102 protein-coding genes and 5 pseudogenes (2 of these 107 running past the window's edge) are annotated in these 115,343 nt (G+C 69.2%); 67 read left to right on the forward strand and 40 right to left on the reverse strand.

The annotated features are described in order from the left end of the window. The 3 genes from DAETH_RS18005 to DAETH_RS18015 form a co-directional block, all read left to right on the forward strand. Positions 1-681: the 3' portion of an HAD family hydrolase gene (locus DAETH_RS18005; protein ID WP_264777494.1), read on the forward strand. The gene continues 126 nt to the left of window position 1, outside the view; the window shows 681 of its 807 coding nt (coding positions 127-807); the start codon falls outside the window, past its left edge; its stop codon occupies positions 679-681. A gap of 79 nt (positions 682-760) precedes the next feature. Next, positions 761-949: a hypothetical protein gene (locus DAETH_RS18010; protein ID WP_264777495.1), complete on the forward strand. Its 189-nt coding sequence runs from the start codon at positions 761-763 to the stop codon at positions 947-949. Positions 950-973: 24 nt separating this feature from the next. Further along, entirely contained in the window at positions 974-2,545 is a 1,572-nt protein-coding gene (locus DAETH_RS18015) for a choice-of-anchor I family protein (RefSeq protein WP_264777496.1), read from the forward strand. 265 nt (positions 2,546-2,810) lie between these two features. Here the strand turns inward: DAETH_RS18015 and DAETH_RS18020 are convergent, their stop codons facing one another. Together DAETH_RS18020 and DAETH_RS18025 are read right to left on the reverse strand one after the other, a co-directional pair. Continuing rightward, entirely contained in the window at positions 2,811-3,350 is a 540-nt protein-coding gene (locus tag DAETH_RS18020) for a hypothetical protein (RefSeq protein WP_264777497.1), read from the reverse strand. A 118-nt stretch (positions 3,351-3,468) separates the two neighbouring features. Then, entirely contained in the window at positions 3,469-3,624 is a 156-nt protein-coding gene (locus DAETH_RS18025; RefSeq protein ID WP_264777498.1) for a hypothetical protein, read from the reverse strand. A gap of 49 nt (positions 3,625-3,673) precedes the next feature. Here DAETH_RS18025 and DAETH_RS18030 point away from each other — a divergent pair, with 49 nt between their 5' ends. Further along, positions 3,674-4,300, forward strand: coding sequence for a TetR/AcrR family transcriptional regulator (locus DAETH_RS18030; RefSeq protein WP_264777499.1), 627 nt, complete (start codon positions 3,674-3,676; stop codon positions 4,298-4,300). Next, positions 4,297-5,847: an FAD-dependent monooxygenase gene (locus DAETH_RS18035; protein ID WP_264777500.1), complete on the forward strand. Its 1,551-nt coding sequence runs from the start codon at positions 4,297-4,299 to the stop codon at positions 5,845-5,847. Before DAETH_RS18030 ends, DAETH_RS18035 begins: the two co-directional genes overlap by 4 nt. A gap of 1,137 nt (positions 5,848-6,984) precedes the next feature. Here DAETH_RS18035 and DAETH_RS18040 read toward each other — a convergent pair. Both DAETH_RS18040 and DAETH_RS18045 read right to left on the reverse strand, forming a co-directional pair. Further along, the gene (locus tag DAETH_RS18040) at positions 6,985-7,332 is read right to left on the reverse strand and encodes a winged helix-turn-helix domain-containing protein (protein ID WP_319993749.1); all 348 of its coding nucleotides are present in this window, start codon (positions 7,330-7,332) and stop codon (positions 6,985-6,987) included. Positions 7,333-7,582: 250 nt separating this feature from the next. After that, the gene (locus DAETH_RS18045) at positions 7,583-8,209 is read right to left on the reverse strand and encodes a TetR/AcrR family transcriptional regulator (protein WP_264777501.1); all 627 of its coding nucleotides are present in this window, start codon (positions 8,207-8,209) and stop codon (positions 7,583-7,585) included. 86 nt (positions 8,210-8,295) lie between these two features. Here DAETH_RS18045 and DAETH_RS18050 point away from each other — a divergent pair, with 86 nt between their 5' ends. From DAETH_RS18050 to DAETH_RS18060, 3 genes are all read left to right on the forward strand, one after another. Continuing rightward, positions 8,296-8,964 carry an NADPH-dependent F420 reductase gene (locus DAETH_RS18050; RefSeq protein ID WP_264777502.1) on the forward strand — a complete coding sequence of 223 codons (669 nt, stop codon included), beginning with the start codon at positions 8,296-8,298 and terminating at the stop codon, positions 8,962-8,964. 20 nt (positions 8,965-8,984) lie between these two features. After that, positions 8,985-9,479, forward strand: coding sequence for a nuclear transport factor 2 family protein (locus DAETH_RS18055; protein ID WP_264777503.1), 495 nt, complete (start codon positions 8,985-8,987; stop codon positions 9,477-9,479). Between the two features lie 210 nt (positions 9,480-9,689). Beyond that, positions 9,690-10,550, forward strand: a complete 861-nt coding sequence (locus tag DAETH_RS18060) for an SDR family oxidoreductase (protein ID WP_264777504.1) — start codon at positions 9,690-9,692, stop codon at positions 10,548-10,550. Between the two features lie 35 nt (positions 10,551-10,585). On the opposite strand, the gene DAETH_RS24775 is transcribed toward DAETH_RS18060, so the two are convergent. The 10 genes and pseudogenes from DAETH_RS24775 to DAETH_RS18110 all read right to left on the reverse strand — a co-directional run bounded on the left by DAETH_RS24775 (position 10,586) and on the right by DAETH_RS18110 (position 23,431). Next, a protein-coding gene (locus DAETH_RS24775) for an IS630 family transposase (RefSeq protein WP_264777505.1) occupies positions 10,586-11,700 on the reverse strand; the annotation gives its coding sequence in 2 pieces (ribosomal slippage) (positions 10,586-11,283 and positions 11,283-11,700; 1,116 coding nt in all). Positions 11,701-11,825: 125 nt separating this feature from the next. After that, positions 11,826-12,312, reverse strand: a pseudogene (locus DAETH_RS18070) (hypothetical protein). A gap of 85 nt (positions 12,313-12,397) precedes the next feature. After that, a complete protein-coding gene (locus DAETH_RS18075) occupies positions 12,398-14,317 on the reverse strand; it encodes a glycoside hydrolase family 127 protein (protein WP_264777506.1) in 1,920 nt (639 codons plus the stop codon). Between the two features lie 130 nt (positions 14,318-14,447). Beyond that, complete coding sequence (locus DAETH_RS18080; RefSeq protein WP_264777507.1) at positions 14,448-16,094, reverse strand: hypothetical protein; 1,647 nt, start codon at positions 16,092-16,094, stop codon at positions 14,448-14,450. A 1-nt stretch (position 16,095) separates the two neighbouring features. Continuing rightward, positions 16,096-16,980 carry a carbohydrate ABC transporter permease gene (locus DAETH_RS18085; protein WP_264777508.1) on the reverse strand — a complete coding sequence of 295 codons (885 nt, stop codon included), beginning with the start codon at positions 16,978-16,980 and terminating at the stop codon, positions 16,096-16,098. Continuing rightward, on the reverse strand, positions 16,980-17,927 hold the full coding sequence (locus DAETH_RS18090; protein WP_264777509.1) for a carbohydrate ABC transporter permease: 948 nt from the start codon (positions 17,925-17,927) through the stop codon (positions 16,980-16,982). The genes DAETH_RS18085 and DAETH_RS18090 overlap by 1 nt, the downstream gene beginning before the upstream one ends. A gap of 47 nt (positions 17,928-17,974) precedes the next feature. Further along, on the reverse strand, positions 17,975-19,303 hold the full coding sequence (locus DAETH_RS18095) for an ABC transporter substrate-binding protein (RefSeq protein ID WP_264777510.1): 1,329 nt from the start codon (positions 19,301-19,303) through the stop codon (positions 17,975-17,977). Positions 19,304-19,500: 197 nt separating this feature from the next. Next, positions 19,501-20,520: a LacI family DNA-binding transcriptional regulator gene (locus tag DAETH_RS18100; protein ID WP_264777511.1), complete on the reverse strand. Its 1,020-nt coding sequence runs from the start codon at positions 20,518-20,520 to the stop codon at positions 19,501-19,503. 387 nt (positions 20,521-20,907) lie between these two features. Further along, positions 20,908-21,057: pseudogene (locus DAETH_RS18105) on the reverse strand (IS701 family transposase); the annotation flags it as partial. A gap of 334 nt (positions 21,058-21,391) precedes the next feature. Then, the gene (locus tag DAETH_RS18110; protein WP_264777512.1) at positions 21,392-23,431 is read right to left on the reverse strand and encodes a hypothetical protein; all 2,040 of its coding nucleotides are present in this window, start codon (positions 23,429-23,431) and stop codon (positions 21,392-21,394) included. Between the two features lie 385 nt (positions 23,432-23,816). On the opposite strand from DAETH_RS18110, the gene DAETH_RS18115 reads away from it, so the two are divergent. From DAETH_RS18115 to DAETH_RS18175, 13 genes are all read left to right on the forward strand, one after another. Continuing rightward, on the forward strand, positions 23,817-24,830 hold the full coding sequence (locus tag DAETH_RS18115; RefSeq protein WP_264777513.1) for a LacI family DNA-binding transcriptional regulator: 1,014 nt from the start codon (positions 23,817-23,819) through the stop codon (positions 24,828-24,830). Beyond that, complete coding sequence (locus DAETH_RS18120) at positions 24,827-25,780, forward strand: ABC transporter permease (RefSeq protein WP_264777514.1); 954 nt, start codon at positions 24,827-24,829, stop codon at positions 25,778-25,780. Before DAETH_RS18115 ends, DAETH_RS18120 begins: the two co-directional genes overlap by 4 nt. Positions 25,781-25,791: 11 nt before the next feature. Further along, complete coding sequence (locus tag DAETH_RS18125) at positions 25,792-26,661, forward strand: carbohydrate ABC transporter permease (RefSeq protein WP_264777515.1); 870 nt, start codon at positions 25,792-25,794, stop codon at positions 26,659-26,661. A gap of 12 nt (positions 26,662-26,673) precedes the next feature. Next, positions 26,674-28,206, forward strand: coding sequence for an extracellular solute-binding protein (locus tag DAETH_RS18130; protein WP_264777516.1), 1,533 nt, complete (start codon positions 26,674-26,676; stop codon positions 28,204-28,206). A 67-nt stretch (positions 28,207-28,273) separates the two neighbouring features. Further along, on the forward strand, positions 28,274-29,386 hold the full coding sequence (locus tag DAETH_RS18135) for a hypothetical protein (protein WP_264777517.1): 1,113 nt from the start codon (positions 28,274-28,276) through the stop codon (positions 29,384-29,386). After that, positions 29,386-30,753, forward strand: a complete 1,368-nt coding sequence (locus DAETH_RS18140) for an ADP-ribosylglycohydrolase family protein (protein WP_264777518.1) — start codon at positions 29,386-29,388, stop codon at positions 30,751-30,753. The genes DAETH_RS18135 and DAETH_RS18140 overlap by 1 nt, the downstream gene beginning before the upstream one ends. Continuing rightward, a complete protein-coding gene (locus tag DAETH_RS18145; protein WP_264777519.1) occupies positions 30,750-31,652 on the forward strand; it encodes a ribokinase in 903 nt (300 codons plus the stop codon). Before DAETH_RS18140 ends, DAETH_RS18145 begins: the two co-directional genes overlap by 4 nt. After that, complete coding sequence (locus DAETH_RS18150; protein WP_264777520.1) at positions 31,653-33,755, forward strand: ADP-ribosylglycohydrolase family protein; 2,103 nt, start codon at positions 31,653-31,655, stop codon at positions 33,753-33,755. Between the two features lie 101 nt (positions 33,756-33,856). Continuing rightward, the gene (locus DAETH_RS18155; RefSeq protein ID WP_264778062.1) at positions 33,857-34,567 is read left to right on the forward strand and encodes a transposase; all 711 of its coding nucleotides are present in this window, start codon (positions 33,857-33,859) and stop codon (positions 34,565-34,567) included. A 330-nt stretch (positions 34,568-34,897) separates the two neighbouring features. Next, complete coding sequence (locus DAETH_RS18160; protein ID WP_264777521.1) at positions 34,898-35,224, forward strand: ArsR/SmtB family transcription factor; 327 nt, start codon at positions 34,898-34,900, stop codon at positions 35,222-35,224. 19 nt (positions 35,225-35,243) lie between these two features. Further along, complete coding sequence (locus DAETH_RS18165) at positions 35,244-36,098, forward strand: PhzF family phenazine biosynthesis protein (protein ID WP_264778063.1); 855 nt, start codon at positions 35,244-35,246, stop codon at positions 36,096-36,098. Continuing rightward, positions 36,095-37,078, forward strand: coding sequence for an ornithine cyclodeaminase family protein (locus DAETH_RS18170; RefSeq protein ID WP_264777522.1), 984 nt, complete (start codon positions 36,095-36,097; stop codon positions 37,076-37,078). Before DAETH_RS18165 ends, DAETH_RS18170 begins: the two co-directional genes overlap by 4 nt. 65 nt (positions 37,079-37,143) lie before the next feature. Beyond that, positions 37,144-38,547, forward strand: a complete 1,404-nt coding sequence (locus DAETH_RS18175) for a pyridoxal phosphate-dependent decarboxylase family protein (protein ID WP_264777523.1) — start codon at positions 37,144-37,146, stop codon at positions 38,545-38,547. A gap of 406 nt (positions 38,548-38,953) precedes the next feature. On the opposite strand, the gene DAETH_RS18180 is transcribed toward DAETH_RS18175, so the two are convergent. Continuing rightward, entirely contained in the window at positions 38,954-39,868 is a 915-nt protein-coding gene (locus DAETH_RS18180) for a LysR family transcriptional regulator (protein ID WP_264777524.1), read from the reverse strand. 250 nt (positions 39,869-40,118) lie between these two features. Between DAETH_RS18180 and DAETH_RS18185 the strand changes: the two genes are divergently transcribed. The 6 genes and pseudogenes from DAETH_RS18185 (at position 40,119) to DAETH_RS18210 (ending at position 43,633) form a co-directional block, all read left to right on the forward strand. After that, complete coding sequence (locus DAETH_RS18185) at positions 40,119-40,418, forward strand: transposase (protein WP_264774762.1); 300 nt, start codon at positions 40,119-40,121, stop codon at positions 40,416-40,418. Beyond that, a complete protein-coding gene (locus DAETH_RS18190; protein ID WP_264774761.1) occupies positions 40,415-41,062 on the forward strand; it encodes an IS3 family transposase in 648 nt (215 codons plus the stop codon). The genes DAETH_RS18185 and DAETH_RS18190 overlap by 4 nt, the downstream gene beginning before the upstream one ends. Then, positions 41,034-42,437, forward strand: coding sequence for an IS30 family transposase (locus tag DAETH_RS18195; RefSeq protein WP_264774760.1), 1,404 nt, complete (start codon positions 41,034-41,036; stop codon positions 42,435-42,437). The genes DAETH_RS18190 and DAETH_RS18195 overlap by 29 nt, the downstream gene beginning before the upstream one ends. A 43-nt stretch (positions 42,438-42,480) precedes the next feature. After that, positions 42,481-42,726, forward strand: a pseudogene (locus DAETH_RS18200) (transposase); the annotation flags it as partial. Beyond that, positions 42,723-43,253 carry a GNAT family N-acetyltransferase gene (locus DAETH_RS18205; protein ID WP_264777525.1) on the forward strand — a complete coding sequence of 177 codons (531 nt, stop codon included), beginning with the start codon at positions 42,723-42,725 and terminating at the stop codon, positions 43,251-43,253. The pseudogene DAETH_RS18200 and the gene DAETH_RS18205, both read left to right, overlap by 4 nt. Positions 43,254-43,291: 38 nt before the next feature. Further along, positions 43,292-43,633, forward strand: a complete 342-nt coding sequence (locus tag DAETH_RS18210; RefSeq protein WP_264777526.1) for a DMT family transporter — start codon at positions 43,292-43,294, stop codon at positions 43,631-43,633. On the opposite strand, the gene DAETH_RS18215 is transcribed toward DAETH_RS18210, so the two are convergent. Next, on the reverse strand, positions 43,549-44,250 hold the full coding sequence (locus DAETH_RS18215) for an IS6 family transposase (RefSeq protein WP_264777527.1): 702 nt from the start codon (positions 44,248-44,250) through the stop codon (positions 43,549-43,551). The two genes, DAETH_RS18210 and DAETH_RS18215, sit on opposite strands and share 85 nt — an antisense overlap. Before the next feature lie 162 nt (positions 44,251-44,412). Here DAETH_RS18215 and DAETH_RS18220 point away from each other — a divergent pair, with 162 nt between their 5' ends. The 4 genes from DAETH_RS18220 to DAETH_RS18235 all read left to right on the forward strand — a co-directional run bounded on the left by DAETH_RS18220 (position 44,413) and on the right by DAETH_RS18235 (position 47,519). Beyond that, positions 44,413-45,033 carry a TetR/AcrR family transcriptional regulator gene (locus DAETH_RS18220; protein ID WP_264777528.1) on the forward strand — a complete coding sequence of 207 codons (621 nt, stop codon included), beginning with the start codon at positions 44,413-44,415 and terminating at the stop codon, positions 45,031-45,033. A 79-nt stretch (positions 45,034-45,112) separates the two neighbouring features. Next, entirely contained in the window at positions 45,113-45,694 is a 582-nt protein-coding gene (locus tag DAETH_RS18225; protein WP_264777529.1) for a cupin domain-containing protein, read from the forward strand. 94 nt (positions 45,695-45,788) lie between these two features. Further along, a complete protein-coding gene (locus DAETH_RS18230) occupies positions 45,789-46,511 on the forward strand; it encodes a DUF4386 domain-containing protein (protein ID WP_264777530.1) in 723 nt (240 codons plus the stop codon). Positions 46,512-46,556: 45 nt separating this feature from the next. Continuing rightward, positions 46,557-47,519 carry an NAD-dependent epimerase/dehydratase family protein gene (locus DAETH_RS18235; RefSeq protein ID WP_264777531.1) on the forward strand — a complete coding sequence of 321 codons (963 nt, stop codon included), beginning with the start codon at positions 46,557-46,559 and terminating at the stop codon, positions 47,517-47,519. 348 nt (positions 47,520-47,867) lie between these two features. Here the strand turns inward: DAETH_RS18235 and DAETH_RS18240 are convergent, their stop codons facing one another. From DAETH_RS18240 to DAETH_RS18255, 4 genes are all read right to left on the reverse strand, one after another. Further along, positions 47,868-48,062 (reverse strand): integrase core domain-containing protein, encoded by a 195-nt coding sequence (locus DAETH_RS18240; RefSeq protein WP_406585113.1) that lies wholly within the window; start codon positions 48,060-48,062, stop codon positions 47,868-47,870. Positions 48,063-48,097: 35 nt separating this feature from the next. Further along, positions 48,098-49,261, reverse strand: a complete 1,164-nt coding sequence (locus DAETH_RS18245) for a Fic family protein (protein WP_264777532.1) — start codon at positions 49,259-49,261, stop codon at positions 48,098-48,100. A 296-nt stretch (positions 49,262-49,557) separates the two neighbouring features. Beyond that, complete coding sequence (locus DAETH_RS18250; RefSeq protein WP_264778065.1) at positions 49,558-50,268, reverse strand: IS6 family transposase; 711 nt, start codon at positions 50,266-50,268, stop codon at positions 49,558-49,560. A gap of 7 nt (positions 50,269-50,275) precedes the next feature. Continuing rightward, positions 50,276-50,611, reverse strand: coding sequence for a hypothetical protein (locus DAETH_RS18255; protein WP_264777533.1), 336 nt, complete (start codon positions 50,609-50,611; stop codon positions 50,276-50,278). 198 nt (positions 50,612-50,809) lie between these two features. Here DAETH_RS18255 and DAETH_RS18260 point away from each other — a divergent pair, with 198 nt between their 5' ends. Then, entirely contained in the window at positions 50,810-51,781 is a 972-nt protein-coding gene (locus DAETH_RS18260) for an aldo/keto reductase (protein WP_264777534.1), read from the forward strand. Beyond that, positions 51,778-52,671, forward strand: a complete 894-nt coding sequence (locus DAETH_RS18265) for an NAD-dependent epimerase/dehydratase family protein (protein ID WP_264777535.1) — start codon at positions 51,778-51,780, stop codon at positions 52,669-52,671. The genes DAETH_RS18260 and DAETH_RS18265 overlap by 4 nt, the downstream gene beginning before the upstream one ends. Positions 52,672-53,050: 379 nt before the next feature. Here DAETH_RS18265 and DAETH_RS18270 read toward each other — a convergent pair whose 3' ends face one another. The 4 genes and pseudogenes from DAETH_RS18270 to DAETH_RS18285 all read right to left on the reverse strand — a co-directional run bounded on the left by DAETH_RS18270 (position 53,051) and on the right by DAETH_RS18285 (position 58,290). Beyond that, positions 53,051-54,067: an alpha/beta fold hydrolase gene (locus tag DAETH_RS18270; protein WP_264777536.1), complete on the reverse strand. Its 1,017-nt coding sequence runs from the start codon at positions 54,065-54,067 to the stop codon at positions 53,051-53,053. A gap of 261 nt (positions 54,068-54,328) precedes the next feature. Continuing rightward, the gene (locus DAETH_RS18275) at positions 54,329-54,529 is read right to left on the reverse strand and encodes a hypothetical protein (RefSeq protein ID WP_264777537.1); all 201 of its coding nucleotides are present in this window, start codon (positions 54,527-54,529) and stop codon (positions 54,329-54,331) included. 28 nt (positions 54,530-54,557) lie between these two features. Then, positions 54,558-54,965: pseudogene (locus tag DAETH_RS18280) on the reverse strand (IS4 family transposase); the annotation flags it as partial. 352 nt (positions 54,966-55,317) lie between these two features. Further along, on the reverse strand, positions 55,318-58,290 hold the full coding sequence (locus DAETH_RS18285) for a LysR substrate-binding domain-containing protein (RefSeq protein ID WP_264777538.1): 2,973 nt from the start codon (positions 58,288-58,290) through the stop codon (positions 55,318-55,320). A 439-nt stretch (positions 58,291-58,729) separates the two neighbouring features. Between DAETH_RS18285 and DAETH_RS18290 the strand changes: the two genes are divergently transcribed. From DAETH_RS18290 to DAETH_RS18340, 11 genes and pseudogenes are all read left to right on the forward strand, one after another. Next, entirely contained in the window at positions 58,730-59,179 is a 450-nt protein-coding gene (locus DAETH_RS18290) for an ester cyclase (protein ID WP_264777539.1), read from the forward strand. Between the two features lie 71 nt (positions 59,180-59,250). Continuing rightward, on the forward strand, positions 59,251-60,264 hold the full coding sequence (locus DAETH_RS18295; protein ID WP_264777540.1) for an alpha/beta fold hydrolase: 1,014 nt from the start codon (positions 59,251-59,253) through the stop codon (positions 60,262-60,264). Next, complete coding sequence (locus DAETH_RS18300; RefSeq protein WP_264777541.1) at positions 60,261-61,262, forward strand: sugar phosphate isomerase/epimerase family protein; 1,002 nt, start codon at positions 60,261-60,263, stop codon at positions 61,260-61,262. The genes DAETH_RS18295 and DAETH_RS18300 overlap by 4 nt, the downstream gene beginning before the upstream one ends. Further along, the gene (locus DAETH_RS18305) at positions 61,262-61,669 is read left to right on the forward strand and encodes a RidA family protein (protein WP_264777542.1); all 408 of its coding nucleotides are present in this window, start codon (positions 61,262-61,264) and stop codon (positions 61,667-61,669) included. Before DAETH_RS18300 ends, DAETH_RS18305 begins: the two co-directional genes overlap by 1 nt. Beyond that, complete coding sequence (locus tag DAETH_RS18310; protein ID WP_264777543.1) at positions 61,666-62,100, forward strand: nuclear transport factor 2 family protein; 435 nt, start codon at positions 61,666-61,668, stop codon at positions 62,098-62,100. Before DAETH_RS18305 ends, DAETH_RS18310 begins: the two co-directional genes overlap by 4 nt. Positions 62,101-62,327: 227 nt before the next feature. After that, entirely contained in the window at positions 62,328-62,669 is a 342-nt protein-coding gene (locus DAETH_RS18315) for a nuclear transport factor 2-like protein (RefSeq protein WP_264777544.1), read from the forward strand. Positions 62,670-62,730: 61 nt separating this feature from the next. Beyond that, positions 62,731-63,603, forward strand: coding sequence for an aldo/keto reductase (locus DAETH_RS18320; protein ID WP_264777545.1), 873 nt, complete (start codon positions 62,731-62,733; stop codon positions 63,601-63,603). 75 nt (positions 63,604-63,678) lie between these two features. Further along, a pseudogene (locus DAETH_RS18325) lies at positions 63,679-64,733 on the forward strand (LLM class flavin-dependent oxidoreductase). A gap of 53 nt (positions 64,734-64,786) precedes the next feature. Next, positions 64,787-66,184, forward strand: a complete 1,398-nt coding sequence (locus tag DAETH_RS18330; RefSeq protein ID WP_264777546.1) for a sensor histidine kinase — start codon at positions 64,787-64,789, stop codon at positions 66,182-66,184. A 158-nt stretch (positions 66,185-66,342) separates the two neighbouring features. Further along, a complete protein-coding gene (locus tag DAETH_RS18335; RefSeq protein ID WP_264777547.1) occupies positions 66,343-66,666 on the forward strand; it encodes a GNAT family N-acetyltransferase in 324 nt (107 codons plus the stop codon). 70 nt (positions 66,667-66,736) lie between these two features. Continuing rightward, positions 66,737-66,907: a hypothetical protein gene (locus DAETH_RS18340; protein WP_264777548.1), complete on the forward strand. Its 171-nt coding sequence runs from the start codon at positions 66,737-66,739 to the stop codon at positions 66,905-66,907. Between the two features lie 293 nt (positions 66,908-67,200). On the opposite strand, the gene DAETH_RS18345 is transcribed toward DAETH_RS18340, so the two are convergent. Together DAETH_RS18345 and DAETH_RS18350 are read right to left on the reverse strand one after the other, a co-directional pair. Beyond that, entirely contained in the window at positions 67,201-67,788 is a 588-nt protein-coding gene (locus DAETH_RS18345; RefSeq protein ID WP_264777549.1) for a LysE family translocator, read from the reverse strand. Between the two features lie 208 nt (positions 67,789-67,996). Then, a complete protein-coding gene (locus tag DAETH_RS18350; RefSeq protein WP_264777550.1) occupies positions 67,997-68,353 on the reverse strand; it encodes a winged helix-turn-helix transcriptional regulator in 357 nt (118 codons plus the stop codon). 396 nt (positions 68,354-68,749) lie between these two features. On the opposite strand from DAETH_RS18350, the gene DAETH_RS18355 reads away from it, so the two are divergent. The 5 genes from DAETH_RS18355 (at position 68,750) to DAETH_RS18375 (ending at position 75,321) form a co-directional block, all read left to right on the forward strand. Further along, positions 68,750-70,417, forward strand: a complete 1,668-nt coding sequence (locus tag DAETH_RS18355; protein WP_264777551.1) for an FAD-dependent oxidoreductase — start codon at positions 68,750-68,752, stop codon at positions 70,415-70,417. After that, positions 70,414-71,814: a sensor histidine kinase gene (locus DAETH_RS18360; protein WP_264777552.1), complete on the forward strand. Its 1,401-nt coding sequence runs from the start codon at positions 70,414-70,416 to the stop codon at positions 71,812-71,814. The genes DAETH_RS18355 and DAETH_RS18360 overlap by 4 nt, the downstream gene beginning before the upstream one ends. 55 nt (positions 71,815-71,869) lie before the next feature. Further along, positions 71,870-73,501 carry a DHA2 family efflux MFS transporter permease subunit gene (locus DAETH_RS18365; RefSeq protein WP_264777553.1) on the forward strand — a complete coding sequence of 544 codons (1,632 nt, stop codon included), beginning with the start codon at positions 71,870-71,872 and terminating at the stop codon, positions 73,499-73,501. Between the two features lie 53 nt (positions 73,502-73,554). Continuing rightward, positions 73,555-73,812, forward strand: coding sequence for a DUF2630 family protein (locus tag DAETH_RS18370; RefSeq protein WP_264777554.1), 258 nt, complete (start codon positions 73,555-73,557; stop codon positions 73,810-73,812). A gap of 279 nt (positions 73,813-74,091) precedes the next feature. After that, positions 74,092-75,321 (forward strand): low temperature requirement protein A, encoded by a 1,230-nt coding sequence (locus DAETH_RS18375; RefSeq protein WP_264777555.1) that lies wholly within the window; start codon positions 74,092-74,094, stop codon positions 75,319-75,321. A gap of 11 nt (positions 75,322-75,332) precedes the next feature. Here DAETH_RS18375 and DAETH_RS18380 read toward each other — a convergent pair whose 3' ends face one another. The 12 genes from DAETH_RS18380 to DAETH_RS18440 all read right to left on the reverse strand — a co-directional run bounded on the left by DAETH_RS18380 (position 75,333) and on the right by DAETH_RS18440 (position 88,332). Then, on the reverse strand, positions 75,333-75,770 hold the full coding sequence (locus tag DAETH_RS18380) for a cupin domain-containing protein (RefSeq protein ID WP_264777556.1): 438 nt from the start codon (positions 75,768-75,770) through the stop codon (positions 75,333-75,335). A gap of 48 nt (positions 75,771-75,818) precedes the next feature. Beyond that, positions 75,819-75,986, reverse strand: coding sequence for a hypothetical protein (locus DAETH_RS18385; RefSeq protein ID WP_264777557.1), 168 nt, complete (start codon positions 75,984-75,986; stop codon positions 75,819-75,821). A gap of 52 nt (positions 75,987-76,038) precedes the next feature. Continuing rightward, positions 76,039-76,779, reverse strand: a complete 741-nt coding sequence (locus DAETH_RS18390) for a DMT family transporter (RefSeq protein ID WP_264777558.1) — start codon at positions 76,777-76,779, stop codon at positions 76,039-76,041. 72 nt (positions 76,780-76,851) lie between these two features. Next, positions 76,852-78,027 carry a lactonase family protein gene (locus tag DAETH_RS18395; RefSeq protein ID WP_264777559.1) on the reverse strand — a complete coding sequence of 392 codons (1,176 nt, stop codon included), beginning with the start codon at positions 78,025-78,027 and terminating at the stop codon, positions 76,852-76,854. A gap of 106 nt (positions 78,028-78,133) precedes the next feature. Beyond that, the gene (locus DAETH_RS18400; RefSeq protein ID WP_264777560.1) at positions 78,134-79,369 is read right to left on the reverse strand and encodes a lactonase family protein; all 1,236 of its coding nucleotides are present in this window, start codon (positions 79,367-79,369) and stop codon (positions 78,134-78,136) included. Positions 79,370-79,433: 64 nt separating this feature from the next. Beyond that, entirely contained in the window at positions 79,434-80,288 is an 855-nt protein-coding gene (locus DAETH_RS18405; protein WP_264777561.1) for an enoyl-CoA hydratase/isomerase family protein, read from the reverse strand. A gap of 605 nt (positions 80,289-80,893) precedes the next feature. Beyond that, a complete protein-coding gene (locus DAETH_RS18415; protein WP_264777563.1) occupies positions 80,894-81,931 on the reverse strand; it encodes an ABC transporter ATP-binding protein in 1,038 nt (345 codons plus the stop codon). Continuing rightward, positions 81,924-82,946, reverse strand: a complete 1,023-nt coding sequence (locus DAETH_RS18420) for an ABC transporter ATP-binding protein (protein WP_264777564.1) — start codon at positions 82,944-82,946, stop codon at positions 81,924-81,926. Before DAETH_RS18420 ends, DAETH_RS18415 begins: the two co-directional genes overlap by 8 nt. Position 82,947: 1 nt before the next feature. Next, complete coding sequence (locus tag DAETH_RS18425) at positions 82,948-84,072, reverse strand: ABC transporter permease (RefSeq protein WP_264777565.1); 1,125 nt, start codon at positions 84,070-84,072, stop codon at positions 82,948-82,950. A 1-nt stretch (position 84,073) separates the two neighbouring features. After that, a complete protein-coding gene (locus tag DAETH_RS18430; protein WP_264777566.1) occupies positions 84,074-85,060 on the reverse strand; it encodes an ABC transporter permease in 987 nt (328 codons plus the stop codon). Positions 85,061-85,153: 93 nt separating this feature from the next. Then, positions 85,154-87,118, reverse strand: coding sequence for an ABC transporter substrate-binding protein (locus tag DAETH_RS18435; RefSeq protein WP_264777567.1), 1,965 nt, complete (start codon positions 87,116-87,118; stop codon positions 85,154-85,156). A 314-nt stretch (positions 87,119-87,432) separates the two neighbouring features. Then, positions 87,433-88,332, reverse strand: coding sequence for a helix-turn-helix domain-containing protein (locus tag DAETH_RS18440; protein WP_264777568.1), 900 nt, complete (start codon positions 88,330-88,332; stop codon positions 87,433-87,435). Positions 88,333-88,553: 221 nt separating this feature from the next. On the opposite strand from DAETH_RS18440, the gene DAETH_RS18445 reads away from it, so the two are divergent. From DAETH_RS18445 to DAETH_RS18500, 12 genes are all read left to right on the forward strand, one after another. Beyond that, the gene (locus DAETH_RS18445; protein ID WP_264777569.1) at positions 88,554-89,666 is read left to right on the forward strand and encodes an aldose 1-epimerase family protein; all 1,113 of its coding nucleotides are present in this window, start codon (positions 88,554-88,556) and stop codon (positions 89,664-89,666) included. After that, positions 89,663-91,837 carry a glycoside hydrolase family 88 protein gene (locus DAETH_RS18450; protein WP_264777570.1) on the forward strand — a complete coding sequence of 725 codons (2,175 nt, stop codon included), beginning with the start codon at positions 89,663-89,665 and terminating at the stop codon, positions 91,835-91,837. Before DAETH_RS18445 ends, DAETH_RS18450 begins: the two co-directional genes overlap by 4 nt. Before the next feature lie 79 nt (positions 91,838-91,916). Then, positions 91,917-93,170: an ABC transporter substrate-binding protein gene (locus DAETH_RS18455; protein WP_264777571.1), complete on the forward strand. Its 1,254-nt coding sequence runs from the start codon at positions 91,917-91,919 to the stop codon at positions 93,168-93,170. Positions 93,171-93,245: 75 nt separating this feature from the next. Continuing rightward, a complete protein-coding gene (locus DAETH_RS18460) occupies positions 93,246-94,178 on the forward strand; it encodes a carbohydrate ABC transporter permease (RefSeq protein ID WP_264777572.1) in 933 nt (310 codons plus the stop codon). Then, the gene (locus DAETH_RS18465; RefSeq protein WP_264777573.1) at positions 94,178-95,053 is read left to right on the forward strand and encodes a carbohydrate ABC transporter permease; all 876 of its coding nucleotides are present in this window, start codon (positions 94,178-94,180) and stop codon (positions 95,051-95,053) included. Before DAETH_RS18460 ends, DAETH_RS18465 begins: the two co-directional genes overlap by 1 nt. Before the next feature lie 31 nt (positions 95,054-95,084). Next, the gene (locus tag DAETH_RS18470) at positions 95,085-96,731 is read left to right on the forward strand and encodes a hypothetical protein (protein ID WP_264777574.1); all 1,647 of its coding nucleotides are present in this window, start codon (positions 95,085-95,087) and stop codon (positions 96,729-96,731) included. Between the two features lie 28 nt (positions 96,732-96,759). Continuing rightward, a complete protein-coding gene (locus tag DAETH_RS18475; protein ID WP_264777575.1) occupies positions 96,760-98,259 on the forward strand; it encodes a xylulokinase in 1,500 nt (499 codons plus the stop codon). Next, positions 98,256-99,014 (forward strand): SDR family NAD(P)-dependent oxidoreductase, encoded by a 759-nt coding sequence (locus DAETH_RS18480; RefSeq protein WP_264777576.1) that lies wholly within the window; start codon positions 98,256-98,258, stop codon positions 99,012-99,014. The genes DAETH_RS18475 and DAETH_RS18480 overlap by 4 nt, the downstream gene beginning before the upstream one ends. A gap of 8 nt (positions 99,015-99,022) precedes the next feature. Continuing rightward, a complete protein-coding gene (locus DAETH_RS18485) occupies positions 99,023-100,342 on the forward strand; it encodes an FAD-dependent oxidoreductase (RefSeq protein WP_264777577.1) in 1,320 nt (439 codons plus the stop codon). Then, positions 100,339-101,337: a phosphotriesterase family protein gene (locus DAETH_RS18490; RefSeq protein ID WP_264777578.1), complete on the forward strand. Its 999-nt coding sequence runs from the start codon at positions 100,339-100,341 to the stop codon at positions 101,335-101,337. Before DAETH_RS18485 ends, DAETH_RS18490 begins: the two co-directional genes overlap by 4 nt. After that, positions 101,334-101,978, forward strand: coding sequence for a bifunctional 4-hydroxy-2-oxoglutarate aldolase/2-dehydro-3-deoxy-phosphogluconate aldolase (locus tag DAETH_RS18495; protein ID WP_264777579.1), 645 nt, complete (start codon positions 101,334-101,336; stop codon positions 101,976-101,978). Before DAETH_RS18490 ends, DAETH_RS18495 begins: the two co-directional genes overlap by 4 nt. Further along, complete coding sequence (locus tag DAETH_RS18500; protein ID WP_264777580.1) at positions 101,975-102,790, forward strand: sugar isomerase domain-containing protein; 816 nt, start codon at positions 101,975-101,977, stop codon at positions 102,788-102,790. The genes DAETH_RS18495 and DAETH_RS18500 overlap by 4 nt, the downstream gene beginning before the upstream one ends. Before the next feature lie 583 nt (positions 102,791-103,373). Here the strand turns inward: DAETH_RS18500 and DAETH_RS18505 are convergent. Beyond that, on the reverse strand, positions 103,374-104,720 hold the full coding sequence (locus DAETH_RS18505) for an aminotransferase-like domain-containing protein (RefSeq protein ID WP_264777581.1): 1,347 nt from the start codon (positions 104,718-104,720) through the stop codon (positions 103,374-103,376). A 58-nt stretch (positions 104,721-104,778) separates the two neighbouring features. Between DAETH_RS18505 and DAETH_RS18510 the strand changes: the two genes are divergently transcribed. Then, on the forward strand, positions 104,779-105,669 hold the full coding sequence (locus tag DAETH_RS18510; protein WP_344870205.1) for a DMT family transporter: 891 nt from the start codon (positions 104,779-104,781) through the stop codon (positions 105,667-105,669). A gap of 454 nt (positions 105,670-106,123) precedes the next feature. On the opposite strand, the gene DAETH_RS18515 is transcribed toward DAETH_RS18510, so the two are convergent. Continuing rightward, positions 106,124-107,062 carry an ArsR/SmtB family transcription factor gene (locus DAETH_RS18515; protein ID WP_264777583.1) on the reverse strand — a complete coding sequence of 313 codons (939 nt, stop codon included), beginning with the start codon at positions 107,060-107,062 and terminating at the stop codon, positions 106,124-106,126. 194 nt (positions 107,063-107,256) lie between these two features. Here DAETH_RS18515 and DAETH_RS18520 point away from each other — a divergent pair, with 194 nt between their 5' ends. The 5 genes from DAETH_RS18520 to DAETH_RS18545 all read left to right on the forward strand — a co-directional run. Further along, positions 107,257-109,170 carry a glycoside hydrolase family 2 protein gene (locus tag DAETH_RS18520; RefSeq protein ID WP_264777584.1) on the forward strand — a complete coding sequence of 638 codons (1,914 nt, stop codon included), beginning with the start codon at positions 107,257-107,259 and terminating at the stop codon, positions 109,168-109,170. After that, positions 109,167-110,477: an extracellular solute-binding protein gene (locus DAETH_RS18525; RefSeq protein WP_264777585.1), complete on the forward strand. Its 1,311-nt coding sequence runs from the start codon at positions 109,167-109,169 to the stop codon at positions 110,475-110,477. Before DAETH_RS18520 ends, DAETH_RS18525 begins: the two co-directional genes overlap by 4 nt. Before the next feature lie 132 nt (positions 110,478-110,609). Next, complete coding sequence (locus tag DAETH_RS24565) at positions 110,610-112,523, forward strand: ABC transporter permease (protein ID WP_319993750.1); 1,914 nt, start codon at positions 110,610-110,612, stop codon at positions 112,521-112,523. A gap of 97 nt (positions 112,524-112,620) precedes the next feature. Then, positions 112,621-114,237 (forward strand): RICIN domain-containing protein, encoded by a 1,617-nt coding sequence (locus DAETH_RS18540; RefSeq protein ID WP_264777586.1) that lies wholly within the window; start codon positions 112,621-112,623, stop codon positions 114,235-114,237. 258 nt (positions 114,238-114,495) lie between these two features. Beyond that, positions 114,496-115,343 carry the 5' portion of an ADP-ribosylglycohydrolase family protein gene (locus tag DAETH_RS18545; protein WP_264777587.1) on the forward strand. Its footprint extends 1,282 nt past the window's final position, so only the first 848 of its 2,130 coding nucleotides appear in the window; its start codon is at positions 114,496-114,498; its stop codon lies beyond the right edge, outside the window.

Consider the following 115,343-nt stretch of genomic DNA (forward strand, 5'->3'; position numbering starts at 1 on the left):
CACGAGCGGGACGCGCGGGCCGTGCTGGACGCGCTGGGCATCGACGCGCACTACGCCACCTGCCACGGGGCGCGCGTCCACGCCCGGGGAGACGAACACCACGCGGAATGCTGCCTGGAGCCGGAGGTCGTGCGCTCCCTGCTGGAGCACGCTGGGCGCTCTTCCGGGGCGCTGGCCTTCCTGTCCGCCCGGGACCGGATGTTCGTGCATGACCCGGGGGACGCCGCCTGGGACTGGGCCCGCCGGGCAGGCCACCCGCTCCACGCGCACCACACCTACGCGGACGAGCCCGTGCACCGTTTCGTGCTCGCCACCGAGGACGCCGCGCGCTGGCGCGACGAGCTGCGGGGGCGCCACCCCGACCTCACCGCCTTCGTGTGGGAGGACCGCTACGTCGAGGTCGTCGCGGCGGGAGGGCACAAGGGGGATGCCCTGGCCCGGCTGGCGGCGGTCCACGGCGTCGCGCAGGAGGACACGGTGGCCTTCGGAGACGGCGTGAACGACATCGAGATGCTGCGCTGGGCCGGGCACGCGGTCGGGGTGGGCGAGTTGCAGCCCGGCGTGGCGGCAGTGATCCACGAGCACATCCCCGGTCCCGAGGAGTTGGGCGTGGCCCAGTGGCTCCGGCGGCACGTGCTGGGGAATGTGGCCGCGCCGGGTCTGGCGTGCGTGTTGCCCTGAGGATGTCCAGGATGTGAGCTGTCCTCCTCATGGTCGTGGCCGCCCTGCTTCTCGGTGTGGTGGGTTGGGCCTTGAGTCGGTGACCAGCGCCCCGGACCCTCCCCAGGAACTCGCCCGGGGAGCGGTCGACGCCTTCGTTCTGCTGCTCATCGCCCTCGCCGCCCTGTGGTGGGCCGCCCGGCTGCGGGGGCAGGGCCGGAACGCGGAGGAAGTCGTCGCGTCACGTCCTCGCCCGAGACGTGGGAGCCCGACCCTGACCTTCCCCTGAAGGTCGGGTGGTACATCCTGCCCCATGCGCGCTCCTGCCGTGGCGGCCCTCGTCCTGAGCCTCAGCCTGAGTGCCTGCGTGCGCCAGGAGGCGCCGAACCGGCCCCTGGTCACCACCCTGGACTTCACCGCCTTCGACGCCCAGCAGGGGACACTGAAGTTGCGCGGCGGCACGCCCAGCGGCCTGCTCTCCAGGGACGCCGAGCCCGAATACATCACCGTCGCGCCGGACGGCAAGACGGCCTACGTGACGTTGCAGGAGAGCAACGCGGTGGCGACCCTGGACCTGACGCGAGGTGCGTTCACCCGCCTGTCGAACCTGGGACTCAAGGACCACTCCGCGCCCGGTGCGGGGCTCGACCCCAGCGACCGGGACGGCGCCATCCGCATTCAGAACTGGCCGGTGAAGGGGGCGTACATGCCCGACGCCATCGCCAACTTCACGGCCGGCGGGCGCACCTACCTCGTCACCGCGAACGAGGGCGACACCCGCGACTACTCCGCCTTCACCGACGAGGTGCGGGTGAGTGCCCTGCGGCTCGACCCCACCGCGTTTCCGAACGCCGCCGTGCTTCAGGCCGACACCGCCCTGGGCCGCCTCACGGTCAGCTCCGTGGACGCCGACACCGACGGGGACGGGGACGCCGATCAGCTCGTGGCCTTCGGGGCCCGCAGCCTGAGCGTGTGGACAGCCGACCTGACCCGTGTGTCGGACACCGGCGACCTCTTCGAGCGCAAGACGGCCGAGCTGGTTCCTGCCGCGTTCAACTCGAACGGCACGGCGAGCACCTTCGACACCCGCAGCGACAACAAGGGCCCCGAGCCCGAGGGCGTCGTCGTCGCCACCGTGGGCGGACGGCCCCTCGCCTTCGTGGGCCTGGAGCGCACGGGCGGGGTGATGGTCCTCGACCTCAGCGACCCGGCTCGGCCCGGCTTCTTGTCCTACACGAACACCGTGGACGTGACGGCCAGTCCCCAGAGCGGGACGGCCGGAGACCTCGGGCCCGAGGGGCTGCTGTTCATTTCTGCCCCGGACAGTCCCAACGGACAACCCCTGCTCGTCGTGGCGAACGAGGTGAGCGGCAGCACGACGCTCTACCGGGTGGCGGACACGGGGGCCCTGACCCGGGTGGGGCGGTATCAGGTGACCCCCTACGCCTATGACCAGGGCGCGGCCGAGATTCCCGCCTACGATCCCGGCAGCAAGCGGCTGTTCGTGGTGAACGGGGCGATCAAGGGCCTCGATAGCCTGAACATCGCCGACCCGGCAGCCCCCACGCTGGCCGGGCAGATCGACCTGAGCCGCTACGGAGCGGGGGCCTCGGCCAACAGTGTCGCGGTGAAGAACGGGGTGGTCGCGGTCGCCGTGCAGGCGCCGGTCAAGACCGATCCCGGCAAGGTCGCCCTCCTCAACCCTGACGGCAGCGAGCGGGCGCCCGCCGTCATGGTGGGGTCGCAGCCCGATATGGTGACCTTCACGCCGGACGGCACCCTGATCCTCACCGCCAACGAGGGCGAGCCGCAGGGCGACTACACCGTGGACCCGCTCGGCAGCGTCAGCATCATCGACGTGGCAAAGGCGCTGGCGGCGAAGTAGGGCGGTCTGTCCGCTGTGGGCGTGGGAGCGGGCACCTCTGGACGGCCAGCTCCGCAGGAGGCACCTATACCGCGACAGGCGAGCGGGTGGAAGAAGTCAGTCCCTTCCGCCCGCTCGCCTGTCACTTCCCGGGAGCTCACCTCGGGCAGACGTTCAGAGCTGTCGCTGAGTTGCGCAACCCCTGCATGGGTTCCCACGCCCACTGCCGCGTTCACCCCGCCCACAAGGTCTTGCCGGGCGATATCACTGTTGTCTTGCACCTCCATCAGGCGCACGACGTCGGCGTCCAGACCCCGCAGGGCCGCGACCACCCTGGCCTTCTGGCGCCCGAACTCGTAGGGACTGTTCTCCCCGCCGTCCCACCCAGCCTGGCCGTCAGGGTCGTGCTCTGCGGCAGCAGGGGAGACGCGGTGACGGTGGCGGTCACACGGGTCAGGGCTGGGGCCGTGAGCGGTCTGTTACCGGAGGTCGTGCCCTCGGTGCTTGCCCGGTACAGCACGACGGCCCTGTCTGCGTTGTCGTAGGCGCGGAGCACGGCCGCGCACTTGCCGTGGGGCAGGTCGCTCAGGTCGAGGAGGGCGGCACCATCCCTGGGAACCGCCGTGAAGGTGTGGGGCGACACCAGCGTGCCGCCAGTGAGCGCGGCGGTCACGAACCGGAGGGCGCGAGGCACCTTCACGCTCAGAACATCGCTCTTCCCGGCAACGGCGGGGACTGGTCCTGCGGGCGGAGCGGTGAGGGTGGGCGGCTGCCCGCAGGCGGCGAGCGGCAGGGAGCAGGACAGGGCTAGGACGGGAAGACGCACGGTCCTCCTCGCCGCAGTTGGGAAGGGAATTGGGAGGGCGTGCAACGGGGCAAAAAGAGACCACACCTTCGTCATGAACTGACCAGAAGCCGGAGGGCCACCCAGGTCTGGGATTCCACTACGTGGGCACGGCGACGTGCAGGGGCGCCCCGGCCCCCGGTACGAAGCGCAGCAGGCGGCCCACCCGGCCGCACCATCCAGTCCCGAGCAGTGTAAGGCGGGGTCGGACGACCTGTCCTTCGTCGCTGCCCTCGCCCTTGACACGCCCGCCCACACCGTGCATCCTAAATCAAACCGTACGGTTCGGTTTGAAAGGAGGTGCTTTGCCCGCCGAGACACCCCGTTCCCTGGCCAAACGCCAGCAGATCCTCACCGCCGCCCGGACCCTGTTCCTCACCCAGGGCTATGCCCGCACGAGCACGGACGCCATCACCGAGGCGGCCAGCGTCAGCAAGCAAACCCTCTACGCCTACTACCGGGGCAAATCCGAACTCCTCGCCGCCACCATCGCGCAGGAACTCGGCGTCCTCGACCTCGACGGCCGCTTCGGCCAGACTCCCGCCACCCTGACCGAACTGCGGTCCTGCCTGCTCGACTTCTCCGGGGCCGTGACCGGGCACCTCCTGAAGCCCGACGCGCTGGCCCTGCTGCGACTCCTGATCGGCGAGGCCATTCATCTGCCCGACCTGCGCGCCAGCCTGCGCCAGGCCTTCCCCGCCCGCCTGATCGGCGCCACCGAACACCTCTTGGCGGGCGCGCACACGCGCGGGCTCATTCACACGCCCGACCCGCACCTCAGCGCCCGCATGTTCGTCGGGCCAGTGATGAGCTACGTCGCCCTCGATGGCCTGTTCAGCGACACCCTGCCCCAGCCCCCGCCCCAGGCCACGCTCGCCACCCTCGTCGACCTGTTCCTGCGCACCGTCGCGGCGAAAGGAGAAGAGACATGACCACAGGCACCACGGACGTCCTCATCGCCGGGGCCGGACCGACCGGGCTCTTTCTCGCCCTGTGGCTCACCCGCCTGGGCGTGCGGGTCCTCATCGCCGACCCCAGGCGCGGCCCGGTACGGGAGACCCGGGCCATCGCCGTGCAGGCGCGCACCCTGGAGTTCTACGACCAGCTCGGCCTGGGTGAGCAGGCCCTCGCGCGGGGCAGGCATTTCGACCGCCTCAACCTGTTCGTGGGCGGCGACCTGCGGGGCTCGGTGCGCCTGCGCGGGGTCGGGGACGGCCTCACGCCGCACCCGTACCTGTACATCCTGACCCAGGACGAGAACGAGGCCATGCTCGCCTCGCACCTGGGCGCGCTCGGCGTCCAGGTCGATTGGGAGACGGAGGTGACGGGCTTCACCCAGGACGGGGACGGCGTGACCGCGACCCTGGAACGGGATGGACGGGAGCGGACGGTGCGCGCCTCCTTCGTCGCGGGATGCGACGGCGCCCGCAGCACGGTCCGGCACGCCATGAACGTCCCCCTGTCGGGCGGGACGTATGAGCAGCGGTTTTATGTCGCGGACATCACCCTGAGCGGGAGGATTCGTGAGGGCGACGTCAACCTGGTCCTTGCCGACGACGATTTCCTCGCCTTTTTCCCCATGCCCGGGTCGGACCGGCACCGGGTCGTCGGCCAGCTTCCCCCCGGCGCGCCCGAGGACGCGACCTTTGACCTCGTGCGTTCCCGGATCGAGGCGAACGGGCTCGCCCGGGTGAGCCAGCTCCACTGGTTCAGCACCTACCGGGTGCATCACCGGGTCGCCGACCAGTTCCGTGCCGGGCGCGCCTTCCTGCTGGGTGACGCGGCGCATGTCCACACCCCCGTGGGCGGACAGGGCATGAACACCGGCCTCGGGGACGCGGCCAACCTGGCGTGGAAACTTGCCCAGGTTCTGCGCGGCGGGAGTACCGAACTTCTGGACACGTACGAACCCGAACGCCGACCCTTCGCGGTCTCCCTGGTGGGCACCACCGACCGGGTGTTCACCGGCATCGTGGGACGCGGCCGGGCCGCCCGTCTGTTCCGGCTGGGCGTCGTGCCAACGCTGGTGCCGCTCCTCACCCGCTTCCGGGCGGTGCGCCGCCTGCTCTTCCTCACCGTCTCTCAGACGCGCCTGCGCTACCCCCGCAGTCCCCTCAGTCAGGGCCGGGCGGGCCGTGTACGCGGCGGGGACCGCCTGCCCTGGGTGCCGCACCCGGGCGGCAGCAACTTCGACCCGCTGAGGACCCTGACCTGGCAGGTTCACGTGTACGGAGGCGCGGACCCGGAACTCCTGGCGTGGTGTGCCCGGCGAGACCTTCCCCTGCACGTCTTTCCCTACGACGCGGCGGCGCGGCGGGCGGGACTGGAGGCCGGCGCGGCGTACCTCGTGCGGCCGGACGGGTACGTGGGGCTGGTCGCACCGCGCCTGGACTTCAGCTTGTTCGACGCCTACGCCGCCCGCTGGCTGCCTGGAAGGGTCCAGCCCTCGCCGGTGCCCCGCCCGGTCCTCACGTCCTGACCCGCTGAGGTGACCCGCGTGAGACACGCTTTCCGCGTCACTTCCCCGGCTGCTCGGCCTGGACCACCGGACGTGACCGGTTCAAGTCTCCTCCGAGCGATGAGGAACTCCATGCTGGAGACAACCGAACCTGGCAGACGACCACCTGACGAACCTGCGACACCCTTCCGGTGGGCCACGCAGCCAAGGTGACCCGCCAGCGAGGAGGCGCCCCACCTCGGCAAGTTTGGGGCGCGCGAGCGGGAACCAGCAGAAGTTCGGTGCAACTCCGGACGCCCGCACCAGCCGGGGAGCCAGAAGGCTCCTCTTCTCTCGACGTGAACCACCCAGCGAGGTCGCATCACCGGGCCCCGCCGGACACGGCCAAAACAGCTTCCGCCCGTGCAGGGCCAGGAGCCCGTTTGTCCCACACGGTTGAGCGCACGGGACCGTCCCCCCGTCTTCCTGCTTCTCCCCGCCCGACCACCCGGGAACGTCTCAAGGGGGAGGGTCCTGCCCGTTGAGCCAGTCGACGATCTGCTGCTCAAGGTGATCACGAACCCGGCGGAATACCTGAGGTGAGCCCACGTCCAGTGAGTTACAGGGCGCAGGTGTGGGCCAGCGCAGCAGGAGCCGGGACAGAAACGGGTGTGGCGCAGACGGTTCACGGCCTCCCCGCAGGTCGACGATGACGTCGAACGTCTCGTGGGCGCGGCTGTAGGGACAGCCGGGAACGGCTTCCGACCGGGCGCCGCGTTCCTGGAGGACCACGAGTGTGAACGGATGCACCCGTGGCGGGTCGCCGTGGGCCCAGATCGCCGTCACGCGGGAGGCCGTATGGTGAGCCAGCAATGTCGCGGCCATCAGCGCCCTGTTGCCGTCGGCAGCGCAGACGAACAAGACCCGCTGAACACACGGGGACGGGTGGGAAGACGAGATCAAGACGGACTCCTCGTGTGGGGTGGCGTTGTGCCCAACGTAGATTCACGGTGTCAGGACATGATGAGGTCGACGACACCACAGGGCCAGGACGCGGCAGGGGAAAGACGGGCCCAGCGTCCACCCCCGGGCGGTGTGCCCGTTGGGCGGGGTATTTGCTGGCGGTGGGTGGCCCGTCGTCCGGCCTCCGGTGGCCGTGAGATTGCGCCGCCCCCTCCCTTACCCTCCCCAGCGCCGCATGCGGTAGCCCTGGCCGCGAACGGTTTCCAGCAGGGTGGGGTGGGCGGGAGTGTCCTCCAGCAGGGCGCGCAGTTGGGCGACATGCTGGTCCACGGTCCGTCCCGTGTGCACGACCGCCGGGCCCCACACCCGTTCGAGCAGCTCTGTCCGCCCGCAGACGACCCCCACGTGCCGCGTCAGGAAGGCCAGCAGGTCGAACTCCCGCCGCGTCAGGGTGAGCCGCCGACCGGCGAGGTGGACCTCGGCGGCGCTGAGGTTCACGCTCAGCGGACCGTTCGTGAGGACCTCGGGCCCGTCGAGGCTGGCCCGGCGCAGGAGGGCCCTCACGCGGGCCACCATGCCGGCTGGCCGGACAGGTCACGGCGCTGATGGACGCGTACGGTTTCGACGGTGTCTACCTCGACATCACCGCCGCCTTTTTCAACGGCCCGCGTCCCGGATGCACCGCCGCCGTTTCCTCCCGGTCCCCACCACCGCCGGGGACGACGCTACAAGAAGGTGGGAGGAACGGTTCGAGGGAAGCTTTCCCGAGCGGGGGGACCCGCGCCGCTGTAGTGGTGCCTGCCCCTCGGCAGGGTCACGGGGCGCGGTCCGCCTCAAGCAGGGCGCGGACGGTCGCCTGTGCACGGTCGGCGGCCTCCGGGTCCCGCTGGGCGCGGGCGACGGCGGTCGCGCCCTCCAGCAGCATCAGGACCTGCTCGGCGAGTGCGTCCGGGTGCTCGGCCCCCGCCTCACGTGCCCACCTGCGCAACAGCCCCAGCACCCGCTCCTTGTGCCCCGCGAGGATATCTCCGGCGGCATGCCCCGGGTCGGGCAGGGCGGTCACCACATTCGTGAGCAGGCAGCCGCGAAAGTGCGGCAGCGAAAACCACTCCCGCAGGGCGTCGAACACCGCCAGAAGGCGGGCTTCAGGGTCAGGGGCAAGGCGCTCGACGGTCTCTTGCAGCCAGGCCACCCAGCGCGCGTCACCCTGACGCATGTACTCCAAGATCAGCTCGTCCTTGCTTCCGAAGTGTTTGTACAGCGTGGCCTTGGCGACACCGCTCTCGGCGATGATCTCGTCCACGCCCACGTTCGCCACGCCCCTGCGGTAGAACAGCACACGGGCCGTTTCCAGAATGCGGTCACGGGCGCTGAGCCTGACCCCACCCGGGGCGAAGGTGGGGCCACGCGGCGTTCGGTCGGCTCCTCCAGCCTGAGTCATGTGAGCCAGTCTACATATAGACCGTTCTGTCTAGTGTTACCGTGCCCACCAAAGGGTAGACGGACCTGTCTACCTGGAGGAGGAAGATGAACATTGCGATGTTGGGCAGCGGCGGTGTGGGGCAGACGGTGGGGAAGAAGCTCGCGGAACTCGGGCACGAAGTTGTGATCGGCACCCGTCACCCCGAGCGGCTCGACGAGAAGAAGGGCTACGCGGGCAGTCTGCGCGAGTGGCGGGAGAGCACCGGCGGGCGGGGACGGGTGGCGACCTTTGCGGACGCGGCGGCCCACGGGGAGATCGTCGTGAATGCCGTGAGCGGCCTCGCCACCCTGGACGCCCTGCACGCGGCGGGCGAGGCGAATCTGCGCGGCAAGGTGCTGCTCGACCTTGCCAACGAACTCGACATGAGCGGCGGCGCGCCGAGGTCCCTCGCCACCGACACGCGCTCGCTCGCCGAGGACATTCAACACGCCTTTCCGGAGGCCAGGGTCGTCAAGAGCCTCAACACCATGAGCGCCCTCGTGATGGTGGACCCCGGCCTCGTTCCCGGCGGGGACAGCACCGTGTTCCTCAGCGGCGACGACGCGGGGGCCAAGGCGCAGGTGGCGGACTTGCTGCGCGACCTGGGCTGGCGGGACATCCTCGACCTGGGAGACCTCACGAGTGCTCGCGGCGCCGAGATGCTGCTGCCGATCTGGCTGCGGCTGTGGCAGCAACTCGGCACGGCGACCTTCAACTTCAAGATCGCGCGCTGACCCTGGTCTGGAGGACGCTCATGAGGACCGCACCCCTTGGCACCCTGACGTTCGCGCTGATCACCGTCGCCACCGCCCAGACGCCGACCCTCAGCGAGGCCCAGGCCCGGCAGGTTCTCGACCAGCTCTACAAGGGGGATTACCGCGACGCTTTCGTGCAGAAAAGGCCCGAGCTGTTCCTGCGTCACATCCCCGACGACTTCCAGTCGGTGCAGGTGGACGGGCAGACCTTTGACGCGGCGGCGCTCCGCCAGTTTTTCCCAACTCAGTTCCCGAATATGGTGCGGACCATCGAGCACAACGTGACCATCGAGGACGTGGACGTGCTGCCGGGCGGCACGGTCTCGGCCATCGTCACGCTGCACACGTTGATCGAGTTCCGGGGCCGAGGTGGCAACTACCTCGTGAACACGGTCGGCACGTACCGCGACGACTGGCAAAACCGGGGTGGAAGATGGGTCGAGGTGCGGGGCCATCAACTGCGCAACCAGACCACCACCGCCCCTCGCCCCTGACAGACGTGCCGATCAAGGAGCCCCTGTGCCCCTCCGCGTCGCCCTCGTGGTCGGCCCCGACCTCGACCTGCTCACCGCGCGGTCCGGGGCACGACGAGCGCGGGCGCGTCCTGAAGCTGGACGTCTCGAACGAGGCCGAAGGGCGCCGCGCCGCAGGGCAAGGAGCGCGGGTGGCCAGCGCCCCTCGCGTCCGAACAAAAGGAAGTCCGGATGAATGAGAGAACAATCCTGGTGACCGGCGCCACCGCCGGACTGGGCCGGGCCGTCGCCCTGCAACTCCTGGCAGCCGGACACCGCTTGATCGGCACCGGGCGCAACGAGGCCGCGCTCGAACGTCTGCGGGTCGAGGTCGCCACCGACCGCTTTCTGGGACTGCGCATGGACGTCACCCAGCCCCAGGAGATCGGGCGGGCGCACGCCGAAACCCTGAACTGGACGGCGGGACGCGGCGTTGACGTGCTGATCAACAACGCCGGGTACGCGGCGATGGGCCCCGCGACCGACCTCTCGGACGCGGACCTGCGGGCGCAGTTCGACACCAACGTGTTCGGCGTCATGAATGTGATTCGCACCTTCGTGCCCGAGATGCGGACGCGCCGATCCGGGCGGATCGTGAACGTCAGCAGCCTCGCCGGGCGCATGACCTTTCCCCTGGGCGGCGCGTACCACGCGAGCAAGTACGCGCTCGAAGCCCTGTCCGACGCCCTGCGCATGGAACTCGCACCCTTCGGGGTGGAGGTGGTGGTCGTCGAGCCGGGCGCCATTCGCACTGAGTTTGCGGGACGCAGCCTGGAACGGATCAACGAGGCCAAGCGGACCGACTCGCCCTACGCCCCGATCCTGCGCGACACGGCGTGGCTGGAACGGGCGGCGACGGCGGGCGCCCAGAGTGCCGAGACCGTGGCACGGGGTGTGGTTCGCGCTGCCCTCGCCCCGCGACCGCGCGCCCGGTCCGTGCTCGCCCCGAACGGCAGGCTGCTGCTGGGGTTGTTCCGCGTGCTGCCCACAAGCGTCACGGACGCCACGCTGCGCCGGGCGACCCGGCTGACCCCCGGGCAACTGGAGCTGTGAGCTGGACTAGTGGATAACCACAGACATAGCTAGGCCTAATTTTGGGACGGATATTGGCGGCTTAATTTCACTCGTGCCTTGTCTGTATTGAATTGCCAGCTCACCTTAACTGACCGAGCATTTCGATCCGCTTCCCAGGCTTTAACTACATTGTTGAGTTCCTCAGAGGTTGCCAACCGTCGTCTCAAGCACTGTCGCTCCAAAACTGACCATTCCATTTCCGCCATGTTCAACCAGGAAGCGTGCTTCGGCGTGTAGACCCATTCAAACCGCCTCTTCAAGGCGTTTGCTTCGTCGGGCGGGAGGTGCTGGTACAACGAGGACGGCGTGTGCGTGGACAGTTGGTCCAGCACCAGGCGAATTGTCTTCGCCTCGGGGTAGCGCAAGTGGAGAGCCTGCATTTGTGCCACGAACTCCTCGCTGCTGCGACGTTCGGTCACGGTGACTGTCCGCTGCCCGGTCAAGGGTTCAAAAGCAATGAAGAGATTGGCTGTTCCACAACGCCTGTACTCGTAGTCCACCCGTGCCGGGACACCCGGCACGGGTGGAAGCGGTTCAGTGATGTGCGCCAACAATTGATAGGACTTCTCGTCGAAGCAGACCACGGGGTACAGTGGATCATACGGCTCAGCGTACGTGTCCAGCACCTCTTCCATGCGCCAGACGAAGTCAGCGCCGACCTTGGCGATGCACCAACTCTGGACTTGCCAGGGCTTCAAGTCGTTTTTTTCAGTGTTCGCCGTATCGTCTCATCACTGATGCTTTCCACTACGCCCAGCGTCACCAAACGATCTGCAAGGAGTTGCATAGTCCACTTGGCTTGCCCATCTGGACCTCCTGAACAGGCTTCTGCAATCAGGATTGCTGTCTCCTTAGGGCCCAGTTTTGACGGCGGTTTCGGACGAGCCTTCTCGTACAAGGCGGCTTGCAGCCCACCTTGAGCGTATTTCTTCCGGATGCTGGCGACCGTCAAATGACTGATGTCCAGCCGCTCGGCCACGTCGTCATCCTTCAACTGTTGGTCAGTCAGAAGCAAGAGACGTGCGCGGGTCATGACCCGCGCACTGATCACGCCCTTTCGCGTCATGTCGGTAAGTTGACGACGCTCCTCATCGCTGAGCGTCACGACAAACTGCTTCCGCCGTCCCATACCCTCATCTTAGACCTTCTCTTGTCTGTGGTCGACCACTAGTGGGTCGGTTGGCACACTTGAGTGGTTCCTGAGACGGGCGATGTCGAGGGCGAGCATGAACACAACAGACTTTTTCGCCCTCATCATTCACCGCGAATAGGGGTTGATCGGGAGGCGGTTCTAGGGTAGGGGGGCAGGTCGCGCAACTTGAGATTGTAGGCTAAGACGATCAAGGCGACTTTGAGCCGTAAGCCTGACAGCGTTTTAACCTGCCCCCAGTGCAGCCCGGCAACGACCAGGGCCGAGAACACCGACTCGATGATCTTGCGTGCCGCTGCGTATTCCTCTTTCCAGCGAGGGTCAGGGCGCTTGGCGTTCGTCTTGGGTGGGGTGAGATACGTCCCGGACTGCTCTTGAGCCGAACTCGCGCCTGGACCTCGGATGGAAACTGGGGAAGTGGTTGAGCTTGAGAAACCGCCACCACCGGCTGAAGTACGGCACCTTGTGAAGCCGCTGGAGCACCGCCACCGCGATCAATTCAGCGTCGCTGATCTTCTCGTGCCGGTGGATCAGCTTGGGGGGCATTTGAGGGACCAGCCGCTGGGTCAGGAGTCGGAAAGCGTCGCACAGGCTTCGCGGTCACTCAGTGTCACCACGAACTGCTTTCGACGTCCCATGCACCCACCTTAAGCCTGCTCTTGCCTGTGGTCGTCCCCTAAGGACCCTGCACCCGGCCGGTGGGCACGAGGCGCGGAAACTCGGCCACCCGCAGCCGCGCACTCCCGAAGGGTACGAGGCACACGGGATCCATCGGCAGGCTCGAGGTGAAGGGGCTCTCGGGAGGTGGGGCCGCCGAGTTCAGGGCCAGCCCCCACGACTTGATCCGCGCGCCCCGAGCCCACACCCGCAGCGGGGCTGCGTCGAGCGCGAAGGGCACGGGGCTGGGCGGGCGGCGCTCCACTCGCCACTCTGCGCCCGGGTCCAGAAAGAGGCCGAGGTTCCACGACCTGCGCGGCCGCACCTCCCAGTCCCCGAAGCGCGAGTCCGGGCGGGGAGGGTCGTCCGACACCCGGGTCCACGTCTCGCCAGGCGAGTGCGCCAGGACGAGGGGCCCGACCATCAGGCCGCACGCGCCGCGCTCCCGCTCGACCACCCGCACCGGCATGGGGAAGGTCAGTTCGGCCGTATCTCCGTCCCGCCACTCGCGCTCCAGACGAACGAAGCCGCGCCCGTCGGGCGTGAGGGTGGTGGCTTCACCGTTCAGCCGTACCCGCGCCCCCTCACACCAGCCGGGCACACGCAACTCCAGCGGAAAGCGGGCGGGCGCCGCCGCCTCCACGGTCAGCCGCACGGTCTCCCCGAACGGGTAGGTGGTCTCGCTCGTCACGCGCACCCGCTGGCCTCCCAGCTCGGCCGTCACCTCGTTCGGCCCGTAGGCCACCGCCGCGAGCCCGCCGCCCGGCGTCCCCATCCACAGGCTCCGCACGAACTTGGGCCAGCCCTGATGCAGGTTGGCGGTGCAGCACCCGAAGTGCGGCTCCAGCGCGAAGAGGTTGGCGTCGTCGCCGCTGAAGGACCAGTCGCGCGTATCCACCGAGACGAGCACCTGATTGGCCTGCTGGTGGTACTGGTGGGCCGTCATGTCGGCGGTGCAGCTCGCGGGCAGGGCGCTGTATGCGACCGTCTCCAGGCGGTCGGCGTACTTCCCGGCCCCAAACACGCGGGCCAGGTGTTCGAGGGTGAACATGTACTCCACCACCTCGCACGTCTCGGCCCCGTGGTGCGGCTCGGTGCCGCCCAGCCACTCGTCCCCGCTGAAGACGCCGTGCACGAGTCCGTGTTTCTCGTCGAGGTTGGCGAGGGCCGCGTCGGTGATTTCACGCTGCCGCTCGTCGCCGTCCAACAGAAAACGCAGGGCGGGCGTCTTGAGCCCCATCGCCACGTTGACGCTGTGCGTGAGGTGGCTGAACTCCCGGGCGGGGCCGTCGATCAGGTGTTCGGTGAGGTACTCGCCCCAGTCGGCCGTCTGTTCAAACAGGAGACGGGCAAGGTCGAGCAGCCACGCTTCCCCCGTCCGCTCGAACAGCCAGTAGACGCTCAGCACGTTGTCCGCACCGCGCATCTGGCCCCAACCGAACAGGGGCCTGTGCGGCAGGTGGGCGAGTTGATACCGAAAATAGCGGGTCATGAACGGCACCACCCGCCTGTCCCCAGTCGCGTCCGCATGCTGGGCGAGCACTTTGAGGGCCACCATGCGCGGCCACCAGTCCTCGTTGCTCGGGGGGCCGAAGAAGCCGTCCTCGCGTTGGGAGGCGAGCATGGCTTCGACCCAGACCTTCGCCTTAGCGAGCAGCCGCGCGTCGCCGAGCAGGTGGGCGAGCGGGAGCAGCCCGTCGAGATAGTACGGGCCGCGCTCCCAGTCCTCGCCGCCGCCGCCCAGCCAGGCGGAGTTCGGGCCCACGTCCGCCCACAGGTCGTCGAGGTGCCCGGTCAGGCCGTCCGCCTGCAAGCGGAGCTGGTCGAGCAGCCAGCCGCGCGGCCGCACGGCACCGAGGGGCAACTCGCGCAGGGCGGCGGGCGCCAGGGTCGGGGGAGGCGCGGCGGGGGAGAGCGGTTGGGCCTGGGCATCGAGCATGGGTTCTCCGGGGTGGACCGCTGTGGTGGAATGGGGGGATGGTTTTTCCTCCTCCCCCTTGCCGGGGAAGGCCGGGTGGGTGAGCGAGAGAGGACCCGTCCTGGAACGCCCAGCTTGCTCCCGAGAGGTCTTAAGGCGTCAGCACGGGTGCCCTCAGAAACCGCCGGGCATACTCGCGCGCGTCGCCCAGGATGGCCTTGACCTCGCCGGGCGCTGCGGCCAGCGTGTCCTCCACGATGGTCACGGTGGGGATGACCCCGCGCCGCACGGGCGTGCGCCGGATGGGGTTGAGCCCCAGTTCGTGGACCCCCGAACTGCCCCGCCCCGGGTCGCCGAGGCACAGGTGGCCGAACGAACGGGCGTAGGGGTCGAACAGCCCGCCATACGGTTCGTCGTGGTGGTGCAGCAGGCCGTCGGTGTGCCCGGACTGGGTGAGCGGCACGGCGAGCGAGTGGGCGTCGTACCAGCCCTCGCCCGCCACGAGCAGGTCGGGGCGCCCCTCGCGCAGCCGCTCCACCAGGCGCCGCAGGCCCGGCAGGGTGTCCCAGCGCGGGTCGTTCACCCACGCCGCCGAGATGTCGAGGAACGCGCCGTCGAAGCCGTAGCGGTCGGCGAGCCCGGTGACCTGCTCCACGAGGCGGCCCTGCCAGCGGGGGGCCCCGGGATTCAGGAGGGCGCCCCAACCGTGGTCATAGTGCCGGGTGCCGTCCCAGTCCACCGAGCCGCCGTTCATGTTGCCGCCCGCCGTGGTGTGCCGGGAGGTCTCGCCCCACGCCTCGAAGTTCGGCAGCCCGCAGTTGACCACGTTCAGGCCGAACATGGGCATCAGGTGCACGCCCAGGGCCCGCGCGCCGTCGCACAGCCGGGCAAAGCCCTCTGCGCCGCCCATGCGCTCGTCGGGGCGGTAGTCGCCGTACTGCCAGTAGTAGCGGCCCTCCCACCCCGGCAGGTAGGCCAGGATGCGCCGCCCCTCCAGCCGCTCGGCGAGCCAGCGCAGGGTGTCCAGCATCCGCGCGTAGTCGTTGAAGACATAGCCCGAGTAGTGCTGTCCGTGGATCGCGGCGACGAGCGAGATGTCGCGCGCCCAGGCGGGAACGTCCGGGCGGGTTTCCCACCGCTGAAGCTCATGCGCCGTCTCCAGAAAGCGGGCGTGCTCGGTGAGACTGGCCTCCACACTGGAGGTCGGGCCGACCTCCCAAGTGGGGACGCGGAGCGTGCGGCTGGACCGGGTGGCGAGTTCGTCGAAGATGAGTTCGAGGTCGAACAGGCCCTCTCCCTCCAGCGGGCGCGGGACGAGGGCAAAGCGCTTCTCGCGCACCTCGGGGTCGAGGGAGCGGGCGCACAGCAGGGCTCCCGAGCTGTCCTCGACCACCACGAGCGGCGTGTACAGGCCGCGCCAGCCGTCGGGGTAGCGCAGGACGAGGCCCGTGGGAGGAATGCTCCTCGGCCCCTCGCGGAGGTGAACGAGGCGGCGGGGCCGTTGCCCCTTCACCACGAGCTTGATGCCGCGGATGGCGTGGGGCGCCGTGGCCTCCAGGTCGAAGCGCACCCGGTCGCCGTGGCGCCCCGCCCGCAGACGCACGCTGCCGGGAGCGCGCTCCTGCCCGCCCGCCCAGGTCAGGCCGTCACAGTGAAGCTCGAAGGTCTCCCCGCCCCGCGTCTCGCACCGCTGGGGATCGAGGCCGTACAGGTGCTCGGGGGTGAAGACCTGCACGGCGAAGGTCAGGCCGCCGTAGGTGAAGGTGGGGTCCCTGGGGTCGTAGCTGAGGTCCTGCACGTTACTCCTTGAGCCCGGTGAGCGTCAGGCCCTCTTCGAGGTAGCGCTGGGCGAACAGGTAGGCGACGAGCGCGGGCAGCGCGGTGAGGGTCGTTCCGGCCATCAGGGTGCCGTAGGTCGTGGCGTAGATGCCCTGGAAGGAGGCCAGCCCGGCGGGCAGGGTCGCCATGTCCCCGTGCACGACGTACAGCGGCCAGATCACCGAGTTCCACGCGCCCAGGAAGGTGAACACGGTCAGGGTGGCGAGGGCGGGCTTGCTGAGGGGCACGATGACGTGCCTAAAGACTTGTAACGAGTTCGCCCCGTCCAGCCGCGCGGCCTCCTCCAGCTCGAAGGGGATGCCGGTGAAGAACTGCCGCAGCATGAACACCCCGAACGCTCCGCCCATCGAGGGCCAGATCAGGGCGTGATACGTGTCGATCCACCCGAGCTTGAGCATCATGATGAAGCTGGGAATCAGGGTGGTCAGGCCCGGCACCATCATGCTGGAGAGGATGAACCAGAACCACGCCTCGCGCCCCCGGAACTTGAGCCGCGCGATGGCGTAGGCCGCCAGCGAACAGGTCAGCACCGTGCCGAAGGTGAACGCGAGGCTGGTAAAGGCCGAGTTCAGCGTCCAGCGCACGACCGGGCTGTCGGGCGAGGTCAGCACCCGCGCGTAGTTCTCCAGGGTGGGGCTGTGCGGATACCACTGGATCGGCTGGGCCACCGTGTCGCCCTCGGGCTTCAGGGACGTGGCGATCATCCAGTACACGGGCGCGAGGAAGATGATCGCCTGGAGGAGCAGCAGGACAAAACGCAGGGTGGAGGAGGTGAGGTGCGCCCGGCGCCTCGTCCGCGTGGCGGCCCGGGTCCTGGGCGCGGCGGATACCCACGGCGCGGCCACTAGCGCCGTCCCCCGATGTCGCGGATCATCAGGCGGAACTGCACGGCCGTGAACACGAGGAGCACCCCCGCGAACACGAAGCTCATCGCCGCCGCGCTGGAATACTGCACGTTGGTAAAGGCCTCGCTCACGAGGTACTGGATGACGCTCAGGGTCGAGCGGTTGGGCCCCGCGTTCGTGATGAACACGCTCTGGAAGAAGAGGCCGAAGGCGGCCAGCACCGTCGTGACCGTCACGAACAGCGTCGTGGGCGAGAGCAGCGGCCAGGTGATGTAGCGGAACTTCGCCCACGAGGTCGCGCCGTCGAGGTCGGCCGCCTCGTACAGGCTCTGGGAGATGCCCGAGAGCGCCGCGAGGTACACCGTCATATTGAAGCCCACCGACGCCCACACCGTCGCGGCGAGGATGGGCACCCAGGCCAGGCCCTCGGTCGTGAGGAAGGGAATGGTGTCTTGCCCCAGGCCTGTAAGCACCGCGTTCACGAGGCCGCTCTGGTTGTCGAACAGCCAGCGCCACAGCACGCCCACGACGGTCCACGACAGCACGCCCGGCAGGAAGAACACGGCCCGGAAAAAGGCCCGCCCGCGCACGGGCCGGTACAGTTGCAGGGCGAGCGCGAGCGAGTACGCCACCAGCAGGGGCACGCTCAGGACCACGAAGAGGGCGGTGTTGCGCATCGCCAGCCAGAACAGGTCGAACTGCGGGCTCTGGCGGTCGAACAGTTGGCGGTAGTACTCCAGCCCGACGAAGGGCTGGGTGGTTGCCACCGGGTCGTAGTGGTGGGTGCTCACGTACACGCCGAACAGGATCGGAAACACGATGAAGGCGAGAAACAGCGCGCCGTGCGGCAGCAGGTACAGGTACGGGACGAGCGGGTTGGCGTCGTTCAGGGCGAGGAGGCCCCCCCGGCGGGGGCGCTCACGGGGCCGGTTCAGGCTCAGGCTCATGGGGACCTCGTGGGAGGAGCGGGGGGAAACGGCCCCGCCCCCGGTCTTCAACGGAAGTTCTTCCTCGCCTGGTTCACCAGCTTGCCCGCCTCGGTCTCGCCGTCGCGCAGGGCGGTCCTGATGTCCTTTTTGCCGCTCAGGGCGTTGTCCCAGGCGCCTATCCACGCCCCGCGCACCTGATCGACCCAGGGAAAGCCTGCCTCGATCTGCACGTCGTTCAGGCCCCCGAACAGCTCGGCAAGCGGCGTATTGTCGTAGCTCTTGTCCTTTGCCACGACGGGCATGGTGGGCATCGTGCCGCCCTGGTTGAAGTACAGGTTGTTCTCGGGCAGGGTGAACCAGTTGATGAAGTCCAGCGCCGCCGCGCGCTTGTTGGGATCGTACCCGGGCCGCTGCTTCGGCAGCACGAGGTACCCGCTGCCGCCCCACGCGGTCTTGCTCTTCCCGCCGAGCTGCGGCAGCGGCGCCACGCCGAAATTCAGCCCCTTCTGCCCCTGGTAGTTCACCATCACCCAGGTGCCCGTGATGGAAAAGCACTGCTTGCCCGAGCGGAAGGCCGCCTGCTGGCTGTCCTCGGTCATGTTGGTAGGCGAGACGTTGTACCGCTTCACGAGATCGCCCACGAAGCCGAACGCTTGGGCGGCCTCAGGCGTGTCGAAGCGGGCGTCGTAGGTCTTTTCGGTCACGCTGTTGCCGCCGTTTTGCAGCAGCACGGAGTACGCCAGGGTCGCTCCGAAAAAGCCGTTGGGCACACCGACGCCCCAGGTCTGGAGGTTCCTGGAGTCGAAGCCCGCCTGGCCCGGCTTGCGGCCCGCCTTGTCGGTGGTGCACGCCTGCGCCGCCCTCAGGAACTCGTCGCGGGTGCGGGGAGCCCGGCTGACCCCCGCCTTCTTCAGCAGGTCCTTGTTGTAGAACATCGCGAAGGCGACGTTGTACACCGGCACGCCGTACGATTTACCGCCATACGTCGCGCCGTTCCACAGCGCCGGGTAGAAGCGGGCTCGGTCGATGTTGCCCTGCTTCAGGAGGGGAGGCGTGAACTCCTCGATGACGCCCCGCAGGCCGTTGGGAATCGTCATCGTCTCGATGAGCGAGGTCACGTCGGGCGCGCGGCCCCCCGCCACCAGGGCGGGCAACTGCTGGGCGATGGTGTCGCCGGGTGGGGTGGTGACCCGCACGGAGACGTTGGGGTGCGAGGCGTTGTAGCGCTTCACGAGTTCGTCGATGTACTTGCGGTTGTCGCCGCTCTGGCCGTTCCAGAAGGTGATCTCGACTCGCGGGCCGGTGTAGCTGCTGCGGTACCCCGTCTGCGCGAGGGCGAACAGGCCGAACGAGGCCCCGAGGGCGAGGGCGAACGTGAGCGGTGCTTTTTTCATGGGCTTCCTCCGGTCCGGGCTCGACAGGCCCGGTGTGGTGGACTGGTTCCGGTGCCCTTGAGGAGACACCTGAAGAAAAAGGCAGCGCAACCGACGCGGGCGCGGGCGCCGGCGGCAGGAAGGGATGGGGCGGTGGGCCCTCTACGTTCCGGGGGTCCGGTCGGGCGGACCGCGCCCCAAGTTCCGCTCCAGCCGGTTCACGACGCCCCCCCGGCCGCACCGCTCGACGCGCGCACGACAAGGTCGCACGGCAACCGGTGCACGCCCTGCCGCCGCTCGCCGTCGATGAGACCCAGCAGCGCCGTCGCCGCCTCGTGCCCGAGGTCGCGCAACCTCATGTCCACACTCGTCAGGGGCGGCACGGTGGCCTCCGCGATGATCTCCCAGTTATCGAAACCCACCACGGCGATGTCGTCGGGAACGCGAACGCCGCGCTCACGCAGGGCCCCGGTCAGGCCCAGCGCGATCTCGTCGCTGCCGCAGAACACGGCGTCGATGTCCGGATCGGTGCTCAGGAGCCGTTCTGCAGCGGCGCGGCCCCAGGTGGCACGCCACGGCCCGGACAGGACGCGCCGCTCTGGAAACGCCAGCCCCGCCGCCACCAGCACCTCCCGCACGGCCTCCTGGCGCAGGCCCACGACCTCGTAGTCCCGGGGCCCGGTGACGTGGGCGATGCGGCGCCGTCCCAGGCCCACCAGATGCTCGGCGGCGAGGCGTGCGCCCTGCGCGTCGTCGGGCACCAGGCACAGGGCGGAGTCGTCGGGCACGCGGGCCAGGGCGTACAGCACAGGCACGCGCGAGCCCAGCAGGTCGAGCGGGGGCCGGGGGTCGGTCCGGTTGGCGGTGACGATGATGCCGTCCACCCGCTTGGAGAGCAGCGAGGCGACGTGCCGCCGCTCCCGCTCCGAATCGTCGGCGGCGTTGCACAGGAACACCGAGAGTTCGGCCGTGCCCAGGGCATGTTCGATGCCCTCCAGCAGCGGCATGGAGAAACGTCCGTAATTGTCGGTGGAGATCAGCCCCACCATGAAGGTGCGCTTGCGGTGCAGGCTCTGCGCGAGATCGTTGGGCTGGTAGCCCAGTTCCTCGGCCACGGCGCGCACCCGGCGCCGGGTCTCGTCGCGGAGCTGGCCCTGGCCGTTGAGCGCCTTCGATGCAGTGCCGATGCTGACGCCCGCCGCGAGCGCGACGTCCTTGATGGTCGGGATAGGATGCACCCCTCCAGTTGACCTCAGTTGCCTCACGCTTGTGTGCGTCACCCACCCTCCCTCCAAGGAAAAGCTTTTCTTCGAGTGGCCGACCATGGGGCATGTAAGGAAAACCTTTTCTTCGACGGTGCGGCGATTGTAACCTCATGCGGGCGAGAAGGCAAGGGGGATGAGGTGGAAAGACCATGGCGAGGGGAGAAAAGCTCGTCCGGCAGGGGACGCTGAGGGCGCCGACCGCCGCGATGTGGACCACCCAGCGTTCGGGCAGGCCTCCGTTGGGACGGCGGTGTGGGTGCGATGAGTGGGACTGATGTAGGCTCACACTCCTAGGCCAGGGTGAGGAGCAGCGGGGTGCTGGCAGGCCTGACCGGCAGACGGATGGACCAGGAGGAGCGCGGCCCGGCGCAGCGCTTTTTTCGTCTTTAGGGTCAGAAAGAACCCCGGCGCAGCCTCCAGGCTGCGCTGCTGAGAGGGGCTGCTGGGGACAGCGAGGAGCGCGTCTGCCAGAATGGATGCGCGCTCCCCGCGAAGCTTGAGGTTCCACACCCCCTCTTTCTCGCGTCTGGGAGCGCTCTTTCGCTAACGATTCAGGTGCAAGTTCTGAGTTCAGGTCACGACCACGGGCACAAGGTTTCCCTCTACCTACACGCTCGGATCACCAACCTCCACCGTCCTGCCCGTCGCCGTCGTCCCCAGCAGTAAAGAAGCTTTCAACATCTGGCGTGAAGTGGTGCACCGGGTGGGCTGAACTTCAGCCCACTCGTGTCCCTGCTTCTCCTCAACTTCAACTTGTCACAACCCACGCCCGGCTTCGGCCTTGAATTTGGGCTGGGGCCGGGCGCAGGGAAGCGCCGGTACAGGGGACGGTTAGGAACGGGCGCTAGGGCAGGATCACAGCCCGGTCAAGGTCGCTGTAGGTGCCGAGACTGTTGTCGGGCTTGGTGCCAGTGACCCGCACCCGCAGGGTGTGTCCGCCGGGGGAGAGGGGGCCACTGCGGTACGCCTCGACGTCGCCGACGTGGGCGCCGCAGTAGTTGCTCACAGTTGTCTCGGGCCCGAAGTTTGCGGCGTTCGCGTCGCCCACCGACACGGCGAGGTTGCCGCCGCCGCCGCAATTCAGGCGCAGCTTGACCTGAGTCCCCGTGAAACGCAGCAGGGCCGCCGCGTTCGCCACGTTACTGTAGTGGCTGGTCCCGGCGTAACGCCCGTCGCTGTTCCCCCCTGACAGGCTCCAGCCGCCCTGGTACTCCCACTGGTTCTGCCCGGTGCCGACGGTGTTGTCGTCCACCGTCGTCGAGGCGGTGGTGGACACGACGGCCCGGTCGAGGTCGGCGTAGGTCCCCACGCTCGCGGTCGGCTTGGTGCCGGTCACCCGCACCCGCAGGGTGTGCCCGCCCGCAGGGAGCGCGCCGCTGTCGTACACGAACTCGTCGCCCTGGTGGGAGGCGCAGTAATTGCTCGCGGACGTCTCGGCCCCGAAGTTCGCTGCGTTCGCGTCCCCAATGGACAGGGCCAGGTTGCCCCCGCCCGTGCCGCAGTTCACGCTGAGCCGCACCTGAGTCCCCGTGAAGCGCAGCAGGGCCGCGGCGTTCGCCGTGTTGCTGTAGTGGCTCGTGCCCGCGTAGCGCCCATCCTGGTTCCCTGTGGACGTCCCCCAGGTCCCCTGATACTGCCACTGGTTTTGCCCGGTGCCTGTCAGCCCGTCGTCCACCACGGTGTCCCCGCTCGTGTCGCAGGTCACGGTGCGGCGGGCGATGTTCGTCGGGTTGCCGTTCACGAACTGGACGTAGTAGATGAAAAAGGTGCTTCCGGCGCGCGCGTCGTCCCCGTCGAGCCCCACCGTCCGGAAGTAACCGACATTGTTCTCGGTAAAGAGGCCCTGCGTGCCGCCCCAGTTCACCCCGTCGGTGGACTCGATCAGGTACGCGCCGCCCCCGGCGGGGTCGCTGTTGCGCGAGCCCACCGCGATGTATCTTCCCAGGGCCGTGTTGTACACGGAGGCGAGCGTGCCGATATGGGCGTTGCCGTTCAGGACCAAGCTGGCGTCGCCGCCGAGGCCGGGCTGCGACCAACTGCCGTTGTAGTACTTGGAAAACGCGGGCACGTTGCCGCCCGCCGCCGCCGCGAGCACGTCACTCAGTTTCGCCCGCGCCGCCGTCATCCAGTACGACGTCGACCAGTTGGGGTCGTACTCGGTGCCCTGCTGCTCGGAGAAGTACACCACCATGTAGTCGGTGCCGCCGTCGTTGACGATCTGGAAGATCGTGTTGGCGATCAGGGGCCAGGCAGTCGAGGTGGGGCTGTACGGCACGTGCGGTGAGACGATCTCGCCGAGGTCATACCAGGTGTTCCCGCCGTCGGTGGACCGCGCGAGGCCGAGGCGGTTGTAGAAGTTGTTGCCGCCCGCCTGGTCCTGCTCGCTGTGGTAGAGACCGATCCAGTTGTTGCTCGCCGCCCGGTAGACCTGCACCACGCCGACGTAGCGGCGGTTGTTCGCGCGGTTGTCGTATCCGCCGCCGCTGCCCGCCTTGACGTTCTGCGTCACGCTGCCCATGGTCGCGCCGTTCGCGTCGGGGTCGTCGAGCGTGCCGGTGAGGTACGAGTTGTACGCCCCGCCGTAGAAGCTCTGAAAGCCCGTGCCGAGGAACTTGAAGGTGTTGTTGCCGTTCGGAATGATGTCGAAATTGTTGTCGGGAAAGGTGCCCAGGCCTGCCCCGCCGTATTGGACGACGGTGGCGCCGCTCACCTGGGGGCGGCAGATGGCCGTCATGGTCTGGGCCTGAATGGGGGCGTTCGGTCCCCTCGCGGCAACGTCCGCCTGGGGCGTGCCCGGTCGGCTGCAGGCCGCAAGATTGAGGGCGAGCAGGCCGGTCAGGAGGCTGGACCGGAGGCGGGGAACGCGGGTGCGTGGCTGAGTCATGCTGTGTCTCCTGAGGGGGCCGCCGGGCGGCCCAACGGGGCGAACGAAGGAACGCCGGGGGGCGCAGAACCTCCTTCACAGCAGGAACAGGAGTGAACTGACCGTCCGTACCGGAGGGCAGGACGTGAGCGTGGGCAGCAGGGCCGACGTTCAATGGCCTTGAACGTTCAAGACCGTAAGCCAGGATTGTGCGCGGTGTCAAGCCCCCCCGGGCATGGATCACCCGCCGTGGGGCAAGCGCAACCGTTGGCTTTGCCACAGGCATGGGGTGTAATCCCGGTTCCCACCCCCGTCCCGCGCAGGATGATCCCAACCTTCTTGACAGTTCGGTGGCACGGGCGTACGGTGGCCTTGATCGTTCAAGTTCTTCACCCTGGAGGTGTGTGTGGCCCGAGCCACTCTCAAGGACGTCGCCGCCCGCGCCGGCGTCTCTTACCAGACCGTGTCCAACGTCGTCAACGGCCAGAACGGCATGAGTTCCGCCACCCGCGAGGTGGTGCTCCAGGCGATGGCGGCCCTCGACTACCAGCCCAACCACGCCGCGCGGGCCATGCGGATGGCCCGCGCGAACACCATCGCCTACGTCGTGTACGCACCCACCGCCGCCTCGTTCGCCGACCCCTACGTTGGGCGCATCCTCGACGGCCTGCACCGCACCCTGCGGGGAGAGCGTTACGACCTGATGACGCACGTCCTGGCGAGCACGGACCCGGAGGAACTTGACGCGCTGCGCGCCCTGTTCCGCGGCGGCCGGGTGGACGGCGCGGTGCTCGTCGCGGGCCAGGTCCCCGACGACCTCGTGACGGCCCTCGCCGCCTGGCCGCACCCGCTCGTGACCTTCGACCTGGTGCGGGAGGGCGGCGCCCCGGGGGTGACGGCGGCCCACCGCGACGGGGTGATGGGGGCGGTCGCGCACCTCGCCGCGCGGGGCCGCCGCCGCATCGCCTTTGTCGCGGGCCCCTCGCCCTCGCCGCACTCGGTCGCGGCGCGGCGCGAACAGGGCTACCGAGACGGGCTCGCCGCCGTCGGTCTCCAGTACGACCCCACCCTCGTCGTGGAGGGCGACTGGAGCCACGCGAGCGGGCGCGCGGCCCTGGGGACGCTGCTCACGCGCGGCGAGCGGCCCGACGCGGTGATCGCCGCGAGCGACGCGATGGCGGTCGGGGTGATCGGCGAGGCCCGATCCCGCTTCATGCGAGTGCCCGAAGACCTCGCGGTCGTGGGCTTCGACGACTTCGACTTCGCCACCTGGGTGGATCCGGCGCTGACCACCGTGCGCCTGCCCGTGCAGGCGATGGCCGAGCACGCGGCGCAGGCCCTGCTCGCGCGGATCGCGGGCGAGCCCACGCCTGCTGGAGACGTCCTGCCCGTGTCGCTCGTCGTGAGGGGGTCGGCGTGAGGAGGCCGCTCGTGAACGGGAAGCTCACCCTGCCGCGCGCCGAGGCCCGCCCCCGCCGCGTCCGGCACCTGCGCGCCCACCTGCCCCTCTACCTGATGGTCCTGCCCGCGCTCGCGTCGGTACTCGTGTTCAACTACGCGCCGCTGTTCGGCCTCGTCATCGCCTTTCAGGACTTCTCCCCCTTCCGGGGCGTCCTGGGCAGCGACTTCGTGGGCTGGCAGAACTTCCAGGACGCCTTTCGCAATCCCTTTTTCGTGAACGCGCTGAAAAATTCCCTGATCATCTCCGGCCTCAAGCTCGCCGTGGGCTTTCCCGCCGCCATCGTGCTCGCCCTGCTCCTGAACGAGGTGCGCGCCCGCTGGATCAAGGTCACCGTGCAGACCGCCACGATCCTGCCGTTCTTCATCTCCTGGGTGGTGGCGGGGGCGATGTTTCGCAGCCTGCTCGCCCCGGACGGCGCGGTGAATGAACTGCGCGCCGGGCTGGGCCTGACCCCGCACGCCTTCCTGTCCGACCCCTCGGCTTTCCGCCTCGTGCTCGTCTTGCAGGACACCTGGAAGTACGCGGGGTACTTCGCGGTGCTGTACCTGGCCGCGATGGCGGCCATCGACCGAGCGACGTACGAGGCCGCCGAGATCGACGGTGCCTCGCGCTGGCAGCAGATGCGCTACGTCACCCTGCCGGGAATCAGCAACACTATGGTCACGCTGCTCGTGATCCTGATCGGCTACCTCGTCTCGGCGGGCTTCGAGCAGGTCTACGTCATGTACAACGTCTCGGTCTACTCGACGGCCGACATCCTGGAGACCTTCACCCTGCGCCTGGGCCTGCAGCAGAGCAACTACGGCCTGGCGACCGCTGTCGGCCTCTTCCAGGGCGCGATCAGCCTGCTGCTCGTGGGCGCGGCCAACCTCATCGCCCGGCGCGTGCGCGGCCAGGGCCTCTTCTAAGGAGGGATGCGATGACCCTGCGTGCCTGGGAACGCCGCCTCACGCCCGGACAGGTGCTCGTGCGGGTGGGGCTGGGGCTGATCTTTCTGGTCACCGCCTACCCCTTCGTGTACGTGTTCTCGCTCGCCGTGATGCCTTACGAGAACTTCGTGCGCCAGAGCGCGCACTTCCTGCCCAGCGGCTTCACCCTCACCTACTTCGGGCAGGTGCTCTCCGACCCCCGCCTCGCGCACGCCTTCGGAATTTCCGCGCTCAAGACGGTAGTGGGCACGGTCCTGAGCGTCGTCGCCACCGTCGCGGCGGGCTGGGCCCTGTCCCGTCCCGAGCTGCGCTACGGCCGCCTTCTTACGGCCCTTTTCATCGTGCCGCTGTTTGTCGGTGGCGGCCTGATCCCCTACTTCCTCGTCATCCGCGCCACGGGCCTGCTGAACACCTTCGGCGCCCTCGTGGTGCCGGGACTCGTCGCCTCGTTCAACCTGCTGGTGGTCCGGTCCTATTTCCAGTCGTATCCCCAGGCGGTGCTTGACGCCGCCACCGTGGACGGGGCCTCGGCGTGGACGACCTTCTGGCGGGTGGTGTGGCCGACCTCCACGCCCATCATCGCCACGGTGGCCCTGCTCTCCGGGGTCGGGCACTGGAACGAGTACTTCTGGCCCAGCCTGCTCGTGCAGTCTGACCTCTCCCCGGCGCAGGTGGTGCTGCAAAACCTCGCGGTCGGGCGGTCGTTCCTGTCGCAGATCAACGCGACCGGAGCGCAGGCCGCCCCCGAGTCCCTGATCGCGGCGGTCGCGGCGATCATGGTCATCCCCGTCCTGATCGTCTACCCCTTCCTGCAACGCTTCGTCGTCAGCGGCATTCTCATCGGCTCCGTCAAGGAGTAGTGGAGGTTCTTTATGCAGCAAGCTCCCCGTTCGCGCCCCGCCCGTCCCCTCCTCGCCCTCACGGCCCTGCTCGCCCTGACTCCTGCCCTCGCCCAGGGCGCCCCCGAACGGGTCGTGATCTGGTCGCCGGGCGACAACGGCAGCGTGAAGGACTGGAACAAGGACCCCATCCTGCAGGCGGTCGAAAAGGCCACGAACACCGACATCGAGATGGTCAAGATCGGCTGGGACGTGTACACCGACCGCATCAACGCCGCCCTGGCGAGCGGCGAGGTGCCCGACGTCATCGGCACTCTCACGCCCGACAACTACCCGCTGATCGCGCGCATGGCCCGCGACGGGGTGCTTGCGCCCCTGGAGGGCGACGTGGGCAAGGCGGCGCCGAACGTGCTCGCGCTCTACAAGACGATGCCGGGCCTGAACGACATCAAGGTGGGCGGCAAGATCTACGGCCAGCCGGTGTACTGGGACAAGGGGCAGGGCCTGGGCGGCACCTTCATCTACGTGCGCGAGGACCTGCTCAGGGGGCTCGGCATGAAGGCGCCGACCACCTTCGACGAGTACTTCCGCTTCCTCTCCGCGTGCAGCAAGGCCAACAAGATCAGCGGCGTCACCTTCAACGGCGGTCCCGATTTCCTGGGCACCCTCACCGCCTTCGCGGGGTCGCAGGGCCTGAACATCTACGGCTGGGCGAAGACGGGCGCGGGCTACGAGTCGCCCTACGTGCAGCCCGGGATGAAGAGCGCGCTGCTGCTCTTCCGCCGGATGGTCGCCACCGGCACGGTCGATCCCGGCGTGTGGGAGGCCAACCAGGACACGACCCGCGCGAAGTTCGTCTCGGGCGGCGCGTGCTCCCTGATCTTCAACGGCGGCGGGCACGTCGGGCGCATCCAGAACGACCTCGACCTGGCGAAGAAGGGCTACCGCGCCCTGGTGCTGCCCGCCCTGAGCGCCCCGGGCGGGAGGCGGGGCTACAACGCCGCGCCCGCCTTCTGGGGCCAGACGGTGATCACGAACCTGCGTGGCAACCACCCGGTCGCGGCCGCGCGGGTGCTGAACTACCTCGCCAGCCCGGGGGGCATCCGGCTCACCGCCCTGGGCATCAAGGGGCGGGACTACACCGAGTCGGGAGGCCAGATCCGGCTCAACGCCGCCCAGCGCGCAAGGGACGGCTTTCCCGCGGCGGCGGGCGACACCGGCGCCCACCCGCTCGCCACCACCATCGTGAGCTGGGTGCCGCAGGAGTGGCAGGACTTCCAACTGCTGTACGGCAAGCCCGCGAGCTTCAAAAAGTGGTACGACGCAATGTGGGCCAACCAGCGCCGCTACGTCGTGCCCGCCGTCGCACCCCTGGCGACCACCGACGCGTGGAACAAGTTCAAGCCGACCGGCGACGAACTCACCAAGCAGGCCTTCGTGCAGATCGCGCGCGCACCCTCGGACGCGCAGGCCACGGCCCTCTTCGATCAATTTGTGACGAACTGGAGGAACGCGGGCGGCGCCGCCGCTCAGGCCGACGTCAGCCGCCAGATCACCGGGAAGTAATCCCGCCCCCACCCTGCCCCGGACGCGTGGAGGAGTTTTCCACGCGTCCACCCAGAAAGGACCTGCCTTGACGCATCCTGACCCCACCCTCAGCCCCGGCGTCACCTTCGCGCTCCCCCCTAATCCTGCGGGCACCGCCCTGCCGGGCCCGGCGTTCTTCCTGTTCGGCGCCGGGGCGCGCCGCAAGCTCGTGTACCGGGACGGAGTCCTGGAAGACGCCCTGACCGGCGAGACGCTGCGCCGCTGGGACGTGTGGCGGGCCGAGATTGACGCGGCGGGGGGCGCCGTGCGGCTGGAGACCCCGCGCGGCCCCGTTCACCTCGTCGAGGACGAGGAGGGCGTGTGGCTGGACGGGGCGGGCGGGCGCGAGGCCCTCACGCTCGGCCCCGTGCGTCTGCCGCGTTTTGACGGCCACCCCTTCGCCCCGCTGCTGCGTGCCCTGCACCGGGAACTCCTCGTGAACGTCGTGGGCGGCGCCCCGCTCCCCAACCTGTTCGTGTACAGGAGGCCCTGGTACCGCGACGCCGCGATGGTCGCGATGGCGCTGGATCGCACCGGCAACCTCGGCCTCCTCGAGGGCTGGATTCAGTCCCTGCGCGAGGTGTACGACCGCAACAACGCGGGCCACGAGGAGAGTGACAACCTCGGGCAGGTGCTCTACCTCGTCTCCCTGGTGGGGGACGCGCGCCACCCGGTGGTCGAGTCCGTGCTGCGGGAGGCGAGCACCCGGCGGGAGGGCCGCGCGCTCACTGGCCTGTCCGACTTCGCGCCCCACCCGGTGTACCAGACGAAGTGGCTCAAGTTCGGCCTCGCCCGCCTGGGGCTGGACGACGACTTCGTGATCCCGGGCGTGCCCGATGCCTACTCCAGCCTGTTCTGGATGGCGTACCGGGACGAGCACGTGCCGCACGGCCGCTTCGGTCCCGCCTTCGCCGAACTCTACCCCTACCTGTCCTGGGCCGAGGCCCACTTTCTGGGGGAAGCGCCCCCGCTGCACCTTGCGGGCCGCGCGTTCCCGCTCACCTGGGAGGCGCGGGCGAGCGAGGCGGACTACGGGGCGCTCACCCGGCTCGACCCGGGCCTCGCCGCCCGCCGCCTCTCGCCGACCCACACCTGGCACGCGGCGGAGATGCTGCTGTACCTGCTCGACCTGCCCGTCCCCCCCGGGGAGGCGCGCTGATGTTCCTGCCGCACGCCGCCGTGCGGGGGCACCTGCGCACCGTCCTCGCCGACAAGGCCCGCCAGGGACACGCGGTGGACGGCCTGGAGGAGGAACTGCGCGCCCTGCCCGACAGCTACGACGCCCTGCACGCCTTTGCCGGGCGGCTCGCGGAGTTGCCCCTGCGGGAGGACTGGCCGTACCGGGAGCCCAGCGACCTCCCCGGCATCCTGGCCGAGTGTGACCCGGGCCGGCCACGCGGTCCCTGGCGCCCCCTCGATTCCCGGGACGTCGCCCGGCGGGTGGAGGCCGCCTTTCTCGCCTCGGCATGCGGGTGCATCCTGGGCAAACCCATCGAGTCGGTCACGCCGACCCTGACCCTGCACGAGATCCGGGAGGCCCTGGGCCCGGTGGGGGAGTGGCCCCTGCGGGACTACCTCACGTCGCGGGCGGCCCACGCCTTCGGCCGCCCGCCCCACCCCGACTGGGAGGGCACCGTCCGCGAGAACATCCGCTTCGTCGCGCCGGACGACGACCTGAACTACACCATCCTTGGCATGCTGGTTCTGGAGCGGCACGGGCTGGACTTCACCCGCCGGGACCTGCTGCGCCTCTGGATGACCCACCTGCCGCCCGGCTTCACCTGGGGTCCCGAGCGCGCCACCCTCGCCAAGGCCGCCCTGGCGTCCCTGCCCTTCGGGGAGCGCGAGCCAGGGGAGGACGCGCTGGAGGGGTGGGTCAGCGTGCTCAACCCCCACGACGAGCTGTGCGGGGCGATGATCCGCGCGGACGCCTACGGGTACGCTGCCGCGGGGAACCCGGCGCTCGCGGCCGAACTCGCGTGGCGCGACGCCTCGCTCACCCACCGCCGCACCGGCCTCTACGGGGCAATGTTCGCGGCGGCGGCCATCGCAGCGGCCCCCGTGGCGCGCGACTGGCAGGAGACCTTCTCGACCGCCCTGATGTTCGTGCCGCGCGGGAGCCGGTTTCACCGCATCGTCTCGGACGCCCTGGAGGAGGTCGCGTGCGCCTCGGGCTGGGAGGACGGGTACGGCCGCATCCACGGCAAGTATGCCGAGTACACCCACTGCCGGGTGTACCAGGAGGCCGGGACCCTGATCAACACCCTGCGCTTTGCCGAGGACGTGGGGCACGGGATTTGCCTGCAGGTCATGCAGGGCGGCGACACCGACAGTTACGGCGCGACGGCGGGATCGATCCTCGGGGCCTACTTCGGCCCCGGTCACCTGGAGGAGCGCTGGCTCGCTCCCTTCCACGACGAGATCCGCACGCGGCTCGCGGGCTTTGAGGAGCGCTCGCTCTCCGGCCTCGCGGCGCGGCTCGCCCGGCTGCCGGACCTCACGCTCGCCCCGGAGGCCACCCCATGATCCTCGTTGCCGGCAGCCTCAACCTCGACCTGGTGGTGCGCGCGCCCATTCCGCGTCCCGGCGAGACGGTGCTCGGGGGCGAGTTGGCGCGCCACCCCGGCGGCAAGGGGGCCAACCAGGCCGTGGCGGCGGCGCGGGCGGGAGGCCAGGTGCGCCTGATCGGCCGGGTCGGGCACGACGACGCGGGGAGCGAATTCCGGGCGGCGCTGGCAGGGGAGGGCATCGACGTGGCGCCCGTCACGGCGACGAATGCGCCGACCGGCACCGCCCTCGTCGTGGTGAACCCGGCGGGTGAGAACACCATCGTCGTGTCGCCCGGTGCGAACCTGCACCTGCGGCCCGGCGACCTCGCTCCCGGGTGGTTTGAGGACGCCCGGGTCGTCGTCTTGCAACTCGAATTGCCCCTGGAGACCGTCCGCCGCGCCGCCGAACTCGGCCACGCGGCAGGGGCGACCGTGCTGCTCAACGCCGCGCCCGCCTGGCCCCTGGCAGACGAACTCCTGCGCGATGTGGACGTCCTCGTCGTGAACGAGCACGAGGCGGCGGCCCTACTGCACGACGTCGCGGACGGCGCGGAGATGGCGGACGCGCTCGCGCGGCGCGTGCCCCTCGCCGTCGTCACCCTGGGGGCGCGGGGGGTGGCCTGGGCTGCCCGGGGGGGAGGAGGCAGGCTGCCCGCGCTTCCCGTGACGGCGGTGGACACCACGGCCGCCGGGGACGCCTTCGTCGGCGCGCTCGCGGTCGCGCTGGGGGAGGATCAGGCCCTGGAAGGCGCCCTGCGCTTCGCCTCGGCGGCGGGGGCGCTGGCCGTGACCCGGCGCGGCGCGGGGCCGTCCCTGCCCCGGCGGGCGGAGATCGACGCGCTGGCCGGGGGCGTCCTGACTCCTGGAGGGCTCTGAATGCCCCTGCCCCCCGACTACGACGCCCGGGTGTACGCGGGCGTGCTCGGCAAGATCATCGGCGTGTACGCGGGACGTCCGGTCGAGAACTGGACGCACGCGCGCATCGCCGCCGAGCTCGGCGAGGTGCGCGGCTACGTGAACGACCGGCTGGGCCTGCCCCTGATCGTGCCCGACGACGACATCACCGGGACCTTCACCTTCCTGCGCGCCCTGGAGGACGCCTCCTGGGGCGCCGACCTCACGCCGCAGGACGTCGCCGAGGCCTGGCTCAACTATATCGTCGAGGAGCGCACCATCCTGTGGTGGGGCGGCCTGGGCAACTCCACCGAGCACACCGCCTACCTGCGGCTCAGGGGCGGTGTCCCGGCCCCCCGGAGCGGTTCCGCCGTGCTCAACGGCCGGGTCGTCGCCGAGCAGATCGGCGCCCAGATCTTCATCGACGGCTGGGGGATGGTCGCCCCCGGCGATCCTGCCCTCGCCGCCCGACTCGCCCGCGCGGCGGCCAGCGTCAGCCACGACGGCGAGGCGGTGCATGCGGCCGTCCTCCTCGCGGCGATGGAGGCCCTCGCCTTCGTAGAGGACGACCTGAACCGGATCTACGACGCGGCCCTCGCCTTCATTCCGGGGGACTCGGTGATCGCCCGCCTCGTCGGGGACCTGCGCGCGTGGCGCGGGGCGGAGCCGGACTGGCGGGTCACGCGGGAGCGCATCGAGGCGGAGTACGGCTACGACCGCTACGGCGGCCTGGTCCACGTCGTGCCCAACCACGCCCTGGTGCAGCTCGCACTGCTCTACGCGGACGGCGACTTCACCCGGGCCATGCTCATCGCCAACACGAGCGGCTGGGACACCGACTGCAACGCGGGCAACGTGGGCTGCTTCCTGGGAATTCAGCAGGGACTGGCGGCCTTCGAGGGGCAGGCGTTCGACTGGCGCTCCCCGGTGGCCGACCGGCTGTATCTGCCCTCGGCGGAGGGCGGGCGGGCCGTGTCGGACGCGCTGACGGTCGCGGGCCGGGTGGCGGCGCTCGGCCAGCGCCTGGCGGGGGAGACCCCGGTGCCCCCGGGGGGCGGGGCGCGCTTCCACTTCTCCCAGCCCGGCAGCGTGCAGGGCTTCCGGGCCGGGGGTGACGGGGCACGCGTCGAGAACGTCGGGGGACGGGCGCTGCGCCTGACCCCCGGTGGGGGAGAGGCCGTGTTCCTCACGCCGACCTTCGTGCCGCCGGACATGCTGCGGCACGAGGGGTACGGCCTGGTGGCCTCCCCGGCCCTGCACCCCGGCCAGACGGTACGGGCCACCCTCCTGCCCGGAGACGTGGCGGGGGTCGAGGCACGCCTCGTCGTGCGGGCGTACGGGCCGGGCGACACGCTGCGCCCCGTGTTCGGCCCGCCCACCCGGCTCACGCCCGGGGAGCATCACCTCGCCTGGCAGGTCCCCGACACCGGAGGCTGGCCGGTCGCGGAGGTCGGCGTCGCCCTGAGGGGTGCGGGGGACGGCGCTCTGCTCGGCCGGCTGTCGTGGGACGGCGCGCCGGACGTGACCCTCGCGCGGCCCCCCGGGGAGGGCGAGTCGTGGCGCCGGGCCTGGGTGAATGCCGTGGACGTGTGGGAGGCGCGTTTTCCCGAGGCCTACCGGATGTCGCACAACCGTGGCCGGGGACTGCTGCTCCAGGGCGCGGAGGCGTGGCGCGACTACCGCGCCGAGGCGACGCTGACGCCGGTGCTGGCCGAAGCGTTTGGGCTCGTGGTGCGGGCGGGGGGCTTGCGGCGGTACTACGCCCTGCTCTTGCGGCGGGGAGGGGCGTTGCAGCTCGTGAAGGTGCTGGGGGAGGAGACGGTGCTGGCCGAGACTTCCTGCCCGTGGTCCTTTGGGGAGGCGCGGGGCTTCGCGCTGGAGGTGCGGGGCGCGGCGGTGTGGGCCTGGCTGGACGGGGAGCTCCTGCTGGAGGCCCGGGACGGGGAGGAGCCGCTGCCGGGGGGCGCGGTGGGCCTGGTGTGCGAGGAGGGGACGGTGACGTGTGAGGCCGTGCGCGTGACCCCACTGCGGGGTGACGTGTCCAGGCCGCGGGGCGACCCGATCTCGCGGCCTCCGTCCCCCTGAGGTTCCCCACCGAAGCGGCTTACTCCACCCGTCGTGAACACGAGTGGATTGGAGACAAGGTCCATGTCAGCGAGACCTGTGATGCTGACCTGCCGCACCTGATCACCCACGTCCACACCACGAATTCCACCGTTCAGGATGTCACCAGTACGGCCCCGATCCAGGCGGCGTTGGCTCAGCGGAACCTCCTTCCCGAGAAACACATCGTGGATGCCGGGTATATCGACGCGGAACTGCTGGCTTCCAGTGTCACGGAACATGGGGTGAACCTGATCGGACCGACCCGCGAGAACCGGAGTTGGCAAGCCCGTGCGAGCACGGGCTACGCCGCCAGCCACTTCCAAATTGACTGGGACCACTGCCAGGTCACCTGTCCGCAGGGTGCAACCACGCGAGGCTGGTATCCGACGGTGAACCGCTTTGGCACGCTGGAGATCATCATTCAGTTTGATCGAGAGGTCTGTGCCATGTGTGCCGTTCGGTCCCTGTGCACCAAGGCCAAAGGTGGACGCCGCGTGGTGATTCAACCCCTTGAGAAACACGAAGCGCTGCGGCTGGCGCGTGAATACGCCACTTCACAGGAGTGGCAAGCCCTGTACCATCAGCGTGCCGGTATCGAGGGCACCTTGTCCCAGGGCACCCGTGCCCTGGGTCTTCGTCGTACACGTTACCGAGGACTGAGGAAAACGGCCTTGCAGCATGCCGCCACTGGCGCTGCCATCAATGTTCTTCGCGCAGTGCGTTGGTTGGACGGGGATAAGCCAGGGCGAACCCGCGTCTCCCGCTTCAGTCAACTTGCTCTTCCGGCTTGATCCCCTGACTTCGCCACCAGAGTCAGGAGAATTCCAGCAGGATTGTCTGGTCGTCTTGCCCTTAGCGGGGCTGAGACAAGATGCAGAAATTTTAGTACGCTAACGAAAAAGTGCGTCTAACAGGCCCTTTATAGGAGACAAGTGCTCAGAATCTGGGTAACACCCAGGCCCACGTTTCACGTCCTGGTCGCCGCGTGAGTCCAGATGGTCTGACCGCCGTACGACCAGGGGTAAAGTGTCTTTTTGCAGAGAGCAGGAGCTGAAACCCCGGCCACGGGAAGCACTCAGACCTTGACGGCAGCGGTCCACCCATGTCACTGTTTTGTAGTTATGCGAAATAGCGAAGGAGGTGGGGAGGCGACCCTACAGGTGATCAAGGCTCTTGCGAATGGGACGCGGTTGACTGTTCTCGACTGGCTCAAGGACCCGGTGGCGAATTTTCCGCCTCAGGTAGACGGCGATCTGGTCGAGGACGGCGTATGCGCCGACCATATCCGCGACAAGCTCGGCATCGCCGCGGCCACCGCCTCCCGCCACCTGACGCTGCTCACCGAAGCCGGGCTGCTGGTATGCACGCGCAAAAGGGGCTGGGCCTTCTACCGCCGTGACGAAATAGCCATCCGGGCATTTACCCACGCCCTCGACACCGGGCTTTAAGGGAGGCCGCGTGTCCCACCTGGACTACACCCACGTCAACGTCTTCAGCCCAGCGCCCTACACGGGGAACAGCCTGCCCGTGTTTCCTGACAGCCGTGGGCTCAGCGACGGGCAGATGCTGCGCATCACCCAGGAGTTGCGGCACTTCGAGGCAATCTTCCTGGAACCGGTGGCGGCGACCATGGTTCGCGCCCGGGTCTTCGACCTGTTTGGGGAACTGCCCTTCGCGGGGCATCCGATCATCGGGGCCGCGGCCACCCTGCACCGGGCGGCGGGTGACGCCGGGGCGCAGACTTGGCACTTTGAATTGACCCACAGGACCGTCAGCGTCACCACCGAGGCCACCGAACACGGGTATTTCGGCCTGCTCGACCAGGGCAGGCCCGAGTTCCGCGGGAAGGTCCAGGAGCCCGGACCCTTCCTGCGTGCCTTTGGCCTGGAGGCGGGCGACCTGCATCCCGACCTGCCGCTGGAGGTCGTCAGCACGGGGCTGCCCTACCTCATCGTGCCCGTGAGGCCGGGCGCCCTCGAACGCGCACGCATTCAGACCGACCTCACCCCACTGCTGCACCGGGTGGGCGCACAGTTCGCCGTGCTGTTGGACGAGGCGGCGCTGGAGGTGCGGCACTGGAACAACGACGGTCTCCTGGAGGACGTGGCGACCGGCAGCGCGGCGGGAGTGGTGGGGGCATATCGTCTAAGGCATGGCCTCGCACAGGGCGGCGAGGCCTTCGTGCTGCACCAGGGCCGCTTCACCGGGCGCCCGAGCACGCTGCGCACCCAGCCCGAGGGCACGCCCGACCACGTGCTGACCGTGAAGGTCGGCGGGGACGTCACGGTGGTCGGTCGGGGCGTGCTGGAGGTGTTGCCGTGAGCGCCGTGCGCATCATCGGCGCGGACGAGCTGCGCGCCGCCGTGCGCTTCGAGGACCTGATCGAGCCGGTCTCGCGGGCCTTTCGGGAGGCGAGCGCCGGGCTGGCCGAGAACGGCCTGATCGTCACTTTCCCCGGCGAGCGCCCTGACCTCGGGGACGTGTATGTGAAGACCGGCGTGCTGCGCGGGCACCGCGTGTACATTGTGAAGGTCTCGCCGTGGTTCGCGCTCAACGTGGAGCGGGGCCAGCCCCAGGGCGGATTCATCGGGGTGTTCGACAGCGGGACAGGGCACACCCTTGCCATTCTGAACGAGGAGCATTACCTGTCGGACATCCGCACGGCGGCGGCGGGCAGCCTCGCCGCCCGGGTGCTGGCCCCTGCCCACGTGGGAACGGCGGCGGTGCTCGGCGCAGGCGTGCAGGCCTACTGGCAACCGCAGGCGCTGTACCGGGAACGTCCCTTCGAGACGCTCCTCATCTGGGCCAGAACGCCCGAGAAAGCATCTGCCCTCGCCGCGCGCCTCGCCCCCGTGCTGCCGGGGGTAGACATCCTCGTCTCGGACAACCTCGAACGAACCGTTCGTGAGGCCGACGTGCTCATCACGGCCACGCAGGCACGTGAACCCTTGGTGCGCGGGGAATGGCTCCGCGAGGGACAGCACATCACCGCTGTGGGTGCGGATGACGCGACGAAATGCGAACTCGACGCTGCCACCCTGAAGCGGGCGCGGGTGTTTGTGGACGACCGCCAAACAGCTGCGGCCAACGGGGACGTTTACCACGCCGTGCAAGCAGGCGGGTATACCCCCGGGGACGTGGCCGGGGAGATCGGCGAGGTGCTGGCGGGCAGGAAGGCCGGGCGCATCTCGGCGGGCGACATCACGGTGGCGAAGTTCGTGGGAATTGGGGTGCAGGACCTCGCCGCCGCGGAGGTGGCGCTCGAAAAACTTGGTGTCCTCCAGGCTCCCGCCCTGCCGTGACCCCTCCCACATCTTGAGCACACCGCGCCGAGCCTCCACCTCTGTCCTCAAAGGAGGGAACACCCATGGACCCCACCCTGCAACACGACGCCGAACACATTGAACACATTCTGCACGAGGTCGCGCGGGAGGCCTCCCGCGTACTCACCGCGTTGCCCGGGCGGCCCGTCGCTCAGAGACCCGGCACGGCCAAGCCCCTCGCGTTGCCGGACCAGGGACTTGGTTTTCAAGCCACCCTCGACCACTTCCGGACGCGGTACGCGGACGCGCTGAGCGGCAGCGCCGGGCCGCGCTACCTGGGCTTCGTCACGGGTGGGGCCACGCCGGCGGCCCTCGCGGGCGACTGGCTGGTGAGCACCTTCGACCAGAACGTCGCACCCTCTGGAGAATCCGCCGCGCCCCTGCTCGAACGCGAGACGCTGGCGCTGCTGCGAACGCTGTTCGGGCTGTCAGAGGCCCATTCCGGCAGCTTCGTCACGGGGGCCACGATGTCGAACTTCGTGGGCCTCGCCCTCGCCCGGCAGTGGTGGGCCCACCAGCACGGCCGAGACGCCGCGCAGGAGGGCCTCTCGGGACTCCCGCCCCTGCGCGTCCTGAGCGGGGCGCCGCACTCCAGCGTGTATAAGGCCCTGTCCATGCTTGGCATAGGTCGGAGTAGCGTCGAGGTGGTGCCCGTGCTGCCGGGGCGAGAAGCCGTGGACCTCGCGGCGCTGGAGGAACGCCTGATGGCCCAGGGCGGCGAGCTCTGCGTGGTGGTGGCGAATGCCGGAACAGTGAACACTGTGGACTTCGACGACCTAAGCGCTATCGCGGCGCTGCGGGAGCGGTACGGATTCTGGCTGCACGTGGACGCGGCTTTTGGCGCCTTCGCCGCCTGCTCCCCGGAGTTCCGCCACCTCACCGCCGGCCTCGACCTCGCTGACTCGGTGACGGTAGACGCGCACAAGTGGCTCAACGTTCCCTACGACGCGGCCATGCAATTTACCCGGCACCCCGAGCTTCAGGTGCAGGTGTTCCAGAACAGCGCGGCCTACCTGGGCCTGCCCACGGCGGAGCCCGACTTCGTGCACCTCACGCCAGAGAACTCGCGGCGGCTGCGGGCCCTGCCCGCCTGGTTCAGCCTCCTGGCGTATGGGGCCGCCGGCTACCGCGAGATTGTCGAGCGCAACGTGGCATGTGCGCGTGACCTCGGCGGGCGTGTGGCGACCTCGCCGCAGTTCCGGCTGCTGGCGCCCGTCCGCCTGAACGTCGCGTGTTTCGCCTTGCAGGGGGAGGAGGGGAACCTTGCGGAAGTCACGGCGGCGTTCCTGGCCCGGCTGCGGGACGATGGCCGGGCGTTCCTGACGCCGACGGTGTATGAGGGCACCCCGGGTGTGCGGGCGGCGTTCAGCAACTGGCGCACCACGCCTGCCGATGTGGAAGTGGTGTGGAGGGCGATGGGGGACGCGCTGGCGCCGCAGAGCACGTAGGTTCACAAACTCGGAGACTCGCACTCCGGTGTAGAACAACGTCTGGACCATCGCCCGTACCCGCTGGCCCGGCAGTAGGCCACCTCGATCAGTCGCTCGATGCTCCTTATGGTCGAGCCGATCCACCGTCCGCCGCCGTTCCTCGGGAACGGCGAGCCCTTCAGCTCGCCGCTTATCCTCGACCACATGTCTGGTCTGGTCATACGTCGGGTGATGCTTGCACTACAGCTTGACGGCCCTCCCGCACCACCTCGCGCCGGAAGTTCGCCTCTCCTGTTTGACCCCGAAGTTCAGCCCCTTCTCCTGGCCGTTCTGCCCGTGGCATTCCCCAGCGTATGACCAACTTGTTCGGGGTGTCGTCCTTCCGCGAGGTCTCGACCATTTGGGTTTCAACGGCTGTTCCAACTCACCCGGCCTCCGACAGCAGGCCTACGCCCCGGGCCTCCTCCCGCACCACCTCCGCAAAGTTCAGCGCCGCACTCGACAAACCCGGTTGCCGCGACAGATGAACCAGCGCGCTGTCCCGGTGCAGCGGCGGCAGGTCCACCACCCGAAGCTCGGCGACCCGCCCCTCCGCAAGGTCCGCCGCGATCACCATGCGCGGGAAGAACCCCGTCCCCACCCCACGGGCCAGCAGGAACCGCCCCGTATCCATCGGGACATCGGCCACGGAGGGGGCGCGGGTCACCAGCGCCGCCAGTTCCGGTGGTGTCGCCGGCCACCAGCGGAGCAGCAGCAGGGGACGGCTCTGCGCAAGCAGCTCGGCCTGCGTCACCTCGCCTTGCCCGGCCAGCGGATGGTCACGGGGCACGACCAACACCACCTCCTCCCGCAGATGCAGCAGGGGTGTCATGTCCGCCAGCAGGGGATCGAGCGGCGGCCAGCACATCAACCCCAGCTCGACCACGCCGTCGCACAACTGCTCCACGACCTCCGCCTGACGACCCTCGCGCACCAAGCACTCCACGTCGGGGGAGCGGGCGTAATACCGCACCAGCGCCGGAGCCAGAAAGTAGCCGCTGAGCGAGCGTAGGGCGCCTACCGCGAGGCGTCCCCGTTCCCCGGCGGAGGCCAGGCGGGCGGCCTCCACCCCGTCTTGCAACGTACTCAGCGCGCGGCGGGCGTACGGCAGAAAGCTCACGCCCCGCTCGGTCAGCGTGACCTTGCGCCCGCGCACGAACAGGCGACCACCCACCTCCCGCTCCAGTGCCTGAATGCGCGCACTCACTGTCGGCTGCACGACGCCCAGAGACCAAGCTGCCCGGACGAAACTGCCCTCCCGCACGATCCGGTCGAACGCCAGGAGCTGATCCAAGTCCATGCCTGAACGTATCAAAAAAATTGATCGCTAAGATTGCCGGTCGTGGCTTGAACCGTCGTGAAAGCTTTTTTAGCCTGGGATATATCAGGCTCTATCACTCAGAGCTATCAGGAGGCCTTCAGTGTCCACCCCAACCCTCACGGTTCGTCCCGCCGTTCGTGACGATTGGAATGACCCCCCAGGAGCGGACCAGGAGGCAAGGCACTTCGCCCCCGTCAGCCCGTAGGCTGACGGCACCGAAGGAGCCCCTATGCCCGGACGCACCCACAGCCGTGAGTTCAAGCTCGACATTGTGAACCAGGTCAACGGGGGTCAAAAGACGACTGCCCAGCTCTGCCGGGAGCATGCCCTCTCACCCAGCCTCATTCACCGGTGGCGGAAGGAGGTCGAGGCCCGAGGGGAAGCGGCCTTCACCGACCAGGCCAAACCCGACCAGTCGTTGGAACAACGTATTGCCGAGCTGGAGCGGTTCTGCGGGCAGTTGTCGCTGGAGAACACGATCCTGAAAAAGTCGTTGGCGACGTACCGCTCGAAAGGAGGCACCAAATGATTCAGGATGCGCGGAGCGCGCATCCTGAGGTGTCGGTACGTCGCCTGTGTGAGCTGCATGGGGTCAGCCGCTCGTGGTTCTACAAACAGGAGGGCCGGGAGGAGGTAGACGTCGACCAGGCGCTGGTGAGCGACATCGAGGCGGTTGTGGAGGAGTTCGTCGGCTACGGGTATCGGCGCGTGACCCGCGAGTTGGCTCGACGAGGCCGCCCGGTGAATCACAAACGGGTGCTGCGGGTCATGCGGGAACGCCGCTTGTTGTGCCGCCCTAAACGTCGCTACCGAGCGACGACCCACTCGAACCACAGCGAGGCGCGCTTCCCCAACCTGCTGCCCGAGGTCATCCCGGTACGACCGGATCAGGTGTGGCAGGCCGACCTGACCTACGTGCGGGTCCAGCAAGGCTTTGTCTACCTGGCCTGCGTTCTGGACGGCTTCACCCGTGAAGTTGTCGGCTGGTCCATGTCCAGGTTCCTCGACGCGGACTTGCCGCTGACGGCCTTGAACAACGCGCTGGCCGCGCGTTGTCCGGCCCCAGGGCTCCTGCATCATTCGGACCAGGGCGTGCAGGGTGGATTCAAGTGGTCGTCGCAACACCCTGACCAAGGAGGGTGGGATGAGCACTGGGAAGCGAAAATCAGATAGTGCGGGGCGCTGTAAGCTGCATTCGCCAGGACGGCCAAGCGTCGCCCGACGGGAGCACCAGCGGCAGTTCTGGGTGTTGATTGCGGCGGGTCAAGGGAGTGAAGATGCAGCCACAGCCGTCGGTGTCTCGCCTGCGGTGGGCACGCGATGGTTTCGAGAGGCAGGTGGTATGCCCCCCACAACATTGGCTCCCTGGAACGCCACGCCGTCAGGGCGGTATCTGTCCTTCGCCCAGCGGGAAGAGATCGCGCTCCGTCGAGCACAAGGTCATGGCGTGCGGGAGATTGCGAGGCACTTGGCAAGGTCCCCGTCGACCATCTCGCGTGAACTGCGGCGTAACGCCGCCACGCGTGGCGGCGGCCTGGAGTACCGGGCGACGACTGCCCAGTGGCACGCCGAACGGTCCGCCCGCCGACCAAAACCAGCCAAACTCGCGGTGAACGTGGCGCTGCGGGCGTACGTGCAAGACCGCCTGGCCGGGCAGGTCACCTCGCCCTGCGGGGCAACTATTCCTGGGCCGACTGTGGCGTTCAAGGGCCGTCGGCACGGGCGGCGACAGAGTCGCCGCTGGGCCAGTGCGTGGAGTCCACAGCAGATCGCCCGCCGACTGCAACTCGACTTTCCGAATGACCGCACCATGCGCATCAGCCACGAGGCCATTTACCAGGCGCTGTACATCGAAGGGCGGGGTGGGCTGCGCCGTGAGCTGGTCACCTGTCTGCGAACCGGTCGAACGTTGCGTGTTCCTCGAGCGCGTCGCGCCCGAATGAGCAAGCCGTTCGTCGCCCCCGAAGTCATGCTCAAAGAGCGTCCAGGAGAAGCGGCGGATCGGACGGTGGCGGGCCACTGGGAAGGCGACCTCATCCTCGGCCTGGGGAGCTCGGCCATCGGGACCTTGGTGGAGCGCTCGACGCGGTTCACGTTGTTGCTTCATCTCCCTCGTCTGCCCAGCCACGGTGTGGAAGCTCGCGTCAAGAATGGCCCGGCGCTGGCTGGACACGGTGCTGAAGCGGTGCGTGACGCTGTGACGAGCGCACTCACCCTCCTGCCGGAGCAGCTCCGACGGTCACTGACGTGGGATCAGGGTGCTGAGATGAGCCAGCACGCTAAACTGCGCGGTGAAACCGGGGTCGCCGTCTATTTCTGCGAGCCGCAGAGCCCGTGGCAGCGAGGCACGAACGAGAACACGAACGGTCTGTTGCGCCAATATTTTCCAAAGGGCACGGACCTGAGCGTGCACAGCGCGGACGACCTTGCCGCCGTGGCCGCTACCTTGAACGCCCGACCTCGCAAGGTGCTCGACTGGCGAACACCCAAGGAGGCCTTCGAACACGCGCTGCACGCCATTCATACTGCTGTTGCAACGACCGCTTGAATCCGCCCAGTACGCCAGCCGGGTCTACGTCAACCGACTCCGCGAAGTGGGCATCACGCCCAGCATGTCCAGAACGGGGAATCCGTACGACAACGCCAAGATGGAGAGCTTTTACAAGACCCTGAAGACCGAGGAGGTTGATCTGCAAGAGTACGTTGATCTGGAAGACGCATGGCGGCACATTGATGCCTTTATTGCGAACCTGTACAACCGCCGCCGACTGCACTCCAGCCTGGGGTACGTCCCGCCTGCCGAATTCGCCGCTCGGTACACTGCCCCCCAGATGTGACTTGCCCTGCGGTCCGCTCGATTGGGGTCACTCCAGATCTCCCCACCATCCTCGACATCTACAACGAAGCAGTGCTGAACACCACTGCCTCATACGACTACGAGCCCACCAACCTGGAGGCGCGATTGGGATGGTTCGACGCCAAGATGGAGCAGGGCCTGCCCGTGTTCGTGGCCCAGGACCAAGGCACGGTGGTGGGGTGGGGTTCCTACGGGCCCTTTCGCGCCTGGCCCGGTTACCTGTACACCGTCGAGCACAGCGTCTACGTGGCGGCTGACCAGCGGGGTAAAGGCATCGGCAGGCGGCTGCTGCCCCCGCTGATCGAACACGCGCGGGCCAAGGGCCTGCACGCCATGATCGCGGGCATCGACGCCGACAATGCCGCAAGCCTACGACTCCACGAGGGCCTGGGCTTTGTCAAGGTGGCGCACTTCAGGCAGGTCGGCTGGAAGTTCGACCGCTGGCTCGATCTGGTGTTCCTGGAACTGTTGCTCGACGACGGCGACCGGACACCAGCCCGCCCTTGAACGCCCGGACGGCGCCATGGGCCTTCGCCGTGATGTGTTTGAGTTGGGGTTCGACCTTCCTCGCGCTCAAGGTCGGCGTAGCCCACCTGCCCCCATTCCTACTGGCCGGGGTGCGGTTCGTGGTGGCCGGTGGGCTGTTGCTCGGCGGGCTACTCCTCCGCGGGGGCGGGCTGAGATTATCCCAACGAGACATTGGGCGCCTCCTGCCCCTGGCGATGCTGATGATCGCGCTGAACTCCGGGCTGATGGCCTGGGGAACAAAGCTCGTGCCCACGGGAGTGGCGGCGGTGGTGAACTACGTGCCGGTGTCCCTGGGGGCGCTGACCCTGGGCGTGTTGTACGGCCAGGAACGCCTCACGACGGTGGAGCGGGCAGGGTAGTGGAGATTCGTCATACGGGCGTGTAAGTCGAGAAAGCCCTGTGCTCGCTTTCGTGACCTGAACCCCCGCTGTTGCCGTTCCTGCTGCCGTGTCGGTCGGTAGGACTGCTCGATCAGGTTGTTGCAACGGGCAGTCGAGACTACCTGGACGTGCTCCACCTCGTGGAGCACGGGGAGTTTCCGGAGCGCTGCACCGTAGCTCCAAAGTTTGTCCGTGTGGATGACCTCCGGCACGGCGTGTTCCCCCAAGAGGCGGACGAAGAACGTTCTGGCCGCCTCGGTATCTCGGTGTTCCTGCAAGAAGACGTCCAGCACGGTTCCGCGTTCATCCACGGCTCGCCACAGCCAGTGTGTGACCCCACCGACATCCACGTGCATCTCATCGAGGTGCCACCGGGAACCCCGCCGGGGTTCCCGGTGGCGTAAGCCCTGAGCGAAGAGGTCACTGAACTTGATACACCAGTTCCGGATAGATTCGCGCGTGACGATGATTCCCCGTTCCAGCAGCAGTTCCTCGACATCCCGGTAACTCAGGGTGAAGCGATGGTACAGCCAGACGGCAGAGCCGATCACGACGAGGGGGAACCGATCCCCGGGAGGCTTTTTACCGCTGGGCACTGCGTCACCCTACCCCAACAACTTGCCACAACCTGTAGTACTAAGGAGGAACCTCTAACTGCACACGTTGTCATCCCGACGCATCAACCAGCTCTCCATACACACCTGTATTTGAGTTCTACAACATATTAGAATTCAAATACGAACATGTATTCTTCTCGCATGACCGTTGCCCCCGTCCGGAAACGCTTGAGCAGGGAAGAGGCCCGCGCCCAGACCCGCGCCGCGCTGCTCGACGCGGCCAAGACCCTCTTCGCCCGGCAAGGCTTCGAAGGAACGTCGGTGGAGCAGATCGCAGAGGCCGCCGGCTACACGCGCGGCGCCTTCTATTCCAACTTCGAGGACAAGGAGACGTTGTTGATCGCCCTGATCGGGCGCTGCTTTGACGACGACCTGGCACAGATCCAGCGGTTGGGCGGCAACCTGGCCGATGTGAGCGCCGGGTTTCAGCAGGCCGCGAACATCGAGCAGGAGCTCCACCGCGAGGCCCACCTGCTCAAGATGGAGTTCTGGATGTGTGCCCTGCGCTTCCCGGCAGTGCGGGAGGCCTACGAGGGCCACCAGGCCCGGCTGCGCGAGGGCATCGGAACGCTGATCGAGGGACAGTTCGCTGCCCTGCACCGTCCGTTGCCTGCTCCCGCCGAGCAGCTTGCCGCCGTCACCGTGGCGCTCCGCAACGGGCTGGATACCCAAAAGCTGATCAACCCGCAGGCCGTCCCGAGCGACCTGTATGCCCTCACGCTCCACCTCCTGATGACCGGTTCTCCACCCGCGACCGATTAGCTTCGTCCGTTCACCACCATTGCGAGGGCGCCCACACGCCGCTCGGCGGGCACCTGTGGCCCGAGCAAGGAGAAACAGCATGGCCAGACCCGGAGACGTTCTGCGAGGCGGCGGCAAGCGGCTCGTGTTCCTCGAGACCAAAGCGGACACGAACGGCGCCCGTCTCTCGTTCGACGAGTTCGTGGAGGCGGGGGAGGACGCGGTGCCCGCTCATGTTCATCCCCGCCAGCGGGAACTCTTCACGGTCGTCTCCGGCACCCTGGGGGTGCGGGTCGGCGGGAAGGAGCGTCTGGTTGCCGCCGGGGAAGCTGTCGAGGTCCCGCCCGGCGCGCCGCACACCTACTGGAACGCCGGGGGCAGCGAACTCCACCACGTCGTGACTCTCGAGCCCGCCCTCGACCACGAGACCTTTTTTGAGAGCGTGTACGGTCTCGCCCGGGAGGGCTTCTCGCCACAGCGCAAGACGCTGCGCAACCTGATGTTGCTGGCCCAACTGTTCGCGGGGCACGACAACTGGCTGGCCGGAGTTCCCGTACCGCTTCAACGCGTCCTCTTTCCGCTCCTCGCGGCCCTCGGCCGCGCACTCGGTCTGAAGGTCTGGAAACCCACATACGCCGCAGTGGGCGGGGAGGTGAGCCTGAACCCACCGACTCTGGTCTGACCCATGTCCGTCTTCACCGCCCAGGACGCGCCTTCGGCCGCGTTGATGGGATCGCCGTGGCCCGAAACCGCCCCCTTCCTCCAGGAGAACCGCCATGACCAGCCTGACGTCTGCCCGCCCCGAAGTGCCCACCGTTCGCCCCGCCCCCCGCGCCGCGCTGTTCGCCGTGGCCGCCACCCAGTTCGTCCTGATGTTCGGGGCAGCCGGGGTGCTCTCAAGCGGCCTGGGCTGGCCCCAGAGCCTCGACTTGCCCGCCGCCCAGGCCCTGCCCCTGATCCATGAGCAGGCCAGCACGGTCGCCCTCGGCTACAGCCTGTATTTCCTCTCGGCCTTCTTGCTCATCCCACTCGCCGTCATGGTGGGGGGGGCCTTGAAAGAACGCGACGGCAGCAGTGCCTTTCTCAGCGTCACGGTCACGCTGGGCGCGCTCGCAGGCGTCCTCAAGCTCCTGGGGATTGTCCGCTGGCTGGTGGCGATGCCCGCGCTGGCCGCCAGTTACGTGAGCGGCGGCGAGGCCTCCCAGGCGACCGTGGCCGTGATGTACGACATCCTCAACAACTACGCTGGCGGGGTCGGCGAAGCGCTGGGTGTGCAACTGTTCGCCGGACTGTGGACGCTGCTGGTGAGCGTGGTGCTGTTCCGGCTGCCGCGCGGCCGGGTCCTGGGCACCGCCGGTCTGGTGGCCAGCGCCCTCCTGCTCGCCGGGCTCACCGAGCTGTTCGGCACCGACCTTGGCCCCGTGCTGACCGTCTCGGGGGTCTTCTGGCAGGTCTGGCTGCTGGCCCTGGGCCTGACCTTCCTGCGTGCCCGCCGCTGAACCTCGTCTCCATTCCCGTGCCCGCGCCCTTCCGAGGAGAACAACATGAACACAGCCGAACTGCACGTCGTCCTGGGCGGCACCGGAGCCGCCGGAAGCGCCCTCGTCCGTGAACTTGCCCGGCAAGGGAAGCTGGTGCGGGCCGTGTCGCGGTCCCAGAAGGGCGATCTGCCCACCGGCGCCGAGTGGAAGCGGGCGGACGTGATGAATGCCGAAGCGCTGCGGGAAGCGGTGCGCGGGGCGTCGGTGGTCTACCTCGCCGCTCAGCCCGCCTACCACCGCTGGCCCCAGGAATTCCCGGCCCTGATCGAGAACGTGCTCACCGCGCTGCCCTCACCCGAGACGAAGCTCGTGATGGTGGACAACCTGTACATGTACGGACCGGTCACCGGCTCCATCCACGAGGGCTTGCCACACGCGGCGACCGACCGCAAGGGCCGGGTACGGGCCGAGATGACCGAGCGCCTGCTGAGCGCTCACCGATCCGGTCTCGCCCGGGTGGCCATAGGCCGGGCCTCGGACTTCTACGGCCCCGGGGTGGAGGCGAGTGTTGCGGACCTGAACTTCTTTCGCAAGATCGCCTCCGGCAGGACCGTGCAGTGGCCGGCGCGGCTCAATCAACCTCACAGCCTGTCCTTTGTCGAGGACTACGCGCGCGGCCTGGCGATCCTGGGCGAGCGTGACGAAGCCCTCGGGCGGGCCTGGCACGTTCCAGCAGCCGAGCCCCTCACAGGACGGCAGTTTATAGAACTTGTCGCGGGCGAGGCGGGCGTGACCGCCAGGCCTGGCATGGTCCCCAAAGCCCTGATTCGGATGGTGGGCTTCTTTAATCCCTCGGCGCGAGAGTTCGGTGAAATGTTCTACCAATTCGAGAACGCTCATGTCCTCGACGGCTCGAACTTCACGCGCACCTTCAATTTCGCCCCCAGCGCTCACCGCGAGGCCGTGCGCGTGACCCTTGCCTGGCTACGGAACCACGATGCGAGGACCGCGGTTCTGACAGGTTGACGCGAGTAGGGTTTACGCTCCTGCGCTCCCCCGACTTCGTCCCGGGGGCGCTAGCTCAGGCGCTCGGCGTGCAGCCCCGGGGACCGCACGATGCAAGACCACCTGGAAGCCGAGTTGGCGGAGCGTGAGATGCTGCTCGTGCTGGACAACTCCGAGCACGTCGTCGCCGCAGCCCCCTCGTCGCACGGTTTTTGAAGGTGGCGTCTGAAGTCCGCGTGCTGGTCACCAATCGGAAACCGTTGCAACTGCGTTGGGAGCAACGATTTTCCGTGGGGCCCCTTGGACTGGCCCAGTTTTGTGGAACCCGGTATATCGGCGTCAAGCGGCAAAGCTGACTGGAGACTCGACTCAGGGGGAGTGTACGACGGCGGGCAGGGCGGTGGGCCCAGCCCACCGCTGGGCGAACTCGTCCGGGGTAAGGTAGGCCAGGGAAGAATGCGGCCTGGCGCTGTTGTAGAAGTTGCGCCAGCCATCCAGCAGCACCTGGGCGTGTCGGGCGGAGTGAAAGGTGCAGGGCGAAGCCGCCAAGCAACTGCTTGTCATCGCTCGAGTCAGCTGAGCTCGTCAACTCCTCAGCATCACCCGTCACAACCATGGGGCGTTCTCGTCTCCTGCGGCCCGACGGCCAGCCAGGTCAGGAGGTAGCTGGTGCTGCGTCCACCCGCCCCCGGGTCCACCCGGAGGATGCCTTTGTCCACCAGATCATTCAGATCGCGGACCGCCGTGGGTTTCGAGCATCCAGCCAGCGCCGCGTACTTGCTCGACCGCAGCTTGCTGTTCAGGCCGTCCAGCACCTTGTTCAGAACCTTGATCTGACGCCCGTTCAGCTGGATGTCCCGGTGCGCGTCCCAGAAGCCCTGCTTGTGGTGAACCATCTCCAGAACACCCTCGGCCGAGGTGAGCGCCGCTTGCAGTTGATTGAGGAACCAGACGATCCAAGCGGTGATGTCCACCCCACCCCGCTGCGTGGCCTCCAGCACCTCGTAATACGCCTTCCTCTCCCGTTCGATCTGGGCCGACATGGAGTAGAACCGCTGATCGGTGCCGTCCGCCCGCGCCAGCGCGAGATCGGTGATAGCCCTGGCGATGCGGCCATTGCCGTCATCGAAGGGGTGAATCGTCACGAACCACAGGTGCGCCACGGCGGCCTTGACCACCGGGTCGAGCCGGGCCGTGCCGAACCAGGTCAGGAAACGCTCCATCTCGCGGGGAAGGCGCTCCGCCGCTGGGGCCTCGAAATGCACGCGCTGCCGGTGAAGGGGGCCGCTCAGGACCATCATCGGTCCCTCGTGGTCGTCGCGCCATGCCCCCACGATGATTCGCCTCAGGTTGCTGCGGCCTCCAGGAAACAGGGCAGTGTGCCAGCCATACAGACGTTCAGCGTCGAGCGGCGCATCGAAGTGCCCTGTGGCGTCCAGCAGCATCTCGACGACCCCCTCGACACGACGTGCGGCGGGCGGCAGGCCAGCCACGTCCATCCCGAGCCGCCGGGCGATGGAAGAGCGCACCTGCGCGACGTCCAAGTGTTCGCCCTCGATCTCGCTGGACTTGGTGACGTCCTGCACGAGGACGGAGAGCACGGTCTCCTGCCGGATGTCGAACCCGAGGCTGGCCATGGCCGTGATGAGTGCCCCGCGCCGGAAGTGAATGTCCGCCAGCTCGGTCGCGAAAGTGGAGGTGTCCCAGTGGAAGTTCGGCCACTCTGGGGTCTCGTGCGCGTACACGGATGGCTTGCCACTCATGATTCGATTGTAGCCCTTAATCAAATCAAATTTGAGACGATTACCCGAAAATCTTCAGTAAGGTAGGCCCTCTCGCTTGAGCAGTCCTCTGGCAACGCTCGTCTGACGGACCCTGTCGGGTGGAACTGGCCAGCAGGTTGTGGCAAGTTGTTGGGGTAGGGTGACGCGGTGTCCAGCGGTAAAAAGCCTCCCGGGGACCGGTTCCCCCTCGTCTTGATCGGCTCTGCCGTCTGGGTTGTGGCAAGTTGTTGGCATCCAGGAAGCGGGAGGCCTTTGAAAGGCAGGTGGCCTGAACTTCAGGCCACCCGCTGTACTGTTCCCCACCACGTTTTGAAAGCAGCCTGTTGATGAGAACGACGGTGAGGAGCGGGGACAGTCGAGCGAGCGGCATGGTGAAGGTTGGCGATCCGGACGTGCAGGTCGAGAAAGCTCTGCGTCCGTCTTCGTGATCGGAACCCTCGCTGCTGACGTTCCTGCCGCCGTGTTGGACGGTGGGACTGCTCGACCAAATTATTGCAGCGGGCCGGAGAGACCACTTGGACGTGCTCCACGGCGTGGAGCACGGGAAGCTCGCGCAGGGACGCACCATAACTCCAGAGCTTGTCGGTGTGGATCACCTCTGGCGTATCGTATTCCCCCAGCAGGCGCTCAGAAAACGACTTGGCAGCCTCGGTGTCCCGGTGTTGCTGAAGGAAGACGTCCAGCACGACGCCGTGTTCCAGGGCGGCCCGCCACAACCAGTGGGTGACGCCCCCGACATCCACATGCATTTCGTCCAAATGCCACCGGGAACCCCGTGGAAGTTCCCGGTGGCGGAGACCCTGGGCCAAGAGGTCACTGAAGTTGATGCACCAGGTCCGAATGGACTCGCGCGAAACGACGATGCCCCGCTCCAGCAGGAGTTCCTCAACATCGCGGTGGCTGAGGGTAAAGCGGTGGTACATCCAAACCGCGTAGCTGATCACAGCGAGAGGAAATCGGTAGCCAGGGAGCTTCTTGCCGCTCAGCACTGCCTCACCCTACCCCAACAACTTGCCACAACCGGTCCGGGGAGATGACGACCTGAACGCGGGCAAGGCGGTCCTCCAGGACGAAGAACGCGAACCCGCCTGCCGACGGCGGCTTTTGCCGGGCGATCACCGAGCCCGCCGTCCAGACGAGCTGCCCGTGCCGCACCGCCGCGAGGGGTACACACCCCAGGTTCCTCAGCCGCGTGCGGTGCGCGTCAAGGAGGTGGCACCCCGACTCGCTCAGCCCCTTGGTCGCCAGGTCCGCGCGTAGCAGCTCGTCCGGGGCCAGGTCGGGCAGCTCCGGCACCGGGGCGTGGAGGTGCAGCAGGGCCCGGGGCAAAGGGTGAGCCTGCGCCGCGAACCCGGGTTTCCACAGGGGCGGACATGCTCCCTCACGCATCCGGCCAACCGCACGTGCCGGAAGCGGGCCGCAGCCCGGTCCGGGCCAGCACATGCGGTCATGCCTTGAGAAAGTGACCCATGCCCAGCCTCATGCGGGAAGCGGGACGTAGGGTCAGCCACACTAAAGGAGGTTCACATGGACTACCGTCACCTCGGACGCACCGGCCTCAAGGTCAGCCCCCTCTGCCTCGGCACCATGAACTTCGGCCCCGAGACGAGCGAACCGGACAGCTTCCGCATCATGGACCGGGCCCTGGACCTCGGCCTGAACTTCTTCGACACCGCCAACGTCTACGGCTGGAAGCAGGGCGAGGGCGTGACAGAGCAGATCGTCGGCCGCTGGCTGGAACAGAATTCCGGGGCGCGCGACCGGATCGTTCTCGCCACCAAGGTCTACGGCAAGATGGGCGAGGGCCCCAACGACCAGAAGCTCTCGGCCTACCACATCCGCCGCGCGTGTGAGGACAGCCTGCGGCGGCTGAAGACCGACCGCATCGACCTCTACCAGATGCACCACATCGACCGCGCCACGCCCTGGGAGGAGGTGTGGCAGGCGATGGAGTGGCTGGTGGGGCAGGGCATGGTGCTGTACGTGGGCTCGAGCAACTTCGCGGGCTGGAACATCGCGCAGGCCAACTCCATCGCCGCGCAGCGCAACTTCATGGGGCTGGTGTCCGAGCAGAGCCTGTACAACCTCCAGGCCCGCATGGTCGAGCTGGAGGTCATCCCGGCGTGCCGCGCCTTCGGGCTGGGGCTGATTCCGTGGAGTCCGCTGGGAGGCGGGCTGCTGGGCGGTGCGCTGCAAAAGGCGGAGGGGGGCCGCCGGGCGAGCGAGCGGATGCAGGGGCAAATCGAGAAGTACCGGCCGCAACTGGAGCGGTACGAGGCGCTGTGCCGGGACTTGGGGGAGCAACCGGCGGACGTGGCGCTGGCGTGGCTGCTCAGCAACCCGGTGGTGACAGCGCCGATCATCGGGCCGCGAACGCTGGAGCAACTGGAGGGGAACCTGCGGGCACTGGACGTGCGGCTCTCAGAAGAGACCCTGAAGGAACTGGACGCGATCTGGCCGGGACCCGGGGGGCAGGCCCCGGAGGCCTACGCGTGGTGAACGCGCGCCGCGTGGTCGTTACCGGATCGAGCGGCAAGGCGGGCCGCGCGGTCGTCCGCGAGCTGCTGAAACACGGTTACGACGTGACCGCGGTAGACCTCGTGCCCTTCGACGCCGTGGGCTTGCCTCGCCCACTCGCGGGGAACCTGCGCGCCGACCTCACCGACTTCGGGCAGACGCTGGAGGTGTTGCGCGGGATGGACGGGGTCGTTCACCTCGCCAACATCCCCGCGCCCGGGTTAACCACGCCGGGGCGAACCTTTCTGGAGAACACGGCCATGAACTTCGCGGTGTTCTCGGCAGCGGTGCAGGGCGGCCTGAAGCGGGTGGTGTGGGCGTCGAGCGAGACGACGCTCGGTCTGCCCTTCGACACCCCGCCGCGCTACGCCCCGGTGGACGAGGAGCACTTCCCGCTGCCGGAGAGCACCTACGCCCTGTCCAAGGTGGTCGGCGAGACGCTGGCCGAGCAGTTCGCGCGCTGGTCGAAGATTGGGTTCGTGGGCCTGAGAATCTCGAACATCATGGAGCCCCACGACTACGCGGCCTTTCCGGGTTTCTGGGCCGACGCGCACCTGCGCAAGTGGAACCTGTGGGGCTATGTGGACGCGCGGGATGTGGCGCAGGCATGCCGCCTGGGGCTGGAGGCGGACGTGAGCGGGGCCCGAAGCGTCATCGTCGCGGCTGCGGATACGGTGATGAACCGGCCCTCGCGCGAACTGATGGCCGAGGTGTTTCCCGGCGTGCCGGTCGCGCCGGACCTCGGGGACTTCGGGACGTTGCTCTCGGTCCGGGAGGCCGGGCGGGTGCTGGGGTACGTGCCCGGGTACTCCTGGCGAAGCATGGTGACAGCGGGGAGGCTGAGGCAGGACCGGTCTGCCCCGGAGGGGTAGACCAGGCGGACTGGAAACCGCCCACCCTCCCCGTGGTCGGAAAGCGAGGCTGACCTGTGGGCCGGAAGCGGCTGCGTGAGGAACAGCTCGTCCTTAAGGCGTGAGATGGTGGGAGAGCATGCTCAGGACTTCAGCCACGTCGTCGCTACAGCTTCGACATGCAGCGCAACGCCTGAGGGGTCACTTCCACGACTGGGGCAGGGGAGGTGACCCAGGCTGGCCGCGCGGCGCATGGCTGGGCTTTCGAAGGGTGGCCTGCCCTGTCGGAGCCTCCACTTACCCTGTCCTCCTGGAGGCGGTAACGAGGTTCGGAGGAGGCTCCCCATGCCTAGGTACGGAAGAGACCCCTCCTTGCCTGAGAGGACGGGGCCGTCCCCCTTCAGCCCGCGAGCCAGCGCCGGACCTCGCCCTTCAGGAAGTCCAGTTCCTCGGGTAAACCCGCCGGGCTGCCCGCCCGGTGCCCCCAGATGCTTGGGATGGGCCGCAGTTCCCCGAAGCGCAGGTGGGGGAGTTCGGCCGCGTTGTCCGCCACTCGGAAGTACAGATCGGTCTCACCAGGCAGCAGCAACACCCGTGCCTGAATGGCAGAGAGTGCCCGGCTCAGGTCCCCGCCGTACAGGTCGCCCGCGCTGATGTCGCCGTGCAGCCAGCTCACCGCCTGGGCGTAGAGATTCGCGGCCCGGCACCCGGCGAAGCCCTCCTCCCAGTCCGCGCGCAGGTACGTCTCCAGGTCGGGGAAGCCCAGGGCCGTGCGAAACAGTTCCGCACGGTAGAAGTCCTGGCTCAGGCCCCAGCCCGCGTAGATGTGCGCAAAGGCCCGCAGCGCCGCCCGGGGCTCGGCCGAGAACCGGCCCTGCCCCAGGTGCTCGGGGGCCGCCTCCAGGGTCCTGAGCAGCCCGGAGAGAAAGACGCGGTTGTGCAGGGCCGTGCGCGCGCTGCCGCACACCACGATGACCCGCTCGACCCGTTCTGGAAACAGGGCCGCCCAGTGGTAGGCCTGCATCGCGCCCATCGAGAAGCCGTAGACGGCGGATACCCGCTCCACGCCGAACACCTCCCCGAGCAGCCGGGACTGGGCCAGCACATTGTCCCGCAACGTGACGACCTCGGGGTAGTCGGGCGTGTCGGCGGCGCCAGACGAGAGCCCATTGGAGAACATGTCTGGGATGACGATGAAGTACCGCTCGGGGTCCAACACACCATCCGGGCCGATGGGCCAGCTCTGGGTGGCGTGGGTGGCGGTGTAGCTGGTCGGGTAGACGATGACGTTGTCCCGGGCGGCGTTGAGGGTGCCGTGGGTCTGCCAGGCCAGCCGGGCGCCCTGGATCACGCCGCCGCGCTCGACGGTGAGGTCGCCCAGCTCGAAGATGCCGTCCTGGACCGGCCAGGAGGTCACACGGCCCCCGTGGGCGAGGAGGAAGGGGGAAGCCGGTCATACTGGACTGGGCACATGGGCTTACCTTACGCCTCGCCTGGGGCTCGGATCAGCGGCGGGAACAATACACTGGTGCGCGCTGGTAGCTCAGGCCCAGGGCGTGACTCGTTGCCTGTTGCTCGGGACGCTGCCCGTCCACCTCGGCCGCCACGCGGCACTCTGGAGAGTGAGAAGCACTGGAGGGTGGGAGGACTGAAGCAGGCAGTCGAACTCCTGGCCCCTTCAATGCGTGAGGGTGCCCTCCCGCTCGGCGAGGACTCGCAGCGCGTGCCCGACGGCAGCGAGCAAGGTGCCGGTGGTGGCACCGCCGTCCAGGCCCAGGTAGGCGGCGGAGTGCAAGGCGTGGTAGGCGGCTTGCAGGGGCTCATCGCGGGTGGTGGTGAGGTTGGCATACCACCTTGCTCCAGCCTCACCGACGTCCATAGCTGAGCATCCGGCCAGGAGGGCGAGGTCCCGGGCGCGGCAGGATCGACCAGACGAGCGGGACCACCGCGCCGCCGAGGATGGCGCCCAGGACCAGGATGTTCAGCGGCGTATGGCCGTCATGCCAGGTCGTGCGGTCCATGATCAGGGTGAGCTTGCTTTCGGGAAGGAGGGGAAGCAGGACGTCCGTGACGTCCTGCGGGGTCAGTTGGGCGTCGTGGAAGACCCGGGCCACGGTGCGGGTTTTGGATTCGAGACTGGCGTCCCGAGGGAGCTGGAGGGCGATCTTCCGGTGGAGGGTGGATTCAGCCTGGAGCAGTGCCAGGAGCACTTCAGCCAGACGCCGCAGGGCGTCCAGGCGGCGATGGGGCAGGTGGGCTTTCAGGTGGGCGGCCAGCGTGTCAGCATGCAGTCGGGCATTATCAGGGATCGTCACAGACCCAGATACCGCCCTTTGTCATGCCGCGCTGCGTCCAGGACGCTCTTCTCCGCAAAGTGTCAGGTGCTGAGATTTTGTAGATATTGTCTCCGCACCAGTGGAAGGAAAGTTACTGTCAGGCGCAACCGATCGTTCGACCTCCTTCCCACTCTCCAATTGGTGCCTCTGAAAACCTGTTGCGCGGTAGCGGGCCAGGTTCAAGGAAACGCCGTTTTCAGCGCCTAAAACCGACTCAAATCAGCTCTGATTCAAAAGGGGTTGTTTTCGCCGCACACAGACGACCTCTCTTGGGTCCCACCTCTTTACCGCGCAACAGGTTTTGAATACGAGGAGCTTGCTCCTCGGGCACTTATCCCGGCGCCTGAGGTGCCGAAACCACCTCCTCACCTCGCCGATACCCCTCCGTCCACCGTTCGCGGTAGCGGTCCTCTCCCAACACCTCGCGCGCCTGCATGAGCGCCAGGGTCAACCCCTCCTGATCATGCGCCGGAAGCGCCATCCCCGCGCGCTCCCACAGGGCCGCGCCTGCCCCGAAGAACTCGGCGGCACGCTCCGCTTCCCCCCGCCGGGCCAGCACCTGGCCCAGACCCTCCAGGGCCCGGCCCATCCGCCCCTCGTCCCTCAGGGCGACCGCCTGCGTCAAGCTCTCGCGGAACGCCACCTCGGCCCCAGCGACGTCGGTCAACCCCAGGCGGGTCTGCCCGATATTGAAGAGCGTCAGCACGCTGCTGCGCAGGTGCCCGTGCTCCCGCTGCCAGGCCAGCGCCTCCTGGTAGTACTCGGCGGCCCGCGCCAGGTCACCCTGGTGCCGCGCCACCTCCCCCAGATTGTTGAGCACCGCCGAGGCGAAGCGCTCCTCCCCGAGTGGGCGAAACAGGGTCAGCGCCTCCTCGAAGAACGAGGCCGCCCGGGTCAGGTCGCCGCGCATCTGCGCCACCACCCCCAGGTTGTTCAGCGAGACGCCCACCTCGCGCGGCTCGCCCAGGGCACGGCGCAACGTCAGGGCCTCCTGGTGCCAGACCTCGGCCTGGTCGTACGCACCCTGCAACCGCGCGAGATTCCCGGCGGCGTTGAGCGCCCGCGCCCGCGGCCCGGCCGAACCCCCACGCGCCAGCAGGCCGGAGAGGAGTGCCCTGGCCTCCGTGGTGTGCCCGCGGGTGTGCCAAAACGCGTACAGCCTCCCCGCCATCGTCAGAGCACGGTCCACGTCGCCCAGCCACGAGAACGCCTGCCGGAGATTGCCCATCTCCAGGTCCAGCCGCTCCAGCCACACGTGCTGCTGTTCGCCGACGAGTTCATGCTCGGCGTCGCGCACCAGTTCCTCGAAGTGCGCCACGAAGCGCTCCCGGGTGAGGTCCCACTCGCCGCGTTCCTCCAGGCGCTCCAGCGCGTGCTCGCGCAGGGTCTCCAGCATCGTGAAGCGCGGCTCGTCTCCCGGGCCCTCCACCACGCCCACGAGGTTGCGCTCGATCAGGGCGGCCAGACCGTCCATCACGTCCGCGTCCTGCGCCGCCACGGCCTGCGCCGACTGGGCCGTGAAGCCTCCGGAGAAGACCCCGAGCCGACGGAAGAGGACGCGCCGGTCGTGCTCGAGCAGCTCGTAACTCCAGCTCACCGCCGCGTGCAGGGTGCGGTGGCGTTCGTTCAGTCCTGCGGGACCACGACCCGGCAGCGGCTGATGTCGGTCCAGCCGCCCGAGCATTGCCGCAGGCGAGAGCAAGGCGGCCCGCGCCGCCGTGAGTTCCAGCGCCAGGGGCAGACCGTCCAGCCGGCGACACAACCGGGTCACGGCGGCCACGTTGTCCTCTGTCAGCGCGAAGCCGGGCTTCACCCGCCGGGCCTGCCGCACGAAGAGCTGGGTCGCCGGGGCCTCCAAGGCGCTGCCCACGCTCAGCGTGCCGCCGAGGGCCGGGAGGACCAGCGGCTCGATGGGGAAGGGCCGCTCGGCCTCCACCCCGAGCGCCTCACGGCTCGTCACCAGCAGCCTGAGGTCAGGGCTGGCGTCCAGCAAGGCCACCAGGTCGGCGGCGGCGGGCAGGACCTGTTCGAAGTTGTCCAGCACGAGCAGCGTGGCGTGCGGGTGCAACGTCTGCCCTACGCCGTCCAGCAGCGTCCGGTCGGGCAGGTCCCTGACGCCCAGCGCACTGGCAACCTGCGGCAACACCAGCGCCGGGTCGCGCAGCGAACTGAGATCCACGAAGACCACACGGTGTCCACCCTGACGTTGAAGTCGGTCGGCAGCGGCGCGGGCCACGCTGGTCTTGCCCACCCCAGCGGGGCCCGTCAGGGTCAGCAGTCGCACCTCCGGCCGGTTGAGCAGCCCTTCCAGGGTGAGCAACGTCTCGCCCCGTCCGATCAGGTCCTCCCCGGGCGCCGCCTCCCGCTGGGAAGGTGTGGAACTGGGCGACTCGGGCGGGGGGACCCTCCAGGCGCCGTCGGCCATGACCTCTCGCAAGACACCCAGGAACGCGGCGAGGTGTGCAGAGTCGTCGTCCCGGCGCCACATGGCGTGGACGGTGAAGTCGAGCGCGTCCCCGAAGACTTCCCGGAACACCACGCCGTCCGGCGGCGCCTCCCCGTACGACATCACGGGCATCACCCCCAGGCCTGCCGCGACCATCCTCAGCCCCAACTGCTGCTGAGTGGTCTCCTCTGCCACCCTCGGCGTGAAGCCGGCGTCGCGGCACACCTGCACGATCAGGTCGTAGGCGGGCGCGCTGACGTGGCGCGAGAACATGATGAACGCCTCGCCCGCCACCTCGGCCAGCGAGACGTCTGTGCGGCGCGACAGGGGGTGCTCGCTGGGAATGGCCAGCAACCACCGCATCGCCAGCAGCGGCTCGTAGGCGAACCCAGGCAGGGGCGGTGTTCCTGGCCGCAGCCCACACAGGCCCAGGTCGATGGCGCGCTCCTGCAACGCCCGACGTTGCTGGGCGGTGGGCATCTCCGTGCGCTCCAGCGCGAGGTCCGGATACCGGGTCTGCGCGCGGCGCAGCACCAGGGGAACAAACGGCAGGTTGGCGTAGTCGACCATGCCGATGACGAGGCGGCCGCGCCGCGCCTGCTCCTCACGGCGCACGTTGGTCACCGCCCACTCGACCTGGCTCAGCACCCGGCGGGCGTCCCGTAAGAAGACGTGGCCGGCCGGGGTGAGTTCCACGCCCCGACGATCCCGGAGCAGCAGGGTGACCCCGAGCCGCTCCTCCAGCAGTTGAATCTGCTTGCTGAGCGACGGCTGCGCGACGTGGCAGCGCTCGGCGGCCCGGGTGAAGTTCAACTCCTCCGCGACCGCCACGAAGTACTGCCACTGCCGCAACTCCATACCGGAAGTATATGGATAGGAAAAAGCTATCAGCCGGTACCGGAAAGTATTGGACGGTCTCTGGCCGGACCGTTCAACATGACCGGAGCGCTGACGTGCGCCTCGCTCCACCACCCGGCCGCCCCATTCCCCACCCGCACCGTTCCCGTCACAGCCTGCGACTGCGGTATGAACCGCGGCGTGTGAGTCCGCTGTCCGAAGCTGGGTCGAACTCGGGGGCCGGCACCCGGCCCACGGATTGGACGCCTCACATGGGGCGGGCGCCGTCGGAGGTGACCCCGCTTCTCCTGCGCCGCACGGCGTGACGTGGGTGGATGCCCGGTTCAGTGGAGGTCTCAACGCCTGAGCCGTCCAGCGCTTCGCCCACGAAGGCCGTGCTCCTTCCCCGCCGGGTGTGGTCACACCACGCCACCTTTCTCGTTCCCTGCCCGGAGGACCCATGATGCAGACCACCTCAGACGCCAACGCTCAACTCGTCTCCACCTTTCGGTCCCTGGCTGGAAACGGTCAGTTTCTGCCAGTGGATCAGCTCTTTCCGGCCGACCTGAGCGCCCTGTTTCCGGACGACTACGCGCAGCGCGAGGAGGGGATGGAGGCGGGGGTGCCCGGCATCCGTTCCTTCCTCGACACCCTCAAGGCGGGGTTCCCGGACATCCAGGGCCGGGTGGACGACGTCGTGGCGCAGGGGGACCGGCTCGTCGTGCGCATGACCTGGCAGGGCACGCACACCGGCCCGTTCATGGGCGTGGCACCGACCGGCCAGCAGGTTCACTACGGCCGCATCGAGATCTGGCGGATGCGGGAGGGCAAGCTCGCCGAGCACTGGGGCGAGTACGACCTGTACGGCCTGCTGCGCCAGCTCGGCGCCGTGCCCGCCCTGCCGAGCTGAGGAGCGCGGTTCCCACGTGCCGCTCCTCGCCGCAGCCGCACGTTCTTCTCCTGGCACCGGAGGTGTCGCAGATGTTGTCCACCCTCTCCCGGCAGGCCCTGACCCTCGGCCTGCTGCTCGGCCTGTCCAGCACCGGCGCGCAGCAGGCGGCGCCAACGCCCGCAGAACTCCTCGCCGCACGAGGCCGCACCTGCACCGGCACGTTCGACGCCGCGACCCGGACCGACGCCGCCTTCAACGCCACCTTCCGCCACGAGTGTGCCGTAGTGCGCGACGTCCGCATGCACTACGTCGTCGGCGGACGTGGACCCGCCCTGGTGCTGCTGCACGGCTGGCCGCAGACCTGGTACGAGTGGAAGGCCATCATGCCCGCCCTGGCCCAGAACCACACCGTCATCGCGGTGGACCTGCCGGGCCTCGGCGACTCGGTCGGCAGTCCCCCGAGCTACGAGAAACGCGTGCTGGCGCAGTACGTGCGCGACCTGATCTCGGGCGTGCTGGGGCAGCGACAGATCGATCTCGTCGGGCATGACCTGGGGGCGGGCGTGGCCTACCAGTACGCCGCGCAGTTCCCGGGGGAAGTGCGGCGCCTCGCGTACCTCGATTACTACCTTCCCGGGCGCGGCACCGAAGTGGCCCAGCTCAACTTCCCGCACTTCATCTTCCACCGCCAGGAGGTCGTGCCGGAGATGCTCACGCGCGGCCGTGAGCGCGAGTACCTGGGACACTTCTACCCGGAGGTGGCGGGTCGCCCGGACGCCATCTCGGAGGAGGAGGTCGACGAGTTCGCCCGCACGTACTCGCAACCGGACAAGATGAAGGGCGGCTTCGAGTTGTACCGCACGCTCGACGAGGACGAGCGTGACAATCTCGCGGTGGCCGGCACGCCGCTCCCCATGCCGGTGCTGGTGTCGAGTGCCTCCATCTGGCCGGAAGGCTCGGTCGCAGCGACGATGCGGCCCGTGACGCGCGACCTGCGGGCGGTCACGGTGCCCAACTCGGGGCACTGGCTGGCGGAGGAAAACCCGGAGTTCGTCACCCGGGCGCTGCTGGATTTCTTCAGCGAAGTCGGGGGACGACGGTGAGCCCGGGAGAGCCGCCGGGGGGACCCTCACGCCGTGAGGTGCTGCGCTGGGGCGCGCTGGGCGTGGCCGCCGCCGCGCTTGGCCTGCCGGTTCAGGCGGGCGCGACACCGGGCCGCGCGGGAGGGCGTATGGACGGAGAGAACCTGTTTTTGTGGGCGGGCACGATGCGCACGGCCAGCATCGACGAGCGGATTCGCGGCATGCGCGCGGCGGGCATGCGGGAGATGTCGATCTTCCCGCTGGACTTTCGGCGTGCCCGGGAGGCGGGGCTCAAGGACGCCGACCTGCGCGCGAAGCTCAGCGGGAACGGGGTGCGCATCAGCACCCTCGACCCCTTCTCGCAGTGGCTGCCCGGTTGGGAGCGGCCCGCCACGCTCTCCGACGAGGACTTCGCGTTCTACAACTTCGGCGAGGACGAGTTCTTCCGCATGGCCGAGGCACTCGGGGCGACCTCCATGACCGTGATCGAGCCCTACGGGCGCGACGTGCCCGCCGAACTGGGAGCGGAAGCCTTCGCCCGGGTGTGTGACCGCGCCGCCACCCTCGGCATGCGCGTGCACCTCGAGTTCATCCCCTTCACCGGCATTCCCGACCTCGCGCGCGGCTGGGACATCGTTCGCCTGGCCGACCGGCCGAACGGGGGCCTGGTGATGGACGTGTGGCACTACTTCCTGGGGCGGCCCGACGAGGCGCTCCTGCGCACGGTGCCCGGCGAGAAGATCTTCGTGGTGCAGCTCAGCGACGCGGCGCGCGGCGCACGCGGCACCATCGAGGACCTGTACAAGCGTCTCTCGCCCGGTGAGGGCGTGTTCGACCTCGTGGGCGTGCTGCGCACCTTGAATGCTATCGGCGGGCTCACCTCTGTGGGTCCGGAGATTTTCTCCGAGCAGTACAACCGGTTGGCTCCAGAAGAAGCCGGGCGGCGGGCGGCCGCAACGACTCTTGCGGTGCTCGACCGCGCCCTGGGGCCGAGAGGCTCCGCGGCGGGGGGAGTCTGATGCAAAAAACCTTTGACAACCCCACCAGCGTGGCGCCGCCGGTCAGCAACTCTTCGCACGCCGTGCGCGTGAATGTCGGCGACGGAGCATTGATCTTCGTCTCCGGGCAAGGACCGCAAGATGCGCGGAGGCAGGTGGTGGGTGGGGCCGACCTCGCCGCGCAGACCCGGCAGACCTTCGGGAACGTCCGCGCCATCCTCGAAGCGCAGAGGGCGACGCTCGGCGACGTGGTGAAGATGACGGTGGATCTCACCGACATGACCAGGCGCGCCGAGATGGCCCGGGTGCGCGGCGAGTTCTTTCCGCACGACCCACCCGCCGCCACCGCCGTGCGGGTGGCCGCGCTCGCCTTACCGGAACTGCTCATTCAGGTGGACGTGATCGCCGCGGCAGGGAGGCGAGCATGAGCAACCGAGACGTTGAGGAGGGCGGCACACGCGCCACCCTCCAGGCCTGGGCGGACGCCTACAGCACGCGCAGTGCCAAGGCCCTCGCTGCCCTGTACACGGTGAACGGCGTGTACGAGGACGTCCCGTCGGGCTTCAGCGCGACTGGGCCCGACGTCGAGGGTTTCGCGCAGGGCTTCCTCGGAATGGTGGAGAGCTTCGAGTTCATCCTGGAGGGCCTGTTCGCGGACGGCACGCGCGGCGCCCTGGCCTGGACCTTCCGCGGGCGCAACAACAGCTTCGTCGGCGACGAGGGCGCGAAGGGCAAGGCCATCGCGGCGCGGGTCTTCACCGCCTTCTCCTTCGAGGGCGGCCGGATCGCGCGCAGCTCGGACTACTACGACACGGCCTCCCTGATGCGTCAGGTGGGCGCGTTGCCACAGGACGGCTGAGTGCAGGCGAGTCGGCGTGGCTGGTGCCGTCCTGGCGAGGGAGCAGCCGGTGGCACCCCCGCGGCCTGCGGGAGGGGCCTGCCGGGTGGACGGCAGGTCCACCCTGAGCGGCTGGCGGCGGCAGAACAGTCCCTCCTGAACTGGCCTCGCCGCCTCTCGCCCAGCAGCGCGGCCGCGGCGAACTCCTCCCACGCCGCCCCCACACGGGGCGTCACGAAAGGCCACCCATGACCCAGGACGAGCAGGCACGGCAATACACCCATGACCTCCTTCAGGCGATCAACGACAAGGACACGCCGCGCTTTCTGAACTTCTTCACCGAGACTGGCGCGGTCGAGGACGACGGGCGCACCTTTCGCGGGCGGGACGACATCCGGCGCTGGAGCGACGACGAACTGATCGGCGCGGGAGGTCAGGTGACCGTGACGGCCGAGCGCGTCACTTCGCGCGGCGTGGAGGTGGATCTCGACTACACCTCGAGCGACTACAGCGGCCCCACCCGCTTCGTCCTGACCTGGAAGGGCACGGAGCTGACCTCCCTGAAGGTCGAGGACGTGGGTCAGGGGTAGCCCACAGCGGGCAGACCGCTGCACACAGCTCCACCCCACCCGGTTCTTGAAAGGCACGACCATGACGAACACTTCCCACACCGCTCCCCCCGCGGCCGCCGCCGGCACCCTCACCCTGGGCGGCGATCTGACGGTCAGGCGCCTCGGGTACGGCACGATGCAGCTCACCGGCCCGGCCTCGTACGGCCCGCCCCGCGACCACGCGCAGGCCCTGAGGGTGCTGCGCCGCGCGCCCGAACTCGGGATCGACTTCATCGACACCGCCGACGCCTACGGTCCCGGAATCGCCGAGGACCTCGTGGCCGAGGCGCTCTTTCCCTACCCGCCGGGGCTGGTGATCGCCACCAAGGGCGGCATCACCCGGCCGTCGCAGGGTCAGTTCGTGCCCGACGGGCGCCCCGCGTACCTCCGGAGCGCGCTGGAGGCGAGCCTGCGCCGGTTGCGTCTCGAACGCGTCGACCTCTACCAGCTTCACCGGGTGGACCCGCGTGTTCCGCTCGCCGAGAGTGTGGGCGCCCTCGCCGAGTTGCGTGCCGAGGGCCTAATCCGGCACATCGGGCTGTCGCAGGTGGGCGTGCGACAACTCGAGGAGGCCCGGCGCGCCGCGCCCATCGTGTCGGTCCAGAACCGCTACAACCTGATCGACCGTGACGGTGAGGACGTGCTGGCGTACTGCGGGCGCGAGGGAATCGCCTTTATCCCCTGGTTTCCACTGGCGACCGGCGAGCTGGCCCGGCCCGGCGGCCTGCTGGGCACCGTGGCCGCTCGCCACCACGCCTCGCCTCCCCAGGTCGCGCTCGCGTGGCTGCTGGCCCGCTCCCCGGTGATGCTGCCGATTCCGGGCACGTCGAGCGCCGAGCACCTCGAACAGAACGTGGCGGGCGCCGCGCTCACCCTGAAGGACGACGAGTTGCGGGCGCTGACGGGAGCCTGAGACCGACCCGGGACCGGGACCGCCGCTTGCCGCACACCGTGATCTTCACCCCGCCGCCCGACTTCAGGAGGAGCCATGCAGATCGGCATCGACAGTTTCGTCGCCGTGGTCACCGACCCGGACACCGGGGAGACGGGCAGTCCCCGGGAGCGGCTGCGTCAGCTCCTGGGGGAGATCGGGCGGGCCGACGAGGTCGGGCTCGACAGCTTTGGGATCGGTGAGCACCACCGGCCCGGCAATCTCGACTCCGCGCCTGCGGTGCTCCTGGGCGCCGCTGCCGCCCGCACCTCGCGCATCCGGCTGACGAGCGCGGTCACGGTGCTCAGCGTGGACGATCCTGTGCGCGTGTTCCAGAACTTCGCCACCATCGACCTGCTCTCCGGGGGCCGGGCCGAGCTGGTGGTCGGCCGCGGGTCGTCCGTCGAGGCCTTTCCGCTCTTCGGGTACGACCTGGACGACTACGACACCCTCTTCAGCGAGAAGGTCGACCTTCTCCTGAAGCTCCGCGAGCACACCCACGTCCACTGGTCAGGCCGGTTTCGCGCTCCCCTGACCGGGCAGGCGGTCTACCCGCGTCCCCTGCAAGACCCCCTGCCGGTCTGGATCGGGGTGGGGGGCACCCCCACGTCCTTCGTCCGAGCGGGCACCCTGGGCCTGCCCCTGATGGTCGCCGTCATCGGGGGTGACTTCCGCCGCTTCCGGCCGCTTGTCGACCTGTACCGCGAGGCGGGAAGGCGGGCGGGGCATTCGCCGGAGGCGCTCACCGTCGGCGTCCACGCTCTGGGCTTGGTGGGGGACACCGCCCGGGGAGCGGCCGATGACTTCTACCCGGGCTACGCGCACCTCGTCGCCACCCTCGGCCGGGAACGGGGCTGGCCGCCCGTGACCCGGGCGCAGTTCGACGCCTCCTGGGCCCCGGGCGGCCCTTTCTGATCGGCGATCCGGCGTCGGTCACGGACAAGGTGCTGGACGTGAACGAGGTGCTCGGCGGCGTCTCCCGCCTGTCGTTCCAGATGACGAACGGGATGCTGCCCCACGAGAAGATGCTGCGCGCCATCGAACTGCTCGGCACCGAGGTCGCGCCCCGGGTGCGTGAGGCGCTGCCGGCCCGGGAACCGACATTTGGGTAAGCGGGCGCGCTCCCGCCACCGATCATCGACCCACCTCGCTCCGCAGGAGAGCCATGTTGCACGACGCGCAGGACTCCACCCTCTTTCCACGCCTCGCCGAGGAGGACGTCCTCGCCCTGGCCGCCGTCGGCGCAGAGGTCATTCTGGCGGCGGGAGAGACCCTGTTTACCGAGGACGCCCTGCCCGAGGACTTCTTCGTGGTCCTGGCCGGGCGGCTCACGGTCAGTAAACGGGTCGACGGGCAGGACACCGTGCTGGCCGAGCACCGTCGGGGCGAGTTCACCGGGGACGTCTCGCTCGTCACGGGACAGCGTGTCACGGCGACAGCGACGGCGGCCCAGGACAGCCGGGTGTGCCGCATCGCCGGAGAGGACTTCAGCGCGACGATGGCCCGCTTCCCCCGGGTGGCGGAGGCGGTGTTCCGCGCGGTGGCGTCACGCGCCCAGGATCTCGGGGCGCAGGTGCAGCAGAGTGCCCGCCTCGCTGCCCTGAACACCCTCGCGGCCGGTCTGGCCCACGAACTCGACAACCCGGCCTCGGCCGCGCGCAGGGGCACGGTGCAGTTGCAGGTGGCCGTGCCTCAGCTCGCCCACCTGGGCCTGGAACTGGGCACGCTGGACCTGGGGGACGAGGCGCGCAGACGGGTCATCGAGACGCTGGCCCAGGAACGGGCCGCCCCCGTCCTGTCCCCGCTGGACCGCGCGGACCGGGAGGACGCGCTCACCACCTGGCTGGAGGGCCGCGGGGTGCCGGACGCCCTGGACCTCGCCCCCACGCTGCTCGAGCTGAACTTCAGTGAGGACGCGCTGGCCGCCTGGAGTGAGGGCATGAACGCGGGGCAGCTTGGGGTCGCCCTGCGCCTGCTGGGGGCCACCCACGAGGCCCGGACCCTGGCAGACGAGGCGCAACAGGCGCTCACGCGCATCTCGGCCGTGGTGGACGCGATGAAGGCCTACACCTTCATGGACCGCGCTCCCCAGCAGGACCTGGACGTGCGGGCGAGCCTGGACAGCACGCTGGCGGTCCTGGGTTCGCGTCTGCCCCCGGGCATCACGGTGGTGCGTGAGTACGGCGCGGGCGTGCCCCCCGTCCCCGCGCGCGGCGCCGAGCTGACCCAGGTGTGGACGAACCTGATCGACAACGCCCTCGACGCCCTGGGGGAACGCGGCACCCTGCGTCTCCAGGTGGTGCGGGAGGGGGACGCCGTGCTCGTCGAGGTCGGGGACGACGGCCCGGGCATCCCGGAGGCCCTCCAGGAGCGGGTGTTCGACGCCTTTTTCACCACCAAGGACGTGGGCGGCGGCGCGGGTCTGGGCCTCGACGTGGCCCGGCGGGTGGTGCGGGCGCACGGCGGTGAATTGCGCGTGACCTCACGGCCGGGCGACACGCGCTTTACGGTCCGGCTGCCTCTCGGCGCGGACGGACGCACGGAAGGAGCGCGATGGACGTGAATCCTCAGCGTTCCCAGCGGAAAGGGGTGGAGAGCCCCGGGGTGAGGCGGGCGTGGCTCCTGGACTCCGGGCCAGAGGCCCACCGCGGGGGACGACGGAAACCGCTTCGGCTCACCACCCCCACTGGGCGGCTCCAGGCCGCCGAAAGAGAGACTTTCATGACCATGGACGTGAGTGCCGCGCAGGTTCACGACAACCCGGGCAAGTTCCGCTTCGAACTTCGGGTCGGGGGTGAGACCGGCGTCGCCATGTACCAGCGGCGCGGGAACGTCGTCGTCTTTACCCACACCCTCGTGCCCGAAACCCTTGAGGGGCAGGGCGTGGCGAGCAAGCTGATCGGCACGGCCCTCGACACGGTCCGCGCCGCGTCACAGCAGGTGGTGCCGCTGTGCCCGTTCGTCGCGGCCTACATCCGGCGCCACCCGGAGTACCGCGCGCTGGTGGTTCCGGATTATCTATATCTGGTGGACGGGGAGAACTGAGGGGCAGGCGGCCAGGCGGCGGCGTAGGGGTGACAACGAGATGACGGAAAATCGCAGCACGGGAGAATGCATGACGGGAATGAAGGAGGTGGTCCGCTTCGCGCAGACGCTGGCGGGCCGGGGCCGCGAGGAGCAGGCGCGGCAGGTCACAGCGCGGTTCGGCATGAGCGGGGCGGACGCGAGGATAGCCCTGATGGACGTGGATTTCCTGGAAGCCCGCCCGGTGGGCGACGAGGGATGAACGGGCAGCTTGGAACGTCGGTGAGGTGGGGCACCGGGCCCGGAGAACATCAGGGGCTGCTGCCGATCCAGGCGCACCCCACGGGCACGCAGAGGTCCAGCAGGGCGCCTACCCCGGCGGGGGGCTGGTCCTCCAGGTATGAGCTGCAAGGTTGGCGACGGACACGAGGTCAAACAACAGTTCCAGCCCAGTGGCGTGGCGTCCGGCCGTCTCCGGGGCGAGCTCAGGCTTGCTCGTGCCGAAAGCGGCCGGACGTTCGCCGTCGCCCGTTCAGGCCAGGTGCCGCCTGGGCGCTACACGGCGTCTCTGCGGGACAGGGCGAGGCGTATCCCGAGGGCGAGCATCACCACGCCGCTGACCCTGTTCTGGACCACCACCAACCAGGGGTGCCGCGCTGCCCACACCCCGACCCTTCCCGCAAGGACCGCCAGGAAAGCGTCCCACACCAGCCCGACGAGCAGGAACAGCACGCCAAGCACGAGGAACTGCGCGACAACGGGTCCGCGCTCGGGGTGGATGAACTGCGGCAGGAACGCCAGGAAGAACAGCGCGACCTTCGGGTTCAGCAGGTCCGTGAGGGCGGCTTGCCAGAAGGCGCTGCGCTGTGTGACGTTGGACGCCGCCGAGCCGGGCAGGGTGACGTGCGGTGTCCGTTCGAGCAGCGCCTTGACCCCCAGGAAGATCAGGTACGCGGCCCCGACCCACTTGACGATGTCGAAGGCGAGGGCCGAAGTGAGCAGCAGCGCGTTGAGGCCGAAGGCGGCGAAGAGGGTATGGGCGAACACACCGGCGCTGAAGCCGAAGGTGGTGGCGAGGCCGACCCGCCACCCGCCGGTGACCGAGCGGGCGACGACCATCGCGAAGTCAGGGCCGGGGGCCATGATGATCACCAGTGACGCGACGAGGAAGGTGCCGAGCGCCGCGGGATCGAACAGGGCCGTGCGGCAGTGTACGTGGACCGTGGACGTGGCGCGAGCACGCGCGCCCGCAGCGTTTGACCCGGCCAACAGCATCACCGAAGGGGCGCAGAGCCGCGGACCTCGGGCGTTCAGGGGACCGATCAGGTGGGTTGTTCGCCCCGACGTGCGTTCAGGAGACCGTAGAACGAGGGGGAGGGGAGTCGTCGTGCAACCAGGTGAGGGCCCAGGCATCGAGGGCCACAAAGACCTCCCTGAGCGCCTCACCCCTGGGCGTGAGGTGGTACGAGATGGACACCGGAGTGCCGGGCATGACGACGCGCCGAAGAACGCCTGCCGCTTCGAGTTCCTTCAGGCGGACACTGAGCAGGCGGGGGCTCAACCCGGGAACGGCGGCGTGCAGTTCACTGAAGCGGTTCAGACCGTGGCACAGAGCCCAGAGGATGGCGCAATTCCAGCGCCGACCGATCAGCTCGGCGGCGGCATGGAACCCGGGGTTGAAGGGGCTGAGGTCGAAACGCTCGCTCACGCGGGCAGTGTACTGTTCATCACTCAGTTATCAAAAGTAAGTTGCAAGGTGTACACTCCACCATGAAAGGTCAGCCCAGGCCACTGGCGCCCGCAGAAGGTCTCCCGCCCGCACCGGGTCAGCCCAGCCCCGGGCCAGGCTTCCAGGAGGTGGGCACCCCCATCGTGATGCCCGGGTGCGCCGCCCGCCCGGGTGACCTTCTCGCCGCTCTCCTCCTGGGCCCCAGGCCGAGATCACCGGGCCCAGGTGGGCTCGCCGCACACGAAGGAGCCCCATGCTGATGGTCGAACTCTTCCCGGCGCAGCAACACCGCCCGAACGGCGCTCACCCTGGGCAGGACCACCACGTCACCCTAGGACCGGGCGACCCCTGCTCTTCCGCGGACAGGACCCGCTGATGGCGACCAAGCCCGTGATTCTGACGGCCGACGACGATCCCCAGGTGTTGCGGGCGGTGGAGCGGGACCTGCGCGCACACTACGGCCGGGAGTACCGCATCCTGCGGGCCGCCTCCGGGCCCGAGGCGATGGGCGCCCTGCGCGAACTCGCGGAGCGCGGCACCCCGGTCGCCCTGATCGTGTCCGACCACCGCATGCCCGAGATGGACGGGGTGGAGTTCCTGGGCCAGACGGTGACCCTCTTTCCCGATACCAAGCGGGTGCTGCTCACCGCCTACGCCGATACCGACGCGGCGATCCGGGCGATCAACGTGGCGGGCGTGGACCGCTACCTGCTCAAGCCCTGGGACCCGCCCGAAGAGCGGCTCTACCCGGTTCTCGACGACCTGCTCGCCGAGTGGCAGGCCTCTTACCGCCCGGCCTTCGAGGGCGTGCGCGTGCTGGGGAGCCGCTGGTCGCCGCGCGCCTACGAGTTGCGCGAGTTCCTGGCGCGCAACCATGTCCCGTACCTGTGGCTGGACATCGAGGCCCGGGAACGCGACGCCGAGGTGAGTCGGCTGGCGTCCACGCTGGGTGACCCGCCCCACCTGCCGCTCGTCGTGCTGCCCGACGGCACCCGGCTGGACTCGCCGACCCCCGCCGAGCTGAGTGGGCACGTGGGCCTCCAGACCCGGGCCGACCGGGACTTCTACGACCTCGTGATCGTCGGCGGCGGTCCGGCGGGCCTGGCGTCGGCGGTGTACGGGGCCTCGGAGGGCCTGCGGACATTGATCGTCGAGCGCGAGGCGCCGGGCGGGCAGGCGGGGCTGAGTTCGCGGATCGAGAACTACCTCGGCTTCTCGTCGGGCATCTCGGGCAGCCGCCTGGCCCAGGAGGCGGTCACGCAGGCCAAGCGCTTCGGGGTGGAGATCGTGACCGGGGCGGCGACCGCCCTGCGGGTGGAGGGGCCCTACCGGGTGCTGGAGCTCGCGGACGGCTCCTCGGTGAGCAGCCACGCCGTGATCATCGCCACCGGGGTGCAGTGGCGGCAACTCGACGTGCCGGGCCTGGAGCGCCTCCAGGGAGCGGGCGTCTACTACGGGGCGGGCACGACTGAGGCGCTGGCCGTGAAGGACGAGACCGTGTACATCGTCGGCGGGGCCAACTCGGCGGGGCAGGCAGCGATGAACTTCGCGCGCTTCGCCCGGGAAGTCGTCATGCTGGTGCGGGGGCCGAGTCTCACCGCCTCCATGTCGCAGTACCTGATCGAACAGATCGAGCAGACGCCGGGCATCCGGGTCGAGCTTAACTCTGGCGTCGTGGGCGTGCATGGCGAGGAGCGACTGGAGGCCATCGACGTGTTCTGCTCCTCGAGCGGTGAGACCCAGACCCTCCCCGCCACCTCGCTGTTCATCTTCATCGGGGCCCAGCCGGGCACCGAATGGCTCTCGGGCGTTCTGGAGCGCGACGGGCGGGGCTTCATCCTCTCGGGACCGGAGCTGATGAAGGGAGGCAAACGGCCACCGGGCTGGCCCCTGGACCGCGACCCGGGGCTGCTGGAGACCAGCGTGCCCGGCGTCTTCGTGGTGGGCGACGTGCGGCTGGGCTCGGTGAAGCGGGTGGCCTCCGGGGTGGGCGAGGGCTCGGTGGCGATCTCCTTCGTCCACCAGTACCTCGCCAACGTGTGAGCGCCGCCGGGCTCGTCGCCGCCCTGCGGCGGGTGAGCGTCCTCGCCGACCTGCCGGAAGAGGACCTCGCCTGGCTCGCCACCCAGGGTCAGGAGGCGCGGTACACCCAGGGCGAGGTGGTCAACCGGCAGGGCGAGCCCGCCGACATGATGCTGATCTTCCTGGAGGGCGCGGCCGAGGCCCGGCGCGAGGAGGACGGGCTGCTGGGCACCCGGTACGTCGCCCGCGCGGGGGAGCCGAGCGAGGTCAGCGGCAAGCTGCCGTACTCGCGCCTGACCAGCTTTCCCTCCACCTCGCGCGCGGTGGAGCCGACGTGGCTCCTGCGCGTGCCGGAACGGGTCTTCCCCGAACTGCTCTCCCGCCTCCCGGTGCTGGGCCAGCGGCTGGTCGCCGTGATGTCCGACCGCATCCGTGACGCTTCCCAGGGGGACTCGGTGCGTGAACGGCTGCTCGCGCTGGGCCGCCTCTCCGCCGGGCTGGCCCACGAACTCAACAACCCCGCCGCAGCGGGAAGGCGGGCCGCCGCGGGCCTGCGCTCGGCGCTGCACGACCTGCGAAGCGCCGGGGAGGAACTGCACGCCCTGTGTCTGGACCCGGCGGCGCGGGGGGTCCTCACGGCTCTGGAGCGCAGGGTCGCGGGCGATCCCCGGCCGCACCCCACGCTCTCCTCCCTGGAACGGGGGGACCGCGAGGACGAATTGGCCGGGTGGCTGGACGGGCGCAGCGTGCCGGGCGCCTGGGACCTCGCTCCCGTGCTGGTCGAGGCCGGGGTGGAGCCCGGGGACCTGGACGCGCTGGCCGGCCGGGTGCCAGAGATTGCTCTGACGGCCTCGGTGCGGCACCTGGGCGCCACCCTGGCCGTGGACGCCCTGACGCGCGAGGTGGAGGACAGCGCCGGGCGCATCTCCGACCTCGTGGGGGCGATCAAGGAACACACCCACCAGGACCGGGCTCCCCGCGCGCCCACCGACGTGCGCCGGGGCCTGGACAGTACCCTCACCCTGCTCGGGCACAAGTTGCGCCGGGGCGTGCGGGTCGAGCGCGAGGACGACCCGGACCTGCCCCTGATCGAGGCGAACGCGGGCGAACTCAACCAGGTGTGGACCAACCTGATCGACAACGCGGTCGACGCCATGAACGGGCGGGGCCGCCTGCTCGTGCGGGCCGTGCGTTCGGGGGGGAGCCTCCTCGTCGAGATCGTGGACGACGGTCCCGGCATTCCCGAGGGCGTCCGCGCCCACATCTTCGAGCCCTTCTTCACCACCAAACCCGTCGGGGTCGGCAGTGGTCTGGGCCTCGACATCTCCCGCCGGATCGTGCGGGGACACGGCGGCGACCTGAACGTGACCTCCCGGCCCGGCGAGACCCGCTTTCAAGTCCGCCTGCCCCTGGGTTGAGCGGCGGGCCCGGACAGAGCAGGTCAAGACACCAGCCACAGGGGAGGCAGCGGACATGACGAAGCAGGGGGCAGGACAGGCCGGGGTGGGGCAACGCTGGACGGCCCCTCAGCGCTGGACGCTCGCGGCGGCGGTGCTGGGCTCGGGCATGGCGTTTATCGACGGCACGGTGGTGAACGTGGCCCTCAGCGCCCTGCAACGCGACTTCGGGGCCGACGTGGGCTCGGCCCAGTGGGTGATCAACGGCTACACCCTGATGCTGGCGGCCCTGATCCTGACGGGCGGGGCGCTGGGCGACCTGTACGGGCGGCGCCGAGTCTTCGGGCTGGGCGTACTCATCTTCGCCGCGGCCTCGGGTCTGTGCGGGCTGGCGCCCACGCTGGGGACCCTGATCGCCGCCCGGGTGCTTCAGGGGATCGGGGGCGCGCTCCTGATCCCCGGCAGCCTCGCCATGATCGACGCCGTGTTCGGCGACGCATTGCGGGGCCGGGCCGTCGGGCTGTGGTCGGCGGCGACGAGCGTGGTCACCGTGCTCGGGCCGGTGCTGGGCGGCGTGCTGATCGACCTGGGCTCGTGGCGGTGGGTGTTCCTGATCAACCTACCGCTCGCGCTGCTGGTGCTGTGGTGCCTGCGCGGCGTGCCCGAAACCCGCGCGGCCGGGGAGGGTGCGCGGCGCCCGGACCTCCCCGGCGCGGTGCTGGCGACCGCCGGGCTGGGGGCCCTGACCTATGGACTGATTCAGGCGGGTGAGCGTGGGCTGGGTGGGTCTTCCCTGCTCATCGCCGGGCTGGGCGTGGCCGGGCTCGCCGCCTTCGTGCTGTGGGAGGCGCGCGCCCCCCACCCGATGTTGCCGCTGGGCCTCTTCCGCTCGGCGGGTTTTGCGGGCACGAACGCGCTGACCTTCCTGCTGTACGGGGCGCTGGGGGCGGCGCTGTTCTTCCTGCCCCTGAACCTGATCGGAGTTCAGGGGTACTCGGGCACCGCCGCTGGAACCGCGCTGCTGCCGATGTCGCTGCTGCTGGCGGGGCTGTCCGGGGTGTTCGGCTCGCTCGCCGACCGCACCGGGCCGCGCCCCCTCCTGACCGTGGGGCCCATTCTGGCGGGGGTGGGGCTGGCCTGGCTGGGGTTCCTGGGCGTGGGCCGCCCCTACCTCACCGGCGTGCTGCCCGGCGTGCTCGTGCTGGGGCTGGGCATGGCGATCACGGTGGCGCCCCTCACGAGCGCGGTGCTGGGGTCGGTGAGTGCGGACTACGCGGGCACGGCCTCGGGGGTCAACAACGCCGTGTCGCGGGCGGCGGGGCTGCTCGCCGTGGCGCTGTTCACCCTGCTGATGCTGGGGAGCTTCAGAGGCTCGCTCTCGGCGCAGCTCGCGGGGACCTCGCTGCCGCTCACCGCCCGGGCACAGATGCTGGGCCAGAGCGGGCGGCTCGCGCAGGTGCCCGTCCCGGACGGCCTGAGTGATGCTCAGGCCGCCGAGGGCCGTCAGGCGGTGCGCCTCGCCTTCGCGGACGGCTTTCGGCAGGTCTGCCTGTGGTGCGGGATGCTGGCGGCACTGGGCGGGCTGGTCGGGTTCCTCAGCCTGCGGGGAGCCGGGCGGGGTCGGCAGGGAGGTGGAGCAGGAGAGAACCTCCACGAACCCCGGGGGGAGGAGATCAGGGCAGGACAGGCCGCACCTGGCCGCCGGTGAATCCCGCTGTGGTCCCACAGGACGAGACCGTCCCTGGGGAAGGAGAGATCCAGATGACAGACCAAGAGGTTCTCGGGCAGATCGGCGGGCTGGTCGATGAGGAGCATCGGCTCTGGACGGCAGGGAGCGGACGACCACTGGGTCCCGGGGAGCAAACCCGGCTGGAGGCCATCCATACCGAACTGGACGTTCTGTGGGACCTGCTACGTCAACGCCGGGCGCGGAGACGGGCGGGCCAGGACCCGGACGATGCCGAGGAGCGTTCAGCGAACATGGTCGAACAGTACACGGCGACCCCAGAGCGGGAATAAGTTCCCCACAGGCCAGGATGGACACCCTGCCCGGGGTGCCGCGTGGGCCCGGTCCTGAAGATGCTCCCCGTCCCCCAACGAGCTTTTCCCCGAGGAAGCGGAGCGTGACCTCTCCGTGGTAGCAGGGCCTTCGGGTCAGCCCCTCCTGCTCGTCCCCGGGATCTGGGTCCTGGTGGGCCCTGGGACAGGGGAGCCTTCCCCCCGACCCTCCCGCCGGAGACGGTGCGGAGCCCAAGTCCTGCCTGGCACCAGGCCACAGTGACGGAGGATGAATTGAGCATGCGTCGACCGCGCACCTTTCTGGGAGCCGTTCCCGAACGACCCGTCCCCGTCCGCGTCGCCGAGCGGGTGCCCAATCCGGCCCGCCACGCCACCTGGCTCGAACTGTTTTTCGATCTGGTGTTCGTCGTCGCCGTCTCCAGCCTGGGCCGCCTGCTGCTCTCCGACCACAGCCCGGGCGGGGTGCTGGTCTTCCTGGGGCTGTTCGTGCCGGTGTGGTGGGCCTGGATCGGCATCTCCTACTTCGTGGACCAGTTCGAGCTCCCCGAACTCTGGCTGCGCGGGCTGATGCTCTCGCAACTCGCCCTCGCCCTCGGGCTGGCCCTGGGTCTGGAGCCCCTGGTCGAGGGCCGGGGAGCCCTGTTCGTGGCCTCCTACCTCGCCATGCGCCTGACCCTCACCGGGCTGTATGTCTGGGCCTGGCGCCGCGTCCCCGGGGCGGAGACCCTGAACGCCAAGTACGCGCTCGCCTTCACCCTGGGCACCGGTCTATGGCTCGTCTCGCTGCTCCTCGACCCACCTGCCCGGTACGTGCTGTGGGGTGCGGCGCTCGCCCTGGAGATCGCGGGCACCGTCTGGGCGTATGTCAGCACCCGGGACTTGCCCCGGCAGGTCTCCCACATGCCCGAGCGCTTCGGTCTGTTCACCATCATCGTCCTGGGCGAGTCGGTGCTGGCGGTCGCCACCGGGGGCAGCCACATCGAGGGAACCGGCGGCTGGGTCGTGGCCCTGTGTGGCGTGCTGCTGGCCTTTTTCGTGTGGTGGCTGTACTTCGACTACGCCGACGAGGAGGTGATCGACCGGGCGATCCGGGGCGGGCGCCGGGCGCTGTCTTTGAGCTTCGTGTACGGCTACACCCACCTGCCGGTGTTCGCGGGCATCGTGGCAGCGAGCATCGGACTGGAACTCTTCTTCGAGGAGGTCACGCACGACGGGGTGGGTGCCGGGGCCCGGCTGCTGCTGTGCGGTGGATTGGCGCTGTTCCTGTGCGCCCTGAGCGTCGTGCAGGCGGCTGCGCCGCGAGGGCTGCCCGGGCCGGTATGGCTCGCGCGGGGGGCGACGGCGGGCCTGATCGCGCTGCTCGGGGTGCTGGGCGGCGGGTGGAGTGCCGCAGGGCTCCTGGTCGGGGTAACGCTGGCCCTGGGGCTCCTGCTCGTCTTCGAGGCCCGGTTCCGGCCCGCCGGGGTGCAGGAACCGCCGCTGGAGGGGGACGGGACCGGCGGGCCGTGACTTCGCGGGGCTTAAAGCCGCTCACCGTCGAGGGACCGCTCGAACTCGGCGAACTCGCTGGCGAGCGCGGGGAAGTCCGCGTGCTCCTCGCTCCACACCAAGTCGCTCCCCCCGCCCTGCACGGCGAGGTGGCAAAACGGGCGCCGGGACAGGGCACCGTGCCAGTGCCACATCCCGGGCCGGACACGGACGATGTCGCCGGGCGTGACGATCCGGCGCTCCCCGGACGTCACGATGACGCCCAGGCCCGACAGGACGTGCAGCACCTGACCGCTGCGGTGCACATGCGGCCAGGTCCGAGCCCCCGGCTCGCAGTACACCACCAGCCACGTCCGGCCGGGATCGGCGGGGTCGTCGAACAGCCGTTGCACCCGGATCTCCCCGACCGTGTTGCCCATGAGGTCGGCGCGTGGCCCGGCGTATTCGTGGGTGGGGTGCTCGATCAACATGGATGCTCCTCCGGGTGAAGGGGAAACGCGGCGCTGAGCTGCCACACTTCACGCGCCCCGCTTCCCTGCGTGGGACGCCACGTCGAGAACGCCCAACCCGTCCGCGACGAGGGTCGGTCCGGTCGGGGGCAGGCAGGTGAGGGCCAGCACGCGCACCGTCGGGGGGCGGGCGACCAAAGTGTCCGGGGCGAGGCGCGTCACCACCGCGACGGTCACCCTGCGCTCACGGCGGTGATCACGCCGCCGCACGTCCCCGGAAGGGCGCCCGTCACGGCGTTCCCTCCGGGGGGCCCCGGAGCCGGGTGATGCTCAGCGCCGCCCCGAGGATGAGCGCGGCCCCCAGCGCCCGGGCGGGGGACAGGCCCTCGCCGAGAAAGAGCACCCCGCCCGCCACGCCGAACACGGGGCCGAGGGTCAGGAAAAAGGACGCCACGCTCGCGCTCACGCCGCGCAGCGCGATGAGAAACAGCCACAACGTCACGCCGTACTGGGTCACGCCCGACAGGGCGGCCAGGAGCCACACGCCCGCGCCGACCCTCGGCACCGTCTCGCCTCCCGCCAGGACCAGCCACAGGGCCACGCCCGCGACCAGCCCGGCCGACTGCTGCCACGCGGTGAGCAGCAGGGGCGGGCAGCGGATGGCGGCGCGGCGCCCCAGCACGTCGTACAGGGCGTAGATCAGGGTGGACACGAGGACGAGCCCGACCCCGAGGACGCTCGCGTCCCCCCGCCCACCCCGCCCCTCGGCGAGCGCGACGAACACCACGCCTGCAAAGGCGACGCCAGCCAGCCCCAGCAGCCGCGCGCCGGGTCGCTCGCGCAGTTGCAGCGGCCCCACGAGCTCTTTCTGAACCTGGGAGGGGCTGGGGCCGAAGTACGTGACGGGCACATCCGCGCCGATGGAGGCCGGCGCGGGCCGCACGTCGTCGCCCCCTCCGCTTTCCTGAGCCGAGGCGAGGCTGAGGGCGGTGCAACCGAGCAGGGCGGACAGCAGGGCTCGTGAGTTCATGGTGACTCCTGGGGTGGGGCGCCGGGCGCCGGGAGGGGAAACGGACGAACGCCGGGCGAAACGAAGGGGTGTTCAGAAGCCGGCGAGGCCCTGCGCCCCGGGCGCGGGCAGGCCAGCGCCGTCCCCACCCGTCACCGGGGTGAGCGAGCCGCCCTCCCCGATGCGGTACGCGGCGGTCACCCCGAGGCCGCCGAACTGCTGGTACAGGAACCGGCCGTCCTCGCTGACGGCCATGTCGATGGGGCCGCTGGTGGGCAGGCCGCCCTGGGGATCACGCCGGGCGGCCACGGACGCGAGCAGCGTGAGTTCGCCGTTCTCCCCCACCCGGTAGGCCGAGACGCTGCCGCTGGTGGTGTTGGACGTGTACGCGTAGCGGTGATCGGGCGTGAGCACCACCCAGCACGACGCAGCCTGAGCGTCACTCACGGCGCCGCTGATGGGGGTCAGGGCGCCGCCCGCCTCCACCCGGTACGACGACAGGCCGCTGATGTCCCGCGTGCCGCCGTTCGCCTCACTCACGATGACGGTGTCGGGGTCGAGAAACTGCGCCTGAAAGGGATTCGGCGCGGCGGACGGGGAATGGGTGGGCGCGCCGAGGGTGCCGTCCGCCCCCACCGGGAACAGCGACACCACGCTGGTGGTGAAGTCCGACGCCAGGAGCCGGGCCCCGTCCGGGGAGAACAGGAGCTCGGTGGGGAGGGAGGTCCCCGGGTGAGCGAGCGTCCGCCTGGAATTCACGAGGGGTGCGAGCCCACCCGCCGTGTCCACGCGAAAGCCGGTCAGGGTGGCGGGGGTGCCCGCCGCCGCGTTCCCGGCGTTCGCCACATACAGCAGGTCTCCGTGGACGGCGATGGCGTTCGGCGCGAGCCCGCCGCTAGGCTCCACGTCCACCCGGGTGAGGCTGAAGTCCGCATTCACCCGGAAGGACGTCACCGTGTTGCTGCCCGCGTTCACCGCGAAGACAAAGCGCTTGTCGGGGCTGAGCTTGAGGGCGTTGCTGGAATTCAGCGGGTTGACGCTGTCTTGCGTGCGGCCCGGCAGCATCTTCGCGCCGACGCCGTCGCCGCCGGTAGCAACGCTTGCCAGCCGCGTGAGTGCCCCGTCCGCCCCGCGCCCGTAGTGCACGACGGCGTTGCCGTTCTCGGCGTTGGTCATGGCGTACAGGGCGCCCACGTACGGGGTCCCCGGGTCCTGGGAGACCCCACATCCGGTGAGCAGCAGGCTGGAGAGGAGCGGAAGGTGTCTCATGGTCTTCTCCTGGGCAGCGTTGAGGCGCGGTGAGGCGGCACGGCCGGGCCCGGAGGCTCTCCGCCGGTTCACCGGGTCCGGGCGTGAGGGCTGGTGGGCCGGGCGGTCAAAAGCCCGCCAGGCCCTGCGCGCCCAGGGCGGGCAGCCCCTCCCCGTCGCCGCCAGGAATGGGCGTCAGGTGCCCGCCCGGGCCGACCCGGTACGCCCCGACGACGCCGAGGCCGCCGTACTGCTGGTAGAAGAACTGCCCGTCCGCGCTGATGGCCGTGTCGGTGGGGCCGCTGGTGGGCAGGCCCTCGCGCGCCGGGCGGCTCACCTCGGCCCCCTCCAGCAGGGTCAGTGCGCCGTTCTCCCCGACCGCGTACAGCGACACGGTGCCGTCCCCGGTGTTCGAGGCGTAGGCGTACCGCCCGTCCGGGGTGAGCGTGAGCCAGCACGCCGCCGTCCGGCCGTTGGGCACAGCGGCGCTGATGGTCCGCAGCCCGCCGTCTTCCGTCAGGCGGTAGGACGACACGCTGCTCGCCCCCCGCGCCCCGCCCGCCGCTTCGGTCACGATCAGGCGGTCACGGCCCAGGAACTTCGCGCCGAAGGGGTTGGCGCCCGCGCTGGGGGTGTGGGGAACCCGGCCCAGCCGCCCACGCCGGTCCACCTCGAACACGCTCAGGACGCTCGCGCTGAAGTCCGACACGACCAGCCGCGCGCCGTCCGGGCTCAGCAGCACCTCGGTGGGTGTCGAGCGGGCGGGTTCGGAAAGGGTGAAGCGGGCGCCAGGGATGGGGTCGAGCCCGGCGCGGCCGCGCACCCGTAGGCCGTTCAGGGTGGCCGGGACGCCCCCGGCGGGATAGCCCACGTGCCCCACGTACACCACGCGGTCGTGCGCAGCGACGCTGGTGGGAAAGCGGCCCCCCGAGGGTGTCGTGTCCACCTGGGTGAGGGTGAAGTCGGAGTTGACCCGGAACTCGGTGACCGTGTCGCTTCCCGCGTTCGCCGCAAAGAGCAGGCGCTTGTCCGGGCTGAGTTTGAGCGAGTCGCTGGAATTCAGCGGATTGACGCTGTCCTGGGTGAGGGCGGGAACCGCCCTGCTGCCCACGCCGTTTCCCCCGGTGGGGTAGGTGTTCAGGCGCACCAGGGTGCCGTCCGCGCGGCGGCCGTAGTGCACCACCGCGTTGCCGTCCGGCGCGTTCGTCATCGCGTACACGGCGCCCGCGAAGCGCTGGGAGGCTGGGCCGTGGTTGGTGCCCAGCCGGTCAGATGCGGCGGTGCCCTCCTGCTGCGCGCAGGCGCTGAGGGCCAGGGTGAGGGCAAGCAGGGCGGCGGGCCGGGCAGAGCGGGGAAGAGGCATAGGGGTCTCCTGGGAAGGGGGGGCGGCGGGATGTGGGCGCGGCGCGGCGGCCGCGTTCACCCCATCACTTCTTCTGGTTTTGCATCTGGCGAAACAGGTCGGCGGCGCTGGTGCCCTCCAACGAGAGCCCCGGCCCCACCGCCTCGGCGAGTTCGCGGCGCAGCTTGAGGGTGAGGACCGCCCGGGTGTAGCGCCGGGTGAGTTCCGGCACCCGCAGGAGTTGCGCCGCCATCTCGCGGGCGCGCGGCATGACCTGGCTCCTTGGCACGACCTCGCTCACCACGCCGAGGTTCAGGGCCTGCCGGGCGCTGAGCTTTTGCCCGGTCCACAGAAAGTAGTTGCCGCGCACCGGGCCGAGCACGGCCGGCCACAGCACGTTGACCCCGTCGCCCGGCACGATGCCGCCGAGGATGTGCGGCGCGTCCTGGAACTCGGCGGTGTTGGACGCCACGATGAGGTCGCTGGCGAGCATCCACTCGGTGTGCACGGTGGCCGGCCCGTTGATGGCCGCGATGACCGGCACCTCGATCTCCAGGAAGTTCTCCAAGAGCCGCTTGCCCTCCCAGTACACCGTGTCCCAGTTCTGGGGGTTGGAGAGGTCCCCGAAGGAGGCGAAGTCGATCCGGTTGAGCCAGGCGTCCCCGCTGCCGGTGAGGATCACGACCTTGTTCGCGCGGTCCGAGGCGATGTCGTGAAAGGCCTGCACGAACTCGCGGTGGGCGTTGGCGTCGAAGACGAAGGGCCCCCCCCGCGTATGCATGGTGACGGTGAGGACGCCGTCGGGGGTGCGCTCGAGGCGGAGGTTGGCATACTTGTTCCCGTACTTGTCCAGGCTGGGAATGGCGGCCGAGTCCGGCACCTGTGCGCCCGCGAGGCTGAGGGTGAGGGCGGCCGTGAGGGTGAGCACGAGGGGTCGCATGGGCGGGTCCTCCTGGCGTGAGCTGCCGTCCGGGGCGCGGCAGAACGTCGCGCGGCCGGGGAAGTGCCGGTCGTCGGGTCGCGGAGCGGGCGGAACGAACTTCGGGTGACGCGTCCGCCCGTGGTGCGGACCCGCCGAACGTGCCGAACGCGTGGGAGCACGCGCAAAGGACGTGCCCGCATCGTGGCACTGCCGCGCACTGAGCGTCCAATAGAATCCGGCGGCTCAGTGATGCGCGTTTTCGATGTGAGAGTCAGGAGTGCAGGCTGATGGTCTGACGAATGATGTGAGTGGGTAATGCTCCAAGAAATCCTTACACCCGTCCACTTGCGAGGGTGAGGCACGCTGGAGGGGCTGGCTTGGGGAAGCAACGGAAAAACTGGCCGACGGATACCAAGGAGCAGAGCGTCCTGGCGGTCCTGGGTGGGCAGCTCAACGTGGCGGAAGTGGCTCGGCAGCACGGCGTCAACGAGGGCACGAGTGAAATTAAGCCGCCGATATCTGCCACAGAATTAGGCCTAGTTATGTCTGTGGCCATCCACTAAAACAGTTGCTTCTGAACGTGCCTGAACTGCATAGAGCCGCCTCGCGGCGCCATTCTCGCTTCAGTTCGAAAGCGGCAGCTCGCCCGCGAAGTGGCAGGCGGCGAAGTGGTCGGGATGCACCTCCCGCAGTGGGGGCTTCTCAATCCGGCAACGGTCCTGCGCAAATGGGCAGCGTGGGTGAAACGGACAGCCGCTCGGCAGCGCCGCAAGATCCGGAATCTCTCCGCTCAGGGGTATCCCCGTGTTGCGCTGGCGCGGGTCTGGATGGGGTTTGGACGCAAGCAGCGCCGCCGTGTACGGGTGAAGCGGTTGGGAGAAGAGGGCCGCGTTCCCCGCCCGCTCCACGATCTGGCCGACGTACATCACGGCTACCCGGTCCGAGAGGTGCTCAATCACGCTCAGGTCGTGCGAGATAAACAGGTATGCGAGACCGAACTCCCGCTGGAGGTCCTGCATCAGGTTGAGGATCTGGGCCTGGATGGACACGTCGAGCGCGGAGACCGCCTCGTCTGCAACGATCAGAGAAGGATTGGTGGCGAGCGCGCGGGCAATCCCGATGCGCTGTCGCTGCCCGCCCGAAAAGGCGTGCGGGTAGCGGTTGAGGTGCCGCACCTCCAGGCCCACCACATGCAGCAGGTCCTTGACGCGCGAGACGAGGGCCGGACCCTGGGCCATCCCGCTCAGCCGCAGCGGTTCTGAGACGGTGTCGAGCACCGTCATGCGCGGGTTGAGGGAGGAGTAGGGGTCCTGGAAGACCATCTGCGCGTGCCGCCGCACCGCGCGCAACTCACGCGGGCCCAACCGAGCGAGGTCCACCGTCTCGCCGCCGGGCAGGCGGAGGCCCACGTACCCGGCGGTGGGGTCGAGCGCGCGCAGGATGGTGCGGCCCAGCGTCGTCTTGCCGCACCCCGACTCGCCCACCAGCCCCAGCGTCTCCCCGCGCTGCACCGTGAAGCTCACGTCGTCCACGGCCTTGACGTAGCCGACCGTCTTTCGCAGAAAGCCCGCCTGGACCGGGTAGTACTTCTTCAGGTGGGCGACGGTCAGAAGGGCGCTCTCGGTCGTGTCCGGCGCCTGCCCGGGCGAGGGGCTAAGCATGCTCGACCTCCCGGTGATGCAGGAAGCATCGGGTGGCGTGACCCTGCTCTACCTCAAGCAGCGCGGGCAACTCACCGCAGGGTTCGAAGGCGAAGTCGCAGCGCGACCGGAAGGGGCACTCGCGTGGCAGGTTGATCGGAACGGGCACGTTGCCGCGGATCGCCTCCAGGTGCTCGCCCCGGTGACCGAGGGCGGGCATGGACTTCATCAGCCCCCGGGTGTACGGATGGAGCGGATTCTCGAACACGTCGTAGACGCTGCCGTACTCCACCACGCGGCCCAGGTACATCACCGCCACGGCGTCCGCGATCTGGGCGACCACCCCGAGGTCGTGGGTGATGTAGAGCATCGCCATGCCGAGTTCGGCTTGCAGCCCTTGCAGCAGGCGCAGAATCTGCCACTGCACCGTCACGTCGAGGGCGGTGGTAGGTTCGTCCGCGATCAGGAGGGCGGGCCGGGCCGCGAGTGCCATAGCGATCATCGCGCGCTGGCGCAGGCCCCCCGAGAGTTCGTGGGGGTACGCCCGCAGGGCCCGCGCCGGGTCCGGCATCCCCACCTTGGCGAGGGTGTCGCGGGCAACCTCCAGCGCGGCGCGGCGGTCTCTCGTGCGGTGGACGCGCACCACCTCGGCGATCTGGTCCCCCACCGTGTGGACGGGGGAGAGGCTGGTCATGGGCTCCTGAAAGACCATCGAGACGTGCTGTCCGCGCACGTCCCGCAGCCCCACGCTGTTTGGTCTGAGCTGGGCCACGTCCACCGTGCTGTCCCCGAGATGCAGCAGAATCTCGCCGCCCGCGATGAAGCCGGGCTTCTTGACGAGCCGCAGGATCGAGCGGGCCATCACACTCTTGCCGCAGCCGCTCTCGCCGATCACCGCCAGGGTCTGTCCCCGCGCCACGCTGAAGGTCACGCCGTCCACGGCCCTGAGCAGCCCGTCGTCGAGCTTGAAGTGCGTCTTCAGGCCCCGCACCTCCAGCACCGGCCCGGGCTGGTGTGGCTGGGCTTGGGGTGCCACGTTACTGCTTGTACGGATCGGCTGCGTCACGAAGTCCATCTCCCACGAAGTTGAAGGCGAGCACCACCGCCACCACGAACAGGGCGGGCAGCAGCAGCCAGGGGTACAGCGATACGGCGCGGATGTTCTGCGCGTCTTGCAGCAGCGTGCCCAGACTCACGGCGGGCGGCTGGATGCCCAGCCCGAGAAAGGACAGAGCCGTCTCGCCCAGGATGAAACTGGGGATGAGCAGCGTCACCTGCACGATCAGGTATGACGAGAAGGCCGGGATGAGGTGCCGGGTGATGACCCACCACGGGGTCGCGCCCGCCAGCAGCGCGGCGGTCACGTAGTTCTCCTCGCGCAGTTCCAGAAACTTGCCGCGCACGACCCGCGCGATGCCGCTCCAGCCGATCAAGGACAGGATGATCGTGATGCCGAAGAACACCGCCACCGAAGACCACCCCGGCGGCAGCGCGGCGCTGAGGGCCAGCCACAGCGGGATGGTGGGGATGGAGAGCAGGAACTCGATCAGGCGCTGCACGATCAGGTCGGTGAGCCCGCCGAAGTACCCGGAGACCCCGCCCAGCACCACGCCGAGGATGAATGAGAGCGCCACCCCGACCAGCCCCACGAACAGGGAGATCTTGAGGGCGCTCACCGTGCGAGAGAACACGTCACGCCCCAGCGAGTCCGTCCCGAAGAGGAACACCTGCTCCTCCCCGGCTCCGAAGAGGTGGATGGTGGTGGGGAAGAGGCCCAGCAACTTGTACGGCTCGCCACGCACGAAGAAGCGCAGGGGCACCCTCTTCTGCGGATCGGGCTTGAACACGAAGGCGAGCGTGACGGGATCGCTCGTGCGGGTGTAGCCCTGCACGTAGGGCCGGAAGCCCCCGTCCCCGAACAGGCGCACGACCTGCGGCGGGGTGTTGAGGAAGCCGGTGAACTTGGTGTTCACGTTGTACGGGGTCACAAAATCCGACACGAGGGCCAGGACGTACAGGAAGGCGAGCACGGCGAGGCTGACCATCGCCAGCCGGTGCCGCCGGAACTTGCGCCAGATCAGCTCGCGCTGCGAGGCGACGTAGTAGCGCTCGCTCGGCGCGGCGGGAGCGTCCGTGAGTGGGGGCGTCACCGGGATCGTCACGTCACTTCTCCAGTCGGATGCGCGGGTCGAGCAGCGCGAGCGCCACGTCCGACAGCAGCGTGCCCAGAATCGTGAGGGCCGAGAGGATCAGCACCACGCTCCCCGCGAGGTACGTGTCCTGCCGCAAGAGCGCCTGGTAGAGCAGCGGCCCCATGTCGGGGATGTTCATCACGATGGACACGATGACCTGCCCGGAGAACACGGCGGGGATCAGCCAGCCCGCCGTGCTGATGATGGGGTTGAGGGCGACGCGAACGGGGTACTTGAGCAGCACCGCCCGCTCACGCAGCCCCTTGGCGCGGGCCGTGTCTACGTAGGGCCGCTCCAGCTCGTCGAGCAGCGAGCCGCGCAGGATGCGGATCAGGGGCGCCATCCCTGAGAACGCAATGATGAAGATAGGCAGCGGCAGGTGGGCGAGAAAATCCCAGAACTTGCCCCAGGACAGGGGCTCGCCGATGTACTGCGGGGCATTGAGCCCCCCGACGCTGAGCCCGAAGTAACGGTACGCCAGGAACATCAGGATCAGGGCGATCAGGAAGCTGGGCACGGACAGGCCGATGAAGCCGATGAACGTGGCGAGGTAGTCGAAAAACGAGTACTGCCGGGTCGCGGAGAGCACGCCGATGGGGATGGCGAGCGCGTAGGTCAGGAAGATCGCCGAACCCGAGATCAGCAGGGTGATTGGCAGCCTCTCCAGCACGAGGTCGGTGACCGGGCGGTTGTATGAGAACGAGAAACCGAAGTTGCCCGACGCGATGCCCGCCATCCATTTGAGGTACTGCACGATCAGGGACTCACCCAGGCCGTACTGCTGCCGCAGGCCTGCAATCACGGCGTCGTCGATCTGCGCGCCCTGCGCCCGCAGTTGCGCCACGTAACTCGTCAGCCAGTCGCCGGGGGGAATCTGAATCAGGACGAACGCGACGACGGAGATGAAGAGCAGCAGCAGCAGACCGTAGCCCAGCCGCCGGGCGAGGTAGGGAATCATGCAGCTCTCCGTCTGGGGACCTCGGCGTGCGTCGCGTTCACCTTCACCTCCAGGGGGCGCCGGGCAGGGGAACTGCGCCCGGCGCCCGGTGCGTCATTTCCGGTAGAACTGGTACATCCGGTTGTAGAAGCCGATGCCCACGTCCGCGTTGTCGGTGTACGTATTGGTGTCGACGTTGCCCAGGTTCGTGCGGCTGATCCCCGGCTTGGGCACCAGGCCGATGGTGCCGATGCGCCACAGGCCCTTTTCCCAGATGTCGAACGCCTGCGCGAGCGTCTCGCGCTGCTGCTCGGGGGCCTGGCTGGGCGCGGCGGCGTACAGGGTGAACATGCGCTGCACATCGGCGGGCGGCTTCTGCCCCTGCTTCCCCTTCGTGTTGAACCACAGCGTCCACTGCGGCGCCCACTGCCAGCCCGAGATGTAGCGGTTGGCGCCGGTTCGCAGCGAGTCCTCCGAGGCCCCGTCCATCGCCCAGCCCGACACCATGAACTCGCCCGAGTCGAACTGCTGCTCCATCAGGGTGCGCTCGGTGTCCTTGATGGTCGTCCGCAGGCCCACCTTCTGCCAGTCGCCGCGCACGAGTTCGGCCATCTTGGCGGGCACGGCGTCGGGCACGTTGGAGATGATCAGCGTGAAGGGCTTGCCGTCGGGTCGCAGGCGGTAGCCGTCCGCGTCGCGCTTCTGCATCCCCACCGCGTCCAGCAACTTGTTCGCCTGGGCCGGGTCGTACTGCGTCATGTACGACCCCCACGCCTTGTTGTAGAAGGACGCGCTGGGGTGCGCCGTGGCCTGCATCGGCGTGCCCCGCCCGAAGGCGATGATGTCGTTGATTTCCTTGCGGTTCATGGCGAGCGAGAGGGCCTGCCGGAAGCGCACGTCGCGCAGAATGTCCCCGACCGCCTTGTCGCCCTTGTAGTTCTGGTTGACCGAGTACGCCGCGACCGAGGTCCACAGGCTCGGCGCGAGCCACGTCTTGTAGTTGCCCTTTTGCGCACCGCCCGTGAAGGCCGGGTAGTCCGCGATGCTGGTCCCCCAGTCCTGATAGTCGTACTGTCCGGAAGCCATCTTCACCGCGAGGCTGGCCGTGTCGCCGAAATTGGTGGCGACCACCCGGTCGAGGTAGGGGAGCTGCTGCCCCGCCGTGTCCACCTTGAAGTAGTAGGGATTGCGCTCGTACACCGTGCCCTGCTGGTTTTGCTGTGCGACCCGCCACGCCCCCACCGTGGGCACGCCGGGCGTGGTGCGGTACCACTGGTAGCGCCGCGCGCCGAAGAGTTGGGCCCAAGTCTGAAAGCCCGCCTTTTTAGCATTGGCCGTGACGTCCTTGTTGTATTTGGGCAGGAACTGCTTGAGGTAGTGCGACGCCTCGAAGATGTTGCCTTGTGACCCGTTGAACACCACCCCGGCGAGGTTGGGGAGCAGGGAGTAGTACGGCACCGTGAAGTCGAGCTTCACAGCGTAGTCGTTCAACTTCGTGACTTTCATAGGAGTGCCGCCCGGCGCGAACATGGCGGGTACTGTGGGTGTGATTTCCTTGTTGAGGAGTACATCGTTCCACATGAACGTGATGTCGTCGGCGGTGAAGTCGTTGCCGTCCGACCACTTCATGCCCCGCCGCAGGTTGATGGTCAGCGTCTTGCCACCGTTAGTGTAGGCGTAGCTCTTGGCGACATTGGGCACGACCGTCTTGCCGTCGCGCGCGAGGCTGAACAGCGGTTCGAAGGTGGTGAAATTCGACGCGGGGTAGGCGACCGTGTCCGACACCTGGGCGAGGGTCATGCTGCCGCCGTACTTCCCGACCGCCTCGAAGGGGTTGTCCACCAGGGGCTCGGCGGGCAGCCGCTGCGCGACCGGAGGGAGCTTTCCTGCCTTGACGAGCGCGGCGAGAGTGGGAGCTTCTTTGAAGGCCGGTAGCTTTTTGCCCGTCGCCGCCTGGTACTGCGAGACCGTGCCCCAGCCCCAGAGGGGCTTTTTGGCCTGCTGCGCGGCGGCGGGGATCAGGAGGAGCGCCGCGGACAGGGCGAACAGGGCTGGAAACTTGCGTCCTGAGGTGTTCATCTGGGCGTCCTCCTGGGGCATCTGTGCCCTGAGCTGGGTGAACGGAATGGGGGGGTGGCCGGGTGGCCGGGGGCGAGTGGACCGCTTCCTCTTCCTCCTTTGCTGCCGTGGTGTTGCGCATGGACCTACGGGAGGGGATCTGACCCGAGGCAAGGGGCAGGGCAGCTCGGCAGGGTGACGAGGGCGGTGAGATCGGCGGCGAGGCGGCACCCTGGAGGGCGGAGACTCGGGCAGCTTCTTAAATGTGTGCCGACACGCTAACACGCCCCAAAGCGCGAATCTTCCGGCAGGGGAGGGCCTTTTTTCCGGGATGCTCAGGTACTGGCGACGTTGCCCGGGCGCGCGACCCGCATGCTCAGGCGGTAGGCGCGCGGGGACAGGCCGCACGACGCGCCGAACGCCTCGTAGAAGCGGCTGACCGATCCGAAGCCGCACTCGGAAGCCACGTCGAGGATGGGTTGATCGGTCGTGGCGAGCAGGCGCTGGGCGTGCGCGACCCGGTACTGGGTTAGGTAACTCAGGATGGTTCGCCCAAAGGCCGCACGGAAGAGCCCCATCGCGTAGGTCGGGTTGAGCCCCATCGCCCCGGCGATGTCGGCGGCCGAGATCGGCTCGGCGTAGTGCTGGGCGATGTAAGCGCACATGCGCTCGGCGTGTCCGAGTCCTGCCTGATCCACGGCAGTGACCGCCCGCGCACCGGCCGGGGTGCGGGCCAGTCTCCGCAGGTGCGCCTCGACCTCCAGCAGCACCACGCGCGACCCCTCGCCGCTCTCCGAGAGGTCGCGTGTCCAGCGCCGAAACCGCGTGGCGTCGGCGCCCAGGGCGCGGCCTGAGCCCCGGACGAAGTGGCCGTGCAGCACCAGGGCGCGCAGGTTGGCGGGCAGGTCCCACCCCAGAAAGGACGTCAGGGGGAGTGTCAGCCAGGCAAGGCGCGTCTCCGTCTCCGCCTCGACGACCCGGTGCGGCATGGCGCCCCAGAACACGGCGAGTTGCCCACGGGTGAGGGTCGTGACGGTGCCGCCCGCGAGGTACGTGATCGCCCCACGCTCCACGAGGTTGAGTTCGATCTCGTCGTGCCAGTGGGCCGCCGCCATCAGGTACGGCTCGCCGCACCAGCAGTCCAGCCCGAAGCGCTCCTCGCCCTCGTGCGGTGGGTGCGTGTTTTGTGGCGGCGTAGGTCCTGGGCGCGTGACTCGGTCCGGGTGGCGCTGCATGGGGGTGCCCTCCTCACGGGCAGGAGTCATCGGGGGTGGTGGACCTGAGCATACCGGAACAAAGAGGACCCTGACCCGGAAGATTGCGGCTTCCGCATGGTGTTACGGTGAGCGCCACACGGCACAGCACGGGGAGAGACGCCCCAGGGGAGGGTTCTTGCACAGCCATGACGGGATCAGGGCGGCCTCGGACGTATGGCCCGCCGGGAAGGTGAGATGACGTGCCGAGGCTGTTCGGGCAGGACTGGAGCCGCATGGACCTCGCGCGCCGGGTGGGCCGCCTTTCCCAGATTGCGGGCGTGCGTCTCGTCACGCTGGCTGACGGCGCCGAGCGCGGCGTGCGCGTGCTGGAATTCCGAACGGGGACGGGCCTCGCCTTCGACGTGCTCTTGGACCGTGCCTTCGACCTCGGGCGCTGCGACTGGCGCGGCACGCCCCTCGCCTGGGAGGGACCCGTGGGCGTGCGCGGGCCGTGGTACGCCGAGCCCCAGGGCCTGGGCTTCCTGCGCACCTTCGGCGGCGGTCTCCTGACCACGGGCGGCCTGGACCATACGCTCTTCCCCACCGAGGACAGCGCCCAGGGCTACGCCTACCCGCCCAAGGCCACCGAGCACTACCCCCTGCACGGGCGCGTGTCGAGTCTCCCCGCGCGCCTGCTGGGGTACGGCGAACGTTGGGAGGGCGACGTCTGCGTGCTGTACGCCGAGGGGGAGGTCACGCAGGCCACAGCCCTCGGAGAGCATCTGGTGCTGCGCCGCCGCATTGAGGCGCGGGTGGGCGAATCGCGCCTCTTCATCCACGACGAGGTGCACAACGCCGGGTTCCACCCCACCCCCCACATGTTCCTGTACCACGTGAACGTCGGTTTCCCGGTGGTGGACGAGGGTGCCGAGATCGTCCTTCCCGCGGCAGAGGTGCAGCCGGTGGGAGACGTGCCGCGTCAGGGCTGGACGCACCTGGAGGCGCCGCAGTCGGGGATGCAAGAGCGGGTGTACGAGTACGTGCCGCTGGCGGAGGAAGGCGGCCTCGTCCCCGTCGGCATCGTGAACCGGGTGCGGGGCGTGGGCTTCTACCAGGTCTACTCCCGCGCGCAACTGCCGTTCCCCTTCGTGTGGCGGATGCTGGGCGAGGGGGACTACGTGGTGGCGCTCGAACCCAGCACCAACCGGGTGGCGGGGCGGCACGACGCCCGTGAGCGCGGCGAACTCATCCACCTCGCTCCCGGCGAGAGACGCACGTACGACCTCGAACTCGGCGCCCTGGGCGGCGCGGTGGAACTCGACGCTTTTCGGGCGCGCGTGGAGGCGCTGCGCCCCACCCTGGAGGAGGCATGACACGACTGGAGTTGACGGTGGGCGCGGTCAGGGTGGAAGCCCGGCCCGCCCCGGGGGGCTGGGGCCTGACGGCGCGCTGGGCGGGGCACTCCGCCTCCCAACCCCTGCCTGTTCGCGCGGAAGTGTGGAGTGAGGGCGAGGTGGAAGGGTACAGTTGCGGCTACGCGACCCTCGAAGCCTCGGGGGGCGGCTGGGTCGCTCACGCCCGCCTCGACCTCGGCGAGGACTCGGCGCTGAGCGTGGAGGACCGCTGGTCGGTGCGGGGGGAGGCGTTGCACCTCGCCCGCCGGGTGCGGGTGGAGGGGGACGCGCCGGGCGGCTTTCTGACCGCGTTCACCTGGACGCTGGACGGTCCTCTCGGGTGGCCGGACGTGGACGCCTTCGCGCCGGGGATGCTGTACGGCTGGACCGAACATGTGGCGCCCCAGGCCATCGGGAGCCAGCGGCATTACCTCGCCGGGGCGCGCGCCCTGCGCATCCGTGAGGACCGCTTGCCTGCCCCACTCTTCGGCGTCGCACTGCGGGACGGCTGCTCGGTCGCGGCCCTGAACCCGGCCCCACGTGGCGACACCACCCGCGCCGACGCCCTGGATCTCGAAGGCAGCCCGCTGGTCGACGAGCGCTTCACCTTCGCGGCCGTCGGCGGCGAGGAGGCGGACGGGCACCTCTCCCTCGGGCTGTGGTTTCCCGGCACCGAGGGGGAGGTCACGTACCTCGCCGACACGCCTTTCGCGGGCGGGCAGTTCGGCAACAACGCACGGCGGCGCTGGCGGGGCCGTTTCCACCCCCTGCGGGACGGCTTCGAGCAACGTTACGAGGTCGCGTTTCGTTTCGCAGAGGGGGAGCGCGACCAGGACGTCCGCCGGGCGGCGTGGCGCTGGGCCTGGGAAACGCTCGCCCCGCAGGTCGAGGCGCAGGACGTGACCGGCGCGCGTGAGGTGCTCGCGGACGCGCTGGAGGCGTCCGTCGTGTATGTCGAGGACCGCGCCGCGCCCCTGCACGTCATGGACATCCTGGTGGGCGAGGCGCACGGCCCCTACAGTCACCTGGCGATGATGGGCTTCACCGGGCGCGCGGTCGAGACGGGAGAACTGCTGCTGCGTGAGAGCGTCCACCTGCGCGGTGAGGCGGCGGAGAGACGCCGCCGGGCGGGCCTCGCCGTCCTCGAAACCTTCGCGCGCCTGCCCGTGTCCCCGCCGCTGGGCGAGGGCCTGGACCTGCGCGACGGCCGACCAGCAAGCGGGGTGCGCCCCGATTTCTACCTGCGCGCGCTGGGTGAGGGCGGCAAGTCCATGCTGCGCGCCCACGAGCTGGAGCGGGAACGGGGGACCGACCACCCGCACTGGCTGGCGTGGTGCGTGGACCTCGCCGACTGGCTGCTGACCCAGGAATTCCCGACCGGCGGCTTCCCCCGCTCCTGGCGGGACGGCACGGCGCAGGTCGTGAACGCCGACCCACGCTCCAGCTACTCGGTCGTGCCCTTCCTCGTCGCCCTGAGCCAGACCACTGGGGAGGAGAAGTACCTCGCCTCGGCCCTGCGCGCCGCCGAGCTGTGCTGGGCGCTGGACGGCAGCCGGGGCTACTTCATCGGGGGCACCCTCGACAACGCGAACGTGGTGGACAAGGAGGCGGGCACGCTCACCCTGGAGGCGCACCTCGCCCTGTTCGAGGCGACGGGGGACCGGCGCTGGCTCACCCGGGCCCGCGACGCGGCCGATTTTTCCGAGACGTGGATTTACCTCTGGAACGTGCCGATGCCGCAAGACGAGGAGGACGGCGACCTGCACTGGAAGCGGGGGGTGAGCACGGTGGGCGCGCAACTGATCGCCACCGGCCACTCCCTCACCGACGCCTACATGGCCTGGGACGTGGCGAACTATGCCCGGCTCGCGCGGCTGACCGGGGACGCGCACTACCTCGACGTGGCCCGGCTCCTGCTGCACAACACCAAGACGATGCTCGCCGTGCCGGGGCGCACCTTCGACCTCGTGGGTCCCGGCTGGCAGCAGGAACACTGGAGTTTCGCCCCGCCACGCGGGCGCGGGCAGCACCGCCACTGGCTGCCGTGGGTGGCGACGAGCCACCTGGAGGGCATCCTCGCCCTGGAAGCCTACGACCCCGACCTCTTCCGCGAACTGTCGCTCGTTCCGCACAACGCACCCGCCGACTGAACCCCGCTGGAGGAGGACGGGGAAACCTTAAACGGCAGCTCTGAACCCCACCTTTCTCGCCCGATCAGGAGGAACCGTCATGCTGGGACGCAGGAGTGTCACGACCGCGCTGGCCGCTGGAATGCTCGTTTCAGGGGCGGCGGGGGCCAAGACCATCGACTTCTGGATTCGCGCCTACAACGCGGGGCTGGCCGAGCCGCTCGTGAAGGCCTACAACGCCTCGCACACCGATCAGGTCAAGCTCAATCTCGTGCCCAATGACCAGTTCGTGACCAAGCTCGGCACGGCCATCGCGGGAGGGAATCCCCCGGACGTGATCGCCATCGACCTGATTTACGTGCCCTCGTTCGCGGCGGCGGGGCAAATGGAGAACCTGACGGCGCAGGCGAAGAAACTGCCCTTCTTCAACCAGCTCAGCCCGTCGCACGTGCGCCTCGCCACCTACCAGAATCAGGTCTACGCGGTGCCCTTCAGCGCGGAAGGCTCGGTGCTGTACTACAACAAGGGCCTCTTCCGGCAGGCAGGCCTCGACCCCAACAAGCCGCCGAGGACGTGGACCGAGGTGTACAACGCGGCCAAGAAGATCACCGCCCTCGGGAACGGGGTCAAGGGCTTCTACTTCTCGGGCGCCTGCGCGGGCTGCAACGCCTTTACCTTCATGCCGCTGATCTGGGCCTCGGGCGGCGACGTGCTCAGCAGGGACGGGCAGAGCGCCACGCTGAACACCAAGGCGGTGAAGGACGCCCTGGGCTTCTACCGCCGGATGTGGACCGAGGGGCTCGTGCCCTCGGGCGCGCAGACCGACAACGGGGCGAACTTCATCAACGCCTTTACCAGTGGCAAGATCGGCATGACGGGGAGCGGCGCCTTCGCCATCAGCCTGCTCAAGAGCAAGTTCAAGAACATCGACTTCGGCATCGCGTACCTGCCCGGCCAGACGAGCGGCTGGTCCTCCTTCGCGGGCGGCGACAGCATCGGCATTCCCAAGGGGAGCAAGAACGTCAAGGAGGCGTGGGACTTCATCCAGTGGACGCTCTCGCCGCAGGTGCAGACCGAGATCCTGGCGAAGAACGACACCATCCCGGTGCGCGCGGACCTGGCGCAGAACAAGTATTCCAAGACCGAGCCACGCTTCGTGACCACCTCCACCGCAATGGCGAAGGGCCGCACCCCGTACAGCGTCCACTACAACGAGCTGTTCAACGACGCGAATGGGCCGTGGCTCTCGATGTTCCAGCGCGCCGTGTTCAAGGGGGAGATTGACCAGGCCGTCACGGAGGCGCAGAGCCGCTTCACGCAGATTCTCTCGACGCCCGCCCCGGGAGCGCGATAGGCGGAGTAAGGATCGGGGAGGTCAGGGGTCCGCGCGCCGGCTCTGACCTTCCCGGGCCCCTGACCTCCCGGAAGGATGCCGCCAGTGAGAGCGAACACCCTTAACCCTCCCGCCGCCCGTTCCCGGCCACGCTCCCGTTCGTGGTGGCGCAAACAGGTCGGGCTGCTGTTCGTGCTGCCGAGCGTGGCGTTCACCGCCGTCTTCTTCCTCGCGCCACTCGTCATGACGGCGTGGATGTCGCTGCACGATTGGCCGCTGCTGGGAGCCAGGCACTTCACGGGACTGCAAAATTATGCGGCGCTGCTGTCCGACGGCAACTTCTGGAGCAGCCTGGGCTTCACGGCGAAGTACACGCTGGTCGTCACCCCGGTGCTGTTCGTGCTGGCCTTCGGGCTGGCGCTGCTCGTCAAGCGGTCGGTGCGCTGGGTCGGGCTCTTCCGCACCGCGTACTTCCTGCCGGTCGTGATCGGCCTCGCCACGTCGAGCCTGCTGTGGGTGTGGCTGCTCAACGATCAGGTGGGCGTGTTCAACGCAGGGCTCGCCGCCATCGGGGTCATCAGGGAGCCCTTCCAGTGGCTCGCGACGACGGGGAGTGCCCTGACGGCCATCGTCGTGATGGTGACGTGGAAGATGGTGGGCCTCACCATGCTGCTGCTCCTGATCGGGATGCAGGCTATTCCGGAGGAGTTCTACGAGGCGGCCCGGGTGGACGGCGCGAGTCCGTGGGAGCAACTGCGCTTCATCACGCTGCCGCTGATGCGTCGGACCTTTGCGCTCGCGCTCGTGCTGTCGGTGATCGGCTCGTTTCTGGCCTTCGACCCCATGTACATCATGGCGGGCGGCGGGCCGCAGAACTCGACCATCACGACGGTGTACTGGATTTTCAAGGCAGCCTTCGTGCAGTTTCGGCTGGGCTATGCAGCCTCGCTCTCGGTGGTGCTGCTGGTCATCCTCATCGCAGTCAGCGTCGTGCAGCTCTACCTCCTGCGCGACGACACGAGGTACTGATGCGCGCCCACCCCCTGCCCGCCCACCCTCTGCCACGCCGCCGCCGCGCCGCCACGGTGAACACCCTGTACTACGCGCTGTGCGTGCTGCTGGTCGCCGTCTTCCTCTTTCCGATCCTGTGGTCGGCCCTCACGTCACTCAAGCCGCCCTCCGAGGCCGCCGCGACGCCGCCGACCCTCTGGCCCTCGCACCTCGTGCTCGACAATTACGCCACCCTGGCCGGGTACGGCGCGGGGCTGGTGCGGTATGTCGGCAACAGCCTGCTTGTGGCGGTCATCACCATCGTGCTCACGAGCATCCTGAGCCTGCTTGGTGGGTACGGCTTCTCGCGCTTCCAGTTCGTGGGCCGGAACGTGCTGTTCGTCGTGATGCTCGCCACGCTGATGATTCCCTTTCAGTCGATCCTCACACCGCTGTACCTGATCCTGCGGGCGATTCACCTGCAAGATACGCTGCTGGGGCTCGCGCTCGTGTACACGACTTTCCAGCTCCCCTTCGCCATTTTCGTGATGCGTAACTCGTTCGACTCGGTGCCGCGCGAGATCGAGGAGGCGGCCCTGATCGACGGCTGCTCCTCGGTGACGCTGCTCACCCGCGTGATGTTCCCGGTCGTACTGCCCGGCGTCGTTACGGTCGCCCTCTTCGCGTTCTTCGGGTCGTGGAACGAGTTTCTCGCCGCACTGATCTTCCTGAACGACAGCGACAAGTACACCCTGCCCGTGATGCTCCTCAACGTGCAAAGCGGCCTCTACGGCAGCGTGGACTGGGGCGCGGTGCAGGCGGGAATGATGCTCTCGATGCTGCCGTGCATCGCGCTGTTCCTGTTCCTCCAGCGCTACTACCTCAGCGGCCTCACCCAGGGAGCGGTGAAGTGATCCCCGCCCCCGCCCCTCAAGGAGTCCCCCTGTGAACGCGTTTGATTTCAGTTTCGACCCCCGGGACCCCTTCTTCGACGTGCCCGGGCTGGGCGGCGTGCGCTGGGGGGTGCAGGTCTTCACCACGAACAACGTGTACGTCCTCGATCCCGACCGGGTGGAACTGCGGGAGGACGCGGGCGGGTTGAGCCTGACCTGCGACGGCCTCGCGTGGGCGGGGCTCCAAAGGCGCGTGCCGGGTCGCGTGGAGGTGCGGGTGGCGCGGGATGAGGCGGCCTTCACCTGGCACGTCGTGGCCGAACACGCCGAGCCCATCAAGTCGGTGAAACTGCTGTGGCGCGGTCTGCCGGAAGACCTCTTGGCTCAGGGCTGGTGGCACGCCTCGATGCCCGAGGACGCCGTGGCGCAGCCCGCCCATATAGCCCCTCTCCTGTGGACTTACCCCAGCGGCGGCGGCTGGACGACCCCCTGGGCGTGTGCGGGCAAGGGGCCGGGCGTGACGATCAGCGTCCGTGACCCCCAGGTCCGTGCCAAGCGGCTGTACGTCCACACGCCGCCCTACGGCGGGGGCGGGACGCTCGCCGAACTCGTGCTGGAGGAGGACGCGCGGCACTTCGGCGGACGCTTCGAGGCGCCCGAGGTGCGGCTGCGGCCCTGCGCGGGCCGGGACGAGGTGGACGCGGATTTCGAGGAGCACCTGGCCTTTTTAGAGAGGACTTACGACCTGCACCCCTGGGAGACTCGACCGGACCTCCCCGGGTGGGCGCGTGACGCGCGGCTGGTGCTCAACCTGCATGGGCAGCACTGGACCGGGTACGTGTTCAACACCTTTGACGACATGGCCGAAGTGCTGCGCTTCGCGGCGCGGCAGGTAGACGGGGGGCTCCTGATCGCCTACGTCCTGGGCTGGGAGGGGCGGTACTACCACTCCTACCCCAACTTCACGCCGGGAGAGGACCTGGGCGGCCCGGAAGGATTTGCCCGCCTACGTCAGGCGGCGCGCGAGACGAAAATCCACCTCATGCCGATGTTCGGGGCCCATGGGGCGAACGTCACCCAGTACCCGGACTGGGAGCGTGCGGTATGGCGCAACCGCACCGACCGTTACGTGGAACTGTTCAACCGCCCCGACTGGGACGCGGACCGCTCGGGCGAGGACGATCAGGTGTTCCTGAGTCCCGGCGAGCCGCGCTACCGCGCCCACCTCGTGCGCGAGATCGGCAAGACGATCCGGGCCTTCGACCTGGACGCCGTGTACCTCGACACGACGGCGGGCTGGGTGAACGATCCCCGCTGGGACATGCTGGGTGGCTACCGGGCGCTGCTCTCGGAACTGCACGCGACCTTCCCCGACCTGTTCGTGGCGGGGGAGGCGTGGTGGGACGCGCTGCTGGGCGTCTTTCCCATCAACCTCTCCTGGCTGGGGGCGACGCGGCGCTACCGGATGCCGCAGCTTCTCACCCGCTACGCGCGGGCCATCCGGCACATCGACGAGGGCAGCTTCGGCCCCGGCAGCACGGGGGTCCACGAGCGCGGCTTCTCCCCCTCACCGCTGACGGGCTTCACGCCGGGGCACCTGCCCTCGGTCAACATCGTGGACGGCACCCTGCGCGACCACGCCGCAGACCTCGCCCATGTCTGCCGTACCCTCGTGGAAGGGAAGGTGGGCGTGTCGTGATCGCCCGGGTCCGGCGTGGAGGGCGAGCATGAGGGAAGTGCTGCTCGGCATCGACGTGGGTACGACGAGCGCCAAGGCGGTGCTCGTCACGCCCACCGGGCAGGTCGTGGCGCACGCTGAATCCTCCTACCCGACCGCGCACCTGCGCCCCGGCTGGGTCGAGCAGAACCCGCACGACTGGTGGGCGGCGACCGTGAGGGCGGTGCAGGGCGTGCTGGCGGGTGCAGATTCGCTGCACGTCACGGGCATCGGCGTCTCCGGGCAGGGCTGCGCCGCCACCCTGCTCGACGGGCGCGGCGAGGTCGTGCGTCCCGCGATCATCTGGATGGACGGCCGCAGCGAGGCCCAGAGCGCGTTCCTGCGCGCCCACGTCGGCTCCGACATCCTGCGGCTCAACGGCAAGACGCCCGCCCCCTACAACGCGGACCCTGTGCTGATGTGGCTGCGGGACAACGAGCGCGAGTCCCTGACGCGCGCGGCAGTCAGCCTGACGACCACGGGCTATATCAACTACCGTCTGACCGGGAGCGCCGCGCTCAGCGTGGCTGACGCCAGCATTCTCTTCGCCTTCGACCTGAAGCGCGGCACATGGTCGCGCGACCTGATCGAAGCCTTCGGCCTGCCCGAACGGCTGTACCCCGGCGTGAACGCGAGCTGCGACGTGCTGGGCACGTTGACATCCACTGCCGCCGCAGAGCTGGGCCTGAGAGCCGGCATTCCAGTCGTCGCGGGTGGGGAGGACACCCCCTCGGCCGCGCTCGCTGCCGGCGTCACCGAGGCGGGCGAGGCGTTCATGTCCCTGGGGACGGCGGGCACCGTCTACGTCGTCGATGAGCAGGTGCGGGTGCAGCCCCGGCTGCTGGCCTGCGCCCACGTGTTGCCGGGGCGCTGGATGCTCGGGGGCTCGACGGTGGCGTTCGGCGCGGCGCTGGCGTGGTGCCGCGACCTGCTGGGCCCTGGCCTGACCCTGGAGGGGCTCACGGCCCTCGCGGCGTCAAGCCCGCCTGGCGCCCACGGGCTGGTGTTCCTGCCGTACCTCAGCGGTGAACTCCAGCCCATCAACGACGGCCACGCCCGCGGGGCCCTCGTCGGCCTGAACTTCAACCACGGCGCGGCCCACCTCGTCCGGGCCGTGATGGAGGGCGCGGCCTTTGCGCTCGCCCACAACCTGCTGCTGTGCCGCGAGGTGGGGGTGGCCCCGCGGGAGGTGCGCGTGCTGGGGGGGCCCACCCGCAGCGCGCTGTGGTGCCAGATCCTCGCGGACGTGACGGGCTGCGTGGTGCGGGCGGTTCCCCCGGAGGTGGGCGCTCCCCTGGGAAACGCGCTGCTCGCGGGGCAGGGCGTGGGCCTGCTCGCCGACGCGGGCCGCACGGCGCGGGCGAACCTCTACTTCGAGACCAGCTTCACTCCCCGTCCCGAGGACAGCGCGCGGTACGCGGAGCTGTTCGAGGTGTACCGCGCGCTCTACCCGCAGCTTCGCACGTCGTTCGCTCAACTGTCCGCCGAGCGTCTGGAGGTGCGGGCGTGAGGCTGGCGGGCAAGGTCGCGCTCGTGACCGGGGCGGGCCGGGGCCTCGGCCTGGGCATCGCGCGGGCCTTCGCAGGGCAGGGCGCCCACGTCGTGCTGGCCGATCTGGACGCGGAGGCGGGCGAGGGGGCGGCGCAGGCGCTCGGGGAGGCGGCGACCTTCGTACGGGCCGACGTGGGCGACGCGGGGCAGGTGGAGGAGATGGTGCGTCACGCCGTCCGCACATTCGGGCGGCTCGACGTTCTCGTGGCGAATGCGGGCATCGGGGCGCGGCGGCTCGGGGACGGCCCGGCACACGCCTGCACGCCCGAGGCCTGGGACCACGTGATGCACGTCAACCTGCGCGGCACCTTCCTGAGCTGCAAGTTCGCGCTGCCACACCTCGTCGAGTCGCGCGGCGCGGTCGTCACGTTGAGCAGCGTCCTCGGGGTGGTCGGCACCCAGGGCCTCTTCGACACGCACGCCTACGCGACGAGCAAGGCGGGGATCATCGGCCTGACACGCGCCATCGCGGCCCACTACGCACGGGACGGGGTGCGGGCCAATTCGGTGGCACCGGGATTGATTGACACGCGGATGGCGGCGCGCAGCAAAGCAGACCCGGAGTTGCTCGCGGAACTCACGCGCTGGCAGCCCCTCGGGGCCCTCGGCGAGGTGCGCGACGTGGCGGACGCCTGCGTCTTCCTGGCCTCCGACGAGTCGAAGTTCATCACCGGCGCGGTGCTGCCCGTCGACGGCGGCTGGACCGTGCAGTAGGAGCGACCATGATCACGTACACCAAAACTGTCCCCACCCTGCTCGACACCGACGTGATCGTCGTCGGCAGCGGTTCGGCGGGGGCGAGCGCCGCGATTGCGAGTGCGCGGGCGGGGGCCAGGACAGTCCTCGTCGAGAGACTGAGCTTCCTGGGCGGCACGAGCACGGCGGTCCTCGATACCTTCTACGGCTACTACACGCCCGGCAAGGAAAGCAAAAAGGTCGTGGGCGGCATTCCCGACGACGTGGTGCGCGAGCTGGGGGCGTTCGGCGCGGCCTTCGAGCGGCCCAACACCTTTGGCGCGGGCACGGGCGTGACCTACGACCCCGAGCTCCTCAAGGTCGTGTGGGAGCGCCTGGCCCTCGCGGCGGGGGTGAGACTGCTGCTGAACAGCTTCTGCACCGACGTGGTGATGGAGGAGGGCCGCGTCGCGGGCATCATCGTGGACGGCAAGCGCGGGCTGATGCACCTCTCGGCACGGGTAGTGGTGGACTGCACCGGGGACGCGGACGTATGTGCCCGGGCCGGGGCGCCCTACGAGCGTGCGGGCGACATAGATCCGGCGCAGACCCTCTCCACCACCTTCCGCATGGTGAACGTGGACGTGGAGCGCGCCCAGGGCTTCGGCAAGAAGGAGATGTGGGCCAAGATGACCGAGGCCGCCGACTCGGGCCTCTACCGCCTGCCCCGCCGCGAGGGAAGCTGGCACGTCACCACTCAGGCGGGCGTGATCCACACCATCATGACCCGGGTGGCCGACGTGGACGGCACCGACCCCGAGGCCCTGACGGAGGCCGAGGTGGAGGGCCGCGCGCAGGCCCTGGAGTACGCCCGCTTCCTGCGCGACCACGTGCCGGGTTTCGAGCGGGCGCAGCTCTCGTGGCTCTCCTCGCCCATCGGGGTGCGCGAGACGCGCCGGGTGTACGGCGAGTACCGCCTCACCCGCGAGGATTGCCTCTCGGCCCGCAAGTTCTCGGACGCCATCGGCGCGTGCGGGGCGCCCATCGAGGACCACCACGCGGGCACCGACACGAAATGGCTGTATGTGCCGGAAGGGGAGACGTACGACATCCCCTACCGCACCCTCGTGCCCCGGCAGGTGCGCGGTCTCCTGGTGGCCGGGCGCTGCTTTAGCGCCACCCACGACGCGCACGCCTCGTGCCGCTCGATGGCGCAGACGATGACGATGGGCCAGGCGGCAGGTTCGGCGGCGGCCCTGAGCGTGAAGGGCGACACCTTGCCTCACGAACTGTTCGTGCCGACGTTGCAAGATCACCTGCTCGGTCTGGGGGCGAAGTTCGGCGACCTGTCGGCGGTGACGGCATGAACACGGTCGAGACGACCCTGGGCCCTCTCGGTGCCGACCGTCTCGGTCGGGTGAACGCCCACGAACACCTGATCATCGACGGCGGGTACACGGTCGTCAAGGAGCCTGATTTCAAGCTCGATTCAGTCGAAAAGGCAGTCGAGGAAGTCGGGTATTGGAAGGCAGCGGGCGGCGGCCTGATCGTGGACACCATGCCCTTCGGCTGTGGCCGGAACGTGGACAAGCTGGTGGCGATCAGCGAGGCGACGGGCGTGCCCATCCTTGTGCCGAGCGGCTTTCAGAAGTCGAGTTACTACCTGCCCGACCACTGGCAGCACCGCTTCGACGAGGAGACGATTGCCGGCCTGCTGATCGCGGAGTTGACCGAAGGAGCCGACCGAAACAACTACGACACGCCTGTCGTGGACCGCAGTGCGGTGAGGGCTGGGTTCGTCAAGGTCGCGGGCGACTATCAGGTCGTGAAGCCCACCACGCTCAAGCTGATCCGGGCGGCGGGGCGGGCGCACCGCGCAACGGGTTGCCCCATTCTTGTCCATACCGAGATGGGCACCGCCGGGGACGAATTGCTCGACCTGCTGGAGGAAGCGGGCGTACCCCCCTCGCGCGTGATGCTGAGCCACCTCGACCGCAACCCCGACGTGTTCGTCCACGCCCGCCTGGCGGCCCGGGGCGCCCTCCTCCAGTACGACACTCCGGGCCGCATCAAGTACCAGCCGGAAAGCGTCCTGGTGAGGCTGATGCGGGACGTGATCGACGCAGGCTTTGGCGCGAACCTGCTGCTGGGCGGCGACACCGCGCGGCGCTCGTACTGGAAGGCGTACGGCGGCGGGCCGGGACTCGCGTACATCCTCGACACCTTTGACGGTCGCCTGCGCGAGGAGGGCTTCACCCAGGACGAGTTGAACGCTATCTGGACGGAGAACCCCGCACGCTGGCTGGGCTTGACGGCCTCCACTGAAACCGCCCCGAGTGAAGAGCGGGCGGCGAGCGCGTGAGCGGCCTCGACTTCTCACGGGACAAAGTCATCGCCATCGTGCGCGGGGTGCCGCCCCAGCACGCCGACGACGTGGCCTCCGCATTGCTCGCGGGGGGTGTGCGCCTGATCGAGGTGACGCTCGACACCCCGGGCGCGCTGCACACCATCGAACGCTGGCGCCGGACCTCCTTGCCGCTGCGGGTTGGGGCGGGCACCGTCCTGGGCGTCAGGGAGGCCCGGGACGCCCTGCTCGCGGGCGCCGAGTACCTGATCTCCCCGCACACCGACGAGGCGATCATCGCGTGTGGGCGGGAAGCAGGCGTCCCCGTCTTTCCGGGCGCCCTGACACCCACGGAAATCGTGCGCGCCCATCACGCGGGCGCAAGTGCCGTCAAGGTCTTCCCGGTCGGCAGCGTCGGCGGCCCGGGGTATCTGAAAGACGTGCTCGCCCCGCTCGGCCACGTGCCCCTCGTGGCGGTGGGCGGCGTGAACGCCGGGAACGCCCGCGCCTACCTGGACGCCGGGGCAGTGGCGCTCGGGGTGGGCGGCAGTCTGGTGGACCCGGGCCTCGTGCGCGGCGGACGTTGGGACGACCTTACCGGGCGGGCGCGGGCCCTCGTCGCCGCCTGCGCCCTCACGCCCCTGGAGGAGAACGCGTGACCCTCACCTTCCCGGACCAGCTCGACCGCGTCCGCGACGCCGTGCTGGCGCAAGAAGACAAGCTGCGTCGCGTCGCGTCGCTGTACGCCGACGCCATTCAGGCGGGCGGCCTGATCCACGTGTACGCCAACGGCCACTCGCGCATCGCGGTCGAGGAGATGATCGTTCGCATGGGCGCCCTGACGGGCTTTCACCCCCTGCTGACGCCGGGCCTCGCCACCTTCGACGGCGTGGTGGGCACGCGCGGCATCCGCGTGAACCAGCGCATGGAGAAGGTGGAGGGCGTGGGCGAGGCCATCCTCGACGAGTACGACATCGGCCCGCGCGACGTGTTCCTGGTGCTGTCGGCCACCGGCACGACGCCCGCCGCCGTGGACACGGCCCTCGAAATCCAGCGGCGCTACCCTGATCACCCGCTCGTGGTGATCGCCTGCGAGGCGCAGGCCCGCACGGCGCCCGCCAAGCACAGCAGCGGTCAGAACCTCTCACACGTCGTGGATGGCGCCAGGAACGGCGTCTTCCTCGACAACGGCATGCCGGTGGGCGACCTCAGCGTCACGGTCGAGGGGCAGACCGGCGTGTACGGGGTCTGCCCGCTGTCCTCCATCGGTGCCCTCACGCTCGTTCAGTCCCTCAACGAACTCACCGTGCGCGAACTCGACCGGCGCGGCCAGGCCCACCACGTCCTGCGAAATATGCATCTGAGCGACACCGTGGACACCTACGAGGCGTGGGTGCGCGACCAGCGCGAACGCTACGCCCGCGCGCTCAACCATCCCCAGCGTGTTGCGCCGAGCGCCGCCGACCGGTGACCCCGGTTCGTTCGCCCGTGTGCCAGGCTGGAGAGCGCCGCTCGGTGAGGCGAGGCCCGGATGCACGGGCCGGCCCGTGGCCGCTCGCCTCCGCCTCGTTAGTTCGAAGACGGCCTCGCTCCAGCTCAGCGCGAGGCGGGGGTCCACCGCCAGCACCTCCCGGGTGGCTTGCGTGCCAGGTCACCGCCCACCCCTGCTGTATCCCGCAGATGAGCTGAATAGTCTGTGGTGTGTACCCAGGAGAGGGCGGGCAGGACCGGTACGTACCCGTCGCTTCCTCCCTTCGCGTGCGCGAGGCCCAATGGGTGAGGTCGGTTCCCTCGCCCGGCCTCACCTGGGCCGGGTGCTTCGTCCCCGGTGTGCCCTCGTCAGTTTGTGGGGACGGTCGCCTGGCCGCTCTTCCGGGCGACCCGGACGTGGGGGCCGAAGTGCGCCCAGAGGTCCTGGGGATGCCGTCCCCACGCCGTGGCGCAGGTACAGGAAGCCGGCCCCGGTCTCGGCCAGGCTCTCATTCCCCTCGGCCCAAGTCAGGTGGAGGGAGTCAAGGGCGATGGAGTGCGGGTCTCGCCTGAGGCTTTTACAGTCAAGCCAGGCGGCTCACGCCCTCCTCGATGACGGCGGGACCTGCGCCGGCGTAACTCAGGCGCACGAACGCCCCACTCGGCTCCGACGGAAAGAACCCGCTGCCCGCGCTCACCTGCACCCCGGCCCGCGCCGCGCGCTCCACGAAGTCGAGGTCGGACTCCCCCTCGGGCAATTGCACCCAGACGTTGTACCCACCCCGCGGAACCAGGGTGACCCGCGCCTCCGGCCAATGGCGCCCTAACGCTCCCACCATCACGGTTCGTCGCTCGCGCAACGCCGCCTGGAGGTCCTTCAGGTGGCGCGGCCAGCCCCGCGAGGTCACCAGATCCAGGGCCGTCTCCTGAAGGGGACCAGCGAGGAAATAGTCCTCGATGGCCCGCCCGTGACGTAACCGCGTCAGGACTGGTCCGCGTGCGATCAGGGCGGCGATGCGCAGTCCCGGCGCGCTCACTTTCGTCAGCGAGCGCAGGTACACGACGCGCCCCGGGTCGGAGAGGGCCAGGGGAGGCGGAGCCTCGCCGTCCAGGGTGAGGCCGCGGGCGTAGTCGTCCTCGATCACAAAGGCGCCCGCCCGCTCCGCCGCCGCCAACACTGCTGCCCTGCGTTCGGGTGCAAGGACAGCTCCCGTCGGATTGGCATAGAGCGGTTGAAGATAAACGGCTTTCGCGCCCGTGGAACGGAACGCCACCTCCAGCAGGTCAGGCCGGATGCCCTCCGTGTCTGCGGGAACGGGGATCGGCTGCACGCCCGCCGCCCCCGCAGCAGCCAGCACGCCGTAGTACGTGGGAGACTCGACCAGCAACGGCGCCCCAATGGGAAGCAGAGCGCGCAGGGCCGTCGAGAGGGCCGCCTGCCCACCGGGGACGATCAGCACGTCGGACGCCCGGTACGCCTCACCCAGTTCCCGCGCGAACCACGCCCGCAGCGCCTCTAGCCCTTCCGGGGGTAACCGCGACCAGACCCCTGGGCGTCTGGACGCCTTGCTGAGGGCAGCCTGCAACAGGTGCAGGGGCTGAATCGTCTCGTCGGGGTAGCCGCTACCCAGCGGCAGGGTGTCGGCCTGTGGGGGCCGGAAGAGGTCCTGCACGTACCCTGGTGAGACGGGACGACCCGAAAGGGCCACGGTCTGCCACGCGAGGTCCGCAGCCGGAGGAACCGGAACAGCCTGCGCGACGAAGGTGCCGTGACCAGGGCGGGTGACGATCAGCCCTTCCCTTGCCAGTTGGGAGAGCACCGCACTTACCGTCACCGGACTGGTCCGGTAACGGCGGGTCAGTTCACGGACGGAAGGCAGCCGCTCGCCCAGCCGTGCCTCCTGCTTGATCCAGGCTCTCAGGTCAAGCAACAAGCGTTGTCTACTCGTGCCCCCCTGGGTATCTGACGACATACCGTTATCGTAGAACGTGAAAAGCAGTAGTAACGTTACAGGGTTAGAAACGAAAACGGAAACGAGTGGCTGGTGGTGGGCAGCCCTGGGCGTGCTGTGCTTCAGTTTCACCCTGCCCGCGACACGGCTCGCGGTGCCGGAATTCGGCGGGTACACCGTCGGCTTCGGTCGCGCCGTGGTCGCGGCCCTCCTGGCCCTGGCCCTGCTGGTCGCCCGGCGGGAGCGGCTCCCGGAGCGTCGGCACTGGCGGGGACTGGGGCTCGTCGCCCTGGGGGTGGTGTTCGGCTTCCCGGTGATGACCTCGCTCGCCCTGCGCACCGTGCCGTCCTCGCACGGCGCGGTGGTGGTGGGCCTGCTTCCGGCGGCCACGGCCGTCTCTGCGGTGCTGCTGACGCGCGAACGACCCCGGCCCATCTTCTGGCTGGTGTGCGCCCTGGGGGTGGCGGCTGTTCTGTGGTTTGCGGCGACCACCGGAGCCGGGCATCTGGAGACAGGCGACCTCTACCTGCTGCTGGCGGTCCTGTTCGCCGCGGTCGGGTACGCCGAGGGCGGGCGGCTGGCCCGGGAACTCGACGGCTGGCGGGTGGTGAGCTGGGCGCTGGTATTCTCGCTGCCCCTCGCGCTCCTGGCGACCCTGCTGGCCCCCTGGCCGACCCATCTTCCCTCGCCAGGAGCCTGGCTCGCTTTTGGTTACGTGGCGGTGGTCAGCATGTTCCTGGGCTTCTTCGCGTGGTACCGCGGGCTGGCGCTGGGGGGTGTGGCGCGGGCCGGGCAGGTGCAACTCATGCAACCCGTGCTGACGGTGATCTGGTCGGCGCTGCTCTTGGGAGAGGTGCTCGACGGTCGTACGCTTCTGGCGGCCCTCCTCGTGGTCGTCATCGCGGCCTTGAGCCGCCTGACGCGTTGAGGTCGACGCGCGGGTCTGGTGTCGTCGTGGAGGAGGCGCTGCCTGTGCGGGCGCACCTGTCGTCGCCCTAAATTACCGCGCCTCACTCTGCCGAAGTCAGGCAGGCGCTTGGCCTTGATCTCGACTGGTGACCCCGTTTAGGGCTTGACCGAGAGGGGCCTGGGAGCGTCCGGGCGAGGATGTTACGGTTTGCGGGTGCCAAGCGAGGCTCCTGGTCGGTGGTGGGGCGTCCTGGGCAACGCCGTGGCCCTTGAGCTGCGAAAAACATGCCCGGCGGTGGGCTGCCGGAAGGGAGGGAAAGAACAGCGTCCCCAGACTCCCAGGCACTGGACCGTTGGGTTCGTCGCCGTGCTGGACGAGTTCTCTTTTCCCCCACTCAAGCTCTCAACAGCGTCAAGTTGCCACAACCGTTCAACCGCTCCTGATCGTCAGCCCCGCCTGGGCGAGGCGCTCCTCACCGAATCGTGTAGCGCAGGCGCAACAGCAGGTCCTGCGGGTGATCGCCACACCGACCGCCGAACAGGTTAAGCCCGCCCACATGTCGGGCGTCAGACTTGACGCCCAGGCGAACGGCGATGTGGGAGGCCGCGGCGAGGTTCAGGTCGGCGAGCGTCACGGCGGAGCAGGGCGCGCCGTCGAGGAGGGTGCCGCCGGGCGTCACCGTCCAGGTCTTGAGTTCGCCGTACATCGTCTGATCGGGCGGCCACCACGGGGGCGTCAAGTGGCCGCGCCGGCCGCCGTAGTCGGCCGGGCTCGTCCAGGTGCCGACGTCCACGCCGTTCACCGAGAGCGTGATGTCCGAGGGCCAGTCCAGGTTGTAGTCGGGCGCCTCCGAACACAACTCGGCGGAGAACTCGAGCTCCGTCAGGGTCGCGCCGAACGGCACGTTCTTGTGAAAGGCGTACTCGACATAACCCTGCTGGAACCACAACAGCTGGGCGAAGGCGCGCTCGGCCTCCTGGAAGCTGCGCGGGTCGTCGTTCACGCCGATGAACCGGGTGTCGGAGAGCAGGCCGCAACTCGGCCGCACCTCGGCGCCGCGGTACGCCCCGACAGGCAGCGCGAGTTCGACGAGGCCGTCCGCCGCCGACTGGACGGTGACCCCGGGAAGACGTACGGTGACCTCGTCGTACCGCTTGCGCAACAGTTTCTGCGTGCCGCGCGTGCCGGGCTCGTAGGCGACGTCGATCAGGCCCGCCTCCTGCAACTGACGGACGTTGAAGTTCAGGGTCGAGAGCGGAATGTCCAACGCGGCCGCGAGGGTCGCGACGTTCGTGGACTCGTAGGTCAGCAAACTGAGAATGAGGACGCGGGTGTCCGAGGCCAGGGCGCGCAGCACCGCTATGGCCTCGTCGTTCTCGACGACCAACACCTTCTTGTTATGCACGAACACGGACGCCCCCGGCTGATGATAGGAGAAACCTTGACCGGTAGGGAGTCCGGGCCCTCACCCCCGCATGACTTCACACAACCTTTATTTGAAGTCAAAATAGTTGAACGTAATTCATAAAACTCGTAGCGTAGGTGCATTCAATTCCAAGTGTGAGCGGCGCCGACCCCAGCAGGTCGTGGCGCATAGGAGGTTGCGTGACCGAACTCCAACACCCTCGCCCGCAATTCACCCGTCCCGGCTGGAGACGGCTCGACGGACCCTGGCGGTTTGCCCCCGACGGGGGCGGGCGCTGGACCCACCCGAGGCACGTCACGTTCACCCACACCATCCTCGTGCCGTTTCCCCCGGAGAGCGAGGCCAGCGGCATCGGGGACACGGCCTTTCACCCGGTCGTCTGGTACGCACACACCGTCCAGCTGTCGAAGGACGAGGTTCCGGAGGGCGGCGAGCGGCTGCTGCTCCACTTCGGCGCCGTCGACTACCGGGCGCGGGTGTGGGCGAACGGGCAACTCGTCGCGGAGCACGAGGGCGGTCACACCCCGTTCACGGCCGACCTGACCGACGCGCTCGTGGACGGGGAGGCGGTCGAGCTCGTCGTGCGCGCCGAGGATGACCCCGCCGACTTCGCGCAGCCACGCGGCAAGCAGGACTGGCAGCCCGAGCCGCACGTCATCTGGTACCCGCGCACCACCGGTATCTGGCAGCCGGTGTGGCTCGAGAAGGTGCCCGAGACGCGCCTGGACGAGCTGGTGTGGACGCCGCACCTCGACACCTGGGAGGTGCAACTCGACGTCTCGCTCGCCGGTCCCCTGCGGCCGGAGCTGTCGGTGCGCGTCCGGCTCACCACCCCGCACGAGGACCTCGCCGACGACCGCTACGGGGTCAAGGCGGCCCGCACCACCCGGCGTCTCGCCCTGCCCGACGCCGGGATCGCCGAGCAGCGCAACCACCTGCTGTGGAGCCCCGAGCACCCGCACCTGATCGGGGCCGTCGTCGAGCTGCTCGAGGGCGAGCGCGTCTTGGACCGGGTGCACAGCTACACCGCGCTGCGGTCGGTGGGCATCCAGGGCCACCGTTTCACCCTCAACGGCCATCCGTACTACCTCAGGATGGTCCTTGACCAGGGGTACTGGCCGGAGACCCTGATGGCCGCTACCGACGAGCAGTTGCGGCGCGACGTGGAACTCGCCAAGCAGCTCGGCTTCAACGGCGTGCGCAAGCACCAGAAGGTGGAGGACCCGCGCTGGCTGCATTGGTGTGACCGGCTGGGCCTGCTGGTGTGGGAGGAGATGCCCAGCCACTACCGCTTCAGCGCCCAGGCCGCAACGCGCCTCACGCGCGAGTGGACCGAGGTGATCGCGCGCGACCGCTCGCACCCCTGCGTGATCGCCTGGGTGCCGTTCAACGAGTCCTGGGGAGTACCCGAACTCACGACGAACGCGACCCACACCCACTACGTCCAGGCCCTGTACCACCTTACCAAGACGCTCGACCCCACACGCCTGGCCATCGGCAACGACGGCTGGGAGTTCGTGGTGGGCGACTGGCTGGGCATCCACGACTACGCGCACGAGCCCGAGAAGCTGCGTGCCCGTTACGGCACCCCGGCCGCCGTAACGGACACGGTGGAGCGGCCCTGGGGGCCCGCGCTGCGGGTGTCCGGGTTCGCCGGGCGCGACGAGCCGGTCATGCTCTCGGAGTTTGGCGGCGTCGCCTACTCCGGCACCGACAGGACCGGGTGGGGCTACAGCCGCGTGCAGGACGGCGCCATCTTCCTGGAGCGCTACGAGGCCCTCCTGACGGCCGTGCACGGGCTGGAGGGCATCTCCGGGTTCTGCTACACCCAGCTTGCCGACACGTTCCAGGAGGAAAACGGCCTCACCACCGAGCACCGCGTCTTTAAGGCCGACCCCGCCCGGCTGGCCCGGGCGACTCGCGGGGAGGCCAATCCCCAGGACGTCGAGCTCGAGGGCGACGCCGACCCCTACGGCTATTCCAGGCGCTGGTGGCTCGAACGCCAGCCCACCCTGGCGGGGAGTGGTCCCCCGCCCGGTCCCCGGTTCACCCCCACACTCGACCGGATGGTCCCGCACGAGGAGGAAGTATGAACAAGCTGGCGCTGGCAGGAATGGTCCTTGGTGGAATGCTCGGCCTGGGGGCAGCGCACGCCCAGTACACCGGGCCGAAGGTGAACCTGACCTACGTCCACGGCTTCCTGGGCTCCGACCGCCCGTACATGGAAGATCTGGTCAAGCAGTTCAATGCCTCCCACCCCAACATCGAGGTGAAGTACCAGGGTCAGGACTGGGGCACGACCGGCCAGCAGCTGCTGCCGCTGGTCGCGGCCGGTCGCGCGCCCGACGTCGTGGCTTGGCTGTCGTGGGACATCACCCAGTTCGTCGACAAGGGGGCCTTCAGCGAGCTCACGCCGGCCGAACTGCGGGCCGCGCGGGTATCCAAGGCGGCCTTCTACGACAAGGTGTGGCAGGGCGGGCAGTACCAGGGCAAGACGTACGGCGTGCCGCTGCACCTCGTCACGGTGGTGACGTTCTACAACAAGGACCTGATGCGGAAGATGGGGGTGAGCGCCCCCCCGCGCAACCGCGAGCAGTTCCTCGCGGCGTCGGCCAGGTGCACCACCGACAAGGCGGGGCGGCGGCCCGGCGCCCCGGGCTTCGACGCGCGTAACCTCGCCACCTGGGGGGGGGCCATCCCCGCGGCGCCCGGCTGGTTCCGCCTGGGCATCACGGTGGCCGAGCAAAACGGCGTGGACTTCCTGAACGCCCAGGGGCAGCCCGTCTATGCCTCGGCCCGGGCCGCCGAGGCCCTACAGTTCCTGCGCGACACCAACACCCGGTACCACGTCGGGCCGGCAGGTGCCACGGAGGACAGCGAGGCCGCCGCCTTTCGCCAGGGCAAGAGCTGCTTCAACTACGCGGGCGTGTGGATGCTCAGCCAGTACCGCGAGCAGCTCGGCGACAAGCTGGGGGTCGCCCCCTTCCCGCGCCTGGGCACGCAGCGCGACGCCAGCTTCGGCGACGCCAGCTTCCTCACGCTGCCGCGGCAACGCGCGAACTATGACCCCAACAAACGCGCCGCCGCGCTGGAGTTCGTCGGCTGGATGACGGGCCGCGAGCAAAACCTCGCGTTCACGAAGTCCGGCAGCCTGCCCACCCAACCCGCGGTGGCCAGCGATCCCGCCTACCGCACCAACCCGATGTACGGCGCCTTCGCCGGCTTCCGCAACATCAGCATCTACGGCGGCCTGGGGGGCACCACCCGGATCGCGCCCGTGCTCAGCCCCTTCGGGGACGCGGTCGACCAGTTCCTGAGCGGCAAGAAGGGCGACGCGCTGCAGGTTCTGCGAGAGGCGCAGGTCAAGACGGTCCAGCAGATCGCCGACGCGCAGAAGTGACGTGGCGCCGGGTCGAGTGGCCGCGCAAAGGACCTGTATGACCTTGATTTCCCAACACGGCGGGACACCCCGGGGAGAGGGCGGGTCTGTGCTCCCGCGTGATGGGGCAGGGGGCACGGAAGCGGGGCGCGCGTGAACAGTTCCTCGCGTTCCGCGCCAGCCGTGCGGCGCCGTGCGGCCCGCCCCCTCCTGAACGACGCGCACCCGCTCGTGCCGTACGCCTACCTGCTGCCCCACGCCGCCCTGTTTCTGGTGTTCATCGCGTTCCCGGTGGGGTACGGCCTGTGGATTAGCCTGCACAACTGGAATCCGCTCGAGAGCGCGTCCCCCTGGGTCGGCGCGCGGTACTACCTCGCCCTGCTGAGCGCCAGCACGCCGGAGGCGGAGTACTTCTGGAACGCGCTGCGCAACACCGTGCTGTTCACCGTGCTCAGCGTGCCGCTCCTCGTCGGCGTCTCGCTCGCGCTCGCGTTGCAGTTGCAGCGGCCCATCTTCGGGCGGGCGCTGCTGCGGGCCATCTTCTTCGCGCCCGGCATCCTGTCGGTCACGGTGATGGGCCTGCTGTGGAAGTGGATGTTCCAGAACCAGGTGGGGCTCGTCAACGTGGTGCTCGAGCAATACCTGGGGCGCCCCACGGTCAACTTCCTCACCGCCGAGGGCTGGGCGTGGGTGCCGCTCGTGGTGGGCAGCGTGTGGTGGGGCGTGGGCTTCAACATGACCCTCTATCTCGCCGCGCTGTCCAACATCCCGCACGCATTGTACGAGGCGGCCGAGCTCGACGGCGCCGGCAGCTGGGCGAGGTTCCGCTTCATCACCTGGCCGATGCTGACGCCCACGACCTTGTTCGTGGGGGTCACGACCGCCCTGGGGTCCCTGCAGGTCTTCGGGCAGATCCAGCTCATCACCGGCGGCGGGCCGGCCAGGGGCACCCAGAGCGTGATCGGGTACATCACGGAGGAGGCCTTTACCAACAACAACTACTCCTCGGCGACCGCGATGGCCTTCGCGTTCGGTGTGCTGATGCTGGGCCTCACGGCCGCGCAGTTCCGCCTCATGACAGGCAGCCTGCGCGAGCCCTCGTTCACCGCGCGTGAGCGCCGCCCCTCGCGCTGGGCGCTGGCCCTGACCCGCGCGTGGCACGCGGTCTCCACCGGGTGGGAGTGGGTCGCGGCCCGCCTGCCTAAGCTGGCGCCGCGCCGCTCCAGGAGGGCGGTCACGGCCAGGCGGCGTCCCTGGGGGAACGCCCCACGCTTCGTGTTGCTGGCCCTCCAGGCGCTGCTGTTCCTCGCGCCGCTGTACTGGATGCTCAGCACCTCCTTCAAGCCCGAGATCGACACCCTCGCGCAGCCGGTGCAGTGGTGGCCGGCGCGGCCGACCCTGGACAACTACCGCGATGTGCTGAGCAACCCCGACACCAACATCTTGCGCTGGACGCTGAACTCGGCGCTCGTCGCGCTGCTCACCACTCTGCTCACGGTCGCGCTGTGCGTGCTGACCGCCTACCCCCTTGCCCGGATGCGGTTTCGGGGGCGCGAGGGCTGGTTCTGGTTCCTGCTGACCAGCCTGATGGTGCCGGGTATCGTCACCCTCATTCCGCTGTACATCATGATGATCCGCCTGAACTGGATTGACACGTACCACGCCCTGCTCTGGCCCGCCCTGCCCGGCGTGTTCGGCGTCTTCATGCTGCGCCAGTTCTTTGCGGCCGTCCCGCGCGAACTCGAGGAGGCCGCGCGCCTCGACGGCGCGAACAGCTTCCAGATCCTGTGGCGCGTGCTCGTGCCGCTCTCCGTCCCGGCCCTGGTGACGCTCGGCGTGTTCGCGTTCATGGGCTCCTGGAACAACTATGTGTGGCCGCTGTACGTCGTGCACGGCGATACGCAGACGCTGCCGGTGGGCCTCGCGCTCTTCTCCGGGCGCTACGTCACCGACTACGGCAAGCTCATGGCAGGCACCGCCGTCGCCGCCGTGCCCGCGCTGCTCGTGTACCTCCTCGGCCAGCGCTACCTCGAGCGCGGCCTGACCGTCACCGGCCTCAAGGACTGATCCCCTTCAAGGGAAGGGCGGCGCCCCATTCGCGGAGGGGCTCACGTCCGCTGCACTCACCCATCCGCCTTTACCCCGGAGGAATGCCATGCGCCCCATGCACGTCGCCCTGACCGCCCTCACCACGCTGGCGCTCGTCGCCTGCGGCACCGAAGTCGCGTCACCCGCCGGGCAGGCGGGTTCGGGGACCGTGGGCCCGCTCGCTGTCGGCACGCGTCTCGCCGACCGTCAGGGTTACTACCCGCGCGTCGTGCGTCTCGCCCACAACGGCAGCGCGAACGGCCGCCTCGTCGCTACTTTCGAGTCCATCGTGAACGGGCAGCAGAGCGCGGCCTTTTACCAGAGCACGGACGACGGCGCCTCGTGGCAGCTGCTGTCCGAGCTGCGCGACGCGACGCCGCCGCGCAACTGCTGCTCGGTGCTGTACGAGGTGCCGCAGACCCTCGGTTCGACTAGCGCCGGCACGCTGTTCTGGGCAACGTCCGTCGGAACGGACCAGACGCCGCGCACCGCCACGGCCATCAAGATCTACAAGAGCACCGACCAGGGCCGCACCTGGACCTCCTTCTCCACCCCCGTCACCGGCAACACCGGCCTGTGGGAGCCTGAATTCACCGTGGACGCGTCCGGCCGCCTGGTGATGTTCTTCTCCAGCGAGGAGTACAAAGGTTCCGGCTACAACCAGCTGCTGGCGCACCGCGTGTCCACCGACGGCGGAGCCAGCTGGGGCGGGGACGTGATTGACGTCGGTGTGGCCGATAACACCCGGCGCCCGGGCATGGCGGTGGTCCGCAAGCTGCCGAACGGCACCTACCTGATGAGCTACGAGGTGTGCGGTTGGCCCGGCACGCATGACTGCGTCGCGCAGCTGCGCACGTCCCCGAACGGCAGCGACTGGGGCGACCGCACCTGGCTCGGGTACCGCCCGCAGACTGGCGACGGCCACTTCTTCGCGCACGCGCCGACGATCGCTTGGGCGCCCGACGGCTCCGCGAACGGCAAGGTGCTGCTCGTCGGGCAGGTGCTGAAGAACTCGGACGGCTCGCTCGCGGCGAACAACGGCCGGGCGGTGCTGGTGCAGGGCAGCAACGGCGCCGAGAACGTGCCCTGGACGGAGATGACCGCGCCGGTCCAGTCGGTCGGCGCCGGCGACAACCCGTGCGTCAACTACAGCTCTGCCCTGCTGCCGTCCGCGAACGGCTCGAAGCTGCTCGAGCTCGCCACGGACTTCGAGAACGGCACCTGCAAGACCTACTTCGGCACGGGCGCCCTCAACTTTCCGGTCTCCGGGGCGACCTACCGCCTCGTCAACGAACAAAGCCAGCAGTGCCTCGACGTGGCGAACGGCTCCACCGCCATCAACGCCAACGTCCAGCAGTACACCTGCAACAACCTCGCCCCCCAGAACTGGCTGCTGCTCGACAAGGGCGCCGGCTACTTCACCCTGACGTCCCAGCAGAGCAACCTGTGCCTGGATGACGCCTTCGGGTCCACGGCGGCCGGTGCGAACGTCCAGCAGTACACCTGCAACAGCCTCGCGCCGCAGAACTGGCGCGCCGTTTCGGTCGCGAACGGCTACTTCAAGGTGCTCAACCAGCAGGCGAGCGGCCTCGCGCTCGACGTGGACCGCGGCTCGACCACGCCGGGCGCCAACGTGCAACTGTACACCGATAACGGCTTCGCCCCGCAGCACTGGCGCTTCGAGCGCCGCTGAGCGATCTTCAGCCCTTCCCGGAGCCCAGGGCTGTCAGCGCGTCTCAAGAAGACGTGCTGACAGCTCAGCAAGGAATGACATGAACCAGCCACAGAACCGCCCACCGTCGTCCGGCACGGCTTTTCAGACCGCTTCGCTGCACCCGCTCGGAACCTGCCTGTTCAGGCCGGATCCGGCCGGGAAGCGAGCACTCGGGCGGAACCGGTCACGGAGCGGCCAGACCCCGGCCGCGACCTCGCGGCTGTCCAGGAGGCCCGTTTGAACCTGCCCGCGGACTACGCCCGGCGGGTCTACGCCGGGGTGCTCGGAAAAATGATCGGGGTGTACCTCGGCCGTCCGATCGAGGGTTGGACGCACGAGCGGATCGAGCGCGAGCTCGGCGAGGTCGACCGCTACGTCAGCGATCGCCTCGGGCTGCCGCTGGTGGTGACGGACGATGACCTCAGCGGGACCTTCACGTTCCTGCGGGCGCTGGAAGACCACGGCTTCCCGCGGGACATCACCTCCGAACAGATCGGCGAGACTTGGCTGAACTACATCATCGAAGACCGGACGGTGCTGTGGTGGGGCGGAGTGGGCCTCTCGACCGAACAGACCGCCTTCCGGCGCCTGCAGGGCGGGGTGCCGGCCCCGAGTAGCGGATCACGCGAACTCAACGGTCCGGTGGTCTCCGAGCAGATCGGCGCGCAGATCTTCATCGACGGCTGGGGCATGGTCGCGCCCGGCCGCCCGGAACTCGCGGCGGACCTGGCCGCCCGTGCGGCCCGGGTCAGCCACGACGGCGAGGCCGTCTATGCCGCGCAGGTGATCGCCGCCATGGAGGCGCAGGCGTTCGTCGAACCGGACCTCGGGCGGCTCCTCGACCGGGGGTTGAGCGTTATTCCACGCGACAGCCTGATCGCCCGTGTGATCCGGGATCTGCGCGCGTGGCGATCAGAAGACCAAGACTGGCGGCGGTCCCGGGCCCGGCTTCAGGACCGCTACGGCTACCACCGGTTCGGGGGCGCCTGTCACGTGGTGCCCAACCACGCCCTGGTGTGGCTCGGCCTGCTGTACGGCGACGGGGACTTCCGGCGGTCCCTGATGATCACCAACACCAGCGGCTG

Origin of the sequence: Deinococcus aetherius (assembly GCF_025997855.1) — a bacterium.
Taxonomy (GTDB): domain Bacteria; phylum Deinococcota; class Deinococci; order Deinococcales; family Deinococcaceae; genus Deinococcus; species Deinococcus aetherius.

Bases quoted from the DNA above. Each gene is read 5' to 3' on its own strand.
- DAETH_RS18430 (WP_264777566.1), bottom strand. From the start codon at position 85,060: ATGATTCCCTACCTCGCCCGGCGGCTGGGCTACGGTCTGCTGCTGCTG.
- DAETH_RS18370 (WP_264777554.1), top strand. From the start codon at position 73,555: ATGACAGACCAAGAGGTTCTCGGGCAGATCGGCGGGCTGGTCGATGAG.
- DAETH_RS18220 (WP_264777528.1), top strand. From the start codon at position 44,413: ATGACCGTTGCCCCCGTCCGGAAACGCTTGAGCAGGGAAGAGGCCCGC.
- DAETH_RS18195 (WP_264774760.1), top strand. From the start codon at position 41,034: ATGAGCACTGGGAAGCGAAAATCAGATAGTGCGGGGCGCTGTAAGCTG.
- DAETH_RS18175 (WP_264777523.1), top strand. From the start codon at position 37,144: ATGGACCCCACCCTGCAACACGACGCCGAACACATTGAACACATTCTG.
- DAETH_RS18035 (WP_264777500.1), top strand. From the start codon at position 4,297: ATGACCACAGGCACCACGGACGTCCTCATCGCCGGGGCCGGACCGACC.
- DAETH_RS18185 (WP_264774762.1), top strand. From the start codon at position 40,119: ATGCCCGGACGCACCCACAGCCGTGAGTTCAAGCTCGACATTGTGAAC.
- DAETH_RS18455 (WP_264777571.1), top strand. From the start codon at position 91,917: ATGCTGGGACGCAGGAGTGTCACGACCGCGCTGGCCGCTGGAATGCTC.
- DAETH_RS18315 (WP_264777544.1), top strand. From the start codon at position 62,328: ATGACCCAGGACGAGCAGGCACGGCAATACACCCATGACCTCCTTCAG.
- DAETH_RS18475 (WP_264777575.1), top strand. From the start codon at position 96,760: ATGAGGGAAGTGCTGCTCGGCATCGACGTGGGTACGACGAGCGCCAAG.
- DAETH_RS18015 (WP_264777496.1), top strand. From the start codon at position 974: ATGCGCGCTCCTGCCGTGGCGGCCCTCGTCCTGAGCCTCAGCCTGAGT.
- DAETH_RS18290 (WP_264777539.1), top strand. From the start codon at position 58,730: ATGATGCAGACCACCTCAGACGCCAACGCTCAACTCGTCTCCACCTTT.
- DAETH_RS18045 (WP_264777501.1), bottom strand. From the start codon at position 8,209: ATGACTCAGGCTGGAGGAGCCGACCGAACGCCGCGTGGCCCCACCTTC.
- DAETH_RS18415 (WP_264777563.1), bottom strand. From the start codon at position 81,931: ATGCTTAGCCCCTCGCCCGGGCAGGCGCCGGACACGACCGAGAGCGCC.
- DAETH_RS18235 (WP_264777531.1), top strand. From the start codon at position 46,557: ATGAACACAGCCGAACTGCACGTCGTCCTGGGCGGCACCGGAGCCGCC.
- DAETH_RS18050 (WP_264777502.1), top strand. From the start codon at position 8,296: ATGAACATTGCGATGTTGGGCAGCGGCGGTGTGGGGCAGACGGTGGGG.
- DAETH_RS18525 (WP_264777585.1), top strand. From the start codon at position 109,167: ATGAACAAGCTGGCGCTGGCAGGAATGGTCCTTGGTGGAATGCTCGGC.
- DAETH_RS18395 (WP_264777559.1), bottom strand. From the start codon at position 78,027: ATGAGACACCTTCCGCTCCTCTCCAGCCTGCTGCTCACCGGATGTGGG.
- DAETH_RS18435 (WP_264777567.1), bottom strand. From the start codon at position 87,118: ATGAACACCTCAGGACGCAAGTTTCCAGCCCTGTTCGCCCTGTCCGCG.
- DAETH_RS18465 (WP_264777573.1), top strand. From the start codon at position 94,178: ATGCGCGCCCACCCCCTGCCCGCCCACCCTCTGCCACGCCGCCGCCGC.
- DAETH_RS18355 (WP_264777551.1), top strand. From the start codon at position 68,750: ATGGCGACCAAGCCCGTGATTCTGACGGCCGACGACGATCCCCAGGTG.
- DAETH_RS18095 (WP_264777510.1), bottom strand. From the start codon at position 19,303: ATGAAAAAAGCACCGCTCACGTTCGCCCTCGCCCTCGGGGCCTCGTTC.
- DAETH_RS18130 (WP_264777516.1), top strand. From the start codon at position 26,674: ATGCAGCAAGCTCCCCGTTCGCGCCCCGCCCGTCCCCTCCTCGCCCTC.
- DAETH_RS18230 (WP_264777530.1), top strand. From the start codon at position 45,789: ATGACCAGCCTGACGTCTGCCCGCCCCGAAGTGCCCACCGTTCGCCCC.
- DAETH_RS18285 (WP_264777538.1), bottom strand. From the start codon at position 58,290: ATGGAGTTGCGGCAGTGGCAGTACTTCGTGGCGGTCGCGGAGGAGTTG.
- DAETH_RS18390 (WP_264777558.1), bottom strand. From the start codon at position 76,779: ATGAACTCACGAGCCCTGCTGTCCGCCCTGCTCGGTTGCACCGCCCTC.
- DAETH_RS18060 (WP_264777504.1), top strand. From the start codon at position 9,690: ATGAATGAGAGAACAATCCTGGTGACCGGCGCCACCGCCGGACTGGGC.
- DAETH_RS18380 (WP_264777556.1), bottom strand. From the start codon at position 75,770: ATGTTGATCGAGCACCCCACCCACGAATACGCCGGGCCACGCGCCGAC.
- DAETH_RS18400 (WP_264777560.1), bottom strand. From the start codon at position 79,369: ATGCCTCTTCCCCGCTCTGCCCGGCCCGCCGCCCTGCTTGCCCTCACC.
- DAETH_RS18305 (WP_264777542.1), top strand. From the start codon at position 61,262: ATGCAAAAAACCTTTGACAACCCCACCAGCGTGGCGCCGCCGGTCAGC.
- DAETH_RS18310 (WP_264777543.1), top strand. From the start codon at position 61,666: ATGAGCAACCGAGACGTTGAGGAGGGCGGCACACGCGCCACCCTCCAG.
- DAETH_RS18180 (WP_264777524.1), bottom strand. From the start codon at position 39,868: ATGGACTTGGATCAGCTCCTGGCGTTCGACCGGATCGTGCGGGAGGGC.
- DAETH_RS18490 (WP_264777578.1), top strand. From the start codon at position 100,339: ATGAACACGGTCGAGACGACCCTGGGCCCTCTCGGTGCCGACCGTCTC.
- DAETH_RS18450 (WP_264777570.1), top strand. From the start codon at position 89,663: ATGACACGACTGGAGTTGACGGTGGGCGCGGTCAGGGTGGAAGCCCGG.
- DAETH_RS18240 (WP_406585113.1), bottom strand. From the start codon at position 48,062: ATGACAAGCAGTTGCTTGGCGGCTTCGCCCTGCACCTTTCACTCCGCC.
- DAETH_RS18485 (WP_264777577.1), top strand. From the start codon at position 99,023: ATGATCACGTACACCAAAACTGTCCCCACCCTGCTCGACACCGACGTG.
- DAETH_RS18190 (WP_264774761.1), top strand. From the start codon at position 40,415: ATGATTCAGGATGCGCGGAGCGCGCATCCTGAGGTGTCGGTACGTCGC.
- DAETH_RS18110 (WP_264777512.1), bottom strand. From the start codon at position 23,431: ATGACTCAGCCACGCACCCGCGTTCCCCGCCTCCGGTCCAGCCTCCTG.
- DAETH_RS18540 (WP_264777586.1), top strand. From the start codon at position 112,621: ATGCACGTCGCCCTGACCGCCCTCACCACGCTGGCGCTCGTCGCCTGC.
- DAETH_RS18295 (WP_264777540.1), top strand. From the start codon at position 59,251: ATGTTGTCCACCCTCTCCCGGCAGGCCCTGACCCTCGGCCTGCTGCTC.
- DAETH_RS18440 (WP_264777568.1), bottom strand. From the start codon at position 88,332: ATGCAGCGCCACCCGGACCGAGTCACGCGCCCAGGACCTACGCCGCCA.
- DAETH_RS18340 (WP_264777548.1), top strand. From the start codon at position 66,737: ATGACGGGAATGAAGGAGGTGGTCCGCTTCGCGCAGACGCTGGCGGGC.
- DAETH_RS18090 (WP_264777509.1), bottom strand. From the start codon at position 17,927: ATGAGCCTGAGCCTGAACCGGCCCCGTGAGCGCCCCCGCCGGGGGGGC.
- DAETH_RS18160 (WP_264777521.1), top strand. From the start codon at position 34,898: ATGCGAAATAGCGAAGGAGGTGGGGAGGCGACCCTACAGGTGATCAAG.
- DAETH_RS18330 (WP_264777546.1), top strand. From the start codon at position 64,787: ATGTTGCACGACGCGCAGGACTCCACCCTCTTTCCACGCCTCGCCGAG.
- DAETH_RS18365 (WP_264777553.1), top strand. From the start codon at position 71,870: ATGACGAAGCAGGGGGCAGGACAGGCCGGGGTGGGGCAACGCTGGACG.
- DAETH_RS18150 (WP_264777520.1), top strand. From the start codon at position 31,653: ATGCCCCTGCCCCCCGACTACGACGCCCGGGTGTACGCGGGCGTGCTC.
- DAETH_RS18320 (WP_264777545.1), top strand. From the start codon at position 62,731: ATGACGAACACTTCCCACACCGCTCCCCCCGCGGCCGCCGCCGGCACC.
- DAETH_RS18345 (WP_264777549.1), bottom strand. From the start codon at position 67,788: ATGGCCCCCGGCCCTGACTTCGCGATGGTCGTCGCCCGCTCGGTCACC.
- DAETH_RS18375 (WP_264777555.1), top strand. From the start codon at position 74,092: ATGCGTCGACCGCGCACCTTTCTGGGAGCCGTTCCCGAACGACCCGTC.
- DAETH_RS18225 (WP_264777529.1), top strand. From the start codon at position 45,113: ATGGCCAGACCCGGAGACGTTCTGCGAGGCGGCGGCAAGCGGCTCGTG.
- DAETH_RS18460 (WP_264777572.1), top strand. From the start codon at position 93,246: ATGCCGCCAGTGAGAGCGAACACCCTTAACCCTCCCGCCGCCCGTTCC.
- DAETH_RS18140 (WP_264777518.1), top strand. From the start codon at position 29,386: ATGTTCCTGCCGCACGCCGCCGTGCGGGGGCACCTGCGCACCGTCCTC.
- DAETH_RS18405 (WP_264777561.1), bottom strand. From the start codon at position 80,288: ATGCGACCCCTCGTGCTCACCCTCACGGCCGCCCTCACCCTCAGCCTC.
- DAETH_RS18055 (WP_264777503.1), top strand. From the start codon at position 8,985: ATGAGGACCGCACCCCTTGGCACCCTGACGTTCGCGCTGATCACCGTC.
- DAETH_RS18275 (WP_264777537.1), bottom strand. From the start codon at position 54,529: ATGGACGTCGGTGAGGCTGGAGCAAGGTGGTATGCCAACCTCACCACC.
- DAETH_RS18145 (WP_264777519.1), top strand. From the start codon at position 30,750: ATGATCCTCGTTGCCGGCAGCCTCAACCTCGACCTGGTGGTGCGCGCG.
- DAETH_RS18335 (WP_264777547.1), top strand. From the start codon at position 66,343: ATGACCATGGACGTGAGTGCCGCGCAGGTTCACGACAACCCGGGCAAG.
- DAETH_RS18260 (WP_264777534.1), top strand. From the start codon at position 50,810: ATGGACTACCGTCACCTCGGACGCACCGGCCTCAAGGTCAGCCCCCTC.
- DAETH_RS18125 (WP_264777515.1), top strand. From the start codon at position 25,792: ATGACCCTGCGTGCCTGGGAACGCCGCCTCACGCCCGGACAGGTGCTC.
- DAETH_RS18075 (WP_264777506.1), bottom strand. From the start codon at position 14,317: ATGCTCGATGCCCAGGCCCAACCGCTCTCCCCCGCCGCGCCTCCCCCG.
- DAETH_RS18245 (WP_264777532.1), bottom strand. From the start codon at position 49,261: ATGAGTGGCAAGCCATCCGTGTACGCGCACGAGACCCCAGAGTGGCCG.